Here is a 113,659-nt window from a genome sequence, read left to right on the forward strand (position 1 = left end):
CTGCGCGCGATCAAATCGGAACGCTGCGCGGCATCAGATCGGAATACATGCGCGCGATCGTCGGAATCCGCAGTCCGGGCCAAGGCGACCGACGAAATCAGGCGCAGTTCGCACCCGGCGGACAGCAATCGATGCGCCAACGTGCGGTGATAGTTGCCGGTTGCTTCAAAGCCGACGATCACGGGCCTACCGATGGTCGTCAGATCGTCCGCCAGCCGGTCATAGTCCGCCTTCGTTGCCATGACGGTCATACGGCGTCGGCGGCCGCCCTCCGGTCGTTCGAGGAGAACCTCCTGGCGGTGCTTCGACATATCGATGGCTACCAGGACGGCGTCGGGTGGCGTAGAATACAGCTTGGTCATGATCGGTCAGCCTCCAAAGGGTTGTGTCGACAACTTCTCTTTAGAGACCTGCTGGCAGGTCATGACTGCCTTGATGAAGCCGGCGGGCGCTACGCGCCCTTGTCTCCATCAAGGCATCGCGGCCCTTCGAAAGGCTGCTTCCCAATGTGCTACGGCCCCAGCTACATCGCCGGCGAACTGGCCGAATATATCGAGGCCAACAAAATGAGCCATGTCCGCGGCGCTCCCATGCACCCGCAAACCCAGGGCAAGATCGAGCGCTGGCACCAGACCCTGAAAAACCGCATCCTGCTGGAGAACTACTTCCTGCCCGGCGACCTCGAAGCCCAGATCGAGGCCTTCGTCGAACATTACAATCACCAGCGCTATCACGAGAGCCTAAATAACGTGACGCCCGCCGACGCCTACTTCGGCAGGGCCCCGGCCATCATCGAACGACGAGAAAGGATCAAGCGACAGACCATCGAATATCGGCGCTTGCAGCACCGCAAGCTCGCCGCCTAACATCAACCCCCAGACGAGGCCCGCACTCCGCTAATCTACGCCGCGAGTTGTGCCGAATGTTCTTCTGTGGACGCCCCGACGAACGCAAGCGGTAATTTGGGTATGATTGCGCGTAGATCGGATGCTGCCATCTGTCCGGCCTCGTAGTGCAGCGACATTAGCTGCGGGCCCGTATGGGAGTTCGCGGATCGGATCCAGATCAGACGAGCGTGCTCAAGGCACAAGAACATTTCCTGGTTTTCCGACCCCGTCTTGCCGACTGTTGCGCCATACCCTCCTTCGACCGCTTGTCGTCCTCCGACGACCTCTGATGGCTGCCTGGCTTATGCCGCTGCCGCCACCGGAGCCCTGTAATCCTCGTTCTTCATGAGCAGCGCCCAGACGATGCGCGCCGTCTTGTTCGCCTGTGCGACTGTGACCAACATGCGCGGTTTGCGCGCCAGCATCCCGGCGAGCCATGATCCTTCGGGCGCCCCGCGCCTGCTCGCATGCAGGATCACCGAACTGCTGCCGATGATCAGCAATCGCCGCAGCGTACGTTCGCCCATCTTGGATGTTCGACCCAGCTTCGTCTTTCCACCCGTTGATTTCTGCAGAGGTGTGAGCCCAAGCCAGGCAGCAAAGTCACGACCACGTTTGAACGTTTGTGCTGCTGGTGCCAATGCCGCGATCGCAGTCGCCGCAATCGGTCCGATGCCTGGAATGGTCATCAGTCGGCGCGCAACTTCATCTTCACGGGCGCGCCGAGTAATTTCCTTGTCGAGGTCAGCGATCTGATCATCGAGTTTCTCGAGCAGGTCGAGCATAATCCGGAACATCTCCCGCGCCGCATCCGGCAGTGATGCCCCGCCCTCGTCATCAATCAGCTCGCCAAGCACTGTCACCCAGGAAGGCCCTTTCGGAGCCACCCACCCGTATTCTGTCATGTGCCCGCGGATCGCGTTGATAGTTTGCGTACGCTGACGAACCAGCAGATCCCGTGTGCGGAATACCAGCGCTGAGGCCTGCTGCTCCTCACTCTTCACCGCTACAAACCGCATGCTTGGCCGCTGCACTGCCTCGCAGATCGCCTCGGCATCGGCTGCATCGTTCTTCTGGCGCTTTACGAAAGGCTTCACATAGGCCGGTGGGATCAGCCTCACTTCGTGGCCCATGCGTATCAACTCGCGGGCCCAATGATGTGCCCCGCCGCAGGCCTCCAGCGCCACAAGGCACTTTGGCTGTCCAGCGAAAAACTCCAGCACCTTTCCGCGTGCAATCCGTCGGCTAAAAACCTGGTGGCCCCCAGCATCCGCGCCGTGAGCCTGAAAGACATTCTTTGCGATATCCAACCCGATCGTGATAACCTCTGCCATGGACGCCTCCTTCTCATAGGTGTTCTGCAACACCTACCTTGGCACATAGATGCCGTCGGGGGGCGTCCACCCCATCAGACGACGAACAAGCGACGAGTTGGCTGGCGTGCCGCTTCCAGAGCAATGCTTCAGCATATGACAGCCTCAGGCACAAAGAAGGCTGCCTCCCTGCGCTTTCTGTTCGATGGTTCGAGTCAGCCGAGACATCTCGTCAGTCTTCTTCAAAACCTTGGCTATTGAACTTCAACGTTCGGCTGTTTTCGGTGACAGTGCGAACGACGTTGTCTGGGGCGCCGTTTGGGATCTCGGCTTCAATTTCGAGGGTCACTCTCACATTCGCCCCCATCAGCCCGGAAAGGTGTGCAATCACCTCTTCTGCGACACGGCTCGCGTCGCGACCCACGCGCGCTGCGTCTAGGGTCACCGATCCGTGGAAGCGTCTGGGCTGTCGTGGTGTCTGGGCTTCTCCGCGGCCGGTGACTGAGTCTTCGCCGGTGATCGCGGACGTATCACCATTAGGCTTAGCAGGGTCACCCCCTGTTGGCGCACCCCCTGCGGTCGGACGTGGCGTCTCGTCGTCCTGCTGTTTGAGGGCTGGCTCGGGCTTTACGAGCAGGCCGACCAAGTTCTCAGGCGACAGAGAGACCATCTGTCCGCAACGCAGTCCTCTATATCGGGAGGCGGCTTCGTCATAGCTCTCCGCATAAGCGAAAGAATCCCGGCCCCATGTCAGGAGGCCGAGGCCCTCACGGATTGCGTCGAGCAGAACGCCAGTGTCGCGGAGGCGCGGTAGATAGAGGTAGCGTGCGAAGTCTTCGACGAGTTGCTTCACGGCAACGTGGTCGCCACGCCAAAGCGGAACCTGATCAAGCTCAAGCCGAAGCCGTGTGGCAGCAAGGCCCGTGATCAAGAGCTCATCGTTCCGCAGCTTCCGGCTTGCGCGAACTGCCAAAGGTTCCTGGCCGCTCAGGCGGAAGCTCTGCCACTCGATAGGCGACTGCGGCGTGGGCTGATGGGGAACAAGCAGCCATTGGTATGCCTCGGGTAGCCGCGCATTCACGGAGCTGTCTGCGCTCGCTTTCTGTGTTTCCGCCTGGCGCACCTGGTGTGGGGTAAGGTCCAACTCGTTCTTCTCATCGAGTATGGACTGCCAGGCGATGAACCGCCGAACTGCCTCATCAAGATCCTGGAGTCGGGTTTTGTCGGCCGCGAGGAACACCAGAGTGTTCCTATACAACCGCGGGGCCGTTCCACGCGTTTCAAGAATTGATTTCGCAGCAGCTTCTGCAGCGCTGCTCGCATCGCGGCTGTGGGGATAGTCCGCCCCGAGCACGACCAGCCGTGCATCAACGTCATCGGGCACGTCCTGCCCCGACTGTGGAAGGGGATGGACCTTTGTGAAATCCCCCTGCTTGCGCAAATCGGCGCGGAGCCTTGCATCGAGTTCGCGATTGATCCGGTCAGGATCGGACTTCAGCTGTTCTGTCCGATCTTCCGCCAGCTTGGTGACTGTCGGTTGGGTTGAGTACCAGTAGCGCGCCCCATCTTGGTAGAGATACGTGGCGGCACCGCTGAGGCGGCGCAAAGCGTCCCCGAAAATGGCCGGCGATTCGGACGGCATCACGCATCCGAGCTTGATCCTCCGATCCTCGATGCCACGGTTGGAAATCGTCGATCCCGGCGCCGAACCCAAGTAGATCGTGCGTGCGATGCGGCGACACGCGGAAAATTTCCCGAGATTGGGGACTTCGCCGTCGATCCGCAGGGGAAGCGAGTTAGGGCCATCAACGTCCTTTTCGATGATCGGCGTCCAGTTGTCGGACAGGTATCGCGTGAGCTCGAACTGCACGCGCGGGTCATCGATCGGAATGTTGGCCGGCTGTATCAGCGGATTGCGGTCGCCCTTTTCCCAAAGGCTGTGGATCACAGCGGCCATCAAGCGCAGGACACCACGCGTCCGCTGGAATTTCACGAGCGTCGACCACTCCGTGTAGAGCCGATCGAACACTTCGGGATGGATGGGATAAGCGGCCTTGAGGCGCCCCTCATATTCGGAGTCCCGGCACTCCTGCGGAAACTCCTGATGCTGGCTGCGGTATAGGTCGAAGTAGGCCTTGGCGACGGTGTCCCGCGACACGAATTGAGATTGCTCGATCAGCGGTTCGAACAAGCGCCTACGAACGATCTCGAAACCTTCCTCGGCACTCGCAGGCCGCCAAGAGGATTCCACTCGACCGATCGCATTGCGGAGCCTGTCCAGTGCCTCGCGCCCACGGCGCCCGCCGACCTCCACGTCATCAGCTTGGGTGTGTGGCGATCCCGCAGTGTCCGATGCCGGCAAGCTGACGACCAGCAGACAGTGCTTCGCAAGCTTTGCCGACTCCGTCAGCGCCTGAGCAAAGGTGAAGTGAGTCTCGAAGCTGCCGGCAGGGAGATCGCTCTGGTCATGCAGCTGACGCGCATAGGCGACCCACTCGTCGATCAGGACGAGCGCCGGTCCGTACTCGTTGAACAGATCGCGCAGGACATCACCGGGGCTCGTCGCCTTCTCGTCGTCCGCCCGAATGCGGTCGTAGGCCGCTCGGCCGCCAAGCTGCCAAGCGAGCTCGCCCCACAGCGTGTGAACGAGGGTGCCGTCTTCCTTCTTAACCGGGTTGCCGGGCGAGATCTTGTTCCCGACCAGAACGACCCGCTTGACCGAGGGAAGCTCAGCGATTCCGGCTTGCTTCATGACGCCTTCGACGCCAAGCAGTTCGCTTGGGGTCGCACCGGAGAACAGATGGTAAAGCGCCAACATCGAGTGCGTCTTGCCGCCACCGAAGTTGGTCTGGAGCTGGATCACCGGGTCGCCGCCGTCCGCAGAGAGGCGACGCACGGCGCCGACCAGCAATTGTTGAAGGCTGTCGGTCAGGAACGTCCTGCGGAAGAATTCCACCGGCTTGCGGTACTCGTCGGCACCCTCACCAATATGGACCTGCCAAAGGTCAGCCGCGAACTCCGCCTGCTGGTAGCGTCCGCTCGCAACGTCACGATGTGGACTGACAACCTCGCGCCAAGGCTTCAACGAGCCGGTCCCCTGGCTTTCGATGGCGGTGCCCGCCGATTTCCGCTTCTCGTTCCGCGCCTGCTCGTCGAAGCGAACGCGGAGCAGCTCCATCTTGATGCGCTCCAACTCCCGCGATTGCGGGGCGGAGACGGCCGTCAGCAACCGGCCGGCGCTGTCGAGCGCGCGGTAAGCGTCATCGCTCGTGAATGGTTCCTGATGGGCCCATTTGTTCCGATGGCCGCGCAACTCACCGACGAGCCCCCGCTCGGCGGGGCCGAGCGTCTTGCGGAAGACCTCGTTCCAGGACTCCCACATCACCTTCAGCAGCAGCGCTGCATCCCAGTCGGTTATGGGTTTGTCCTTGATCAGTGGGTCGCTTGCAAGCGCCTGGAGGGACGGAATGCTCGTCCCGTCTTTCATCGCCGCCTTGATCTCTCGTTCGACGAAAGGGCCAAGTCCCGCGCGGAGCAGGTCGAGAGCATTGCCGACGCGCTCGTGATTGGTTGCCGCCATGTTGCCTGCCCTCCGTTAGATCAAAGTGCCCTGAGCCGGCGTCACGGGCGCGGCCACGGGCATCTCGCGGGCAAGCCGCGCAATTTCCGGCCATCCGAGGACAAGGGCGTTGTAGCCCTGCGCCTCTTGCGACCACTTCTTCCGCTCACTGATGTTGTGGAGGCGGTAGGCGAGTTCACGCGCCACCTCTCCCTGGTTGCCGAGCTTCCGGAGCAGTGCCGCGGTTGCTTCATCGCCCGCCTTGTCGAAGTGGTAGAGGCGCAAGAGGTGGTGCGTCATCTCCCAGACCGTGAGCCGCTTGTCGCCGGATGGGTCCCAATCGGCGGGGAGCTCTGCGGGGGAAAGCAGGCGGACCTTTCCGCCCTTCGATTCCACGATCCCGGCCTGGACTAACCCTGAAACGGCTGTCACCTTTGCCTTGCTGAGGAGCTCGGCGTCGCCGTAGTCGCCGGCGGTGAAGCCGTTCTGCTCGAACCAGGCGATGGCCCAGCGGGTGTCAGAGTCGAAGTCATCCTCAAGCTCGCTCAGAACTTCGGTTAAGGTTTGATTGATGATGCCAAGCGCCGTCCGAACCGTCATGGGACGGCCGGACGGTTCGAGAATGCGGCTGTAGCGGGAGTAGACCGCCATGCCGGGACCAATGGCGGCCTGAGCAAAGTCTACGGGCGCGATGTTGCCTTGCTGCAGATGACGTAGCGCTGCTGGCAGTGTGCGCTTTAACTCGTTTCGGAACTGGTTGCTGGCGATTTGCGGCGCATCATCTGGGCGCGGACGACACGCAAGCACGATGTACGACGCGAGAGCATTTGTGCCCATGGAAACCATTCGCCATTTTTGTGACGCTCGAACAGGCCATGTGCCGGTAATCTGGAAGCCACTCGAAATGAGTGCTTCCAGAAGAGTCTCCCAGCCCGTTGTTAAGTCGATAGTATCCGTTCCGCTATCGGAGTCCGAACCGCTCTCCTCGTCATCTTGCTTGAATGCGTAGTACACCGTCAGCGGGAACCGGTGATCCATCTTTTGTCGCAACGCAGTGAATGCACTGCGGAAGCCCTGTTCGAAGTGTTCCTTGGCGCGAACCTTGTCTCCGTCAAATCTTTCTGGCGATGCCGTTAGCTCCGGCAGCTTTGGAACCATCATAGTGGAAAACAGTTCGTCATAGCTCCTCCCAAGAGATCGACGGAGCCATACGTAGAAGAAGTCACTCAGGGCCGCGTAGCCAATATTGTCGTAATAGGGCGGATCAGTGCTGACCATCAGGTTGCTGATGCCATTGGCTCCGGTGGCAGCATCAATCTGTCTTGCCGTTCCCCGTTTTTTCGAGCCTGCTGTAATCGTTCGAACGCAGTCAGCCACATAATCGAAGCATGTGAGCCAGGCGCCGACGGATCCGCCTAGAAGATTGGCTTCCGCAAAATCCCAAACCATCGGAATGGCCTGTCGGCCAAATAGATTCATGACCTTTTGATTTGATGGGCTCCAGCGGCAGATCGAATTGTTGAAGTCGGTGGTTCGATCAATCGCAAGAGCTAGAAACGTTCTTATTGATTTGCCATATTCTGTCGCATCCTCAGTGCTAATTCCGGCCTTAAGTGCGTCCTGGACTACCTCTTTCTCGATTGGGTGGAGCTGTTCGACGAGTCCACTAAGTCCCCACATCTGCCGATCAGTAAAGATTGACGTATATGTCAAGAAACCGAATAGAGGGGGCGAGAACCAGCGTGCATTATCTGGCATATCTCCCGAAGAGATCTCCGGGCGATCTTCAAATGTCGCAGCTTCAGATTGGCTTTGGTCGGCTGGGAGATAGACGCGACGGCGACCACCATCCGCGACGATCGCAATCATTTGAGTGCCCAGGCGACCCGCGAGGCCTTCCGCTTTTACGTATTCGTCGGATATTGGCTGCCCCGTAAGCAAGCACTCAAAGTTTGCGCCACGTCCGAGCTTGTTGCCGCCAGCCACTCTGCGCACGTCGTCAGGCCGACCCTCAACAATCTCAAACTGAACGGACGAATTTTCCTTATCGACAATCGGGTTCAGCCAAATCTCAGACCCCTTCTTGTTGGAAAGCCAATAACTGCTAAGCAGCGGGACTCGATTTCCCTTGGCTGCGGGGTTCGGGCTGATAACCGTTCGAGCCCAAATCCAGGCGACAACGTCCGCATCTTTGCCTCCTAGAGCACGGGGAAGCGTCACTCTCGGGTAATGGCGCCCGAACTTCTCCTTTACCCCCGATAGCATCTGATGGCCGTAGTAACGGATGTCGGCGGCTAGCCCATCAGTGCCTAGCCAAGCTTCGCCACCTCCAAATCGCTTACGATCCGATGGGTTAACAGGTGGCTGGTCCGTCCACCGTGGCGCGATTTCCAGATTGCACTTGTTAAGCAGGACCGCGACCGGGTTGAGATCACCAGCGTGAGCCTCAAATCCTAGCCGATTGGCCTCCAGCGGGATCGAGCCACCACCTGAAAAGGGATCGAAAATCGCTGGTAGCTTCCCGTCACAATGCTTGAGCATTTCCGCTTGTGCTTCGGCATAGACCTCGGGCGCTTCATGCAGCTTCTTGCCCATCATGCGGCGCAGAATGTCGAACAGGCGCTCGCGCTCAGCATTCTGCTCCTCTTCGGTCGGCCACTTCTCAGGATGAGCTTCAGGATCGTCGACGACTGAGGCAAAGAGGATCGCCCGCGCCGTCGGCAGCGGCAGGCGCGCCCACCAATGATGGATGCCCTTCGGATGCGGTCCGATCCCCGGCATCTTGTCGTAGGCCGAGGCGTCATTGATTTCCGGCAGCGGCAACGCCGCTTCAATGAGTTTTTTCTTATGCGTGGCGGTCATGGTCGTAAACAAGCCTGTATGATGCTGGGTAAAGGGTGACTTCGCCCCCGTCGCGCATGGCGCGCAGGCGGGCGCCGGTCACTTCGATCGGGGCACCCTCCACGTTGGAAAGGATGAGTGCGTATTTGTCGGGATGCTGCTCTATCAGCCCCCAAACATCTGCCTCGAGTTGAAGCGGCTCCTGCTGAAGGCAGTGATCCTTGGGCCAGTAATAGCGAACCAGATCACCGCCCGCGGTGCGATGCTCCCAGGGGAAGCGCGCACCATTGGCCTTGCCGATCCAGCTGCCGCTTTCATGGAAAAAGCGGTCTTCGCCGTCCTTGCGGAAACCCTGTGACTTTGCGAACCGCTCCATGATGCCCGGCTTCGGGGGCTTTGGCGTCGGCCTGGGGCGGGTGTCCCGATTGTCGATGCCATCGAGGGGCTGCTGTTCCTCTTCGCCGTCGGCATCATCATGAAGGGTCAGATCTTCGAAGCCCTGCTCCGGTGATACGGTCATATCGTCAGACGCGGTGTCAGGCTCGTCAGGGTGAAGATCAGATGGGTCCGGATTAGGTTTCGCTTCGAGCGCATTCTGGTCGGGCTCTTCACCTGACGGCACGTGCGCTACTGTGGGCAGCGAGGGTGCCGGGGTGAGAGCGAAATTCTCCGCGAGGTACTCTCGTACGTCCTGTGCGGAACGATCGAAGCTGTAGTCGAGCGCAGCCTTGATGTCGGACCGGGCGAATACCTTGCCGATCTCCTCAGGCACACGGCGCGCGAGTTTCGCCTTGGGGAGCGGCTCCACGTACAGGCGCTCATCGAGCCACACGACATCTGCGCGGCGCGGTGTCCCGGCAGGCGTTCCGTTGATGTACGGGATGATCTCCAGACCCGGCGTCTCGACCCAATCGGTCTTGGCGAGCATTGCTGCAGCAGCGCGCACCCGGTCAGTCTCTTCCTCGGCGTCGAGTTCGATCCGGCACAGCTCGATACCAAGAGTCCGCAACCACTCCTTTTTGAGAGGCTGCCCTGCGAACAGAGGATCCTCCTGGAAACGCTCCTCTATCTGCGCTGCCAGCAGAGGCAGTTCTGAAAATGGCGGATTGGAAGTCGCTTCTCCGGGGAGCCGCTGCAGGTCTGCCGTCGCCTGCTTCACCCACTGGTGAAGGTGCCGCCACGGGATGAGGGTCTGCATCGTCAGCGCATAGGCGAGATTCTCGACTGGCGACCACTCGCCAGCGAGGTTCAGCCAGTGCCCGCATTCCTCCCAGATGCGAATGGGATGACGTACTAGTAGAGATCGAACGCGCCGAGCATCCTCTTGAGCAAGCGCGGCTCCTGACTCGAGGCCCTTCAACCACTCAATCGCAAGGTCCGCCGTTGGCCGATCGGACACGCCAATCTTCCGCCACAGGGCGAGGTCGCTCACCGAGCTGCCGATCACGGCCGCATCCGGCACATCCTCGTCGTCAGACGTCAAAAAGACCGACGACGCAGTCGCCCAAGAGCTATCATGGGTCAGAATGAGCTTCTCAGCTCGCAGCGCCTGGCGGATCTTCTGGAAGTCGGCGGTCGAGCACGTCTCGACCATCTGATCCAGTCGGCGGTACCACTTTTCGACCTCGTGGACGGGTGGCTTATCCGCTTTCGCCAGGGCTCGAAGGCAGTCGATTAGGCGGTCGGGGCCAGTGGGCGTGCTTCGCACACCCAGCAGGTCGAGGAGCGGTCGCGTGGTCTCGCGGTCCAAGAGGCCGTGCACGAACGGCTCCACGTCCATCAGGGACTCTGTCTCCGGCGTGCGCCGGAGGAGGTCGTCCGGCTTCCGATGAAAGCCCCGCGTGTCAGACAAGCACGGCAGCTTTCGTAGCTTCAGCGCCCATGACGGCAACAGCGGGCTGAACGTCATGGAGCGGGTGTTGCCGGTGGTCGCCACCTGGAGAAGCTTGGCACTTTTGGCCCGGGTCCAATAGGCCTCTCGCTGCGACAGGATTCGATCGACGAGTGTGACCCAAATCCGATCGTCTTCGGCAGCCAAGGCCTGCCAGTGACGCCAGTAGGTCTCTTCGAAGTCCCAATCCTCGATAACGAATTGGGAGGTGACATAGGGATACGACAACTCAGCTTGGTGACCTCGGAGCCGCGCCTCCTGTTCGATCTGGCGCTTGCCATAGACGCTGGTCCGCTTTGAAACCAAGGGAACGAACGTCAGGAGATTCGACCGGCCGGACGCTATCCACTTTTGCCAGTCTTCCGACGAGCAGGACGTGAAGGAGCGCGAATACTCCTGATGGAGAACACTGGCATCGCGCTGGGCCTCGGGCAGAAGATCGCCAAGCTTTCCATCTTCGTCGAAAAGGATGCCTTTGTCGCTCGACCGAAGGCAGAGATCGCGTGTGGCATACTTGAAGCTGTCGCCGACATTCGCACCCAGCTTTGCCGCAATCTGTGCCAGTTGAACGCAGCCTCCCAACGATACGCTGTCCTGGGAGAAGAACTCGGCTGCTACTTGGTCGATGACCTTGTTCGCATCGCTGGTGTCATCCAGGCCAATTTCTTCCAGGACGGCGTACGCCGCCTCCACGTCATCCTTCGCCACGGTGCCCGTGTCCTCGGAGGCACCGCGCCGCTGTTCGGCGAGGAAGCGCGGCCAATTCTGATTGAGTACGATCAGGTACTGCGAAAGGAATTCCCAGTCGCCTTCGGACTGAAGAAGCTTCTTCTCTCCAAGTCGGACAACCTCGCTCGCCGCATACAAGACATCCTTGCCTTGGACAGGGACGAGCTTGACAGATTCGGCGTCTACATAATGACGATAGCCCGTGATCTCCGGCGCGACATAGGCCCACAATACAAGAAGCTGGCGCCAGCTTTCTGGTCTAGGAAGATGTTTTTCCTGCAATATGCCGAGAAGCTTCTGCTTGCTGATATCCTCGACCAGTCCCCACCGAAGTAGCTTCTTTTGGTCACGCAGATCGATGCTGTGGCAAAGCGCCGGTCTCGCTTCCGGGTCCAGCAATGCTGATGCTTGTTCAGCCGGCCACACCTCGAGAACCGTGGTGGGAACGATGACGGATTGCTTCTCTAGAACGAGTTCCCCGCCTTCAGTGAGCAGGACCTCTTTGCCGTCGATGCGTTCCGCGAAGGCCTCCTCGACAATCGTTCCGCAGACGCCTTCCAATGAGCTGTCTTCTCTGTCGACGTCCGGGAAAAGGCCATAGGCGCGAGCGCGCTCGGCGAGCGATGAATTTTCTTCACCAAGCCAGCACAGCATGGCCGACGCAGCGAGTTTGCCCACCCGCTCCAGGAGCCAGCGGTTCGTCGGTGATGTCTCTGGATCTTTGATCTTTACCCGAGCAGGATCCTGAATAAACGGCGCGTTGCAGGCAAAGGGAAGCTCCGTCTCTACGCCAGTGGGAAGCACGACGTAGAGACGCCCCTTCGCACCGAGAACAACCTCGACTTTGCAGGGAGGGAAATCGGTGCCCTCTTCGGATCCGAGCATCCTCTCCTGCCGGATCTCTGCAAGCGCTTCCTCGGGGAATGCCTCCGGCTCGGACCTGATCAATAGGTACGATTCGTCATCCTTATCGTAGAGAGCCATCCATTCGCTGTCGGGAACAGGGCCCGGACCGAGACTCCCCCAATGGACTTCGCGATCGTTGATCCGCATACGACGGATGTTCTTGAAGAAGAGAAGCGAAACCGGACTTTTGAACCATTCCGCAAGATTCTTCTCGACCTCTCGCTGCCTGTGATGATCGCAGATCGGGACGCGAATTCTTGTATGGCCGTCAGTCCCAGCCGCTGTCGGTAGCCAGACTGGCTCTGTGAAGCGCTGGCGGTGAAACGCGACGCTGAGCGACGGCGTATGCAACTCAACCTGGTCCCCGAGGCTGAACGTGCTCTTGAAGCCAATCCCGCGGAAGCCGATGGTATGCAGCGCACGCTTGTTCGAGTACCCGAAGCGGCAGAGCGATGCGAAGTGCTCCTCCGCGAAATCCTCTCCGTCATGCTCGAAGATGAACACTCCATCTTCGATCCAAACAGCAGCAGAGTTTGCGCCAGCGTCATCGGCATTCTGAAGAAGCTCAGAGAGGATATGCCGTGGACTTTGCACCTGCTTGAAGAGCTGGTGCCATGGCCCGGCAAGCTCCGGGTCCTCTTCGAGTTGGTCCCACCGCTGCGCCGCCTTTTTGCGGATTGCGTCGAAGTATGCTGGCCGCGCGCTCATTTGGGCGGCTCCGCGCGGGAAAGGAGCTCGGCGAAATCATAGTTGATGCTGGTGACGCCGAAATCGGGTTCGCGTTGAAACGGACGACGCACATAGTGAACCTGGTGGTCGCCCGAATGAAGATCGCCCTTGAACTCAACAATCGCTAGAATGAAGTCGTCGGGCTTGTTGAGTGAATAAAGGACTTCATTCTTGGTAACGGTGATCGTCGAGGCACTCTCGGCGCGGCCTTTGACCTCTAGGAAGCGGAGTCGGCCGGTCCCTGGAACCTGGCTCTCGACGTCGTATCCAAGCTTCTCTAGCTCGCGGTCAACTGGCTCGTAGCCAAGGCCCCTCTCAACCTCCATGACGATCTGGCGGGCGCGCGCAGCAGCCAGTTGGGTATCCGGCGAGACCGCAGGGGCTTTGATCTGATCGGGCGCCATCTTTGCCAGCAGGCCGATCGGTACAACCAGCATTCCTCCAATCACGACAGGCGGGAGGGGTGAAAGCTTTGCTTCAAGCCGAAGCTCGGTCATTCTTTTCTCAAGCCGCGCTTGAAGTTGATCTGCTCGGCGGCGAGCTTCGTTGGAATTCAGCCGGGCGTTCGCCTTGCCTGCCTGTTCTTGAAGCTTTAGCTCTTCGGCGCGGTGATCCCAGTATGTGATTTCCTTCGTCAGGCGCTCTTTTACCGCAGCCTCGGTCTTCGCTATCAGCTCCAGCCGCCGTCCGGAAACTTCCTTAACGTGATCGGGAACGACGTTTCCAATGGCATGCGCTTGTGCCTTGGCCTCAAGGTCCCGGCTGAGCCAAGAACACTCCGGGCGCTGCAGAATTTCGCTCGCGGCAGGTTCGTCCTCGCGAAGCGGACGATAATCGAGGTACGGCGCATAGCTTAGATGGCGAGCATTGCCATTGGCATCCATCTCCACGTACAGCATTCGTTTTGAGACGATGCGACGATCGCCTGACCGAGTTTGACTGCCGTCCTGGATCGCGTGCTCAAGGTAGAAGAGCATGCGCGGGCTCTCACCAGGGTCCCGTTCGTCGACCAAGACGGCTCCGCGACGCATCACGTCGCGATGGCGCTCAAGGGTTAGGTCGAGTGTCGCATCGAGCAGAGGATGTCCCGGACAAACGAAAGCCGCGAGTGGCTGGCCCTGCGGCGCTATAAGGGCTTTATCGAAGGCTATTCGTTCATAGCGGGACAGAACGGGCTCACCCAGCCCGATCAGCCGATCCCGGTTCCTAATTGGCGCGGGAACACGGCTGATCTCGTACCTTCGGTGTTCCCGCTGTCGAGCAGTGCCGCCCAGCTCCTTAAATGCTTCAAGGAAGAAAGATTCGATATAGTGGGGCTGCAGACGGCGGGCATCCGCACGCTCCATTTCTTCTCGGACTCGATGAACACGGCTGGCGTCCATGGATTCCGGAGCAAGAACTCGATCTTCAAGCAGCGTCCGGAGTTTCTCGTGATCAAGGGCCCCCTCCACGGCTTTGGTGAGATGCTCTTTAATTTCCGGCTTCTCACCAAAGCGGATAGCTTCAATCAACAGCTCGCGGAGTGGTTTGCCGTCGAAGACGACCTTCCCGAGTACGTCAAACACCTGGCCGCCAAGTGCTTCCCGAGCGCGCTCAAGTTTTTCGAGCAACGTTCGGTACACGTCGCCCTCACGCGTTTCATCGGCAACCAAGTTCCAAAGGAAACAAACCTCAGTCTGGCCAATTCTGTGAATCCGACCGAAGCGCTGCTCAAGGCGATTGGGGTTCCAAGGCAGGTCGTAATTCACCATCAGATGCGCCCGCTGAAGGTTGATGCCTTCACCTGCCGCATCCGTAGCGATGAGGACTTTCACCTGGGGATCGTGACGAAAGGCCTCCTGGGCCTTCATGCGATCCTCTCGGCCGACGCCGCCGTGGATCGTGACCACGGCCTCTCTTTGGCCGAGGAGTGTGCTCACGCGGTTGGTCAAGTATGTGAGCGTGTCGCGGTGCTCGGTGAAGATCACGAGCTTCTGGTGTGGTGATGCCTTTGGAACAGGAACGCCAGCATCATACGGCGCTGCATCTTCAGCTAACTGATTGGCTATGGCGGCAGGCGTGAATATCTCCCCCAAGAGCTCGGCGAGCTCCCGCCATTTCTTATCTTCTCCACCTCTTCGAACACCGAGGGCGAGTTTTTCTAGATCGATAAGGGTCGCGATCTCAGCTCGAAGCTCGTCAATAGTTCGAGCCGCTGTAGCTTGATCCAGGATTTGATCTTCGGTGTCTTCCAGTTCCTGATCCGGCGCATCCTCAAGGTCATCTAGATCCTCGGCGTCGAAAGTTGGGCCAGAGCTTGATAGGGCCTGAACGACCGCCCCGCGCTGCAGGAGTTCCAACTCACGCAAGCGACTTTCAAGTCGCTCACGACGCCGACGCAATGACTGATAGATGGCTTCCGGCGATGAGGCGAGACGGCGCTGCAGGATTGTTAGCGCAAATCCAACAGTCCCGGCTCTCTTATCGTTCTGAAGCGCCTCAGCCCGATTGAATTCTTCGCGAACGTAGGCCGTCACAGCCTTGTAGAGTTCTGCCTCCTTATCAGATAGCCGGTAGGGAACAGTCTTTGCTACTCGAGGCGGGAACAATGGCGTTGCGTCGAATTTCAGGAGGTTTTCCTTCACCATCCGCCGCATCAGATCGGATACGTCACTGGCATGCACGCCATCGCGGAACCGGCCCTCGAAGCGGTCACCGTCTATCAGCGCCATAAATAGCTGAAAGTCCGCCTCCTTACCGTTGTGAGGCGTCGCGGTCATTAGAAGGAAGTGACGAGTCAGAGCAGAGAGCCGCTGTCCTAGTTGGTAGCGCTTCGTGTACTTGACCTCGCCACCAAAGAAACTCGCAGACATTTTGTGCGCTTCGTCGCACACTACGAGATCCCACCTTGCATCTGGGACTTCGAGCTTCGCCTGCAAATCCTCGTTGCGGCTGAGTTTGTCCAGACGCGCGATGACTAGATTGTTTTCTAGGAACCAGTTTCCGGTCCTTGCGGCCTCCAGCTTGTCGTTCGTCATAATCTCGAACGGAAGCTGAAAGCGGCGATACAGCTCATCCTGCCATTGCTCGGCAAGGCTTCCAGGGCAAACTACCAAACAGCGATGAAGGTCGCCTCGGGCAACGAGCTCCTTTATGAGGAGGCCCGCCATAATCGTTTTGCCTGCGCCGGGGTCGTCAGCCAACAGAAACCGCAGCGGCTGGCGGGGAAGCATTTCCTCATAGACCGCCGTGATTTGGTGCGGCAGCGGTTCAACCAAAGAGGTGTGGACCGCCAGAACCGGATCAAAAAGGTGAGCTAGTCTGATGCGGTGGGCCTCCGAAACGAGCCGGAAGAGCCGGCCGTCACCATCGAGACTCCACGGCCTCCCTTCTTCGACGACTTCTAGCCGTGCCTCATCGTGCCGATAGAGCAGCTCATTCGCGACCTTCCCTCGTGCATCCTTGTAGGTCAGTTCTAGAGCTTCAGAGCCGTACCACTGAACATTGACAACGGTCACAAGCCCGTCTGGCAACACCCCGCGAAGTGAAGTATTCGGCAGAAGTTCTTCGAGGCGCGCCATATTACTCCCCCTTGTCCGCAGACGCGCTCGCGGTTTGGACCTGAGTGCGATTTATGAGTACAATTTGCTGATCCTGAGGGCGCCGCGCTGTGGGGTCGGTGTCCAGCCCCAGCCTCTTGAGTGCATAGTAGAGAAGGGCCTTGCGCACGGGGATCTTTGCCCGGCCGCAGCGCATCCCGTAATCGAGGGCAATGACCTTCTGCTGCGTCTCGGACAGCTGTGGGTGCGGTCCGATCTCCAAAGTCACTTGCTCGTTCCAGTCGGCGTCACCATCGGCACCGACCTCGCTCGGTTTGGTGCCGCGGGTCTCGATGATCCGCGAGAGCAGAAAATCCTTGAAGCTCTGATCGGTGAGACAGAAGGCCCGTGTGTGCCAGCGGAAACCGTCGAACCCGATCGCGTGTGGTGCGATCCACCGCCAGCGCGGCTCCGGCTGGGACAGGGACTGGTATTTGACCTCGATGGCTTCCGATCGGCGGACTGCGGCGACCACCGAACGTAGCGTTTTGGCGTTGACGCCCCGCACTGGCGTCGGCGCGGAGTCGTAGGACGGAAACTGGCCGATCCAGGCGTCAGCACGGTCGAGGATGCCGTCGGCAACGGAACGAAGCTGAGAGAGGTAACGGCTGGCGTCCGGCTTCAGAAACAGGGGGTCGAACTTGCTGCCTCTGATGTAGGTCCGGGCGCTCTTGTCGTAGACCATGTTGTCCGGAGCCATGCCGATGTAGCGGTTCAGGTCGGTGGACGCCTGGTTCACCGACACACCGAACGCATCCATCAGATCGCCCCGATTCACATGCCCCTCCCAAAATAGGCGGAATTCGATGAATTCGAGCCGTCGCTCGACGCCCCACCGAAGATCAGCCTTCTCTGTTCCCACCATGCACTCCCAGTGACATGATCCACCCTGAAACTAGGCTCGCCCAGTTTCTGGATTTTCGATCAAGCTATCTGAGAAGCGGTGTGGGTTCAATCGAAATTGGTAGGGTCTGCAAGCAGGGGAGAGGGCCAGGATGGCGGCCGCGCCTCGGGCAACCGCCATCTTGAAGCTAGGTCAGGCGCCCGCTTGCTGAACCTGGCCAGGGTCGGAGGTGCTGGAGCGGACAATCGACTGCTCGTATTCCTCGACATCGGACAGACGATAGACCACCCGGCCGCCGACCTTGAGAAACTTTGGCCCCTCACCGGTCCAACGCCACCGCTCAAGTGTGCGATGGCTGATCCCCCAGCGCACCGCCAGTTCAAGTTGGTTCATGCATGTTGCCTTCATTTTCGTGTCCTTTCGTCCTGCCAAGTTGGAATGCGACACGACGAAGGCGTGGCCGGAAAACACTATCAAGGTAATACTGGCCGGAGCGCCAAACACCGGGCGCTGCGCCGCCTTGTTTTGAACAGAGAATTTCTGCGGTGGCGAAGATTTCTCAAGAATACGAAGGCGTTCTGGCGCGCTGCGGAGCATACTTCGAGCTAGTTTGTCGAAGAGTCCTTTCCCTCCGCCAACATCTCATCGCGAACCAATGAGATGGGCCTCATGGGGCCAGAAAATCCCCAGCTTCCGCGCGGTTTTGCCGATCGCGACCGAACCTCAGAGACTGCCGAAAACGTCGAAATCGGTCTCCGATTGGCTTTTGTCTCTTTTCACCCGAACCCCTGCTGAAAAGGTTCGGTCTCCAGAAACGACGTAAATCCAAGGTTTTCTGGCTTTCGTTCAACCGAACCTTTTGCGCCCAATCTCGGCCAGGCGAACGGGAATGCAACTGGTGGTATTTACCCGCAGCATGAGCCAAAAGCCGCGCGGTCTGCTATGGTTCCCATCATGACGACCCGCAGCGCCATCGACAGCTTCACCGAAATCGCCACCCTGCGCATCGAACTCAGGGGGTCCGATCCGCTGATCTGGCGGGTAGTCGAGGTGCCCACGTCCATCACCCTCAAGGTGCTGCACGACATTGTTCAGGTCTCGATGGGCTGGTGCGATTATCACCTCTGGGAGATGGTGATCGACGGGAAGACCTACGGCCTGCCGATGGACGAGGACTTTGGCACCGCGCCCCGGAAGGTGGCAGATCGGGTTCGCTTGCGTGATGTGCTGACAGGCGACACCACCCGGATCGACTACATCTACGATTTCGGCGACAGCTGGGAGCACAGCCTCGTTGTCAGCGATGTCCGCGCAGGCGCGCCCGGAACTGGCTATCCCCGCTTCATTGCCGGCGAGCGCGACTGCCCGCCAGAGGACTGTGGCGGCATCCCCGGTTTCTACGAGATGCTTGAAGCACGGGTCGACCCCAAGCACCCAGACCATGCGGACGTCGTTGAATGGCTCGATGGCTATGACCCCGAAGAACTGGACGTGTTCCCGATCGAGGTTGCGCTTGGCCGTATTGCTGCCCGTCGCAACGCGGCTGCCAAGCGCATCATCAAGCCTGCGAATGATTGATCACGCGGAGCGCAGTATGACGTCCTCGGCCGCTTGAAGCCACTCATCGAGTTTTGACCACCGCCGCCGCCCGGACTCATTCTTGACCGCGATGGCGATAGCCTTGGATTGGCCGACCAGCACCACGAGCTTCTTTCCGCGAGTCACTCCGGTGTAGAGGAGATTCCGCTGCAGCATGGCGTAATGCTGGGTCATGACCGGGATCACGACGGCGGGGTATTCCGAGCCCTGGCTCTTGTGGATCGTCGCTGCATAGGCGGGGACCAGCGTGTCGAGTTCGCCGAACTGATAGCTGACCTCGCGGCCATCGAAGTCGACCAGCAGTTCGCCGTCGTCGGTGTCGACGGACTGGATGTAGCCAATGTCGCCGTTGAAGACGTCTTTGTCGTAGTCGTTCTCGATCTGCATGACCTTGTCACCGGGGGCGAAGGTCCAACCAAAGCGTTCCACCTTGGCCGTCGGATTGGGGTTCAGCGCGGCCTGCAGCTCGATGTTCAGCGACCGCGCGCCAACCCCGCCGCGGTTCATGGGGCATAGCACCTGGACTTCGCGCACAGGATCAAACCCGAACTTGCGTGGGATGTGCTTGCCGACGAGATCGATGATCCGCGGTACGGCCTGCTCCGGATCAGCGGCCGGCATGAAGTAGAAGTCGGTATCACCTTCAACTTTGCCCAAATCAGGGATGCGGCCGCGGTTGATCTGGTGCGCGGTGGTGATGATCCGGCTTTGGGCAGCCTGGCGGAAAACCTCGGTCAGTCGGACCACCGGGACAGCATGCGACTGGATGATATCGGCCAAGACCTGCCCAGGCCCGACCGATGGCAACTGGTCGATGTCGCCGACGATCAACAGTGCGGCGGTATCCGGCACAGCCTTCAGCAGCGACTGCATCAGCATGACATCGACCATCGAGCTTTCGTCGACGACCAGCAGGTCGCATTCGAGAGGGTTGTCTTCGCCGCGCTTGAACCCGAACGCCTTGGGGTCGAATTCCAGAAGGCGATGTATCGTCTTGGCCTCCATGCCCGTCGCCTCGGTCATACGCTTGGCGGCGCGCCCTGTGGGTGCGCACAGAAGAAGATTGACGGACTTGGCCGCCAAGATGCGCAGGATGGAATTGACGATGGTGGTCTTGCCGACACCGGGCCCGCCGGTGATCACTGTTACCTTGGATCGCAAGGCAAGTGACACGGCTTCCCTTTGACTGGGCGCAAGGGTCAGGCCCGTGCGCCCCTCAATCCACGGCAGGGCCTTATCCGTGTCGATGGCAGCCCACGGCAGCTGTCCATTGAGCAGCGATCTTAACCGGTCTGCTATGGCCTTTTCGGCGTGATACAGCCCGCCAAGGAAGATGCAGTCGATGTCGCCGACCGTGTCGGCCACTACCGTCCGATCATCCAGTTCCAGCGCCAGCGCCGTCTCGATCAGCGCGCCATCAACCTCGAGCAGCTTGGCAGCCAGCTGTTTTAATTCGGTCACGGGCAGTCCGCAGTGCCCTTCGCCCATGGCCTCGGTGAGGGCGAAGGAGATGCCAGCGCGAATCCGTACCATGGCCGTCTTCTCGATGCCCAGCTTCTCCGCGATCGTGTCGGCTGTGCGAAAGCCGATCCCGCGGATATCTTTGGCCAGGCGATAAGGGTTATCGCTCATCACCTGAACGGCATCGGCGCCGTAGGTCTTGAAGATGCGCACGGCGCGCGCTGTTCCGACCCCATGGCTGTGCAGGAACACCATGATCTCGCGAATGACTTTCTGATCCGCCCAGGCCGCAGTGATCTTGGCAGCGCGCATGGGGCCAATGCCCTGGACCTCACGCAGCCGTTCGGGGGTGGCTTCGATGACATCGAATACGTCTTTGCCGAACATCTTCACGAGCCGCTTGGCGTAAACAGGGCCGATTCCGCGGATCATGCCGGAGCCGAGATACTTCTCGATGCCCTCGATCGAGGAGGGTTCCGAGGTTTTCAGAAACCGGGCCCGGAACTGCAGGCCATGGTTCCGATCATTGGTCCATTCGCCCGAAGCGGTGATCCATTCCCCGGCGGAAATCATCGCTGCATGCCCTACGGTCGTGACCAAGTCGCGGTGCCCGCGTGCCTTGACCCGCAGGACGCAAAAGCCACTTTCATCGCTATGGAACGTCACCCGTTCCACATGGCCCACGAGCACTTCAGACGTTGGGGCAGCCGGGTGGTTCATCGCAAGCGCCGAGGCTCCGCGACCTCATCCGCGTCTTGGGTTGCCTCGTGCACCTCCTCACGGATGATCTTCTCGGTGATTTCCAGAAGATGCGAGGTCAGCGCATCGCTCAGCTCCTCAAACTCGGGCCACAGGACCTGCTGCACAAAACTCGCGGGAGCGCGGATCAGAACGGTTTGGCGGTGCATACGCGGATAGCGGAACGGTCGGACGCCGTAGCGGCGGCACAGGGCGATGAAGAGCTGGCGCGACCAAGGATCTGGGATCGAAAACTTGAACTCCTCGGAGCTTTCGTTCCGGCTGGCCGATTCAAATTGTTTGCGGATGCGTTCAGCCGCAGCGCCGGCAGCGGCCTTTTCGCCGGCCGTGGAGGCACCAGCGTAAAGCGCCTCGATCTTGCGGAGTTTTTGTCGCAGGCGGTCTTCGGATTGCATGGCGACGATCAGTGCAAGGAAGACCGGGGCAGTTCGATGCCCGCCAGCATCTGCCGCCGCGCTCGCGCGCAAGACATCACGGCCTCATGGATCTCGGCCTCCATGATCTTTGTCAGTTCGCTTACGTGCCTGAATGTCGTCTCCAGCTGAGTTCGGTTTTCTGCTTGGATATCGCGAGCCACGAGATCTTCGATCCCAGCCATCATGGCGCGAAGTTCCCCAAGGTGCCCGAGCGCCCTGTGAGCGCGTTCCGGCAGGTCTACCCGGTCTTGGCCATTAAACAGGCCTTCGACAAAGCCCTCGAGTTCCTGCCGGCGGACCTGGGAGAGTCTGGCAAGATTCTGGGCTGATGGCTCCAGCGCAAGGCGTTGCAAGCGGAACGGGACAGAGCGGCTATTGTGCCTGGTCAGGCTGTTCCACAAGCCATTGACCAGCACATCGATCAGTTCGTTCAGGTCCTCAATTGAGTCGAAGGGCGGAAATTCGCCGCCCCAAAGCCCTTCTACAATCGGCAGCGGGGACGACTCTATGATCGGAGAGGCAATCCCACCCAGAAACCGCGTACGAACTTCGTGATAGGGAACTGGGCATGCATATCTGTCGAGCAGGTCGCATACGGTTTTCTCAGTCGGGGATTTGAACTTGGGCGGCATGGCATTGCCCTATACCACCGGACCACAATCTCGCCAGATTGCGCCGAGAGCTATTCCGCCGAGAATACGATTCCCTTTTGCACCACCCAAGGCTGTTCCGCGATCGCCGACATATCCTTCAGAGACACCGACGGTGACCTTCGCGCAATCAGGATCTGCTCCAGCACAGCCGGGGCCAGATAGGCCAGCTTCATCGTGCGCCTGATGAACGCGGGCGTGACGCCTTCGGCCTCGGTGATATCCGACAATGTGGAAACTGCCCCGCTTTCCAGCTTCCGCCGCCAGCTCCACGCTCTCGCGACCGCCTTCAGCACATGCGGGTCCACCCCGCCAGTGTCCGGCACCATGTCGGCAGGCGGCACGATCTTCGGCCGCCCATTGCGCTTGCGGATGGTGAGCGGGATGAACACCCGCATGGTGGTGGATGCGCTCATGCTGCTTGTCTCCGTTCGGGGGTGACCATTTCCCGGATGACCGATCCGAGGCCTTCGGTGCGCAGGTCGACCGTGAGCCCATCGGCGCTGACCGTAACCCGCTCGATCAGCAGCCTGGCGATGCGGGCCTGCTCGGCCGGGAACAGCGACTCCCAAAGCCCATCAAAGCCCGCCAGCGCGGTGACCACGTCCTGCTCGTCGATGTCCGGTGCATTCCGGCGTGCTGCCTCCATTGCCCGTGCCGCGATTTCCGGCGTGCGCAGCAGCGATCGGATGTGCTGGACCACGGCGCCCTCGACCATCCCGGCATTGAGCCGCACAAAGCTGTCGCGCCCTTCGCACGCCCGGTTCCTGATCGCATCCATCGAGGTGTAGTAGCGGTAATGCCGGCTGCCCTTTTTCGTCACCGTCGGCGTCATGGCGATGCCCCGATCGGTGAAGATGAGCCCCTTCAGGAGTGCCGGGGTCTGGGTGCGGGTGTTCGCCGCGCGCTGCCGGGGGCTTTCCTGCAGGATGGCATGCACCTGATCCCACAGCTCAGGCGTGATGATGGCCTGATGCTCGCCGGGATAGCTGGTGCCCTTGTGCACGGCCTCGCCAAGATAGAGCCGGTTGCGCAGCAGCTTGTACAGGAACCCCTTGTCGATCAGCTTTCCCCGCTTGTTCAGGGTGCCGCCCGCCACCAGTTCCCGGGTCAGCAGGGTCGCCGATCCCAGCTCGACAAACCGCTGGAACATATGCCGGACCGTAGCGGCCTCGGCCTCGTTGATCACCAGCTTCCGGTCGACGACATCGTAGCCCATCGGCACGAACCCGCCCATCCACATGCCCTTGGCGCGGCTCGCAGCGAACTTGTCGCGGATGCGCTCGCCGGTGACCTCGCGTTCGAACTGGGCGAACGACAGCAGGATGTTGAGCGTCAGCCGGCCCATGCTGGTCGTGGTATTGAGCGCCTGCGTCACCGACACGAACGTCACGTTGTTCCGGTCGAATGCCTCGACCAGCTTGGCGAAGTCCATCAGCGAGCGTGACAGGCGGTCGATCTTGTAGACGACGATGACGTCGACCAGGCCGGCCTCGACGTCTTCCAGCAGGGCCTTCAGCCCGGGGCGATCGAGGGTCCCGCCAGAAAACCCGCCGTCGTCGTAGCGTTCGCGCATGCAGACCCAGCCTTCGGCGCGCTGGCTGGCAACATAGGCCTCGCAGGACTCGCGCTGGGCATCGAGCGAGTTGAACTCCATGTCCAACCCTTCCTCGCTGGATTTGCGGGTGTAGACGGCGCAGCGCAGGCGCCGCATCGGTGCCGTGGTGCTGCTCATGCTGCGTCCTTCCGTTCCCGAAGGCCAAAGAAGCGATAGCCGTTCCACTGCGTGCCGGTGATGTCCCGGGCGATGGCCGACAGCGACTTGTAGCGGCGGCCCTGCCAGTCGAACCCGTCCTTCAGCACGGTGATGACGTGCTCTGCACCGTTCCATTCGCGCACCAGCCGGGTACCGATCACCGGATTGCGCGGGTCGCTGATCACTGACTTCCTTACCTTCTTGCCCTCGACTTCGTCGGCGAGAGCATCGAGCAACTGGCGCACCGGCTTCGACAGACCGCCGAAGGTCAGCTCCTGGATCCGGTAGGCCAGGCGCTGTTCGAGGAACGAGCGGCTGTTGTTGGGCGCCTCTGTCTCGAACAGCTTCTCCCACTCGGCCTTGAGCTGTTTGACCGACATCTCCTTCAGCGCCGCCAGCCTGGCCAGCACCTGCGCATCGTCATCCTGTTTGTGCATCATCGTCCTCCGATCCGGGCTTTTGCCCGCGGACGACTGACGCTCTTGGCCGGCGACATTGCGAGTGAACTATCTCCACCGTGGGCAGATATAGAACTGGACTGTTCGCGCAGGCGCAGCACGCCCGCGGCAACGATTCTGCCCAACTCGGCGATGCGAGCCTCGGCGGTCATCATGGAAGGACAGATGTCGCTTCCTCTGCTCATGCCGCGACCCTTGCCTGTGCTCCGGATAGACAAGGCGGCCGTGCTGCCGAAACCGAGCCCTTCAACCGCAACCCGCAACCCCAGAAACCAGCGATGAAACAGGCGCCACGGCAGCGCTTGGACTGAATCAGCTCAGCGGCAGCTCAACGCAATGAATGACCAAACGCCCCACAACTCAAGGGGCGTGATGAATACGACGGGTGAGGCTCAAGAAGACCTACGATGGCTTGAAGGTCGATTCAGCCAAGATTCCCTGTACCCACGGAAGGAGCATTTCTGATGCCCGGTATCATCCCTGACCAGGCTCCCAAAAGTGCGGCAGTGGCATCATGCTACTGCGCAAAACCACCGCAAACCGGGTGCGGCGGTAGTAGCGGAACCCCTAAAGAAAAAACTACTACCGCAGCAGTCGCCGCAGTGGCGACGGCTACTGCTGCAGCAGTGCAGCAGTTTTCCCTTCAGGGGGTTCCGCATCGCGGTGCCGCGAAGCTGTCCGCCACGCTGTCGGCCAGATCAATTTTCCTTATTCCCCATCAACGAAAGGGGCCTCCGAGGAAGGGCGCGCTAGGCTGCGCATCTGCGGGCTACCCTCTGCGTCTCAATACCGCCTGTAAAAGCTGGGCAGATGCGAACGGCGAATTGCCCGGCTCGAACAAGCGGTTCTCCGAAACCCTCGCCAATCGCGGATTTGCGCACGCCAACATCAGCAAAGCCCGCGGATTCCGGGGGCTCGCACTGCGTCAGGCCCAACCCCAGACCAGCCCGATGGAGTTTTGAAAAATGCCAGCAAAATCAACATCGGTGACGGATGTGACGGATCGTCCCCTTATAGGCGTTACACGCGCACACGCGCGCGCCTCTGGAGGTGATAATGGGGAACCCGTCACATCCGTCACTATCCGTCACGCCGGAGGTGCAAAGCTCGCGATCGACCTAGGCATCACCACCGGTTCGGCGCTGCGCAAAGGCGACGACTTCATCACCAGCGGTGCCATCTCAAGGTCGAGAACCCCCGGGTCTGGGTGTACCGGAGGACGAGCAATGATCTTCGGGCCGGCCATTCCGGGCTACGCATGGGCACGCACAATCCAGTTGGGGAAGTTGCGGACCATTTCCGCAACTGGGTCCGTACCTGCACCCATTCCCCCGCACGGATACGCACAAACCAGTTGCGGACGATTTTCCCAACTACCCCCGCATGCCCTCGCACATCCACGCTGTACCACCTGGAAAACAGTTGCGGACGGATTGACCATTCCCAACTGCCACAACTTTAAATTTTAACAGTTTTCCAAGGTGTTGGGTTCCACCTCAAGTTGTGGGTGTGAAACCCCCTTACTACGTAAGGGGGGCCGCCCGGTGGGTGTGGCCCCCGTGTCTTACGTCGAGGGGTGTCCCGCGCGCGCCAGGTCACCCCCTTAGCCAGAACCCTGACCAGACGACGGCAGCCAGCACCGCCAAGCACAAAACCGCCGCCGTCCGCACCACGATCCATTCCTATTGGAGATTCATCATGGATGTTATGACTCCGCCTGCGCCGGTGCGCAGTGCAACCCCGCCGGCGACAAGACCGGTGACGATCACGCGAAGCGCCATGCTCGCCCTCGACCTCGGCACCACCACGGGCTGGGCGCTGCAGACGGCGACGACTTCATCTCGAGCGGCACCATGTCGTTCAAGCACACCCGTTTCGATGGTGGCGGGATGCGGTTCCTGCGCTTCCGCCGCTGGCTCGAACAGCTCGACATCGACGCCGGGCCTATCGAGGCGGTCTACTTCGAGGAGGTTCGTCGCCACGTCGGCACCGACGCGGCCCATATAATCGGTCGCAGCACCGCAGAGCCCGATCAGGACTACGTTGCCAAGATCCGCAGACGCGCGGCCGCTGCCATCCTGATGCTGCGGACCGCCGACAGTGACGCACCCGGCAACGTCGGACCAAGCCCAGCGTCCTGGTCCATGCGGAGTTGCGCCATGATGTAGATGCCTCACAGTGGTCGCCAGCAGACCTTCGGAACTTGTGTCATGGGCTCGATGCGCTGTGCCGGCTGTTCCAGGTCCGGAGGGACAGTTCGTGACCAGATTACCCTGCCTGCCAATTGAAGTAACAAACTGAATCTATTGGAGTATTGTTCGATTTGGTATTGACGAGACTATGCGCGCTCTATATTGCTTCCGAAATAGATCGTAGCGAACTGCGCCCGGAGCCCCCCAGCTTCCGGGCGCGTTTCGTTCAAGCTGCCGCCGAAAGCTTCAGCCCTGCCGAGCGGACGATAGCCATCAGCGTGGAAAGGGTTGGATTACCGTCAGGACCAGTGGCGCGGTAAATCGCTTCGCGGCTGATGCCAGCGTCACGAGCCATCTGGCTCATGCCTTTTGCACGGGCAATCATGCCAAGGGCAGCGGTCACGACCTTCGCATCGCCACTGGCAAGAGCCTCGGCAAGCAGTTCGGCCTGCGCCTCAGGGGTGTCGAGGGCGTCAGCGGCATCGAAGGGAAGAGTTTTAAGAGCCATCGTCAGTCCTCCAGTTGTTCAGCCATCGCCTTGGCGCGGGCAATGTCGCGGGCTTGGCTACCTTTGTCACCGCCGCACAGCAGGATCACCAGAATGTCACCCCGCCGCGCAAAATAGACGCGGTAGCCTGGTCCATGATCGATCCGCAGTTCACTGAGGCCTTCGCCAACCGGTTTGACATCGCCAAATAGTCCGATCTGGACACGGGCGATGCGCTGCTTGATCCGTTTGGCAGCTACACCATCCCGCAGCGATGCCAGCCATTGGGCGAATTCTTCCGTCTGGCGGACTTCAATCATGCCAACTTCAATACACAGTCAGCTCCGATCTGTCAATTATAATGCACAGCGGATACAGCCCAGGCTGCGGGGGCGCCGCGCGGTTGCGCAGCGTCTGCGCCGTCTGCGTTCCGAACCGCTCTGCCGGGACTGCGCGGGCCGAGGCATCGTCCGCGAGGCTACGGTCCCCGACCATATCGTTCCGCTCACCAAGGGCGGCAGCGATGACGACAGCAACATCCGCTGCCTCTGTGCAGACTGTCACCGGTCCCGCCGCCGAGCAGTTCAGGCTGCGCAGGACGGTCGGTGTGGGGCCCGATGGCTGGCCAGTTGAGTGACCGAACCCCGGGGGGCGGTTCGTAACTTCACCCGGTAGGGGAGGGAAACCGCGCCTGGCCCAAACTTTTCACGACCGCGAGTTAGCGACCGGGGGTCACATGATGGATTGGCCGGCAGACAAGGTCGAGCGCAAGAGCGTCTCGGCACTGGTGCCCTATGCCCGCAATGCTCGGACTCACAGCGAGGAACAGGTGGCCCAGATCGCCGCCAGCATCCGCGAATGGGGCTGGACGATGCCGGTGCTCGTCGATGAAGATGGCGGCCTGATCGCAGGCCACGGACGAGTGTTGGCGGCGCGCAAGCTGGGCCTGACCGAGATCCCCGTCATGGTCGCGGCCGGTTGGACCGAAGCCCAGAAGCGGGCCTATGTGCTGGCCGACAACAAACTGGCGCTGAACGCTGGCTGGGACGCGGAATTGCTGCGTGTCGAACTGACTGACTTGCAGGCCTTCGACTTCGACCTGGGGCTCACCGGCTTTGCCGATGACGAACTGGCTGCGCTGACCGCGGTGAAAACCGACGGGCTGACCGATCCCGACGAGGCTCCCAACCCTCCGGAAATTCCGGTGAGTGGCCTGGGCGACGTCTGGCTGCTGGGCAAGCACCGGCTGATGTGCGGCGACAGCACCAGTGTCGACGACATGGAAAAGCTGACCGCCGGGCAGATGGTGGACATGTGGCTCACCGATCCGCCGTACAATGTCGCCTATGAGGGCGGCACCAAGGACAAGCTGACCATCCAGAATGACAACATGGCGGACGACGATTTCCGCCAGTTCCTGCGCGATGCCTATGTCGCCGCCAGCACGGTGATGAAGCCGGGCGCGGTGTTCTACATCTGGCACGCCGACAGCGAAGGCTACAATTTCCGGGGCGCGGCGCGTGATGCCGGTTGGACAGTACGTCAGTGTCTGATCTGGAAGAAGTCGTCTCAGGTGATGGGGCGCCAGGACTATCACTGGCGGCACGAGCCCTGCCTCTATGGCTGGAAGGACGGCGCCGGGCACCTGTGGGCGAGCGATCGCAAGCAGACGACCATTCTTGAATTCGACAAGCCGTCACGCAATGGCGAACACCCGACCATGAAGCCGGTCGCACTGTTCGAGTACCAGATGCTCAACAACACCAAGGGTGGCGACATCGTGCTCGACAGCTTCGGCGGATCAGGCACGACCCTGATTGCCGCCGAGAAGAATGGCCGCATCGCGCGGCTTACTCGCGGCGCTCGTGGCTTTGCCATGACCCGCTATTTTCTGACGTCAGCCACCATTGAGGGGTTTCGGGGCATTAACAACGACGGCGACCCGCTCGTGCTGCGGTTCCGTCCCGAGGCCGTCAATTCGGTTCATGCTCCCAATGGCGTGGGTAAGAGTTCGATTTACGAGGCCCTTCATTTCGCCATTCACGGTACGGTGCCACGGCTGGAAACCTTGCAGGATGCGGAACAAGGGCAGAGCTACGTCGTCAACAAGTTCCATCCGCAACAAACAGCCACCGTCGTGCTGACGTTTTCGAGCGATGACGGCACACCGGATGTAGCCGTCACCGTGACAAGGCAAGCGACCGGAGGCCGCGTCGTTTCATCGCCTTCAGGCCATGCCGACCCGGACAGCTTCTTGGCCAGCCTTCGGGAAGATTTTGTGCTGGTCGATTACCCGCGCTTTGCGTCGTTTGTCGATTGCTCTGCCCTTGAGCGAGGCCGCTCGTTTGCGTCACTCGTGGGTTTAAGCCGCTATTCCCGCCTCCGTCAGGCGTTGGATGGTGTCCGCAATACGCGGAACATCGTAACCGACCGATTGAGGCCGCCTGCCGAGGATTGATGTGAGTGGGTAAGTGACGTCCATAAGGACGTCGTTATGGACGTCCTGTTCGAGAGCGAGGGACGGACGGTGGAGATTCTGGGCCGGGAACGGCGGCGGCGATGGAGTGAAGCGGAGAAGCTGGAGATTCTGGCGGCGGTGGAGGCGCGCGGCGAGACGCTCGCGCGCGTTGCCCGGCGCTACGATGTGTCGCGGAGCCAGATTTATACCTGGCGCCATCAGTTCAGGAAGAGCGGGCGGCTACCGGCGCCGGTTGGAAGCGCATTCTTGCAGGTCGACATCGATGCGCCGATGCTGAACGCGGGGCCCGCCTCTCCGCCCGCACGCGAAGCCTCGGCGGCGTCGCCCTCGATTGTCGAGCTGGGGCTGACACAGGGGCGGTGTCTTCGTTTCGACAGTGGCATTGAGAGCACGGTCCTGATCCGGCTCATCCGATCGGTGGAAGCTGCATGATCGGGCCAGGAACTGGTGTGAGGGTGTACCTCGCCTGCGGCGTCACTGATATGCGCAAAGGGATTTCGGGCCTCGCCCTGCTGGCCCAGACGGTGCTGCGCCAGCAAGCCGCGAGCGGCGCCGTATTCGCCTTTCGGGGCCGGCGCGGCGACAGGCTGAAGCTGCTTTACTGGGACGGCCAGGGGTTTTGCCTTTATTACAAGATTCTCGAGCGCGGCCGTTTTCCCTGGCCGTCGGCAGCCGACGGAACGGCCCGGCTGACCTCGGCCCAGCTTGCGATGCTGTGGGAAGGGATCGATTGGAGGCGGCCCGACTGGGGCACGCCGCCAGCACGCGCAGGGTGACTATTCTTTTTGGAAAGTGGCGGTTTTTCTGGACTTTCAGGCCATTTTCCCGTAGCAAAGGCCATGCTGAACGCGGCCCCCGATCTTCCCGAGGATCCCGCCCTCCTCAAGGCGATGATCGCCGCGTTGCAGGCCGAGAACGCGAAGCTGACGACCACGCTGCGCGCCCATGACCTGGTCGTCCAGGCCCTCCGCTTGCAGATCGCCAGGCTGAAGAAGCAAGCCTTCGGCAAGTCCTCCGAGAAGATCGAGCGCGAGATCGCACAACTCGAGCTCGCGCTCGAAGACGTGCTCGTCTCCGTCGCACAGCAGGCCCCCGTAGCAAGCGATCAGGACGATCCCGACCCTGATCGCGCGACCGCTCCCTCCGACACGGACCCCACGCCGCGCCCATCGCGGCGACCCCGCGTCTCGGCAGACACGCCGCGCGAGCGCCGCGAGCTCGATTTCGGCAACACCTGCCCCGATTGCGGCGGTGAGCTGCGCCTGGTCGGCGAGGACGTGAGCGAGATCCTCGAGATGATCACGGCAAAGCTCAAGGTCATCGAGGTCGCCCGCCCGAAGAAGTCCTGCCGCTGCTGTGAGAAGATGGTTCAGGCACCGGCCCCGAGCCGGCCGATCCCCGGCAGCATGGCCGGGGCCAGTCTGCTTGCCTATGTGCTCGTCTCCAAGTTCGACGATCATTTGCCGCTATATCGGCAAAACGAGATCCTCGCCCGTATGGGCGCCGATATCCCGCGCAGCACACTTGCCGACTGGTGCGGCCGATCGATGCGGGTCTTGCAGCCCGTGATTGACGCGATCGAGGCCACGGTCCTTGGCAGCGACATTCTGCACGCCGACGACACACCGATCCGCGTACTGGCGCCCGAACGCCGCGCCAAGGGCATCGGCAAAGGGGTGATGCAAGGCCGGATGTGGGCATATGTGAGGGATCAGCGCCCCTGGGCGGGCACCGCGCCGCCCGGGGTCGTCTATCGCTATGCCCCCAACTGGAAAGCCGAGCATGTCCAGAACCATCTTCGCCATGCGCGCGGCATTCTCCAGGCTGACGCCTACAAGGGCTATTCGAAGCTTTACGAACTCGGCACGGATGGAGAGCCCCGCTTTCGCGAGGCCGCCTGCTTTGCCCATTGGCGACGGGATTTCCACGACATCTGGAAGTCACAAAAATCTCCGATCGCTCACGAAGCGCTCGAGCGGATCGGACAGCTCTACGACGTTGAGCGCGACATCGCGGGCAAGCCCGCCGATGTTCGGCGTGCCGTGCGACAGGAGTTGAGCAGGCCCAGGCTCGAGGCTTTGCATGCCTGGGCCCAGATGCAGCTCACCCGGATTCCGGCCAAGGGGGATCTGGCCAAGGCATTTCGCTATGCTCTCGGCCGCTGGCACGCGTTCAGCCTTTTTCTCGATGATGGCCGCGTCGCCATCGACAACAATGCGGCCGAACGCGCCGTCAGGCCGATCTGTTTGGGCAAGAAAAATTGGCTTTTCGCCGGCTCCGGGGCCGGCGCCGAGACGCTGGCGCGCGCCATGACACTCATCGAAAGCGCCAAGATGAATGGCCTCGATCCCCAAGCCTACATCACCGACCTGCTCGATCGCATCCACGACCACAAGATCAACAGGATCGACGAACTGCTCCCCTGGAACTGGTCGCCGCTCGTCACTCGCCAGGCGATCGCCGCCTGATGGGCACAATCACCTACGTCCGCACCCTCGGCTACGTCGCCGCCATGATCGACGAAGACGCAGAGCTGCTGGAAGTTATCGTCTCGGACGATGACAATCTGAGCTACGGTAACATCATCAGCGTCTACACCGGCCCGGACGAGGCGATCACCGCACTAACCGATCACGGTGTCGAGGAACTGGCCCACATGATCCGCAACGCACGCCGCACCACCAAATCATGGCACGAGTTCCTCGATAACTTTGTCGACGATCCCAAACTCGCCGCACGCCTCAAACGCCAGCCGCGGTAGATATCGGACGGTTACGGAACATCAATTCTGATTTGGGACTGTCCGCTTTGGACACCGAAGTCTCTTCAGCGGCCCGTGCGCTGGCTGGCATCGAAGGGCGCATATCCCGGCAGGCTTCCTCGATTTCCTCGATGAGCGCCGGGGAGACGACCAGCACCCCGATATGGGCGGCCTTGGCGATCTGGTTGAGGTTATTGGCCAGCCGGGATTGGCCCAGCATTCCCAGCACCTTGGCCAGCCCGGCCTGATCGGCAGCGGGCTTGCGCCGGAGCTTCCGGGGGGCGGTGCCATCGCCCAAGAGCCGTTCGCGGCTATAGACGCCCAGCGGCTTGCCCTTGGCTTCGCCTTCCAGCCGCTCCCGTTCCTCTTGGGTCAGCCGAATAGAGAACGGATGGAGCGGCTTGCCCTTCTGGCCCGCCAGAGGGGCCGACTCGCCCTTGGCGGCGGTCAAGAAGTCATTGAGGCGGCTAACATTCGGGTCCGGGGAGCCTGTCATGGGGACGGCTCCTCGAACGAGACATTTGCATGTTTAAGCTGGGCTTCCCAATCGGCTAGAGTGTCATAAAGGGAGTTCGAACAATCTCCCGTACTCTCCGCCACTAGCCCGTGTGTCCGTTCGGGCAGCAACATCGCTTTCAATAAATGTTGCTCTGGAAAGGACGCGTTGGTCGCCTTCAGTCGTCCGGCGGAACTTTCAGCGGATTTCTGGCATGGGTTTCGAGCTGCGCCGGCAATTCCAGCCAATCGTGCTTATCTTCGCACCACACGGCTTGCTCTGGCCTTGGAAAGCCCGGGTCCGCAAAGGCACCAGCGGCGATACCTAATAAGTGTGGCATGCGTGCGGCTTCCCACCATAGTGACGAACCGCAATCGGGGCAGAAACAGAATGTGACGTCAAACCCGCTGGCCGAGGGGCGAGTAAACGACATGAACGTACCCTGGGTTCGCTCAACATCATCTCGCGGGAAAAAGGCGGCGACGCTGAACAGCGATCCGGTGCGCCGCTGGCAATCCCGGCAATGGCACATCGAGACCTTTGACGGCTCGCCGACGCAGCGGAGGTTCAGTTGACCGCAATGACAGGTGGCATGGCGTTCCATCGACGCGACCCTAGCACCTCTCGGTAAGTGGACCTAGCGCTCTCAGGAAATATGGAAGCTGAGCAGCGTGAAGCGCGCAGGTCCCGTCGCGTAGACACCGTGCCCGCGCCCGCCATTCGACCCGAATACCAGCCCGACACGGGACACCTGCTCGAGCGCTTGGCGGAACTTGGCAGGATTGGTGCTGCTGGTACCGCCCATGACGGCGATCCAGCGCGGATCATCAAGTGCGAGCGTGAACTCGTGCACCCCGGGCTCGATCGTCTGAACGGCCGCATTCGGCGCATACCACCGGTAGAAACGATAGCGCCCTTTCGCGGTCCATGTATCGCCGCGGCGCTGGAAATAGAGGCTCATGACAGCGGTTCGATCGGGAAATTCCTGCGGAACGAAACGCACGCCCTGAGCGGCATCAATTCGGTAGCGCACGCGGATCTTCGTCTTGCCCGCGAGGCTTCCCGGCGCGAAGGTCACATAATGGACATGTCCGCCGCGACCACGCGCGTCGGGCGCGCGTGGGAAGTCGAAGGACCAGCTTTGTCCCCTGCCCTGCACCGGATGGAGGGGCATTCCCACCGAGTAATTCTTGCCGCGGATGACAGGGCCAATCTCCCAGTCCTGCGCGGTCTGGCTCCAGGCAGGTATGGCGAGCGCGCCGACGAGCAGCGCGAGAGCAAGGGGACGGGCGCAGCGGCGCAAATTGTTCGTCATGACGTCATTCTAGCGCCGCTGCCTGACGAGGCGCTGAACAGAGCTTTCGCCCCTCGCCAAAATAGTTTCAAGGGCGACCGACGCGGTCTCCGTCTTGCGATTGTCCCCGGGAGGACGTCCCGAACCGATCACAAGAGGAATTTCATGCGCAAGACTTTGCTGGCGTCGACCTGCCTGGCCGCAATGGCCGCCGTGCCCGCCCACGCCGAGACGACCATCTCCACCGCGACGACAACACCAGTCAAGACTTCGACGGTGAAATCGGGTGCGCCTGACGACATCAAGATTACCAAGGACGGCTCCATTAAACCGGCCGCCGGTACGGCAGTCACCATCGACAGCAATCACAAGGTCGTCAACGAAGGCACGATCGAGATTGTAAATAAAGACGGCGCGACGGGCATCTCGGCCAACGCCGGGGTCACGGGATCGATCACCAATGGCGCGACCGGCAAGATCATCATCAACGAGACCTATGCCCCCACCGACATCGACAATGATGGTGACATCGATGGTCCCTTTGCAGTCGGCAGCAATCGCACGGGCATTCTGACCGCCGGTGCGTTCACGGGGAACATCGTCAATTCGGGCGAAATCACGATCGAGGGCAATAATTCGGCGGGCATTCGTCTTGGAGGCCCGCTCACCGGGAAATTCACGAACGATGGATCGATATCGGTTCTCGGCGACAATGCGCTGGGTGTCGGACTGCAGGACGTTACCGGAAACGTCCGCCTCGCGGGCAAGATCGCCGCGATCGGCGAGAATGCGACAGCGGCGCGACTGACCGGCGACATCACGGGCGCGCTCGAGGTGCAGGGCGAGCTCACCGCGAGCGGCTATCGTTACACGAGCGCGCCTTCAGATCCCTCGAAGCTCGACGCTGACGATCTCTTGCAAGGAGGCCCCGCGCTGTCGATCGAAGGTGACGTCACGGGCGGAATCATCCTCGCGGTTCCCCCCAAGGACACGAGCGAAACCGACAAGGACGAAGACAAGGACGGTATCGAGGACGCCAAGGAAGGCTCTGCTGCGGTGCGGTCCTTCGGGTCGGCGCCCGCGATGCAGGTCGGTTCGGCAAGCCGTGATATCGCGATTGGCGCCGTCGCCGGCACCGGCACCAATTTCGGTCTGATCATCAATGGCGGGGTCGTGGGCAGCGGCGTCTACACGGGGGTGGATTCGACCGGCCTCCAGATTGGCGGTCTCGGCGGCGCCGTGAATATCTCGGGCGGGGTCAGCGTTGCAGGTTCGGTCAATGCGATTTCGAAGGACGCCTCGGCCACAGCGATGCGGATCGGCGCGGGCGCCACGGTTCCTGAAATCCGCGTGTCGGGAAAAGTTGATGCGACCACGGGCGGCAAGGCGCAGGACGCAGTCGCAACCGCAATCCTCGTCGAAGCGGGCAGCAATGTTGGCCTCATCCGCAACAGCGGCACCGTCAACGCCAAGGTCGGCGGCGACGATGCCACCGCGCGCGCAATCGTCGACCTCTCGGGCAATGTCGACATGGTGGAGAATAGCGGCGCGATCAGCGCGACTGGCGCCAAGAATGCGGCCGACAACATCGCCATCGACCTTACCGCCAATGCTGGCGGCGCGACCGTCAAGCAGATTGCCGTGGGTGAAGGCAAGACCGCGCCCAGCATCACCGGCGATGTCCGTTTCGGCAGCGGCGACGACGTCTTCGACATCGCCGACGGCACGGTGAAGGGAAACACGAGCTTTGGGGCTGGCAACAACCGGCTGAAGCTTTCGGGCGATGCGGTTTATACGGGTAACGCGACCTTCGGGGCAGGAAGCGACAGTTTCGCGATGGAGGGCTCGTCCCGTTTCACCGGACTTGCTGACTTTGGCGGCGGGAGCGATACGTTGAGCATCGGCGGATCGTCGGTTTTCTCCGGCACGCTCGCCAATTCTTCCGGCCTTGGGGTCAGCGTCAACGGCGGCGCCTTCGATGTGCAGGGCGCCGCGACGATCGCGTCGCTCTCTGTCACCGGCAAGGGCGTACTGGGCGTGACGCTCGACGGAGACGACGGCGGTACCGCGCTCACCGTGATCGGGAACGCCAGCTTCGACGAGGATTCGAAACTCGCGCTCCAGCTGACCAGCATCGATGGCGCCGAAGGCGAGCATGTCGTGCTGACGGCGGGCTCGCTGACGGGCGCGAGCAACCTCACCGCCGAAACGACGCTCCTCCCCTACCTCTACAAGGGCGAGCTCACGGCGAGCGGAAACACGCTGGTGGTCGACGTGACCCGCAAGACCATAAGCGAGCTTGGCCTTAACCGGTCCGAGGCGAGCGCCTTCGATGCAGCCTTCGAGGCGCTCGGCGCCGACGAGGATATCGAGGGCGTGTTCCTGCGCATCGCCGATGGCGATGCGTTCCGCGGCCAGCTCCAGCAAATGCTTCCCGAGCATGAGGGCGGCGTGTTCGAGACCGTGACCACCGGATCGCGTGCGCTGGCGCGCTATCTTCAGGATCCCAATGCCCCGTTCCAGGACGAAGGCAAATGGGGCTATTGGGTCAATCAGGCCGTCTGGGGCACTTCGAAGGGCATCGGGAATACCGCAAGCTATGATGTCACCGGGTGGGGCATCTCGCTTGGCGCCGAGATCAAGACCGATATCGGCAATTTCGGCGGCTCGGTCGCCTTCCTGAGCGGCAAGGACGGCAATGGCAGCAATGACAATGAAGTGAGCACCAGCCAGTTCGAAGGCGCCCTCCACTGGCGCCTGCGGTCCAACGGCTTCATGGCGAACGCCCGCGTTTCGGGAGCGCCCATCAAGATGAAGGGCACGCGCAACTTCCGCGCCGAGGCGGGCGCTGAAGACATCGAGAAGACGATGCGCGGCAAATGGGACGGCACGCTCTATTCGGCGTCGGGCTCACTCGCCTATGATGCGAGGACGCGCGGCAATCTTTCGTTCCGACCAATGGTCGCGGTCGATTATTACAAGCTGAAGGAAGACGGTTACACCGAAACCGGCGGCGGCGACGCCCTCGATCTCACCGTGCTTGGCCGAAGCAGCGACGAGCTGGCAGTGACCGGCACCGTTGCGGTGGGCCTCGATTTTGGCGGTGCGGACGAATATGACGGCTGGACGCGCTTCGAGATCGAGGCCGGGCGGCGCCAGCTCGTCGGCGGATCGCTGGGCGCGACGATCGCCTCGTTCAAGGATGGCGATGCCTTCACCCTCATACCTGAGGAACGGACGAGCGGCTGGATCGGCCGGCTGCGCGCGATCGCCGGCAACTCGGCCTTCCAGGTAGGCGGGGAGCTGTCGGCAGAAGAACAGCAGAGCCACTTCGGCTGGTCGTTCCGCGCCAGCCTCAAGGTTGGCCTGTAAGGCTGCGACGAGATGCGGGCCGACCCAATGCCCCCCGGGTCGGTCCCGCCCGCAAGGGGGAAGCTCTCCTCACCCTGCTTCCCCCTTGCCTAGGGCTTTAGGAAGAGAATGATCGATGCTCGCTCTGGCAGTCCCCTCCCTTCCCCCTCGGCAAGCGCCGCGGTTGCGCCGGCTCGCCAAGCCGCTATATGAAAGCGCCATCAGGGGGACGTCCCGGACCATGGGTGCGCGGACCGGCTCACAACGAACGGCGTTCCTAACCAAGCGAAGCATGACCCAGGCGAGAGATCGAACCGACGCCGCCCAAGGCATCGAAGGCGTATTGCTCGCCAACCGCGAACGCATCCTGCGTTTCCTCGCGCTGCGCGGCGCGGGCGACGCCGCGGAGGATCTGTTCCAGGATCTGTGGATGCGGCTTACCCTGCGCGGCACGGGACCCGTTGCCGACCCCCTCGCCTATGTGATGCGCGCTGCAAACAATCTGATGCTCGACCGCTATCGCTCGACGCGCCAGAGCGAGCTTCGGGACAGGGCATGGGGGGAAAGCGCCGCGGTCCAGAAACCTTCGGCCGAGAGCGCGCTCATCTCGCGCGAGCAGCTTGCCCTTGTCGAACAGGCAATTGCAGCGACCGGCGAGCGTCCCGCACGGATCTTCCGCCGGTTTCGCGTCGACGGGGTGCAGCAGCGCGACATTGCCGCCGAAATGGGCGTCAGCCTGAGCACGGTCGAGGCTGACCTGCGAAAGGTCTACGCTGTGCTCACTGCGCTAAGGAGGCAATTCGATGCGCCCTAATTCCTCCAGCGATATCGAAGCGCGGGCGATCGACTGGGTGATCCGCCAGCGGGACCCCGCCTTTTCCGACTGGGATGGCTTTGCCGACTGGCTCGCCGAAAATCCGGTACATGCCGAGGTCTATGACGCTATCGCGAGCCTCGATGCTGATCTTGACGCCATGCCTCCGGCATCAAGCCCCCAGGTCGTTTGGCACGAGGTGCCCGCGCGGCGCCGCGTGCCTCGCCGCGCCTGGTTCGGCGGCGCGGTGGCCGCTGCGCTGGTCGCGGTCGTGAGCCTTTCAAGTTTCAACCTGCTTGGCGATGCGAACCGGATCGAGACCGCTGCGGGCGAGCATCGCACCGTCACGCTCCCCGATGGGTCAAAGATCGAGATTAATGGCGCCTCGGTGGTGACGCTTGACGACGATCGCCCCCGCTTTGCGCGGCTAGAACAGGGCGAGGCGATGTTCCAGGTCGTGCACCGCGATGAAGATCCCTTCGTGGTCGAGGCGGGCAGCGCCGAGATTGTCGACCTCGGCACCGCGTTCAACGTCGTGCGCCGAAACGCGCAAACGTCGGTCGCCGTTTCGGAAGGGGTCGTTGCCTACAACCCGCGGCGCGAGAATGTGCGTGTGGCAGCCGGCCAAGGGCTCGATGCTGCCGATGGCGCGGCGCCGAAGGTCAAGAATATCGAGGCGACCAACGTCGGGGGCTGGCGCACCGGGCTCCTGGTCTACAATGGAACCCCGCTCGCGGACGTTGCCGATGATCTGCGCCGTACCGCCGGAATGGAGGTGCGCGTTGCGGCAGAGGCGCGCGACGTGCCGTTTCGCGGAGCGCTCGTTATCGCGCAGGATCGGGCACGCACCATCGCCGACCTCGCCGCGCTGTCGGGAACCCGCGCCACGCGGCAGGGCAGTGGCTGGGTATTGACGCGCTGAGATGACCGGCCGCCTCCCCCTCCTGATCGCGGCCGCCGCGCTCTGCGCGCCCTCGACGGCGCAGGCGGCAGAGGAGCAGCAGTTCGATGTCCCCGCGGGTAGTCTCGCGGGCGCCGTGCCGGTACTGAGCCGTCAGGCAGGCATCAGTGTGAGCGTCGCCGATGCCGAACTTTGGAGCGGCCGCGTCAAGCCGGTTCGGGGACGAATGAGCGTCGAGGATGCCATTCGCCGAATGCTCGCAGGCTCCGAAGCGCGCGCGGTGCGTGTGAGCAAAACGAGCTGGCGCATCGAACGCCGACCTCCCTCACCTCGCGTCGCGCGCCGCGCGACCTCCCCGCCCCGCCGGACGGCGCGGCCGGGCCCCGCCCCTGCCGGGATCGCGCAGCCGCAGGACGAGATCATCGTCACTGCGTCAAAAACCGATCTTCCCCATTCGCATTTTGCCGGCGTCGCCACCCTTCTCGATGGCGGCGATTTGGCATTTGGCGGCGAGCGCGGGATGGAATCGATCCTCGCGCGGATGGCGACTGTTTCCTCGACCCATCTTGGATCGGGGCGCAACAAGCTGTTTATTCGCGGCATCGCCGATTCGAGCTTCACCGGACCCACCCAGTCGACGGTCGGCCAATATCTGGGCGACATCCGCCTTAGCTACAATGCGCCCGACCCGGACCTCCGGCTCTATGACGTTGACAGCGTTGAGATTCTCGAAGGGCCGCAAGGCACGCTCTACGGCGCGGGGTCGCTCGGCGGAATCATTCGCGTCGTGCCCAAGGCGCCGAGCCTCGAGCGGATGGAATTGCAGGCAATTGCCGGTGCGTCTGTGACCCAGCACGGCGATCCCGGCGGCGATCTCGGCGTGATCGCCAATGTGCCCGCGGGCGAGCGCCATGCGCTTCGCCTCGTTGGCTACATGCTGAGCGACGGCGGCTATATCGACAACCCGGTTCGCGGACAGGATGACGTGAACCGCGTCGCGATCCGCGGTGGCCGCGCGACGCTCCGCCTCGACGCCGGCGACGACTGGACCGTGGATCTGGGCGGGGTATATCAGGCGACAACGTCGAGGGACGCGCAATATGCCGACAAGGACGCGCCGCCGCTGACCCGCTATTCACTCGTCGAGCAGAAAGCCCGTGCGCGCTACGGAATGGCGACGTTGGTCGTCGCGAAGGATTGGGGTGACCTCCATTTCCAGTCATCCAACGCATTCATTCGACACCGCCTGTTCGAGCGCTTCGATGCGAGCGGCGCCGACGGCGACCCACGTGTCCTCGACCAGGCGAACCGGACGCGCATGTTCGTCAGCGAGACGCGGCTGTCCCGTCCTTTCCATGAGGGGCTGGGGTGGGTCGTGGGCGCGAGTTTCGTCGACAATCGGACGCGGCAGAAGCGCGAGTATGGCGAGCTGAGCTTCCAGGCTCCGATTACAGGTGTGACCAACCGTATCACCGAGTTTACCGGCTATGGCGAGGCAACGTTTGAAGTGTTGCCGAAACTGCTTGTCGAAGGCGGTCTCAGGCTGTCGCACGCGCGGCTCGGGGGTAGCGGCGAGGATGTGCCTTTCGCGCTTGCCCTTGCCCAGCGCGCGGTCACCGCGCACCGTACCGAAACCGACCTTCTCCCCTCATTCTCCGTGCTCGCGAAGCCCCTTCGCAACGTCACGCTTTACGCGCGCTATCAGGAGGGGTTCCGTCCAGGCGGCCTCGCGATCGACAGCAACTTCGTACGCCGCTTCCGCAACGACCAGGTCCGCACCTGGGAAGGCGGTGTGCGCCTCGGCGAAAAGGGGCGGACCCCATTTGATGCCCATCTTTCAGTCTCGTACAGCCGCTGGCGCGATATCCAGGCGGATTTCATCGATTCCAACGGCTTTCCGAGCACTGCAAATATCGGTGACGGGCGCATCACGAGCATTTCAGGCGCCGTCGCGGTGCAGCCGGTGCCATCATTGTCGCTTGAGGCAGGCGCAGTCTACAATCACAGCCGTGTCGATGAATTATTCGCCGGCGAACTCAGGACGATCGCGACGCGCTTCAGCGCCAATGGCGAGGCACCGGAATTTTCCGCGCTGCTGACGCGCCTTGGGCAGATCCCCAATATCGCGCGCTACGCGCTGCGCGGTGCTTTCAATTACGCACTCCCCATCGGCGACGAGGATCTGCGTATCAACGGCTGGGCGCATTATGTCGGGCCGTCACGCCTCGGGATCGGTCCGATCCTTGGAGAAGGCCAAGGCGATTATGTCGACACGGGGCTCGCCGCGCGCCTCGGCAATGAGCGGCGCGGCCTGTCGGTGACGCTAACCAATCTTCTCGATGCGCGCGGCAATCGTTTCGCGCTCGGCACCCCCTTTGTCGAGGGGAGCGCGGGCTATCTGACCCCGCTGCGTCCCCGCACGCTGCGAATAGCGATTGACGTAGCCTATTAAGGCCCCCCTCGAGGTCGTGAGACCTTCCTAGTCGGCGAGTGCCAGCCGTTCGTATCGGTCCATATGGTAATCAGCGCTGCCGAACTGGCCTTCGATCAGCGTCGCACGCTTGAAATAATGGCCGATTGCCAGTTCCTGCGTGATGCCGATGCCGCCGTGGGTCTGGATGGCGTTCTGCCCGACGAATTTGGCGCCGCGCGCGACCTTGTTCTTCGCCGCCGATACCGCCGTCATGCGCTCCTTTTCTGGCAGACCCAGCTTCAGCGTTGCCATGATCGTCATCGAACGCGCCTGTTCGACTTCCATGAACATGTCGACCATGCGATGCTGGAGAACCTGGAACTTCGCAATCGGCACACCGAACTGCTTGCGCTGCTGAGTATATTCGAGCGTCCCTTCGTGAAGCTTCTGCATTACGCCGGTCGCCTCGGCGCAGAGCGCCACGGTTGCTTCATCGACGATCTGTTCAATGAGCGGCAGCCCCCCTCCCTCGCCGCCCAGCAGCGCGTCGGCGGGTATCGCGACATTTTCGAAGTAGATCTCCGACGCTCGATTGCCGTCCACCGTCGGATAGTCGCGGCGGACGATGCCGGGCAGATTTGCGTCGATCAAGAAGAGGGACACGCCGTCGCGATCGCGCTGGTTGCCGCCCGTGCGGGCGGTGACGAGAAGCTGTGTCGCCCAGGGGGCAGCATAGACAACGCCCTTGTGACCATTCAGGACCCAGCCCGCGCCGTCCTTTTTCGCGCTTGTCCTGAGATTGGCAAGATCGTAGCGACCCTGCGGCTCTGCATAGGCAAAGGCGACAACGGCGTTGCCCGCAATGATCTCGGGGATCATCGCGTCGGCCTGAGCTCCGCCCACGGCCTTGAGCGCACCGCCTGCGATCACGACGGTGGAAAGATAGGGCTCGATCGCGATAACCTTGCCCAGTTCCTCCATGATGATCGCATTTTCGAGCGCGCCGCCACCAAGTCCGCCGTGCTCTTCGGCGAAGGAGGCCCCGAGCATGCCGAGATCCTGCGCGATCGCTCTCCAGATTCCGGGATCACGCCCGGCCTCGCTGGCAATGAATTTCTGACGCGTTTCAAACACGTAGGTGTCGCCCAGAAAGCGCGCCAGCGTGTCGCGGATCATGTCCTGCGTTTCAGTATAGGTGAAGTCCATTTTTCTATCCCCGTCGCCCCCTGAAAGATTAGGGGCTCCTATGACTCTATGCTGCGGTGAGGGGCGAGGCGGCGTGCTGTGTCCGCCTCGGCCAGCCCAACTCGATGATCAAAGCCCCAGAACCATCTTCGCGATGATGTTGCGCTGAATCTCGTTCGATCCGCCGTAAATTGTCGTCTTGCGCATGTTGAAATAGGTCGGCGCGGCGCGGTGCGCATAGTCCGGCCCGATCGGATGCGCATTATCGCCCTCGCCGAAGCCGCGGAAATAGGGCGCGCCATAATGGCCGACCGCCTCGAGGGTCAGTTCGGTGAGCCGCTGCTGGATTTCGCTGCCCTTGATCTTGAGCAGGCTCGATTCAGGTCCCGGCCCCTTGCCTGCGTTCGGACCGGCAAGGCCGCGCAGTTCGGTGAACTCCAGCGCGGTGAGGTCGATCTCCAGCTCCGCGATCTTGCGCTTGAAGAAGGGGTTGGCGAGAAGCGGTCCGTCACCGTCGAGCTCGGTTCGGGCAATCTGCTTGACGCGCTCGACCCCGCGCTTCGATGACGCGACGCCGGCGATTCCCGTACGTTCGTGCGCGAGCAGGAATTTGGCGCAGGTCCAGCCCTTATTTTCCTCATAGACGCGCTGCGATACCGGAACGCGCACGTCCTCGAGAAAAACCTCGTTGACCTCATGTTCTCCGCCCAGCGTGATGATCGGGCGCACGGTGATCCCTGGCGATTTCATGTCGATGAGGAGGAAGCTGATTCCCTCCTGCTGCTTTGCGTCCTTGTCGGTTCGGACCAGGAAAAAGCCCCAGTCGGCGTGCTGCGCCATCGTGGTCCAGGTCTTTTGTCCGTTGACGATATAATCATCGCCGTCGCGAACCGCGGTGGTGCGCAGCGAAGCGAGGTCGGAGCCCGCGCCCGGCTCCGAATATCCCTGGCACCACCAATCTTCGCCCGAGAGGATTCGCGGGAGGAAGCGGGCCTTCTGTTCGGGAGTGCCGAAGGTGTAGATGACGGGTCCGACCATCGAGAGGCCGAAGGGCATCAGACGGATGCAGTCGGCGCGCGCGGTCTCTTCCGAAAAGATGAAACGCTGGGTCGGGGTCCAGCCCGTTCCGCCATATTCGACGGGCCACGCGGGCGCGACCCACCCCTTTTTATAAAGGATGCGGTGCCATGAGAGGAAATCCTCCTTGGTGAGCTCATCGCCTTCGTCCTGCTTGCCGCGCAGTTCGGCGGGGTAGTTTTCGGCGATGAAGTCCCGCACTTCCTGCTGGAACGCGAGATCTTCGGGGCTGAACTCCATGTCCATTGACGATTCTCCCTTGGGCAATGGGCTCTTATAATAACCACTCACGTTTACGTAAACGGTAAGTTGCAGCCCGCAACCTGCATCCATGTCAGGCGTGAAAGCTTGCGCCGAACGTCGAAGCTTGTCCAGCACCCTCCCCTGACGCATGATAGCCGAAAACGGGGTGGGGGGATGAGCAATGACAAAGGCCAGGCGCGCTGCGCTCTTCGTTCTGCTGACCTTGGCGCTTGCCGCAGCAGCGCTGTGGCTCCTCCAGCGACCGGCCGGCCTTTGGCTCTTCGAGCGGGGCGCCGCCGAGGCGGCAGGACGCGATCCGCTGGCGGACCTGCCCGACGGGCTACATGTTGCGCTCTGCGGAACCGGATCACCGCTGCCCAGCCGTGATCGCGCCGGCGCGTGCACCCTCCTCATCGCGGGCGACAAGATGTTTGTGGTCGATGCAGGAGAAGGCGGGGCACGCAACATCGCGATGATGGGGCTGCCCAATGGCAAGATCCGCGCTCTGTTCCTGACCCATTATCATTCGGATCACATCGACGGCCTCGGTCCCATGATGCTGCTGCGCTGGACCGGGAGCGGCAACGCCGCGCCGCTTCCCGTTTACGGTCCCGAGGGTCTCGAAGCCGTGATCGGAGGCTTCAACGCTGCCTATGCCGCCGACAATCGCTACCGCACAGCGCACCATGGCGCCGTGATTACTCCGCCGCAGGCGGCAGGCGCGGTCGCCCTGCCCTTCGCAATGCCGGAAACGCAAAGGCTCGTCTATGAGGCCGATGGACTCAAGGTCACGGCCTTTCCCGTCGACCATCGTCCGGTACAGCCCGCGGTCGGCTATCGCTTCGACTACAAGGGACGGTCGGTCGTCATAAGCGGGGATACCGCACCCTCCGCCTCAGTCGAAACCGCCGCGAGGAGCGCCGATCTCCTCATCCACGAGGCGCTGCAACCCGAAATGGTCGAGATGCTGTCCCGCCGGCTGAGAGCCGCGGGACGGTCCATGACGGGGCAGATCATGCACGACATTCTAGACTATCACGCAAGCCCCACGCAGGCGGCCGATAGCGCCCGCCGCGCGGGCGTAAAAATGCTGGTCCTCAGCCACATCGTCCCGCCCGTTCCATCGCGCGCCTTCTATCGCGCGTTTCTGGGGCGTGCTGCCGAACATTTCGATGGGCCTTTGATTATCGGTGAGGACGGGCAATTTTTCACCCTGCGAGCAGGAGGCGGGACAATTGAGCGCGGCCGTTGGTTGTAGCGCCGCAAAAGCCGCGGACTATTCCGCGACTTCAGGGGCGATCTTGTCTTGTGTGCGCAGATCAAAATCCGATGCATCGTGGCGCTCGTGGAGCTGGCTGGCAGGGTCGCCAGTCACGCGGTTGACCATTCGTCCGCGCTTCACCGCCGGCCGCGCTGCCACCTGATCGGTCCAGCGCTGGACATTCTTGTAATCCTGCACCTGCAGGAACTCGCCGGCGTCATACACCAGCCCCTTGGCGAGCGCACCGTACCATGGCCACACCGCCATGTCGGCAATGCTGTAGTCGGCTCCGCCCAGATACTCGCTTTCGGCCAGTCGGCGATCGAGAACGTCCATCTGACGCTTCACCTCCATCGCATAGCGGTTGATCGGATACTCCTGCTTCGTCGGCGCATAGGCATAGAAGTGACCAAAGCCGCCGCCGAGGAACGGCGTGCTGCCCATCTGCCACATGAGCCACGACAGGACCTCCGCGCGCTTTGCGGACTCGGTCGGCAGGAACGCGCCGAACTTCTCGGCGAGATAGATGAGGATCGCTCCCGACTCGAATATGCGGATGGGTTCCGGTCCGCTGCGGTCAAGAAGCGCGGGAATCTTGCTGTTCGGATTGACCGCGACGAAGCCGCTCGAAAACTGATCGCCTTCGTTGATATTGATGAGCCAGGCGTCATATTCGGCGCCGCCATGGCCCGCAGCAAGAAGCTCCTCGAGCATCACGGTGACCTTCACACCATTGGGGGTGCCGAGGGAATAGAGCTGGAGGGGATGGTTGCCGACCGGCAGCTCCTTGGCGTGCGTCGGCCCCGCGACCGGACGGTTGATATTGGCGAAGCGTCCGCCGCTTTCCTTGTCCCAGGTCCAGATTTTGGGGGGCACATATTCGCTCTGGTCGTTCATCGCGGCTGCTCCTGCAATTTCATACTGACCGGTATTTAAACACGGGGTGCCGCTTCGTCCACCCACCAGAGTGTCAAATAATCCTTGCCTCACGCAAAGCCGAAATGGTCACAGCATCATATCCGAGTTCGCTCAGGATCGCGTGGCTGTGCGCCCCGAGCTGAGGCGCCGGGGCGGCTGGCGCCTTCGCGCTCGCAGAAAGTTCGATCGGCGCGCGGATGACCGGGGCCGGGGCCGGTGTGCCCGGATAGGAAGTTGGCTCGACGATCTTCATCGCGGCGACCTGCGGGTGCGCGAGCGCGTCGGCGGGCTTGACAACGGGGGCCGCGGGGACGCGCGCCGACGCGAGTTCGGAAATGGCCACCTCGCTCGTTCGCGCCGAGCACCAGTCCTGCATGATCGCGCTCAGCTCCTCGCCGTTGTCACCGCGCAGCATATCGCTCGCAAAGCGCGGATCATCGATGAGCTCTGGCCGACCGACCAGTTCCGCCCAGCGGCGGAAAATCGGCGTGCCAACGATCTGCGTCACGATCCAGCCGTCGCGCGTGCGAAAAAGGTCGGTGGGCCCTGAGCTGTAGGCACGGTTGCCAAGCGGCTGCCGCTCGATGCCGTTCAGCGCGTGATCGATGGTCAGGGCGTTCGTCATGGCGAGCGCGGTTGCGAAGAGCGACCCCGATACGCACTGCCCCTTGCCCGACACGTCTCGCTCGCGCAGGGCCAGCATGATCCCGAAGGCGCAATGGAGCGCCGTGCCGAAATCGACATAATTGACCTGCGCACGAAAGGGCTGATCGGGAGTGCCCGTCAGGTGGACGCTGCCGGACATCGCCTGGCCTACGGCATCGAAGCCGACCCGCTCTGCCAGCGGGCCCTCCCCGCCGAACGCCGAGGCCGTTGCCAGGATGATCCGGGGGTTGATCGCGGACAGGCTCTCATAGTCGAGGCCAAGCTTGAGCAGCGCGTCATGCGGCAGGTTGGCGATGACGACGTCAGCCCTCGCGACCAGTCGCTCGACGATCTCGCGGCCTTCGGGCGTTCCCGGTCTCAGCGTCAAGCAGCGCTTGTTGCGGTTCATCTGCAGGAACATTGCGCCGGATCCGTCGGCGGCTACTGGGACGGTGTAGCGGTCGTCATTGCCGCCGGGCGCCTCGACCCGAATCACGTCGGCGCCATAGTCGGCTAGCAGTGCTGCGCAATAAGGCCCTGCAATATAACGCCCGAAATCGAGCACCTTAAGTCCGGTTAGCGGCACAGCACCCCCCTTGTGCATTGGTGCGCCCGCGAATCAGGCCGCATTTTTGCCAAGAGAGGCTTGCATGATCCGCAGAGCATCGCTAGGGGCGTCTGCCTCAGCGAGGAGAGTTGGCTGAGTGGTCGAAAGCGTCGCACTCGAAATGCGAAGTGCCGGCAACGGTACCGAGGGTTCGAATCCCTCACTCTCCTCCATTTTCTAACCCCGCTTGGCCCTCCACGCCCGCACGGCTGCCATCGTCTTTTCGATGTGCGCGCGCGGATTCTTGTCGCTGTAGCTCATGAGAATCGTGCCGTTCGGCGCGATCACGAACGACGTCCGATCGGAAAGCCTTGTCTTTCCAGGCCCCTCCATCGTTGCGTCAAATTCCGCCGCGATTTTGGCGCCTGGATCCGCGGCCACCGCGAATTTGCTGCGACATTCCGATTTTGAAAATTCGGCGACCCGATCGATATTGCCTGCAGTGACCCCGATCACGCGCGCGCCGAGCTGGTTGAAGCGGCTGTTCGCGTCGGCAAAAAGATGCGCCTCCAGCGTGCAGCCGGGCGTGAAGGCTGCAGGGAAGAAATAGAGGACCACCGGCCCGCTCCGCAGCGTCTGTTTCAGCGAGAGGTCGAAGGACCTCCCGCCCTGCGCCGCGCGCAGCGTAAAGTCGGGAGCTTTCGCCCCCGGCTCAAGCGCCGCGATGCCCGGCGCTGGCCTGCTCGCCATCAACAGCCCCACGCCAAGCGCCAAGGCAAAGTTGCGGCTCTTCATGTCGGCCTCCTATGCAAAGGGGAAGGACCGGCGCGCGAGACCTCCCCACCCCCTTTCTTTGTCGCCAGCCGCTCACATGTTGCAGGCGGACGACGGAATGGTCACCTGTCAGCGAAGGCTCACGCCTCCGGCAAGCGCGGGTCCTTGCGTCATTGCAAGGGCACCGACGATTGCCGCGATGACAAGGTATAGAACAATAGTTACGACCACGACGACCAGCGTGTAGACAATCGCCTTGTCCTCGGGCGCCTTCATCAGGCGAGGCAAGCCAAGATAGAGAAGGTAGAGACTGTAGAGCCCGAGCAATCCCAAGATTGCGAGCGGCGGCACCAGTGCAAAAATCCCGGCAAGCCAGGCCGCGGTAAACGAATAGACCGCAACCTTCAGCGCCTGAATCTGGTTCTTCACGCCGCCGAATGTCGGCGCCAGCCCATCGATCACCAGCGCGACGACATAGACGCCGATTAGCGTCAGCACGTAGGAAAGCAGCGCGCCAACAATGGCGCTGCCGAGCGGGGGATGAACTGTGAGGGTAAGAAAACGGTATCCGAAAACTTGCCCGCCGATCAGCTGCGCGAGCGGACCAATCGCAGCAAGCACAAGGACATAGGGCACATAGAGGGACTGGACGGTCTCCGTCTCTCCTTCGATAGCGGCCCAGGCCTCCTTGGGCTTGAGGATCATGTCTTTTGCCCTTTGCAATATGTCGGTCATGGTGCGTGTCTCCCCTCGTTGCGAAATCGACCCCGCAAAATCTGTCCTCTGCGGGACGTCACACAGCAAGCTAACCCGGAATTGAGCGGGTTTCTATGGTCAAGATCATTATCAAGGCGGCTCAAGGCTGCTCACAGGCGGGCGATAGCGCCTTGAATCGTCCGCGAACCGGCATAGATTGATGGCATGAGAGCAAAGACTTCTTCGGATTTCCAAGGCAAAAGCGATCGCGGCATCGTGATGCCGCTTGTTGAACGCGCCCGCTTTGCGCCGGGCGATATCGTGCGGCACCGCATGTTCGATTTCCGCGGCGTCGTCTTCGACGTCGATCCGGTCTTCTCGAACAGCGAGGAGTGGTATCAGGCCATTCCCGAGGCGATCCGTCCCTCAAAGCAACAGCCTTATTATCATCTGCTCGCGGAAAATGAGGATTCCTCCTACATCGCCTATGTCAGCCAGCAGAATCTCGTTGCGGACTCCGAGCATGGCCCCGTCGACCACCCTCAGATCGAGGCCATGTTCGAGGGACTCGACAAGGGGCGCTATCGCCTCCGCGCCATCCACCGCCACTAGGGCCTGATGCGGATCAGGCCTTCAGCTTCCATCCCGATGCAAGAAGGCGGTAGGTCACGAGGCCAAGTACGATGTTGACTGCCACGAGCGCGAGGAGCGCCGTCAGGACAGGATGGTCGATCGTCGAGTCCACCGTGCCGATGAAGCCGTATCGGAACCCCATGATCGCATAATAAACCGGGTTGGCATGCGCGATACTCTGGAACCAGGGCGCCAGGCGGTCGATCGAATAGAATGTGCCCGAAAGCAGGGCGAGCGGGGTGACAACAAAATTGGTGACCGCGGCGGCATGATCGAATTTCTCGGCCCAGACGGAGGTGATCAGGCCGACGAAGCCGATCATCGCCGCGCCGAGGAGACCGAACGCGATGACCGCCCAGAAATGTTGGGGCGCGACATGAACTCCGGGCCAGGCGAGCATGGCGGCCCAAAGCGCCAGCCCCACGAGGACAGCGCGGCTGATCGCGGCGCCAATGAGCGCGAGCATCAATTCACCGATTCCGAGCGGCGGCATAAGATAGTCGACGATCGTCCCCTGGATCTTGCCGACAAGGAGCGAGAAACTCGCATTGGCAAAGCTATTCTGGAGCATGGCCATCATGATCAGGCCAGGCGCGACGAAATCGGCGAAGGGAACGCCGATGACGGTGCGTCCCGAGCCGCCGAGTGCGACCGTGAAAATGACCAGGAAAAGAAGCGTGGTAACGGCAGGGGCCCAGATTGTTTGGAGCTGGACCTTGAAAAAGCGCCGTACCTCCTTGACATAGAGCGCCTGCATACCGGGCACGTTGAGCGTGCGGATGTGTGGCACCCCCGGCTCGGCAAATGCTCGTGCCGCGGTGGCGGGAGCCGAGTCGGCGCGCGTAATTTGGGGCTGGTCGTTCATGGCGTTCTCGCCTATCGCGTCCCCGACCTTACCGCAAGCTGGGCAGCCGCCGCGCCGATCCATCCGGAACGGCCCGAAAGGATCGCTGCGTCGCCCGCGGCGTGAGACAATGAGGAATGTGAAGCATGTCATGGACTGACCAGCGCATCGAACAGCTGCGCAGCATGTGGGAAAAAGGGCTGACCGCGAGCCAGATTGCCGATGAGCTTGGCGGCGTCAGCCGCAACGCGGTGATCGGCAAGGCGCACCGCCTGGGCCTGAAATCGCGCCCTTCACCCGTGAAGGCGACCGAGAAGGTCGCAAAGCCGGCCAAGGCTCCGGCAGCACCCAAGGCGGCCGCACCGGCGCCGCGTCCCGCTGCTCCTGCTGCGCCGCGCCCCATCGCGCCCCCGCGCGCCGAGCCCAAGCCTGTCCCTGAAGCCGCGCCTGCGGACGCCGGGGTCGATGCACCGCCAGCAAAGCCCGATGCACCGCGCATCGTCTCGATAGGTCCCGGGGGTTTCATCCGCCAGGGCCCCGGCGACCAGCAGGCGCCGATTCCCCCGGCGCCTCCCCGCCGTCTGGTGCCTGCTAAGCCGAGCCCGGAAATCGCTGACAAGACAAGCCTGCTCGACCTCAACGACCGTATCTGCCGCTGGCCGATGGGACATCCCGGTGAGCCCGATTTTCATTTCTGCGGTGAAGCGGTGAACCCCGGCTTTCCCTATTGCGTCGAGCATTGCGGCCGCGCCTATCAGGCGCAGCTGCCGCGCGGCACGCGCCGTCCGCCCCCGCCGCCGCCCTTTGGGGGGCCGCGCGTGCGGTGAGGCCGTTCGGGCAGGATTTCGAATTTGCGCGCATGCTCGGCTTTCAGATGGTCGAGCGCGGCGACGGCCGATGCCGGATGGCGATCGATGTCGAGGCAGCGCGCCATTTCAATCCGCAGGGCGTCGCGCATGGCGGCGTTGCCTATTCGCTCGCCGACACGGCGATGGGCGGCGCGCTCACAAGTGAGCTTGACGACGATCTTTGGTGTGCGACCCTGGAGATCAAGTTCAACTATCATGTCGGGGTTCGCGAGGGCCGGCTGATCTGTGATGCGACCGTGCTCCACAGGGGCAAGCGTATCGCCAATATCGACGCGCGTCTGTTCCAGCATGACCGTCTGGTCGCAAGCGCGAACGGAAATTTCGCCATCTTCTCAGCGCCCCTGGGTACCAAAAGATAGGCATCGCAGCGTCGATGCGAAGCGATGGGAGGACGTGTGCCTGCCATTCAGTCGGCCGCGCCCGCCCAACGGAAAGGGCGCCGGGCCTCAAGGCCCGGCGCCCAATCCTTGAAATTGCTATCGATCAGAAGCGGAAGTTGACCGATGCCCGCACGCTGTGGGTCCGGAAATGCGGATCGCTGCGCTTGATGTCGGTGCCTTCGCCGAACGGATTGGTATCGGGCGCTGTCCCCTGCCCGACCGCGACAGTATAATCGTCGTCCTTGAGATCGGTGTAGAGATATTCAAGTCCGAGCGAGACATTCTTGGTCAGCATTGCTTCCGCACCGCCGCCCGCCGAATAACCCCAGGCGTTCGTCTTGCCGTTGTCGGAAAAGCTGTTCGCGCTGTTGGTCGTGGCAAAGCGATTGTCCATCTTGGCAAAAGCACCGCCGCCGGTGGCATAAAAAAGCACGCCGCCGCCGGGGGTGTAGCCGGCGCGAAGGCGCGCGCCGGCCTGCCAATCGGCCTCGCGGCTGATCGTGTAGCTCGCAGGCGTTGTCGAGAAGCCCGATACGCTATCGCGCGCTTCGCTCCGCCCGCCCTCAAGGACGGCACCGACAACGAAGTTGCCCATGCGCTTGTCGTAGCCAAGGCGCGCCATATATTCGGCGCCATCCTTGTCGCTCGTGCAGTCGCGGTTCGCAGTGCCCGTGGCGCCGCCGCCGCAGAAGCCAGGCGAGAAGGCGTTCGTGCCGCCCGCGGTATTGACGGGATCGCCAAAGGTGCCGTCGAGATCCGTGTCGAACGTCAGTGTTTCATGACCGTCGTTCGGCTGCACAGTGTATCCGCCGACCACGCCGATGTAGGGGCCGTTGAAATCCTCCGCGGTGTCACGATCCTGAGCCATGGCAGGCGCCGCGAGCGAACCCGCGGCCGCGGCGACGAGGAGAGATGTGAATTTCATGTGTTTTCCTCCGATATTTGATGGCCTTGCAGGCTCCCCGGAAACCCGGCCCATTGCGCCGAAGTTCCTCGCCGTGCCGAAAACGGGATGAGCCGTTGTGCCGTAAAAGGGCCGCAAACCGGCTCAAAACCCGCCTTGCCAGCGGCCTTGCCGACCCCCTATAGCCTCGGCATGAGTCACGATTTGTTCGATAGCCCCGCAGCGTCGTCCGACAGCTACAATGCCTCGCAGATCGAGGTGCTGGAGGGGCTGGAGCCCGTCCGTCGCCGCCCGGGGATGTATATTGGCGGTACCGACGAGCGGGCGCTCCATCACCTCGCCGCCGAAGTGATCGACAATAGCATGGACGAGGCTGTCGCCGGCCATGCGAGCCGGATCGAGATCGAACTCGATGTCGGCAATCGCCTCACAGTGGTGGATAACGGGCGCGGCATGCCGGTCGACCCTCACCCCAAATTTCCTGGAAAATCGGCGCTCGAAGTCATCATGACGATGCTCCATTCGGGCGGCAAGTTCGAGGGCAAGGCCTATGCAACCTCGGGCGGGCTTCACGGCGTCGGCGTCAGCGTCGTCAACGCGCTATCGACCGAGACCGAGATTGAGGTGGCGCGCGGCAAGCAGCTTTATCGCCAGCGTTTCTCGCGCGGCATTCCGCTCGGCGCACTCGAGGAGCTCGGCCCGACGCCCAATCGTCGCGGAACGAGCGTGTCCTTTGTACCTGATCCGGAAATCTTCGGCGAGCATGGCCGCTTCAAACCACAACGCCTCTATCGCATGGCCCGGTCGAAGGCCTATCTGTTTGCAGGCGTAGAAATTCGGTGGAAATGCGCACCCGAACTGATCGGCGACGACACGCCCACCGAGGCCGTGTTTCAGTTTCCTGGCGGGCTTGCCGATCATTTGAAGGAACAGATCGGCAGCCGGGAATGTGCGACCGCTGACCCTTTTACGGGGCGGCAGGACTTTCCCGACGGTCAAGGCCGTGCCGAATGGGCCATCGCCTGGCCCTTGTGGTCGGATGGAAGTTACAGCTGGTATTGCAATACGATTCCAACGCCCGCTGGAGGGACGCACGAGGCGGGCCTGCGCGCTGCGCTGACCAAGGGACTGCGTGCATTTGGTGAGCTGGTCGGGCAGAAGAAGGCGGCACAGATCACGGCTGACGATGTCTTCAACGGCGGCGAGATGATGCTGTCGGTCTTCATCCGCGATCCGCAGTTCCAGAGCCAGACAAAGGATCGGCTGTCGAGCCCCGAGGCTGCGCGGTTCACCGAGAACGCCGTTCGTGATCATTTCGACCACTTCCTTTCTGACAATATGGATCGCGGCCGGGCGTTGCTCGGCCTGATCCTCGAACGGATGGAAGAGCGGCTGAAGCGCAAGGCCGAACGGGAAGTGAAACGCAAGACTGCGACCAGCTCGCGCAAGCTTCGCCTTCCCGGCAAGCTCACCGACTGTGCGAACGATGGCCCTGAAGGCACCGAACTGTTTATCGTTGAGGGCGACAGCGCGGGCGGAAGCGCCAAACAGGCCCGCGACCGCAAGACACAGGCGATCCTGCCGATCCGCGGCAAGATATTGAACGTTGCGAGCGCGAGTGCCGATAAGATCCGCGCCAATCAGGAAATCGCCGACCTGGCGCTCGCGCTCGGTTGCGGGATGCGCAAGGATTGTGACCCCGACCGCCTGCGCTACGAGAAGATCGTGATCATGACCGACGCCGATGTCGACGGCGCGCATATCGCAACGCTCTTGATGACCTTCTTCTTTCAGGAGATGCCCGAGATCGTGCGCGAGGGACATGTCTATCTCGCCCAGCCGCCCCTCTATCGGCTGACCGCGGGAGCGGTATCGGCCTATGCGCGCGACGACGAGCATCGCGCCGAGCTGGAAGCCACGCTTTTCAAGGGCAAGAAAGTCGAGGTCGGCCGCTTCAAGGGTCTCGGGGAAATGAACCCCAACCAGCTCAAGGAGACGACCATGGACCCCGCCACGCGCAGCCTGCTGCGCGTGACCTTGCCGCAGGAATATGAGGAGCGGCACCAGGTCAAGGATCTCGTGGACCGGCTGATGGGCAAGCACCCGGAACATCGTTTTCAGTTTATTCAGGCCAATGCGGCGACGCTCGATGAGGCCGCGATCGACGCCTGAGAGAAAATTTCTCGCGCTGCGTCAGAAATTCCTGTCGTCATCGACTAACCGGTCATGGGACATCAAATTCCGGACCATGGCGTGAACGAAGCGGAACAGGATCGGATCTTCGCCGAGGCCATCGCCCGCTTTGACCCCGCCTTATCGCGCATGGCACGCGGTTATGAGGCCGATCCTGACCTTCGGCGTGATCTGGAGCAGGATGTGCAGGTCGCGCTTTGGCAAAGCCTTTCGGGTTTCGACGGCCGCTGCGCGCTGAGCACCTGGGTGTGGCGCGTCGCGCACAATCGGGCAATATCGCATGTGCTGGCATGCCGGCGCCGCAGTGCGCCTGGCTGGTCGAGGCTCGACGCAGCCGAAATTGTCGACGGGGCGCCCACGCCCTTTGAGGCGGCCGAAAGCGAACAGGCGATGGCGCTGATCGTATCGATCATCCAGCAGCTGGACCCGCCCGACCGGCAGATATTGCTGTTATATCTTGAAGCCGTGCCAGGTGCCGAGATTGCCGAGATCACGGGCGTCACCCCCGAGATTGTGACGACAAGGATCCACCGCTTCAAATCGATGCTGACGCGCCGTTTCGCGCGCGAGGGAGAGCCGACATGAACGCGTTCGACGACGAGAGCCTGCGGGCCGAGTGGCAGAGTTGCAGCGGCGAATTCGCGTCTTTGCCGCTGGCCGAGATCAAGCGCCGCGCCGGTCAATTGGGCAAGAGCGTCGCGCGCCGGAACCGCCGGGAATATATGGCGGTTGCGATCGTGACGGCCTTGTTCGGCCTCTATGCTATCGCCCTGCCCGGAGTTTGGCTCAAGACCGGCAGTCTGCTGACGATTGCGGCCGCTCTCTTCGTTGGCCACCAGCTTGCGCGTCGGAGCTCGCGGCCCGATCCTGAGGCCGAAGCTGCCGATATGCGGACCTATTACCGTACTCGCCTCGTCGTCGAGGAGCATATGCTGCGACGGGTCGGGCGCTGGTATCTTGCGCCATTCGTCCCGGGCCTTTCGGTCTTTCTCGCAGGGGTTGCGCGCGAGGCCCATCTTTCCACGCTTCGCTTCGCAGTGCTGGCGGCAGTGCCGGCTGTGATTTTTGTGGGCATCTGGTTGCTCAACCAGCGGGCGGCGGCCAAGCTGCGCACCCAGATCGCGCGGATCGACAGGGTCCTCGCGTCCGAAGGAGATAGCTGATGCCACGCTTGCTGATCATGACGCTTCTCGCCGCTGCGGCGGTGCAGATTCCGAAGGACGCGCGGGCTGAGCCGGCGCCGCAGACCGCGACAGCGACCAAGGCCGCCTTCGATCTGCGCGCAGGCGAACTCGTCGAATTACTGAACGGAAAGGTCGCTTATGCCGATTATTTCGCGCCGCAGTTCCAGCGGGCCGTTTCCGAAAGCCAGTTCCGGAGCATCGCTCATAACCTTCTCGCTCAATATGGCGCGGCGGTCGCGGTGGATGCTGTCGACACCGCCGATGGCCGCACCGGCACGGTCAGGCTGCGCTTTGAAAAGGGGACAGGAACGATTGCGCTCAGCGTGCTTCCCGATGGCGATCGCCGCGTCGACGGCCTTTTTCTTCGGGGTTTCACCGTCGCGAACGACAGTTTTGACAGTGTCGCTGCCGAACTCTCTGCCTTGCCAGGGCGCACGGGTTTCCTCGTCGCCGAAGTGGATGGCACAACGATTCGGCCGATCGCATCGGCGAACGCTGATGCCCGCTTTGCCATCGGTTCGACCTTCAAACTCTATATTCTCGACGAACTCGCATCGCAGGTCCGGGCGGGAAAACGCAAATGGTCGGATGTCGTTCCGCTCGCGCACTTGAGCTTCTCCTCCGCGGCGACGGCGAACTGGCCGAAGGACACGCCAGTGACGCTGCAGACCCTCGCCAACTGGATGGTTTCAGTGAGCGACAACGGGGCCACCGACACGTTGATCCATCTTCTGGGGCGTGGTCCGATCGAGGCGCGGATGCGCGCTACAGGGCATAGCGATCCCTCGCGCAACATTCCTTTGCTGACGACGGTCGAAGCCTTCGCGCTCAAGGGCAATAATTTTGCCGACCTGCGTGAAGAGTTTCTTGGTGGGAGTGACGAGGCGCAGCGCCGGTTGCTCGACACAAACGCGAACCGGCTCGTGCTCGCCAATGTCGATGGCGTCAGCTTCGGCGGCACGCCGCGCTTCATCGAAAGCCTCGAATGGTTCGCGACACCGACCGATCTTGCCAGGGTGCTTGCCGACATCAAGGCGCAGAATTCGCCGGAGGTGATGGCGGCGATGACGATCAACAAAGGCGTCGCGCCCGCTGCCGCGGCAGAATGGGACTATCTCGGCTACAAGGGCGGCTCGGAGCTCGGCGTCTTGTCGATGAGCCTCCTGGGGCAGCGCAAGGCCGACGGTAAATGGTTTGTCGTCACCGCTAGCTGGAACAACCCCGATGCCGATGTGGCAGCGGAGACGCTGAGCGGGATGACGACGCGTCTGCTGGCGCTGGCCGCGAAATAAGCTCAGGCAGAGGTCAGCGCGGCGACGAGCGCCTTGACCTTCGCCTGTCGCCACTGCGGCGTCGGGGCAACCAGCCAATATCCATGCTTGACTGCAAATGGCTCGCGCACGACGCGCACCCGGCCCGCGGCGATATCCGCCTCAGCCAGCATCGCAGGAACATTGGCCTGCCCGAGCCCATTTGCGGCGGCGTCGATCGCCAGCCCGGCATCGCCGAGACGCAGGGCGGGTTCGTCATCCTCAACGGGGCATCCCGGCCATGCAATGCGCGTATTGCTATCGCTGCCGGGACCCGCGACGGTGACCATCAGCGCATCCGCGAGCGCGACGCCTTCATGCTCGCCCGCGCTGTCTGTCCAGAAGATTGCAAGATCAAGATTGGCCTCGGTGAAGTCGATTCCTCCATCCGCCGAGACGAGCGTGAAGCGCACATCGGGCGCCTCCTGGCTGTATCGCGCGAGCCGCGGTGCCAGCCATTTGGCAGTGAGGTCGCGCGGAGCAGCGATCGTCAGCGATTGGGACGACTGTCCCGCCTGCATCGCGCGCACCGATTCCTCGAACTGGAGGAAGCCCTGGCGTAGCGCCTCAAGCCCCGCATTGGCCTCGCCGGTCAGCTCCAGCCCCTTTGGCGTACGGCGGAATAGAACGACGCCGAGCATGTCCTCGAGCGCGCGAATTTGCTGCCCCACCGCGGCGGGGGTGACGGCAAGCTCATCGGCGGCGCGCGTGAAGCTCAGGTGCCGGGCAGCAGCATCGAATACGCGCAGCGCATTGAGAGGGAGATGGGTGCGCTTCATGAGGCGGTCGCCGGCGCAACGAGGGGAAAATGCGGAATGGCAACGAGCATCTGCGATCCGTCGCCTCTCTCCATCATATAGCTTCCGACCATCGATCCTTCAGGAGTCGGCAGCGGGCAGCCCGAGACGTAATCGAAGGCGCCGCCTGGCGCGATCACCGGCTGCTCGCCCACGACGCCCTCGCCTTCCACTTCGCTGATCTTGCCGAGGCCGTCGCTGATTCGCCAGTGGCGGCTGATCAGTTGCACCGCTGTCTCCCCCTGATTTTCAATCCGGACGTGATAGGCCCAGAACCAGCGCCCGAGCGTCGGGTGCGATTGCTCGGGAAGATAGCTGACCGCCACCCGCACCGTGATAGAGCCGGTGGTCGCGGAAAAGGGGAAGAAGGAGTCGATCATCGTCCCCACAAAGTCGCCTATAGCCCGACCTTGGTCAATGCCTGGTCCAGATCTGCAATGACGTCGCGCGGATCTTCAAGACCGATGTTGATACGAAGAAGCCCTTCGCTCACTCCCATATCCAGCCGAACCTCGGGGCTCACGCCGTAGTGCGTTGTCGTCCATGGATGGCAGCAGAGGCTGCGCGCGTCGCCAATATTGTTGCTGATGTCGACGAGCTCGAGGGTGTTGAGGAAGCGCATCGCCTGCGTCGCGCCACCCGGAAGTTCGAAAGCGAAAATCGGTCCGCAGGCCTCCATCTGACGCATCGCGAGATTGTGCTGTGGATGGCTGGCAAGCCCTGGATGAAGGATGCGGGCGACGCGTCCCTCGATCGCCTTTCCGACCGCAAGCGCATTTTCCGACTGCCGCCGCGCCCTGAGGTCGAGCGTTTCGAGGCCCTTCATGACCACCCAGGCATTGAACGGCGACAAATTGGGACCCGTATTGCGCTGGAAAGGAAGCAGCACATCGTTGATGAACGCCTCGGTTCCACACACCGCACCCGCGAGGACGCGCCCCTGCCCCTCCATCAGCTTGGTAGCCGAGTAGGCGACGACGTCGGCGCCGAAGTCGAGCGGGCGCTGAAGAACCGCGGTTGCAAAGGCATTGTCGACGACACTGGTGATCCCGCGCGCGCGAGCCAGGCTGCAGACGTGCGCCATGTCGACGATGTCGAGTGTCGGGTTCGCCGGCGTCTCGAAAAAGAAGACCTTGGTATTTGGGCGGATGGCCTTTTCCCACGCATCATTGTCGCGCCCGTCGACGACGGTCGATTCGATCCCGAAGCGCGGGCAGAGCGTGTCGACGAGCCAGCGGCACGAGCCGAAGGCCGCCTTCGCTGCAACGATGTGATCCCCTGCCGAAAGCTGGCAGAGCAGCGCTGTCGTCATCGCCGCCATGCCGCTTGCCTGGACCCGGCACGCCTCGGCGCCTTCCATCAGCGCGATCCGTTCCTCGAGCATCGCAACGGTCGGGTTCTGCAGGCGGGAGTAGGTCATCCCCTGTTCCTCGCCCGCAAAGCGGGCCGCGACTTCCTCGGCGCTGTCATAGCTATAGCCTGAGGTCAGGAAGAGTGCCTCCGACGTCTCGCCATGCTCGCTGCGCCAGGTTCCGCCGCGCACCGCGCGCGTCGCGGGGTGCCATTTTTGCGTGGTGCTGCGATCGAAACCCGTTTTCTTTTTCATCCTCGCCGTCCGCCTATCCGTTCAGGGCCGCGACGACCGCATCGCCGAGCGCGGTCGTGGTCATGTCACCGCCAAGGTCGGCACCCCGGCATCCCTTTGCCAACACGGCGGCAACGGCAGCCTCGATCCGAGCCGCGCTCGCCTCGTCGCCGCCCGAATGACGAAGCAGCATGGCGAGCGAGAGAATCATCGCCAGCGGGTTGGCAATTCCCTTGCCGGCAATGTCGGGCGCGCTGCCATGAATCGGCTCGTACAGCCCCATCCGGCCCCCGCCAAGCGACGCCGATGCGAGCAGCCCGATCGAGCCGACGCACATCGACGCCTGGTCGGACAGGATGTCGCCGAACAGATTGCCCGTGACGATGACGTCGAATTGCCCCGGATTGCGAACCAGTTGCATCGCGGCATTATCGACATACATGTGGCTGAGCGCGACGTCGGGATAGTCCGCCGCGACCTCGATCACGACATCGCGCCAGAGCTGAGAGGTTTCAAGCACATTCGCCTTGTCGACCGAGCAGAGCCGTTTCTGCCGCCCCTGCGCTGCCTTGAAGGCGACGTGCGCGATGCGCCGTACTTCGCTCTCGCTGTAGGACATCACATCATAGCCCTCGCGATCGCCGCTTGCCGTCGTGCGGGTACCCTTCTCCCCGAAATAGACGTCGCCGTTGAGTTCGCGAACGATCAGGAGGTCGATCGCCGAAGCGACTTCGGGCCGCAGTGCAGAGCTGTGTTCAAGACCCGCGAACAGCTTTGCCGGGCGCAGGTTCGCGAACAGGCCGAGTTCCGCGCGAAGGCCAAGGATTGCCTGCTCGGGACGCAGATGCCTCTCGGCAGCGTCGAAGCGCGGATCACCGACTGCGCCGAACAGAAGGGCATCCGCCGCCTTTGCTTTCGCGAGCGTTTCCGCCGGCAGCGGATGACCCGCCACTTCATAGGCCGCGCCCCCGACGAGCGCGCGATCGAGCGTTACCGGGAGCGCCAGCGCGGCAAGGACCTTCTCGGCCTCCGCCATGATCTCAGGACCAATACCATCACCAGCCAGCAACAGGATTTTCAACGCTTCGCCCTTTCGTGTCTCGCCAGCCGCTTAAGGAGCGGCGGCGAGTCACGCAACCGCCCTCTTGAGGCGGCCGATCAATCTTTCCCTTGCGGCCAGCAAATCGCGATTGCGCCCTTCGAGCAGGTCGCGATCGAGAAAATGGCCGGTGATCGTCATCGCGTCGAGAACGTCGCCGAGCGCAGGGTCGCTGTCGAGGCCGCGCAGGAAGCGGGGCAGCGGGAACAGCCGGGCCTCGTAACCCGCCGCCGCGCCCGCGCACACCGCTCCGCCTGTTCTGGGGCTGACGAAGGCAAGATCATTCCTCACGCCGGTCGCAACGCATTCCTCGAGGTTCAAGCCGAAGCCAAGTTCAGCGAGCAGCAGCACTTCATAGCGCGCAAGCGCCGCCGCCCACTGGCGCGCCGACGTTGCCGCTGCGGTCGCGTCCAAAACCCCAGACAAGGCGGCATAAAGCGCCGGATAGGGCTGGCTTTCGGGCAAAGTCGCTGCCGTGAGGCTCGTCGCCCAATCGATCGCCGCTGCCGGGAGCGGCTCGGCGAGAAGCGGCGCCCGGCTTGTGATGAGTTCGGCCGTCGCGCTGCCGAGGTGCTCGTCGGTGCGTGCACGAAGTTCGAGCGCGACAAGATTGCCCGGAACGAGGATTGGACGCAGCCGGCGCGACCGCCCACCGCGGACATAGCCGGCGACCAGTCCGGCGTCACGCGTGAGCGCGCGCAGAATAGCGCCATGTTCGCCATGCGCGCGCACCGCGCAGACGATAGCCTCGGCATTCAGGACGGCCAAAGCACCATCTGCGTCTGGGTGACCAGCGCGACTTCTGCGCCCGCCTCGGTGCGAATCCGCGTCTGCCACACCGACAGGCGTTTACCGACTTTCACCGGCGTCGCTTCGCCGACGAGCCAGGATCCCACCGGCCCTGCGCCGAGAAAGTTCGTCTTGCTCTCGATCGTCGTCGTTCCGCTAGCACCCTCAGGAAGGCTGAGGAAGGCGCCGACCGCGCCGAGACAATCAGCAAAGGCCATGATCGCGCCGCCGTGGACGATGTTCCCCGCAGTACAGATGTCGGCGCGAACGAGGAGCCGGCCTGAAACCCGATCCTTTGTGCCTTCGTCGATGGCAATGCCCAGCGTTTTCGCCAGCGGCATGGTGGCTGCAAAATCCATCCTCTCCCCTTTCTCCCAATGGGCTCTTCTTTGCTGACGTGCTTCTCGGCGGAACGCTTTCATCTTTCGCTGCCGGAACACAAATGGCGGCTTTCTCCTATCCTCGCGGATTGTAGAAATCATAGACGGCCTGCGCGACGCCCGCGCTGACGCCAGGGGCGCGCTTCAGGTCTTCAAGGCTTGCGCTGCGGATCGCGCGCGCGGTACCGAAATGCATCAGCAGGGCCTTCTTGCGCGCGGGGCCGATGCCTGGCACTTCGTCGAGCGGCGAGCTTCCCATGGCTTTCGCACGCTTTTGCCGATGCGCCCCGATCGCGAACCGGTGTGCCTCGTCGCGCAGGCGCTGGATATAGAAGAGCACCGCATTGTTCGGCGGCAAGGTGAACTCGCGCCCGTCGGGCAGGTAGAATGTTTCGCGCCCGGCGTTGCGGTCGGGCCCCTTGGCAACGCCGACGTAAGGCAGGTCCTCGACCCCCAGTTCGGCAAACACTTCCGACACTGCCGACACCTGCCCCCTGCCGCCATCGATCAGCACGAGGTCGGGCCACTCACCCTTCGTGCGCTCCGGGTCCTCCTCGATCGCGCGCGCGAAACGCCGATGGAACACCTCGCGCATCATCGCAAAATCGTCACCGGGCTGCGTTTCGGCGCGCTTTATATTGAATTTGCGATAGGCGCCCTTGATCCAGCCTTCAGGGCCCGCGACGACCATCGCCCCCAGGGCATTGGTGCCCTGGATGTGGCTGTTGTCATAAATCTCGATGCGCTGCGGCGGTCCCTCGAGATCGAACAGGTCGGCAAGTTCACGCCCCAGCCGGGCCTGGCTGCTGCTCTCGGCGAGCCGCCGGTCGAGTTCCTCGCCGGCGTTGCGCACTGCCTGCTCGAGCAAGCGACGGCGGTTTCCGCGCTGAGGCACGCCGATCTCGACCTTGCGCCCCGCGGTCTCGCCCAGCGCCTCGGCGAGCAAAATGCATTCGGCCGGCTCGCGGTCAACGAGGATCAGTTTCGGCGGCGGCACGCCCTCGTAAAATTGCATGAGAAAGCTCGCGAGCACCTCTTCCTCGGGCACCCCGGCGATATGTGCAGGAAAGAAGCTGCGATGGCCCCAATTCTGCCCGCCCCGGATAAAGAAACCCGCGATGCAGAGCTGCCCGCCCTTTGCCGCGAGCGCGAAGACGTCGGCGTCACCAAGCCCGTCAGCGTGGACCGACTGACTGCCCTGGATGAAGGTCAATGACTTCAGCCGGTCGCGCAGGACCGCCGCCAGTTCGAAATCCATCGCCTCGGCCGCCTGCGTCATCGCGTCGCCGAGACGCTTCTGCACGGCTGTCGAACGACCCTCGAGGAAATCCTGCGCGTCGCCAACCAGGCGGCCATAATCCTCTTTCGAGATGCGGCCGACACATGGCGCCGAGCAGCGGCGGATCTGATAGAGGAGACACGGCCTGGAACGGTTCGCGAAGAAACTGTCGGTACAGCTTCGCAGAAGAAAGGTCTTCTGCAGCGCGTTGAGCGTGCGGTTCACCGATCCCGCGCTCGCAAATGGCCCGTAATAGCGTCCTTTTGCCCGCCGGGCGCCGCGGTGCTTCTGCACGCGGGGAAAGTTGTGGTCCATGCGCAGGAGAATGAAGGGAAAACTTTTGTCGTCGCGCAAAAGGACGTTGTACGGGGGTCGATAGCGCTTGATCAGCTGCGCCTCGAGGAGCAGCGCCTCCGCCTCGCTGTTCGTGGTGACGATCTCCATTGCGCGCGTCTGGGCGACCATCCGCTGAAGCCGCTGTGGCAGCCGCGCGACCTGGGTATAGTTGCTCACGCGATTCTTGAGCGCGCGCGCCTTTCCGACATAAAGCACATCTCCGCGCGCATCGAGCATGCGGTAGACACCCGGACGCACCGGCAGCTTTCGCACCACTTCGCGAATGACCCCTGAACCGCGCTCGAGGTCAGGCTTGTCTCCCTCCTCCCCGCTGCCGCGGATCACGTAGGTGGCCTTTTCTTCGTTGAATCGGTCGGGTGCGTTGGGGCGAGCCATGATTTTGCATGTAGGCGATGGCGATCGCACCCGCCATAGTGCGCAAGGGAAAACATGGGAGGGACCTATGGATGTTCGGGGAATGCTCGCCCTTGTCACTGGAGGCAGTGACGGCATCGGCCGCGAAATCGCGCTGCAACTCCAGGGCCTTGGCGCAGATGTGATCGGAACGGGGCGGTCGGCCGAGAAACTGGCCGCGATGCGGGCGCTGGGGTTTGGAACTATTGCAGGAGATTTGTCGGAAGCAGCGGGTATCGATGCGATCGTCGAGAGTGTTGCAGGAAAGCCGCTCGCGCTTCTCGTGAACAATGCCGGATTGGGGAGCGACTATGATCCGGGTAATGCGGCGACCCTGGCAAGCGCGGCACGGTGCATCGATACGAACCTCTACGCCCCGATTGCTCTCGTCACGCGGCTGCTTCCACAGCTGAGGGCACAGGGCAAGGCCATGATCGTGAATGTGACCTCGGGCCTCGCCATCGCGCCGCGCGCGAACGGTGCCATCTATTGCGCGACCAAGGCAGCGCTGCGCAGCTACACCCAGGCGATCCGTCACCTTCTGAAGGGCAGCGGCGTCCATGTGATGGAAGCCCTCCCCCCGCTCGTCGCGACCAACATGACGTCGGGGCGCGGCGGAAGGATGATGACCGCGCGAGATTGTGCAGCCGAAATCGTTCGCGGGATCCGGGCGGACAGCGACGAGGTCGCGGTGGGTCAGACGAAGATACTGCGCCTCGTCCACAGCATCTCGCCTGGGCTCGCGCGGCGTATCATGATCAAATATTGAACGCCGCGCGAGCTCAAGAGCAGGATCACGCTGCGCCCACGTCCGCTCGGGCTGGCGTTGGGCGCCGGGACTGGCGAAAAGGAACCAGTGCGTAGCAAAAGCGCCCGCGGGTTGTCCGCGGGCGCTCTGGCTCGGAGATGGTTTCCCGGATCAGCTCTTGGCGACGGCTGCGATCGCCTGATCGACCAGCGCCTTGTCAGCCGCGGCGTCATGCTTGGCCGCGATGAGGGCAGCGGCCGCTTCGGTCGCTGCCTTGGCGGCCGCGGTGCGCACCTCGACGAGCGCGCCGGCTTCGGCTGCCGCGATGCGCTCTTCGGCCATCTGCTTGCGGCGCGCGATCAGGGCGGTTGCGTCAGCCTTCGCCTTGGCAACCAGCGCTTCGGCTTCGGCATCGGCACGCGTGCGCATCTCGTCGGCCTCTTTGGCAGCGTCGGCGAGCTTCGCTTCATATTCCGCCTTCAGCGATTCAGCGTCGAGACGCAGCTGCTCGGCTTCGTTCAGTTGCTTCGAGATTTCGGCGATGCGCTTGTCGAGCATTGCGCCGATCATCTTGGGCACGCCTTTCCAGATCAGGATGCCGAGAAAAACGAGCATCGCGATCGAAACCCAGACGGTGGCGTCCATGCCGAACGCCTTCGGCGCGGCATGCGCTTCACCGGCGGCTTCTGAAAGGATGATGATAAAATTAGCCATGGAGCACCGCCTTCACCGCCGCCTGGGCGTCCGCCGCGGCAACCTTTGCGCCCGACAGCTTGGCGACAAGGTCGCTGGCTGCGTCGGCCGCAACCGATTCAATCTCGGCCATCGCCGACTTGCGCGCCGCGGCTATTTCCGCCTCGGCGAGCGAAAGCTTTTCGCCAAGTTCCGCGTCGACCTTTGCGAGACGCTTTTCGGCATCGCGCGCGGCCTTGCCCTTGGCATCTGCAACGGCCTTCTGCGCTGCAGCGCGGCTCGCCTCGCCCTGCTGGCGATAGCTTTCTTCCAGCGCATCCGCAGCCGCGTGGGCCGCCTTGGCCGCTGCCAGATCATCCGCCACCTTGCGGTCGCGTGCGTCCACCGTCGCTTCGATCTTGGGCAGCATGCCGCGGCCGATCACGACATAAATGCCGGCGAAGACGACCAGCAGCCAGAAAAGCTGCGAGGCAAGGTACCAATTGTCAGCGGTGAGCTGGGCTATCTGGGGCATGAAAGGCGAACCCTAAATTGGTCTGAAAATCCGCAACGAAGCCGATCCCGCAGGATCGGCTTCGCTAATATCGTCGAAATCAGACGACGAAGAGCAGGATCATCGCGACGACGAACGCCAGAAGGCCGAGAAGCTCGGCGGCGGCGAAGCCGATGAACAGACGGCCCTGCTGGCCGTCGGCAGCAGCCGGATTGCGCAGCGCGCTTTCGAGGAAGCTGCCGAAGACGTTACCCACGCCGATGGCGGCCATGCCGGCACCGATCGCCGCGAGACCTGCACCGATCAGCTTTGCTGCTTCTGCGTCCATTATACTACTCCTTGGGTGTAAGCGTTTATTCTAAAACGTGAATTAGTGGAGATTGACCGCGTCGTTGATATAGAGCGAGGTCAACAGGGCGAAAACATAGGCCTGGATGCCGGCAACGAGCAGTTCGAGCGCGCTGATACCAACCATCAGGGTAAAGCTGAGCACCGAGACGATCGAGCCGAGCCACAATGTTTCGGCGTTGAAGCCATTGATCACGAAGCCCGACAGCACCTTGAGCAGGACGTGACCCGCGGTCATCGCGACAAAAAGACGCAGACCAAGGCTGAACGGGCGCACCATGAAAGAGACAAACTCGATCGGCGCGATGATCGGGATCATCGGGAGCGGCGTTCCGTGCGGTACGAACAACGAAAAGAAGTGGAGGCCGTGACGCCAGAAGCCGACCACAAGCACGATCGCGAAGCTGATCAGCGCAAGGACGCCCGTGATCGCGATATGGCTGGTGACGGTGAAGGGGTGGAGGCCGAGCACGCCCAGCGGCAACATGCCGAGGAGATTGCAGAACAGGATGAACATGAAGAGCGAGAAAACATAGGGCGTATATTTGCGGCCCTCGGTCCCGATATTCGCCATCATCATGCTCGAGATGAAGCCGGTGAAGCCTTCGACCGCGGCCTGCCAGCGGCCCGGAACGAGCTGACGGCGCATGCCGCCCCACATGAAAATGCCCAGCGCGATTGCGGCAACAACCATCCACAACGCGCTGTTGGTAAACAAGATTTCGTGCCCACCAAGGTTGAAGCCGCCGCCAAGCGGCGTCACCTCGAACTGGTGCATCGGGTCGATCTTGCCGGATTCCGCCGCCACTATTCACTCCACGCGTATGGCGAGGCGGCCGTGGGCCGTCCCGCGAGAGAATTTCGTTTGCGCCCGCCTATTTGCGAGGCGCCGAAGACAGGCGGATGATGTTCCGGAAGGCCACGACGATCCCCATGAACAACATCCCCAACAAACCCCAGGGCGACGTACCTGCGATGCGGTCGATCAGCCAGCCGAACAAGGCACCGCCGATCAGTCCGCCCAGCAGCTCGGCCAAGACGCGGTTGCCGAGCCGATAATTGGCATCGGATTCCGGTCCGGCGCTCGCCGCGGTCCGTCTCGCTTCTGCGGCTTCGGCCCGGTCCAATCGCTCTTCGAGCGAGACCAGGCGCGAATCCTCCGAGTCAAGTTCCGGATCGCTGCCATTCCCCGTCATCTTGCGCCATCCTCCTGAAACAGAGCCGGAAACCTCCGATTCTGCCTGCGAAAAAAGGCCCGAAAAATCGGGGGACCCCTAAGGCGCGGCCCGTTTAGGAACGCCGCCCCATGAAGTCAATGCTTGTGCGCAGGTGCACAAAAAATGCCGCCGCGTTTAGGGGCGCGGCGGCATTGACGCCCGCAGGCGCCCTTGAAAACAGGGTTTCAGGGACAGCGCGAATCGCGCACTGGCGGACCACTGTCGCGCGTCAGCCAGCGACCATCGGGTGCCTTGTATTTTTCGCCCGGCTTTGTCTTCGCAATCAGATTGCATCCGGTCGCAAAAGCAAATTGCTCGACCGTGCTGCCCTGCGGCGCATTGGCGGTGTAGGCCGCCTTGCGCTTGATGTTGATATCGTTGACGATATCGCGGATCGCGGGGGTCGGGTTCGACACGAAGCCGAGATAACCGTCGGGCTGTTCGCCGATCTGCCCTGCCGCGCGAGCCGCCTCATAAGCGGGGTCTCGCTGCGCCATTGCCGAGGGGACCGCGATGGCGATCGCAGCGGTCACCGCCACCGCTCCCATCGCCATTCCACCCAATTTCCAGTTTTTCCAACGCATGATCATCACCCTGTTTTCTGACGTTCGATCAGAAGATGTCCTCATTCTGCTCGATCAACTTTTTCGCATCGCCATCGAGCCTGTAGATGATTTCCTGCTTGATGTTGATGTTGAGGTTGATTTCGATCGGCTTGTCGGGCGTTTCAATCTGCACACAGGCGGAAAGGCCCGCCATGGCGCAGAGGATTGCCAGATATCGGCCGTCAAGGGTCAGCCTCCTATTTTCCTTATTGGATATCGTCATGGCACGGGCTCGCTTTCTGGGGGCTGAACGGGCGGTTCAGCGCCCGCTTTGGCGGCATCGACTTCCTGCTGCACGCGTAGCAGGGTCGGAAGATTCTGTTCGATAACCAGCGTCGGGTCGTAAAAGCCTTTCGCGGAGGAGATAAGCTGGCGGAAGGGCGCCTGGATCTTCACATTGAAGACGAAGGGCAGTTTCGCAATTTGGCGTGTCAGGAAATTCTGTGTCGCGCCTTCCCCCTGCCCCACGCCGCCAAAGCGGATATCGGTCACCATTTCGCCGTCGAGGTCCCCGTTCAGGATGATCGTGAGGTCGTCATATTTGAGGCTGCGCAGTGCACCAAAGGCAAAATTGGCGATCGCACCAAGATTGTGGTTCGAAAGCTCGCCGACATAGGCGAGCGTCCCGCCGCCGCCACGCGAATCGATGCGCCCGCCTACGATGCGGCCCCCGAGCCCGTCGAACTCGACCGGCAGCGTTCCGTCGAACGTCCCGGTCGCATGAATATTCTCGAATCCGAATTGCTGCAGGAAGGCCGCGGCATCGACTCCTACGATGTCGAAAGACAGGCGCCGAGGTTCGCTGGCATTGAAATCGAGGGTCGCGGGATGGAGCACCAGTTCACCGCCCGCCAAGGGCCAGCGCCCGCCTTCGATGCGAACGCGATTGTCGCCGAGAAGCCGGTATTCGATCGTCCCGTCGATCACCGGGATGCCGGGGTTGATCTCTGCGACCGTCGCAATCTGCCCCGGAGCCGTACGCAAATTGATGAGATCCACAAAGGTCAGTGTCGTTGTCAGCCCCTTCACCGGCCCAAAGGCGGCCGCGAGGTCGGTGTTTGCGGTCGCAAAGGTCCCGTGGCTCGTGACCGCCAGGGGCGACCATTCGATGCGGCCACCACCGACGAGGGACCCCTGCACATTGGCGACCACGCCGAGCGCGAGACGGGTAAGCTGGTCGGGCTGGAAGCCCTCGTCAAAGCGGATCTCCGGCACATCAAGATCGGCAAAACCCGTGCCGGGCTCCAGGTCATGGTGAATCACGGCATCGAGGATCTTGCGCCCCGATTTGCGCTCGCGGAAACTGGCCGCGGCGTCGATGCCCCCCTTGGCGTAGCGCAGGGTCGCTATATCGCTCACCAGAGGAAAGAAGCGCGGATCGGGCTCGGCGTCGCTGAGCCCCAGGCTCCCGTCGAGCGTCAGCGTGCCATCCTGCCCGCGCCAGTTGCCGGCAATGTCTGACAGGACGAGCGGCACGGCGCCGATCTTGCCGCTCGCGCCCGAGAGCTTCCCCTGCATGCCGCCGCTCGTGCCATGCCCACTGATGCGGTCGGCGGCAAAGCGCGTGACACTCTCGCTCTCACCCAACCGGACCTCGGTGCCGGTGAGCATCCATCGCATTGCGGAGAGGTCGATCTCGCCCCGCCTTGCATCGAAGGCGAAAGGCGAGGAGCCGCTTGTACCGCGCAGGGCAATGCCGCGAGTGAGGACGGTGCCACGCAGACCGGCGGGCCCAGCGCTAAGCAGCGGCGCGCCCGGGCGACTGCAAAGATCGATACCGGCGCGAGCAATGCGAAAACCCGAGGCGGCGAGCCGATCAATGCCGACCCTTGTGCAACCGCCCGCGAAGGTCACCTCGCCATTTGACGCGATTGTTCCCGCAAGCGGCACCGTCAGCCCCTCGACGCGCCCGTCCGCGAGCGGTCCCGACAAGGTCGCGCGCGTCGCGAAACGCAGCTTCTCCTTCTGCGCGCCCGAAAATCGGACCGGGTCGAGCGCAAGACGCGCGCTGCCCGCAGCATAAGGGGCAAAGCGCGCCTCGCCGCGCGTCGTCCCGTCGGCGCGCCGATCAAGCGCCAGCGATCCCGAAGGGAGGCCGCCGCCCCCGAACGTCCAGTCGCCTGCGATCGTCATGCGGGGGCCAGGCACCGCGGGCAACCATGCGATGCGGCTCTCGGCACTCCCGGCGACGCTGGCACCACTCGCGCTTCGAAACTGCGGCGCGAAAAGTTCAAATTGCACCGCGCGGCCCTCGCCGGTGAGCGCAAAGGCGCTGCCGCCGCTCACCTCGGCGAGCATGCGCGAGAGCGCCGCCGCCGCTTTGGCGGCGAGCGGGCCTAGAGGGCTTGCGTCGAGACGCGCTGCGCTCGCCGTCATTGAACGGCGCAGCTCCGGGCTGGCGCTGGCCTCGACGAAGCGAATCTCGCCTTCGGCCTGCGGTGAGCCATGTCCGACCTCTGCCTTGGCCGACAGCTCGACGCGGCGCGCGGAAAAATCGGCTGCGCTCAGCTCGGCGATCTCGGCAGACCCGTCGAGGGTCGTGCGGGCGGCGCTTCCCGAAAAGCGGGCCCGCAACCCCAGTTTCGTAGCGCTCACGGGGCCCGCCTTGAGCTTGGCGAGGCTCGCATCGGCCGTGCCGCGCCAGCTTTGCAAGGTCTCGGCGAGCGACACGTCGAGTGCGATCTGGGGACTGTCCACCGCAACGCTGCCATTGCCACAGACCAGACGGCTGCCCCGGAGCGGGCCGGTGAGCGTCGGGCGGACGTTTCGAACGCGCACGTCGCCGTAGAAGCTCAGTTCCTCCCCGGAGCATCCCGCCGCATCCATAACAGGGGCAACGAGGGCGAGCTTGCCGGTAAAGTTATTCCTGAGATTGCCGCCGCCATTGAGCACCGCGCCCACATCACCCCACGGGGTTTCGACGCGGGCGCGCGCATCGGCGAGGACCACCGAGATATCGGGCAATGCGAATGGTGTCTTGTCGGCCGGGTCCCGGAACTTATCGAGCGCCCCCAGCGACAGCTGGCCTTCCACGAAGCGGCCGTAAAGCCGTACGCCGTCGGCCCGAATTTCAGAGATATAGGGTCCGGATAAACCATAGCCGAGCGAGACTTCCACGATCTTCGCGGTGAGGTCGGGCCGCGCCGGATCGCCGATGACCACGTCGCTGAGGCGCTCTGTGCGAAAGCCGATCTCTTCAATCGTATATCGTGCGGGAATGCCGCGGCCGTCGAGTTCGTCACGGATAAAGCGGTCCGCGATCGGCTCGCGCGCCAGCCACAGACCGAGCGCCAGGGCCGCGACGGCGCCCGCCGTGAGCCAGCGCTTCTTGAACAGTCGCTTGGGGATCCTTGGCGCTTCGGGATCGGTAGTGGCCTGCACCTAATTGTCCGTCCTTCGACCACCAACCCCGTATTCCCGCAAGGGAACGCGCTGAAATCCTTTTCGATGCAGGAAATTGGTCCGCAACGCTGTCGGTCTTTTTTATGACCGTTAAGTGGTCCCCACAAGGTGATTGTTCCCACGAGAGGCCGATGCGGCCTGCCTGCCTTGATGGTCTTGCGCTGCCGTCCCGGTTCCGCCCAGCCATACGGCGACGTGGAGCAGGTTCGCCGACGCCGCGTCACGGCGGCGGAGGGCGTTTCGCGATCATCGCATGACTGCAGAGGCGGAGGACCAAAATTTTCTCGCGCTCGCCTTGACCCGGCGCGTCCCGGATTTGACTTGGGAGCGCGGCGCGGACATCATGACGCGATGCAGAATCTGCGTGCCCTTTCCCGACTCCACTCGCATGCGGGTCAACGCCTCGCGGGCCTTTAGCCCCGGGTCCGGCGCGTCATGCCCCGAGCCCGGGGCCAAATTTCTCCTTCCCTGATTGCGACATGCGGCAGGCCTGTGCGTGCCCAATTGAAAGCTCCTACCATGAAAACCCGCAGCGCCGCCAAGCGGCCGCCTATCCATATGATCGACACCGAGGCTGACACGCTGACCGACCTCGCACTAGCGCGACAGGAACGCGCGCCCGAGGTCAGCGCCCTATTGCTGGAAGAAATCAACCGCGCGAAAATTTATCCCGCGACCAAGATCCCCGCCGATGTGGTGACAATGCACTCGCGCGTCGAATTCGTCGACGAGGCGAACGGCGCCTCACGCACCGTCGAACTTGTCTATCCTGGCGATGCCGACATCGCGGCGGGTCGGATCTCGATCATGACCCCCGTCGGGGCCGGTCTGATCGGCCTGCGTGAGGGCCAATCGATCCTGTGGCCCGACCGCGACGGCCAACAACGCCGGCTGTCGATCGTAAGGGTCGAGCGCGCAGATTAGCTTAAGATGCTTCGGATTCGCAGATGCGGCCGCCGGATCGCTCCGACGGCCGCACCACCCGGTCAAGGGCGTCGATCCTTTTGGATCAGGCGCCGCGCGACAGGAAACCAGTCAGCTCTTCCTTGCTGACGCCGCCCGATTTGTCGGCGTCGGCAGCTGCGAAGGCCTGACCAATCCAGGATTTGACCTGCTCCGATTCGGGATCGACCGTGGGGTCCGTCGCCGTGCGAAGCTTCTTCATCCAGGTTCCGAACTCGGTCTCGTCGAGATCGCCGTTACCGTCGCTGTCGAAAGTCGGGAACTCCTGGTTCACGATCTGTGCGACCTGGTCGGGCGTGGCAGCCGCGCCGCTTTGCGCGCCGGGCTCGTTCGCCGGCGGGGTTGCCGGATCAGCGGGCGTTGCAGGATCGGCCGGCGTCGCGGGGTCAGCAGGCGTTCCAGGGTCACCCGGAGTAGCCGGTTCCGCGGGCGTCGCGGGGTCGGCAGGGGTGGCCGGGTCCGCTGATGGCGGGGTGCCAGGGTCGGTCGGCGGGGTCTGCGTCGTGGGATCCGCCGGGGTGGTTTCACCCGCCGGCGGCGTTGCCGGATCGTCACCTGCAGGCGGGGTTTCCTGCGCAAGCGCGGGGAAACTGACGGCTGCAGCGCCGATTAAAAGCATATGTTTCAGCATCATAAATCTCCTGTACCGGTGACAGCGCCATGAAGAGCGGTCCCGTCACATTTTTGAAGGGGCAAGGGATCAACTGGCTGCATTGGCCGAGGTTGCCGATCTGCAGCGATTGGCGAAGCGTTCGACCCCTGCTAGGGGGCGGCTGGTCGCGATTTCGCACCTATTCCGCGATAAATCGTAATAAAAGGAAGGAAATCCAATGGTTCCGCGTTACGCCCGGCCCGCGATGACAGCCATCTGGTCGGCCGAGAATCGCTACCGAATCTGGTTCGAGATCGAGGCGCATGCGACCGACGCGCTTGCCGAACTCGGCACGGTACCCAAGTCTGCAGCTAAAGCGCTCTGGGACTGGTGGGCCACCGGGCCTGCGATCGACGTCGACGCAATCGACGCGATCGAAGCGGTGACGAAGCATGACGTCATCGCCTTCCTGACATGGGTGGCTGAAAATGTCGGAGAGGAAGCGCGCTTCATGCACCAGGGAATGACGTCGAGCGACGTTCTCGACACCTGCCTTGCTGTGCAACTGACGCAGGCGGCCGACATATTGCTTGCCGATCTCGACGCGCTGCTTGAGGCGATCAAGCGCAGAGCCTTTGAGCACAAGCTGACCCCGACGATTGGCCGCAGCCACGGCATCCACGCCGAGCCCGTGACCTTTGGCCTGAAGCTCGCCGAAGCCTATGCCGAATTTTCGCGCGGCAAGGATCGGCTGCTCGCCGCCCGCGCCGAGATTGCGACCTGTGCCATTTCAGGCGCGGTCGGCACCTTTGCGAATATCGATCCCCGGGTCGAGGCGCACGTCGCTCAAAAGCTCGGGCTTTCGATCGAACCCGTTTCAACGCAGGTCATTCCGCGCGATCGTCACGCGATGTTCTTTGCAACTCTTGGTGTCATTGCATCGTCGATCGAGCGGCTTGCAGTCGAGGTTCGTCACCTTCAGCGCACCGAAGTCCTCGAAGCGGAGGAATATTTCTCGCCGGGGCAGAAGGGGTCCTCGGCGATGCCGCACAAGCGCAACCCCGTGCTCACCGAGAATTTGACGGGCCTTGCGCGCATGGTCCGTAGCGCCGCGCTCCCCGCGATGGAGAATGTGGCGCTCTGGCACGAGCGTGACATCAGCCACTCGTCGGTCGAGCGCTTCATCGGCCCCGATGCGACGATCACCCTCGATTTCGCGCTCGCGCGGCTCACCGGGGTTGTTGACAAGCTCCTCGTCTATCCTGAGCGGATGCAGAAGAATCTCGACCGCATGGGCGGCCTCGTTCACTCCCAGCGCGTCCTTCTGGCTCTGACGCAGGCAGGTGCGAGCCGCGAGGACAGCTATCGCATGGTCCAGCGTAACGCGATGAAAGTATGGGAGTCGGACGGTAAGCTCTCGCTCCTTGAATTGCTCAAGGCTGACGGCGATGTCACTGCGCGGCTGTCAGCAGATCAGCTAACCGAGCTCTTTGATCTTGGCTATCATCTAAAGCAGGTCGACACGATCTTCGCGCGCGTGTTCGGCGCCTCCTAGACTGGTTGGGCTGGAAACCCGGGCAAAACTCGCATAGGAAATGCGAGGGGCCGAACGAGGAGCAAACGCCAAGTGGGAATCCTGCGTACGATCATCTGGGTCTTGCTGACCGTCGTGCTCGTCCTGTTCGCCATGGCGAACTGGAATCCGGTGACCGTCACGATCTGGCCAGGTCAGGTGCTCGACACCAAATTGCCGGTGCTGATCGTCGTTGCCTTTCTCCTCGGGAGCCTCCCGATGTGGATCGCGCTGCGTGCCGCCCGCTGGTCCTTGAGACGTCGTCTCGACACAAGCGAGCGCCAGCTCGCCGACCTGCGCGCAATGGCCAATCGCGCCGCAGAACCCGCGCCCGCTTCGCCCCCGGCATCGGCACCGGTCAATGACATTCCTCCATTGCCGCTGGATCCCCAATGACATCGCCGCTCTATCTCGCCATTGACACCCCGCATCTCGACGCTGCGCTCACGCTGGCGCAGCGCGTTCGCCATCATGTGGGGGGCTTCAAGCTCGGGCTTGAATTCTTCTGCGCCAACGGTCACCACGGGGTGCATGAAGTGGCTAAGCTGGGTCTGCCCATCTTCCTCGACCTCAAGCTGCACGACATTCCGAACACGGTAGCGAAGGCGATCCAGGCGCTGCGTCCGCTCGAGCCGGCTGTCCTTACCGTTCACGCCGCCGGGGGACGTGCGATGCTCGAAGAGGCCAAAGCGGCAGCGGGCTTGAACACGAAAGTGGTGGCGGTAACCGTGCTGACCAGCCTCGACACCTCCGATCTTGGCGACATAGGAGTTGAAGGATCCCCGCATGACCAAGTGGTCCGGCTCGCGGCGCTGGCGCGGGAAAGCGGGCTCGACGGGATCGTCTGCTCCGGGCACGAGGTGAAAGCCGCGCGGAATGCCTGGCCAAGCGGATTTTTCGTGGTTCCCGGTGTTCGTCCCTCCAACGGCAAGACCGGCGATCAGAAACGGGTGGTGACCCCGGCGCAGGCGATGACCGACGGCGCATCCATCCTCGTTGTAGGGCGCCCGATCAGCCAATCGGAAGACCCCGACCTCGCAGCGCGCGAGATCGAAGCGACGCTTTAAGGCAAATTCACCGCCGTTCGTGCCGAGCCCAGTCGAGCACCCATCGGACCAGCGCGAGGCCGAGGGCTCTCGTTATCGCTCGATGCGAACAGCCTAGCAGAGACAAGTCATGCCCCCACTCGTTAAGATCTGCGGCCTCTCCACCCCGGAAGCGCTCGATGCGGCGATTCAGCTTGGCGCTACCCACATCGGGTTTGTTCACTATGAGCCGAGCCCGCGTCACGTCGATCTCAAGACCGCGGCCGAGCTTCGCCGGCGGGCAGGCTCGATGGTGAAGGTTGCCCTCCTCCTCGTCAACGCCTCGCCCCAGCTTACGGGGGCTGCCTACAGCGCTGTGCGTCCCGATATCATCCAGTTTCACGGCAGCGAAACCCCCGAGTGGATTGCCGCTGTCAAGCAGCATGTGTCCGCCGAGGTATGGAAGGCCGTCGGGCTCCGGGATGCAGGAACGCTTGGGCGCTCGCGGCAATATGAGGGGATCGTCGACCGCCTGCTCTTTGACGCCCCCGCACAGGCGCTGCCGGGTGGCACCGGCACGCGTTTCGACTGGACCCTCCTTGCCAACCACCGCCATACGATGGATTGGGGGATTGCCGGGGGCCTGACCCCTTCCAATGTCGCCGAGGCTCTGGCCGCGACCAGTGCGCCGCTCCTCGATGTCTCCTCGGGCGTGGAGCGCGCGCCGGGCGTCAAGGATGTGGACAAGATCGCCGCGTTCCTTAAAGCGGCGGGACGATGACCGACCGACCCAACAGCCTTCGCACCGGCCCCGACGACCGCGGCCATTTCGGCGCCTTCGGCGGCCGCTACGTCGCCGAGACCCTGATGCCGCTGATCCTCGACCTGGAGCGTCACTATCGCGCGGCGCAGCAGGACGGGGCTTTCAAGGCGGAGTTCGAACGTCTGCTTGAGCATTATGTCGGACGCCCGAGCCCGCTATGGTTCGCCGAACGACTGACCGCAAATCTTGGCGGCGCGAAAATCTACCTCAAGCGCGAGGATCTCAATCATACCGGTGCGCACAAGATCAACAATTGTATCGGCCAGATCCTGCTTGCGAAACGCATGGGCAAGACGAAGATCATTGCCGAGACAGGCGCCGGCCAGCACGGCGTCGCGACCGCGACCGTCGCCGCGCTGTTCGGCCTTCCCTGCACCATTTTCATGGGCGCGGTCGACGTCGCACGCCAGCAGCCCAATGTCTTCCGCATGAAATTGCTCGGCGCCGAGGTGGTCGCGGTCGAAAGCGGAGCGAAGACGCTCAAGGATGCGATGAACGAGGCACTGCGGCACTGGGTCGCCAACGTCCACGATACTTTCTACATCATCGGGACCGTCGCGGGTCCGCACCCCTATCCCGAACTTGTCCGGGACTTCCAGTCGGTGATCGGCAAGGAAGCGCGCGAGCAGATCCTCCAGGCCGAAGGCCGTCTCCCCGATATGCTGATCGCCCCTGTCGGCGGCGGCTCAAACGCCATCGGACTTTTTCATCCGTTTCTCGACGAGGAAAATGTCGAGATCGTCGGAGTCGAGGCCGCAGGCGAAGGACTGGACAAGAAACATGCCGCGAGCCTTGCTGGCGGGCGCCCCGGCATCCTCCACGGCAACAAGACCTATCTCCTGCAGGACGAGGATGGCCAGATTACAGAGGCGCACAGCATCTCGGCAGGGCTCGACTATCCCGGCATCGGACCCGAGCATGCCTGGCTCCACGAGATCGGCCGCGTGCGTTACGAGCCCGTCACCGATGCCGAGGCGCTGGCGAGTTTCCAGAAACTCACGAAGCTCGAAGGCATCATCCCCGCACTTGAGAGCGCCCACGCGATCGCTGCCGCAGAGCGCATTGCGCCTACGCTGGGCAAGGACAAGATCATCATCGTCAACTGCTCGGGCCGCGGCGACAAGGATATTTTCACGGTGGCCGATGCGCTCGGAGTGAAACTATGATCCGCGCCTCTGTTTGGTTCCTTTTCATAGCCGGCGTCGCGCTTGGGCTGACCGCTATCGTCTCATTCCTCGCAAGCTTCTTGTTTTCGCAGCCCTGGAGCAAATATCTTGGCATGACGGTCGGCATTGGGTTCAGCGTCATCCAAGCGGAGAAAATTTTCGTTCGCCTCTGGTCCGAGCCGACGAAGGGATGGGCGGAATGACCCGCTTCACAGCCGCCTTTTCGAAGCCGCATCCCGCGCTCGTCGCCTTCATCACCGGCGGCGACGGCGACACCGCCGCAAACCTCGATGCGCTCGTCGCGGGGGGCGCCGATGTGATCGAACTCGGCATGCCCTTCACCGACCCGATGGCCGACGGACCAGCGATCCAGGCCGCGAATCTGCGCGCGCTCGGAAAAGGCACGACGACCGCAGAGCTTTTCGCGATCGCAGGGGCCTTTCGCGAGCGTCACCCGCACATCCCGCTCGTCCTCATGGGATATGCCAATCCGATGACAATCCGCGGTGCCGACTGGTTTGCCGCCGAATGTGCCAAGGCTGGCATCGATGGCGTCATCTGCGTCGACATCCCTTCCGAGGAAGACGCCGAACTGGGCCCCGCTCTGCGAAGCGCCGGGGTTGACCTCATCCGTCTTGCCACCCCGACGACAGACGCTGCGCGCTTGCCCGACGTGCTGAACGGCGCCGGAGGCTTCCTCTATTACGTCTCGGTTGCCGGCATCACCGGGCTTCAGCAGGCCGCGCAGGCGAGCATCGAAGATGCCGTTGCGCGTCTCAAGTCTGCGACCGATCTCCCAGTGGCAGTCGGCTTCGGCGTCCGCACGCCTCAGCAGGCCGCGGCGATCGCGAAGGTCGCCGACGGCGTCGTCGTCGGCTCGGCTCTTGTCGATATCATCGCCGAGCATGGCGAGGCCGCCGCAGCGCCGCTCGAAGCCTTCACCCGCACCCTCGCCGATGCTATCCACGGCGCAAAGGAGATCGCCGCATGAGCTGGCTCGACCGTGTCCGCAACGCCCTGCCCTTCACCGCAAAGCGCGATACGGCGGACAATCTGTGGCACAAGTGCCGCCAGTGCCAGCAGATGGTATTCGTCAAGGAGTGGGAAGATAATCTCAACGTCTGCCCGCGCTGCGACCACCATGACCGCATCGGTGCCAAAGAGCGTTTCGCACAGCTTTTCGACGGGGGCCTGCACGAGATCATTCCCGCCCCCGCGGCGCCGGAGGACCCGCTGAAGTTCCGCGACACGAAAAAATATGTCGACCGCATCAAGGCGGCCCGCGCGCAGACCGGTGACCGCGATGCCTATCAGAACGGTTTCGGCCGCATCGACGGCCGCCCGGTCGTTGTCGGCGTGCAGGATTTCGCCTTCATGGGCGGATCAATGGGGGTCGCGGTCGGTGAAGCTTTCGTCACCGGCGTCGAAGAGGCGATCAAGCGCGGCTGCCCCTATGTCGCGGTCACGGCTGCCGGCGGAGCGCGGATGCAGGAGGGCACGCTCTCGCTCATGCAGATGCCGCGGGCGACCGTCGCGCTCGCACGGCTGCGCCGCGCGGGCCTTCCCTATATCGTGCTGCTGACCGATCCCACGACAGGGGGTGTCACCGCAAGCTATGCCATGCTCGGCGACGTTCAGATCAGCGAGCCCAGGGCCCTGATCGGTTTTGCAGGCCAGCGCGTGATCGAGAACACGATCCGCGAAAAGCTGCCCGAAGGCTTCCAGCGCGCCGAATATCTGCTCGATCACGGAATGATCGACATGGTGGTGCACCGCAAGGACCTGCCGGCCGCGCTAGGACGGCTGATCGCCTATCTCGCGCCTGAAAGGGCGGCCTGACGTCCAACCATGTCGTTGCGGGGCGCCGCGGCCATGAAGCAGCGGCCGACGGTCGCCCGACGGGCCCCAGGCCGAACTCTGCTTCGCTTCGCCCACAAAGACGCAGTAAAGGCGTGAACCGAAATGCCCGACCACGCCCAAAGCTCGGACCCGGCCGTCCAGACCCAACTCGATCGCCTCGCGGCATTGTCGCCTGGGCGCGACATTCTGGGGCTCGAAAGGATTGCCGAGCTTTGCGAGCGTCTGGGCAATCCCCAGGAGCGGCTGCCCCGCACCTTTCATGTCGCAGGGACCAACGGCAAGGGTTCGACCTGCGCCTATTTGCGGGCAATCCTGGAGGCTCAGGGACGCCGCGTTCACTCTTATACGAGTCCGCACCTCGTCCGCTTCAATGAGCGTATTCGCCTCGCCGGCAGCCTGATCGACGACGCGCTCCTCGCGATGATCCTCGCCGAGGTGCTCGACAAGGCCGAGGATTTGCAGGCGAGCTTTTTCGAGGTGACGACAGCAGCCGCCTTTCTGGCTTTTGCGCGCACGCCCGCTGACGATTGCATTATCGAGGTCGGACTCGGCGGCCGCCTCGATGCGACCAACATCATCCCTGCGCCGGCGGTGTGCGCAATCGCCTCGCTGGGCATCGATCACGAAGCTTTTCTGCTCGCCCCTGAAGAGGAGGCGCCGTCCGAGCCTGCGACGCGAATCGCGTGGGAGAAGGCCGGTATCGTCAAACCGGGCGCCGCGCTTGCTACCCTTGCCTATCCGCGGCCCCTTGCCCGCATCATCGCCGCTCGCGCAAAAGCCGCTGGCGTTACGCCCTTTGTCGAGAACGATGCTTGGTCGATCGAGGCTGTTGGCGATGGGTTTCGCTGGAAGTCCATTGACCACATATTGCCGGGCCTGCTGCGACCCGGCATGGCCGGCGCGCACCAGATGCGCAACGCGGGCCTGGCCATTGCGATGCTGCACCTCGCGCCGGGCGATAGACCAGACGCTGAGGCGATCGCGCGAGGCGTTGCGAACGCCTTCTGGCCCGCCCGGCTGCAGCGGCTTGGAACTGGGCCGCTTACCGCACAGCTTCCGTCAGCAACCGAACTATGGCTCGATGGCGCCCACAATGCCGATGCCGGCATACAGCTTGCGCGTCATTTCGAGACCGAGCCTCGCCGTATCCATCTTGTCACCGGCATGCTCGCAAACAAGCATCCCGAGGCGATCCTTGCGCCGCTCACCCCCAGCCTTGCTTCGGTGACCGTCGTCCCTGTCCCCGGCCACGACCACCATGATCGCGCCGCCTTCGGCCCCGGCGCGCGACAAGCGCCAAATGTCGCGGCAGCGCTTGCCAGCCTGACCGTCGATCCTGCGCGTGAAATCGTCCTGATCGCCGGCTCGCTTTATCTCGCGGGCGCGGTGCTTGAACTCAACGGGGAGTTTCCAGAATAGGTTCGTCGCCGTCCGCAGCCACCTCGTGCCCGTCATCTTCGGTGCTCGGCTGCCGCACCGTCTGCACGACGAATCCGCGCTTCCATAGCAACCAGAGCAAGATCATTCCCGGAGCGGCGATCACGACGGTGAACAGCCAGAAGCCGACCCAGCCCAGCGTCTCTGCGACATAGCCTCCGGGCGCCGCGAGCCATGTGCGCCCGACCGCCGCGAAGGAGGAGAGCAAGGCGAATTGCGTCGCCGTATAGGCCAGACTCGAGAGGCCGGAGAGATAGGTCACGAAGACAGTGAGGCCGATCCCGCTGGTAAAATTCTCCGTCCCCACCGCGATCGCCAGCATGAGCGGCGAATGACCCGCGGATGCAAGCACGGCAAACAGCAGATTGCTGAACATCATCAGCAGCCCTGAAATCAGCAGGGCCCGTCCCATGCCGAGCCAGGCGATGAAGGGCGCGCCGCACGCCGACCCGATGATCAAGGCAACGAAACCGACGCCCTTGTTGATGGCGACGAATTCCGTGTCGGTAAAACCAAGCTCGACGATCATCGGGTTGAGCATCCCCTGCCCCATTGCGTCACCGACCTTGTAGATCAGGACAAACAGCAGGATCAGCACCGCGCCGTGTCGTCCCAGGAATTCCCGAAAGGGGCTGACCACGGTTTCGTTGAGCCACGCGGCAAACCCCTGGTCTGCGCCGCGCGCCTGCGATGGATGGAAACGCCCTGGGCCTGCCAGAAGCGCTGCGACGGCAGCAGGCAGCACGGCTAGCCCCGTGAAGGCATAGGCCGCCGCCCAACCCAGCCCGAACCCTTCGGGCGATGCGAGGGCGATCGTGCCAACCCCGGCGATCAGGTTGCCGGTGCGATAGCCGAACTGGTTCATCGCGGTGCCGTGCGGCAGTTCAGCATCACTCAATATCTCGATGCGGTAGGCATCGATAACAATATCCTGCGTTGCGGACAGGAAGGCGACGACGATCGCCCATATCGCGAAGGGTGCGAGATGATCGTTGGAAGGGTTGCTCGCGCCCAATTGCCAGATCGCGATCACGAGCAGCGCCTGGATCACGAATAGCCAGCTTCGCCGCTGACCCAGCAGACGGGTCAGCACTGGTATCGGCAGGCGGTCGACCAGTGGTGCCCACAGGAATTTCAGCGTGTAAGGGGTGGTGAGGCCAATCGCAAAACCGATCGTGGACTTCTCGATACCAACCTTCGACAGCCAGAAGGTCATCGTCGCCAGCAAAAGAGTCAGAGGAAAGCCGCTCGATATGCCCAGTAGAAAGGCGACGATGGGCATCGGCCGTCTATAGGGAGCAAACGCCGGAATGATGTAGGCAAGGCCGATGATCACGGCAATCACCGCGACCAGGATCGCGCTATCGAAACCAAGCTGCATCGTCCCTCCCTCGGCCGCTCGGTCGAGCCAACCTCCTTTGCACGGAAAAACGGCCTAATGTCTCGTGAACAAATTGGAAGCCGCAAATCGGCGGACTGAAACTCAGGCGGCCTCGGGCCGCCAGTATGTTTGCAGTCCGCTGACCTTGCGCGGCAGCTTTTTCTGGCAGATCATCGTCTCGATCGCCCGCAGCGCGCCAATCAGAGCCGCCGGAGAATGGGGCTTGTTGAGACAGGCGAGCGCAATGTCAGCGGCGTCTTTCGGGCATTGCCCGGTCACGAGAAGCACCGCGACACCGCGATCACGCGCGAGCCGCGCGACCTCGCGTCCGGTCATATGCCCTGCCAGGCCGAGGTCGAGCACAATCGCGTCGACCGCCTCGGTGGCCATCACCGCGACGGCCGCTTCGCCCGTATCGACCGTGGCGACGATCGTGTAGCCATTGTGCTTGAGACTATGCTCATAGTCGAAGGCGACCAGCGGATCATCCTCGATGACCAGCAGCCGCTTGATGCACGACAGGCGAGTCGCAAAGAGCATAAGATCTCCGTTCCATCGCGCCATGACTCGCTCCTTTCCCTCGTGCAATATCGCTTCTGCTTCCCATCGACGAAGCGGCACTTTTCCGGTTATGAGCGTGATCACAACGCAACACTTTTTCTTCCCGAAAAACGACAAGAAAGCCCATCCGTTCCGATGACGAACCGTCGCCCACCTCGATCCGCGCCCCGATCGTCGCCCGACCGCGATGCACCAAAGGGGCGCCGCGCGGCCCGCGCCGCGTCGCCGCGCAAGCCCCACGCGGCCGATCCCGAGCGCGAAGACGAGCCGCAGCGGATTTCGAAGTTGCTCGCGCGTGCCGGTGTCGGATCGCGCCGCGATGTCGAGCGAATGATCGAGGAAGGACGGGTTGCGCTGAACGGCGAAACGGTGTCGCAGCCCGCACCGCTCCTCCCCTCGCTCGAGGGGCTCACGGTCGACGGCAATCCGGTTGCGAAGCCCGTCTCGACCCGCCTTTACCGCTTCCACAAGCCCTCAGGTTGCCTCACGGCCGCGCGCGACCCTAAGGGTCGCAAGACGATTTATGACATTCTGCCCAAAGGGCTGCCGCGTCTGATGCCCGTTGGACGCCTCGACTATAACACCGAGGGACTGTTGCTCCTCACCAATGACGGCGCGTTCAAGCGCCAGCTCGAACTGCCCGCCAGCGGCGTCGAGCGTACCTATCGCGCGCGCGCCTTTGGCGACATCAGCCAGACGCAGCTGGAAGATCTCGTCGAAGGCATCACGATCGACGGCATCCGCTACGGCAAGATCGACGCCAATCTGGAACGCCGCACCGGACGCAACCAGTGGATCGAGCTCACGCTGACCGAAGGCAAGAACCGGGAAGTGCGCCGCGTTCTTGAACATCTCGGGCTCCAGGTCAGCCGCCTGATCCGCACGCGCTACGGGCAGTTCACCGTGGGGGACCTTGCGGTCGGAGCGGTTGAGATCGTCCCCCGCGATGAACTGTTCCAATTCCGGCGGCGTCTCGACAAATGAGAGTGATTGCGGGCGAATGGCGCGGGCGAAAGCTGCTCGCGCCCAAGAATGGCGCGACGCGGCCCACCGCGGATCGCACACGCGAGACGCTGTTCTCGATGCTCGCAAGCCGCCTCGGCAGCTTCGAGGGGTTATATGTGGCCGACCTTTTCTCAGGGTCGGGAGCGCTCGGGATCGAGGCGCTATCGCGCGGCGCGGATCGCTGTCTGTTCAGCGAGCAAGACCGGGATGCGCTCGATGCCTTGCGCAAGAATCTCGCGAACCTCGGCGCCGCGGAACGCGCCGAGGTTCGCGCCGGTTCTGTCCTCGGCCTCGGACCTGCGCCGCGCGCCTTGGACTTGCTGCTCTTCGACGCGCCCTATGGGACGGGCGCAGGAAGCGTCGCGCTCGACAAGCTCACCCGCCTTGGCTGGGTCGGTCCTGAAAGCTGGGTCTCGGTTGAAACCGCCGACAAGGAGGTCGTCGAGGTCGCCGGATTTGAAGTCGATACCGAACGCAAGGTCGGCAAGGCGCGTCTCACGCTGTTGCGGCGCGCGACCTGACCAGCAACAGCCCGAGCAGGCTCAGCAACCCGGCGACGCCCAGATAGAGACCGACAAAGCTCGTCCCGCCACGCTCGCTCAGCCATTGCGCTGCGATCGGCGCGCCGGCGCCGCCCAATATGCCGCCGACGTTGAACGCGACCGACGCGCCGGTATAGCGCACCCGCACCGGGAAGAGCGCAGGGAGCCACACGCCAAGCGGGCCGTAAACAAGCCCCATCACGAACAGTGACGCCGAGAGGCCCAGCCCGACGACAATCCACGACCCCGAGGCGAGCCATGGCCCGAACAGGAAACCTATTCCCACCGTGGCTGCGCAGCCCCAACTTAGCACGCGCTGCGCACTCGCCGCGTCGCTCCAATAGCCGGCAAAAATGATCCCTGCCGCCATGAACAGTATTGCGCCGAGCTGGATCAGCAGGAACAGCTCTTTCGGGTAGCCGAGCGCGGTCGTTCCGTGCGCCAGCGCGAAGCTCGTCGCGAGATAGAAAATCGCAAAGCAGGCGACAACCGCGAAGGTTCCTGCAAGCAGCGCAACACCATGCTCGCGCAGCACTGCGCCAAGCGGGACTCCAACCGGCGGTTCGCGTTTTAAAGCCTCGGCAAATGCGGGTGTTTCGTGGATCTTCAGCCGCACCCACAATCCCAACCCGACCAGCACGGCCGAAACGAGGAAGGGGATGCGCCAACCCCATGCCGCAAACTCGGCATCACTCAGCCATAGGCCGAGCAGCAGGAACAGACCATTAGCGGCGAGAAAGCCAACCGGTGCGCCCAGCTGGGGCGCCATGCCGAACCGTGCGCGCCAGCCAGGCGGTGCGTTCTCGACCGCGAGAAGCGCTGCGCCGCCCCATTCGCCTCCGAGCCCGAACCCCTGGCCGAAGCGCAAAGTGCACAATAGCAGCGGCGCAATCCATCCCGCCATCGCATAGGTCGGCAAAAAGGCGATCAGCAGCGTCGAGGTGCCCATCAGCATCAGCGAGGCAACGAGCGTCGACTTGCGACCGATTCGGTCGCCGAAATGCCCGAAGACGACCGCGCCCACGGGCCGCGCGAAGAAGGCGAGTCCGAAGCTCATGAAGCTCAGCATCAATTGTGCCGACTCCGATTCGGACGGGAAGAAGAGCGGCCCGAAAACCAGCGCCGCGGCGGTGCCATAAATGTAAAAATCATAAAACTCGACCGCGGTGCCCACGAGGCTCGCCGTCAGGATGCGCCTGTGCGCGCGATAGGGTGCCAGATCCATGGGCGACCGCCCTCTCCTGCTGCTGTCGGTGCCGCTTTGGACGGATTGCCCCGCCTGGCGCAAGGCGAAAGACACGCAGCCGATCCGGAGGCGCTCATAGCCATCTCGACCATCTTCACGTTCGGGGTAACCACTTGTGCATGCGTGCTACAGACCAGGGTCCCCGCGCCGTCGCGCCGCGCTGGACAGGGACGCCGCTGTTCCCTAATCGTTCGCGCGTGAGCAATCTCCCCGCCCCCACCTCGGACATACCGCCCCCCGACCCTTCGGACCCGCCCTATCTGCAGGGATTGAACGGCCCGCAGCGCCAGGCCGTGCTGACGACCGAGGGACCCGTGCTCATGCTGGCGGGGGCCGGGACCGGCAAGACCGCCGCACTGACCGCGCGCCTTGCTCACATCATTGCGACCCGGCGCGCATGGCCGTCAGAGATTCTTGCGGTGACGTTCACCAACAAGGCGGCGCGCGAGATGCGCGAGCGTATCGGGCGGATGATCGGCGATGCGGTGGAGGGCATGCCGTGGCTCGGTACCTTCCACAGCATCGCGGCGAAAATGTTACGCCGCCACGCCGAGCTTGTGGGACTGCAGAGCAATTTTACGATCCTTGACACCGACGACCAGCTTCGGGTTCTCAAGCAGCTGATCCAGGCCGAGGGCCTCGACGAAAAACGGTGGCCGGCGCGCCAGCTTGCGGGGCTGATCGACAAGTGGAAGAATCGCGGCCTGACCCCGCCCGACCTCGATGTGGCGGACAAGGAAGCCTACGCCGACGGAAAAGGGCAGCATTTCTATGCGCTCTATCAGGCGCGACTCAAGACCTTGAACGCCTGTGACTTTGGCGACTTGCTGCTCCATATGCTCGTGATCCTGAAGACCCACCGCGATGTGCTCGAGCAGTATCAGCAGCGCTTCAAATATATTCTCGTCGACGAATATCAGGACACAAACGCCAGCCAGTATCTGTGGCTCAGGCTGCTCGCGCAGGCGCGCAAGAACATCTGCTGTGTCGGCGACGATGACCAGTCGATCTATTCGTGGCGCGGCGCTGAGGTTGCGAACATTTTGCGCTTCGAACAGGATTTCCCCGGCGCGACAGTGATCCGCCTGGAGCAAAATTACCGTTCGACTCCGCAGATACTTGCCGCTGCCTCCGCGCTGATCGCAATGAACAGCGGCCGATTAGGCAAGACGCTGTGGACCGAGCTCGACGAAGGCGACAAGGTCAAGATCGTGGGTGTGTGGGACGGCCCGGAGGAAGCACGGCGAATTGGTGAGGAGCTTGAAAGTCTTCAGCGCCGCGGGATCAGCCTAGAGCGAACCGCGATCCTTGTCCGCGCCCAGTTTCAGACGCGCGAGTTCGAGGATCGCTTTATCGCGATCGGCATGCCTTACCGCATTGTCGGCGGGTTTCGCTTTTACGAACGCGCCGAGATCCGCGATGCGCTCGCTTACCTGCGCCTTGTCCAGTCGCCGGCCGATGATCTCGCATTCGAACGCATCATCAACGTCCCCAAGCGCGGGCTTGGGGACAAGGCCGTGTCACGGATTCACCAGTTTGCTCGGCATGAGCGCACGCCCTTGTTCCATGCCGCGGCGCGGATCACCGAGACCGACGAGCTGACGGCGCAGGCACGCCGCCAGCTTGCCAATTTCATCGCCCTGATGCGCAGCTGGCAGACCAAGGCGAATGACCTGTCGCACCCCGAGCTCACCCAGCTGATCCTTGACGAATCGGGCTATACTGCGATGCTTCAGGCCGATCGGAGCGCCGAGGCGGCAGGGCGCCTTGAAAACCTCTCAGAACTCGTCCGTGCGATGGAGGAATATGACTCGCTTGAAGCCTTCCTCGAGCATGTCAGCCTCGTCATGGACCGCGACAATGACGAACAGAGCGAGACCGTCACGATCATGACGATCCACGCGGCGAAAGGCCTCGAATTCGACCATGTCTTCCTCGCTGGCTGGGAGGATGGCGTTTTTCCCTCGCAGCGGGCGATGGACGAAGGGGGCACCGCAAGCCTCGAAGAGGAGCGGCGCCTCGCCTATGTCGCGATTACCCGCGCGCGGCAGCGCGCCAGCATCTATCACGCCGCGAACCGTCGTATCTACGGCCAGTGGATGAGCAGCATTCCGAGCCGATTCATCGCGGAAATCCCGCCCGAGTTCGTCGAGAGCGAGAACAGTTTCGGCGGCGGTCAGAGCCTGTGGCGCGCCAACTGGGCGGCGCAGGGCGATCCCTTTGCACATGTCGCCGAGCGAAATCCTGCGCGAACGATGACGCGCGGCCCGGCCTGGCAACGCGCGGTGGCCGGCGCGTCGACGATCACCCGCGCTCCCGCCCCGAGCGAAAGGGCGCCCGCTGCCTCTGTGGGCGCCAGGCCGCGAGCCGATCTCGCGATCGGCATGCGCGTGTTCCATGAAAAATTTGGTTACGGCGCGATCACCGACATTGATGGCAACAAGCTCGAGGTCGAATTCGAGCAGGCGGGCACCAAACGTGTCCTTGATGGTTTCGTAAAGCCCGCCTGAACAACCTGACTACCAAATGCTTTTCGCGCTTGTCCAGTTGCTGTGACGAACGGAGCCGATGAAGCGGGCTCGCGGCTGGTTCGCGGCCCGGAGCAAGGCGCTGCCCCAGCGGCCCGCGGCATGACGCATGGCCGGGGATGGCCCCTTTCTGTCCCCGGTCGGCACGCTTCAGCAACAAAGGAGAAGGGTCGTGGTGGAGCCGAGGGGAATCGAACCCCTGACCTCTGCAGTGCGATTGCAGCGCTCTCCCATCTGAGCTACGGCCCCGCGACCGGCGGCCTCTTAACGAGCAAGCTTGACAGTGGCAACGGCTTTTCTGACCAATGAGCCGTCCGCCGGACAAAAAGTGGGGGTGAGACATATGGCGAAGGCCTGGCATCTGCTCAAGCGTCCGCAAGGGCTGCCGACGATGGATGATTTCGCGTTGCGCGAGCTTCCCGAAGCACCGCTCGAGAGGGACCAGCTTCGCGTTCGCAATCATTGGCTGTCGGTCGATCCCTACATGCGTGGGCGGATGAACGATGCGAAAAGCTACACCGCGAGCTTTCAACTTGACCGGCCGATGACCGGCGGCGCGATCGGCGAGGTGATCGAGAGCCACATGGATGGGTTCGCTCCTGGCGACCTCATCTTGCACATGGGGGGCTGGCGCGACGGCGGTGTGATCGGGCTCGACATGGCACCTTTCAAGCTTCCTGCCGATGCGCTTGCTGCAGGAATGCCTCCCCAGACCTTTCTTCACAATATGGGCCTCACAGGCGGTACCGCCTGGATTGGTCTGCTGCGCATCGCGGCCGCCAAAGCTGGCGACACCGTCTTCGTTTCCGCCGCCGCGGGCGCAGTGGGATCGGCGGTGGTCCAGATCGCAAAGGCGCGCGAGATGGTCGTGATCGGATCTGCTGGTGGTGCAGAAAAATGCGCTTGGATCAGTGAATTGGGCGCTGACGCTGTCATCGACTACAAGGCCGGGCCTGTCCTCGATGGGCTTGCAGCGGCGTTGGACACGCTCGGTAAACCTGGCATTGACGTCTATTTCGACAATGTCGGCGGCGAGCATCTTGACGCAGCTTTCGCGAGCGCCAACGATTTCGCACGCTTCGCCATCTGCGGCATGATTGACGTCTATAATGACGGCCATCCGCAAAAGATGCACCATCTCATTCGTACCATCCCGGCGCGTATTCGCATGGAAGGCTTTATCTACACGGACCAGTTCTTCGACTGCATGGAAGAATTCTACGCCGACATGGGCGGATTAATCGCAAGCGGGGCGGTAACGATGCGCGAGACCGTGCACCACGGTCTCGAGGCGGCGCCCAAAGCCTTCCTCGGCCTCTTCGCAGGTGCCAATATCGGAAAAATGCTGGTCCGGCTCTGACCGGACCTGCCGCCTCAGTTGCCGAAGCCCACCGACAAGAAATCGGGCAGCGGACCGTTCCAGCCATCATCGGGACCGTCATCGTCCTGCGAACGACGCGTCGCCGGAGCGGATTTGCGCTCGTCAGCCTTCTTGGGATTGGGAGCCGGCTTCTCCGCCGCCTCGGCGCGCTTCGCCTTGCTGCGACCGCTGCGTTCCGGTTTCTCCCGGCGAGTTTCGCGAGCTTCGCGAGGTTCTCGCTCTTCGTCCTTCGCTGGGGCGGTTTCACCCTTGCCCGCGTCGTGCACCGGGATCGTATAGCCGGTCAGCTTCTGGATATTGTCGATCGCTTCATCATCGGATGACGTAATGAGAGTGAAGGCACGCCCCTTTGCGCCCGCGCGGCCGGTGCGGCCTATCCGGTGAACATAGTCATCCGGGTGCCAGGGCGCGTCGAAATTGAAGACATGAGTAACGCCCTTTACGTCGAGCCCGCGCGCCGCGACATCGGAGGCAACCAGGATGTTGATATCCCCGCGTTTGAAGCGGTCGAGTTCAGCGATGCGGCTCGACTGGTCCATGTCGCCGTGGATCTCGCCTGCGGCATAGCGGGAGCGCTGGAGCGATTTGGCAAGTTCGCGCACCGTCGTCTTGCGATTGCAGAAGATGATCGCGGTACTCACGTCCTCGGCATCGAGAAGATTGCGTAGCGTCTCGCGCTTGCCGCGCTCGCTGGTCTTGACGAGAAATTGCTCGATATTCTCGTTTCGGCTCGCCGGGCGCGCGACCTCAATTGTCTTCGGGTTCGACAGGAACTTGTCCGCCAGCTTCTTGATCGGCGGTGGCATGGTTGCGGAGAAGAGCAACGTTTGCCGATTCGCCGGCAGCTTGGTGCAGATATTCTCGATGTCGGGGATGAATCCCATGTCGAGCATCCGGTCGGCTTCATCGATGACGAGCAGGTCGCAGCCGGTCAGCAAAATCTTGCCGCGCTCGAACAGGTCCATGAGGCGGCCGGGCGTCGCGATGAGGACGTCGACGCCCTTTTCGAGCGCCTTCACCTGGTCGCCCATCTGCACGCCGCCTATAAGGAGCGCCATCGAGAGCTTGTGGTATTTACCGTATTTCTCGAAATTCTCTGCAACTTGCGCTGCAAGTTCCCGCGTCGGCTCGAGGATCAGCGATCGCGGCATGCGCGCCCGGGCGCGGCCATGGGCAAGGATGTCGATCATCGGCAGCACGAACGAGGCGGTCTTGCCCGTTCCCGTCTGGGCGATGCCGATCATGTCGCGCATCATCAGCACCGACGGGATCGCGCCCGCCTGGATCGGTGTTGGTTCGTCATAGCCCGCTTCGGTAACGGCGCGCAGAAGTTCATCGGAAAGGCCGAGGTCGGCAAATTTCATAGGGTCATCATGTCCGGAAAAAACGGGTCAGCACAGCGCCCACGTCCGCCATTGCTGCCGCGGCCCTTGGGCAAATCGCAACGAAAAGTCAAGGAAGGCGTTGAATTACCGCCTCAGTCGTCGCCCCGAGGCACTGCCACCAGCAAGCGAAACTTGTCGACTTCGCACCGCGCGCCACTGCGAGCATGAATCTCGTCCCGGTCCTCGCAGAGTCGTCCGTCCTTGTTTCCCTTCATATAGAAACCGGCATAGAAGTCGAGCGCTTGACAGCCGCGGTTGAGTTGAGCCCGCAGACGCTGGTTCTGACGGGTAATCAGGTCGATGCTGTCGCGCTGCACCGCCTGCATGCCTCTAATGTCCCGCATGGCGACGCATTTCGGGGCCTTTTTCTCTTTCCACACGACGGGCGGGTCGTCCCGCAGCCGTGCTCGCGGCGCTGGGGGAGCCGAGAAATTTGTCAGCGGCGTGCGCTTTGCCGGAACGCGAATGATGATCTGCTCCTCGATGATCACCTGCCAATAAGACGCCGCGGGCGGTTCAAGCTGTGGTGCGACAGCGACGAGCGGCGCGGGCTGCGGCACGAGAATTTCCGCATCCGCGCGATGCGCCGCGAGCAACAGGGCAGCTGCCGTCAACACGCGCGCAATACCGCGCTTTTTGCGCCGATCCCGATAAAGCTACTCACCCTAGGCTCCCAATGCCGGCTGGACGAAAAGGTCCTATTCGTCCATCGCCCCCTTTAACGCCTGCGATTGAACCACAAATGAATTGCTTTCAGGCCCCGCTGTCAAGCCGGGCGCGACCAACCGGATCGAATGACCATGACGCAGCCCCCTTCCCCTCGCCTCCTTGGCCAGCTGAAAACCCTGCTCGGGACCAAGGGGTATAGCGACGATCCGGATGCCATGACGCCGTGGCTGACCGACTGGCGCGGGAAATATCACGGGCGAGCAGCAGCGATGCTCTCCCCGGCGACGGCCGAAGAGGTGGCAGCGGTGGTGCAGCTGTGCGCTGCGGAACGCGCCGCGCTCGTGCCGCAGGGAGGCAACAGCGGCATGGTCGGAGGCGCCACGCCCGATGCCAGCGGCAATCAGCTCCTGCTCAGCCTTCGCCGCCTGAACCAAATCCGCTTGATCGACGTGGCGGCGCGGCTTGCGGTGGTGGAGGCCGGCGTCATCCTCGAGGTCTTCCACCATGCTGCGCTCGAACACGGGCTGCGCTTCCCTTTGACGCTGGGCGGCAAGGGGTCTGCGACGATTGGCGGTCTCGTGTCGACCAACGCCGGCGGCACGCAGGTTCTGCGGCACGGCACGATGCGTGCGCTCGTTGCAGGGATCGAAGCTGTAATGCCCGACGGCAGCATTTTCGACGGCCTTGCACCGCTCAAGAAGGACAATCGCGGCTACGATCTTAAACATCTTCTCTGCGGCGCGGAGGGGACGCTGGGCGTCATTACCGCCGCTTGCCTGCGGCTGGTCCCTGCGGCCACAGCGCGGGCAACCGCGTGGATCGGCCTTGAATCCCCCGAAGCCGCGCTCAGGCTCCTGCGCCGCCTTGACGTCGCGCTCGGCCGCCAGCTTGAAGGGTTCGAGATCATTCCGCACGCTTGCCTCACCGCAGTTCTGCGCCACGTTCCGCAAACGCGCGCGCCTCTCGATGCCCCCCACGCGTGGTACGCGCTGGTCGAGCTGGCAGGCGATGATGATCACGGTCTCGATGCGGCGCTTCAGGCGCAGCTCGGCGCGGCCCTTGAGGCCGGACTGATCACCGATGTCGTGATCGCCAAGAACGAGGCCGAAAGTGAGGCATTCTGGCGACTGCGCGACTCGATTTCCGAGGCCGAACGCGCCGAAGGCCCAGCGCTCCAGCACGACGTCAGCGTTCCGGTCGATGCAATGCCGCGCTTTATTGCCGAAAACCCCGCGCGGCTCGCCGCCGCCTACCCCGGCGCGCGCGCACTGTCATTCGGGCATCTGGGCGATGGCAATGTGCATCACCATGTCCAGCCGCCACCTGATGTGGACGGCATGCACTGGCTTGCCCTGCACGGCGAGGGGCTCAGCCGCCTCGTCTACCGCCATGTCCTTGAACTTGGCGGTTCGATCTCCGCGGAGCATGGCATCGGTCAGATGAAACGCGACCTGCTCGCCGAACTCGACAGCCCCGCACGGCTCGCAGCGCTGCGCGGCGTCAAGGCGGGACTCGATCCCAACCGGCTGTTCAATCCGGGCAAGCTGATCGCCTGAAGAGGCGCGCACCCGGCATCGGCCCTTGCGTCGCGGCGCGTGGACCAATAAGGCGCGCCATTGTCTTTTTTTGGCCCCCTCGGGCCCCCGTTTCGGAGCTTCATCATGGCCACTGCGCCCGCCAACGCCAATCTGCCGCTTTTCTACAAGGATCTCGCTCCGCTTTCGAGCGTCGATCATGCCGATTTTCGTGCTCGCTCGATGGACAGCGCCGATTTTCTGGTCGACCAGCATGCCGTGCCGCTGACCACCGACGAATTTTCCTCGGCGTGCCGTTTTTTCCCGATCGTCTTCTCCGCGGGTGACAATCCCGTCCCGCTCGCCCTGATGGGGATGAACGAGGGCATGAACACCTTCGTTGATGCAGAAGGAAAACTGATCAACCCGGTTTATGTCCCGGCCTATATCCGCCGCTATCCGTTCCTTCTCGCGCGTCTTCGCCCGGATTCGGACGAACTGTCGCTCTGCTTCGACCCGACCGCAGGCGCGATCGGCAAGTTCGACGAAGGGGACAAGCTGTTCGAAGATGGCAAGCCGACCGAGGCGACCAACGCGATCCTGGAATTCTGCAAGAATTTCGAAGAAGCAGGCCAGCGCACGGGGATGTTTGTCGAGGAACTGAAGAAGGCCGACCTGTTGATGGACGGCGAGGTCAGCATTACCCCTGAGGGAAGCAGCCAGCCCTATATCTATCGCGGTTTCCAGATGGTGGACGAAGCCAAGCTGCGCGAACTGCGCGGCGACGTGCTGCGCAAGATGATGCAGAACGGAATGCTCGGCCTCATTTTCGCGCACCTTTTCTCGCTGCAGCTGATGCGCGAAGTGTTTGCCGAACAGGTGAAAAGCGGCAAGATGCAATTGGTGACGGAAGCCCCCACCGCATGAGGAATTGAGCCATGGCCACCACCGCAAGCGCCTTCGTCGGATCGACCACGGAATCGCGCTATACGAAGGTGGCCATCTGGCTTCACTGGCTGATCGGCTTCGCGGTTATCGCGAACATCGGCCTCGCGATGCTGACCGAGGGAATGCCGCGCGACATGCACCGCGCCGCGATGAGCGTTCACAGGCCGCTCGGCATCGCAATCCTCGCACTCACGCTGATACGGATCGTCTGGCGGCTCCTGCACAAGCCGCCGCCACTTCCCGCAGGCATTGCGGCATGGCAAATCTTGCTCAGCAGGATCGTGCACTTTCTGTTCTATGCGCTGCTGCTTCTGCTGCCGCTTTCGGGTTGGGTGTGGATGTCGGCCGCGGATCGCCCGATCGACTTCTTCGGGCTGTTCACACTTCCCTCGATCGCGGCGCCAGACAAGGCGCTCGCCGATGTGATGCACGAGCGACACGAGCTGCTGGGGCTGACAATGCTGGCGCTGGTCCTGATCCACATAGCAGCGGCGCTCAAACATCAGTTTGTCGACCGCTCGGGGGTCCCGGCGCGGATGAATCCCTTTTGACCGCGCTGCGCGGCGCGTCAAAAGTCGATCGCGAGCCCCTTGAGTTCCCAATCGCCATAGCGCACCGGATTGCGTCCGCCCGGCTGGGCCTCGTCGGGTTCAGGGGTGATCGCCTTCGGCGCCGGAATCGGTTCGTTTGTCCAGCCAGCGGGCGCCTTGACATGGGCAGGGCGCTTCATGGCGCGCGGCGTGCCGCCGATGCTCGACTTGCTTTCTTGGGTCATCCGACCGTCCTGGATAGAGTGAAAGTTGAGGTCCAGATAATGATTTTGCAGGCTTCCGCCAACCTCCCTCATCGTGGCCTCAATGGCTGAGCGTCGACCCGCTCGCCGCCGCCCTCTCGCCGGCGAGCCGGCAGGGACCGCGCCGCGCCGTGCGGCGCTGCGCCTGATCGACGCCGTGTTGCGCCGCGGCGACCCGCTCGACCTCGCCGCCCATGCTGCGACGCAAGGGCTCGCGCCCGCGGACCGGGCATTTGCAATCGCAATCGTGTCCGAGGCGCTGCGCTGGATGGTCGATATCGACGCATTGATCGACCGCGCAACGCCCCAACCACTTCCCGACGACGTCAAGTCGCGTGCGGTCCTTCGCATCGCCCTTGCGCAATTGCTCGTGCTCAAATCCCCGCCGCACGCGGTCGTCGCCACCGCGCTGCCGCTCGTTGACGGCGGGCCGCGCCGCCTCGTCCACGCGCTCCTGTCGCGCGCGCAGCAGGAGGCGTGGAACCTGCCTGCGATCGCCAGCCTGCCGCCTGCGGTCGCGGCCCGCTGGAGCGCTCAGTGGGGCGACGCGACGGCGACAGCCGCCTCGGCAGCATGGAGCAGCCCGCCCCCGATGGATCTCAGCTTTGCAGCCGAACCGGACGGGACCGAATGGAGCGAATTTCCCGCGCTTGCACCGCGACATCGCCGCTTGCCCCGCGGCCGTGCGATCGAAGATGTGCCGGGTTTTCTGGAGGGCGGCTGGTGGGTGCAGGACCTTGCTGCATCCATACCCGCACGGCTGCTTGGAGCCGGGCACGGCCGGCGCGCTTTCGACCTCTGTGCCGCACCGGGGGGCAAGACGATGCAGCTTTCCGCCGCGGGCTGGAACGTCGCCGCCGTCGATTCAAGCGCCAAGCGCCTCGAACGGCTGAAAGCCAACCTCAACCGCACCGGGCTTTGCGCTGACGTCACTCAAGGGGACATTCGCGCCTGGGAGCCCGATGCTCCCGCTGACGCGATACTGCTCGACGCGCCCTGCTCGGCGACGGGCATCTTTCGCCGTCACCCTGATGTGCTGCACCGGATTGAACCGGCGCAGATTGCGGGGATGGCGAAGCTGCAGGGGGAGCTGATGGAGCGCGCTGCGCGCTGGTTGAAGCCCGGCGGCCTGCTGGTCTACGCAACCTGCTCGCTCGAGCAGGCCGAGGGTGAGAATCAGATCGCTGCCTTCCTCGCCGATCATCCGGCCTGGGCGATCGTAGCAGCGCAGCACGACGAATTGCCGCAAGGCGTCGTCCCCGACAGGCACGGATTTGTTCGCACCCTTCCCTCCATGCTCGCAGATGCCGGCGGCCTCGACGGCTTCTTCGTCGCGCGGCTGCGCGCGCCGGTGTAATGGCGCGGCAGGAGCGCCGCGGGTCAGAATATCGCCCTCGGCGCATTTTCCTTCATCATCGCTGCGCGCACCATCGGGATCGGCGGACCACCATAGGACAAGAATTCGTCGTGGAAGGCCTTCCACCTCGATCGGTCCCCCTTCGTCCAATCGTCACGCAGTTTGCGGATCATGAGCTTGCCGAGCGTATAGTTGAGATAAAGCGGATCGTAGGTGCCGCGGGCGGCCTGCTGACGCGCGTTGCCTTCGTCCTGGAAACATTGCTCCTTGAACATCTTCTCGCTGTCCGCGACCGTCATGCCCTGAGTGTGGAGCCCGATCGCCGACAGGAAACGGCAATCGCGCAGCAGCGCATTTGACAGCTGGCCGATGTGCGTCTCGGGATCGCCATTCCCAAGGCCCGCCTCCCACATCATTTCCTCGGTGTAGTGCGCCCAGCCCTCGGCGAAGGCATAGCCCACGAAAAGCTTGCCAAAGATGCTCTTGGCGCGGTTCGAGTGAAGAAAGTTCAAAAAATGACCCGGCCACACCTCGTGAACCGAGGTAAAGAGCAGATCCTTTCTGCCGGGTACGAAAGCATCCTGCGTTGCCTTGTCCCACGCGGGGTCCGGGGGCGAGATATAGTAGACCGATGGCAGACCCTTCTCATAAGGGCCAGGGATATCAATGTAAGCGCTATTTTGGCGGTTGTAGGGCGGCGATTCCTCGACTTGGGCCTGTTCGGTACCGGGGATCGAAACCAAGTCCTTTTCAAGGAGGAACGCGCGGAGCTGCGGCAGTTGTCGGCGCGCCTCGGCGACGGGGCCGTCAGCGGGCTTGTCCGCGTTCATCCGCTTCATGCAGTCTGCAATCGTCGCCCCAGCGGCATAGGCCGCACACGCGGCCTTGAGGGCATCCTGATTGCGCTTGAGATCGGCCTTGCCGATCTGTTCAAGCTCATCAAGCGGCGTGTCTACCGCCTCGTTTGTGAGGATGAGCTTCGCAAATTTGTCGGCACCGAGCGCATAGCCGTCCGCAGTTCCCGGCTGCGATCCGACATAGGCGGCGAGATCCTTCATCGCCGCTGAGGCCTTGGCAGCCGCCTCGTCGAACTGCTTCTGGAGCGCGGTGTCCTTCACGGCGGCGAAAGCAGCCTTGGCATCGCCGGTATAATATTCGGCAAAGCCGCCGAACCCCGCCGTACCGAATTTCACAAAGGTCGCCGGAAGCGGCAACTTGAGGTTCGCCTTGATCTGTGCCGCAGCCGCCGGGATATTCTCGGCATACGCAATGAACGCCTTCATCCGCGTTGCAGGGTCTGCATAGGCGCGCGCAATATAGACATTGGGATCGAGAGCGCCGACGTAGAATGCCGGGTTCTTTTGTGCAAAATCGGTATCGCGCAGAAAGAAAAGCTGCCCCTCGGCGACACGGACGAGATAGTCACGCTCGAATTTTTCCGCATCGGACATGTCGCCGCTGAAAGCCCTGGCGTCCTTGATCGCCTTTTCGAGGAATGCCGCCTGCCTTTCGATCCCCTCAGGCGACCAATCGGGTAGTTGGCCGTCATATTCATGCTTGCCCTGATAGACCGCAAATGTCGGGTTGAGCGGGAAATAGCCGGCGAGGAAGGCATCGCGAAACGTGCTCCATGTCGTGGCCGTCGATGTCGCGGGAGCGGTGGCGGATTTGTTGTCACTCGCGTTGCAGCCGCCGAGAATGAGGAGTGCACCCGCGAGCGCAGCCCCGCCGAAGCGGGTCAATTTGCGTGTCATACCAAGATCTCCCTCTGTCCGTTCTTGTGGTTTTGCCACCCAAAGTCCCCGCGCGCATCCGATAATCGACGAACAACGGCTGTGCCATCTGGTGCGGTGCAAAAAAGCGCGTTAGGGCGAGCGGCACATGGCGACGATACCCCCTCCCCCGTCGGTCGATAACACCTTGCCGGCCCCCGTCCCCGGCAAGCCCTCCTCCCCGCTTCAATTCGCCGACTTTAGATATTTCTGGTTCGCGCGCTTCACTGCCGTGATGGCGACGATCGCGATGGTCGTTGTCATCGGCTACCAGCTCTACGACACCGCACGCACCGACTATGGCATGTCGATCAAGGAGGCCTCGTTTCAGCTTGGCCTTCTCGGCCTCTTCCAGTTCATTCCGCTTGCGGTGCTGACGCCGGTTGCGGGCTGGGCGGCAGATCGCTTCGAGCGGCGGAGCGTTGCGATTTTCTCGAACCTTATCGACCTTTGCATCGCCGCAACGCTCTGGTGGTTCACCGCGCAAGATGCGCTGACGCTACCGCTCTTGTTCAGCCTCGCGGCCTTGCATGGCGTGGCGCGCGTCTTTTCCGGCCCCGCGATGAGCGCCATCGCGCCCAATATCGTTCCGCCCGCGGTCCTGCCGCGCGCGATTGCTATGAGCAGCATCGCATGGCAGTCCGCATCGGTAATCGGTCCTGCCGCGGGAGGCCTCATCTATGCCGCCCATGCCGCGTCGGTCTATATCTTTGCCGCTATCCTCCTCGCACTCTCCGCGTTCACAATCAGCCGCGTTCGCCCCGTTCAACCGCCTCCCGCCGAAGTGCGGCGTCATCCGCTGCGCGAGATGGTCGACGGGTTGCAGTTCGTATGGAGTGAACGTTTTCTTCTCGGCACGATCACGCTCGACCTCTTTGCCGTGCTGCTCGCGGGCGCAACGGCAATGCTGCCCGTCTATGCGCGCGATATCCTTCATGCAGGGTCAGAAGGGCTCGGCTTCTTGCGCGCGGCGCCCGCCGTCGGCGCTGCGGTGGTCGCGCTTGGTCTTGCGATCCGGCCGATCGAGCACAATGTCGGCGTCAAAATGCTGTGGGCGGTCGCTGTATTCGGGGCCGTGACGCTCGGCTTTGGACTTTCGACACACTTTTTCCTCTCGCTGGGCCTGCTTGTGGTCATGGGCGCGGCCGACATGTTCTCGGTCTTTGTGCGCGGCACGCTGATTCAGCTCAACACACCCGATCATATGCGTGGGCGGGTCAGTGCCGCTTTCGGGCTCGCGATTTCGGCCTCGAACGAGCTTGGCGAAATGCGCGCGGGTGCGATGGCGGGGCTGCTGGGCCCGGTCGGCGCGGTCGCCGTGGGCGGCGCTGCGGCGATGGGTGTCACGGCGCTCTGGTCGTGGCTTTTCCCCGAGCTGCGACGCGCCAAAACCTTCGAGCCGCAGTTCAGATAATCGGAAGCCTCACCGCTCGCCGCACCCCGGCCCCGGTTCGTCAAAGCGGCTATTGTCTATTTGTTTGGTTGAATTATATCGGACTCACCCGTCACCGCGGCTTTCCCTTCATCCTGATATGGAGCGACCGCCATGCAAGCGTCCAGTATTCGCTATAAGATCCTGACTATTCCAGGGCTTCACAACAGTGGCCCTGCCCACTGGCAAAGCCTCTGGGAGCAAAAGTTCGCTTCCACCGAGCGAGTCGAACTTGGCCATTGGGACGATCCTCACCAGGATGAGTGGGTGGCCGCGATAGCCGACGCGATAGACGCTCAGGAATCGCCGGTTCTCATCGCAGCGCACAGCCTCGGATGCCATGCCTTCGCCCATTGGTTTGCCGCCGCGAACGGCTTTGCACGCGCAAGGGTGGCAGGCGCGCTGCTCGTTGCCCCGCCCGACCTTGCACGCCTGCCCCGCCAGGGGCGGCTCGCAAGCTTTACCCAGTCGCCAATGCTGATACCCCGCCAGACATTCATCGCGATCGCAAGCGAGAACGATCCTTATGCCTCGACCGCGCATGTCTGGCGCCTCGCGCGCAACTGGGGCGCGCGCTTCGTCAACGCCGGTCCGTTCGGGCACATCAACGCGGACTCGGCTCTCGGCGACTGGCCTTATGGACAGTATCTGCTCGCATCGTTACAACCCGCGCCAACACCCGCCCTCGCGGACGTGGCGCTCTGGACCCGCTCGGGGGACTGGCCGCATCGCTTCGCGCGGCGCGATCCACGGTTCGCATATCAAGAAGGTGCACAGCGACGATGAAAGTCCATTCGATCCTCGAAACCATCGGCAATACGCCGCACATCCGCGTGGCCAAGCTGTTTCCGGACGCAGAAGTCTGGATCAAGTCCGAACGGAGCAATCCCGGAGGCTCGATCAAGGATCGTATCGGCCTTGCCATGATCGAGGCGGCCGAAAAAGACGGCAGCCTGAAGCCCGGCGGCACCATCGTCGAACCGACGTCGGGGAACACCGGCATTGGCCTTGCGATGGCCGCCGCGGTCAAGGGTTACAAGCTGATCCTGGTCATGCCGGAGAGCATGTCGCTCGAACGCCGCCGGTTGATGCTCGCCTATGGCGCAACGTTCGACCTGACGCCGCGCGAAAAGGGCATGAAGGGCGCGATCGAACGCGCGATCGAGCTCGTCGAGACCACGCCAGGCGCGTGGATGCCGCAACAGTTCGAGAATGACGCCAATGTGGACATCCACTACCGCACGACCGGACCTGAAATCCTCGCCGATTTCAAGGACACGCCCATCGACGTGTTGATTACCGGCGTCGGCACGGGCGGGCACATCACAGGCTGCGCCAAATTCCTGAAGGAGCATTGGCCCCATCTGAAGGTCTATGCTGTCGAACCCGTTGCCTCCCCCGTCATTTCGGGCGGCCAGCCTGGTCCGCACCCGATCCAGGGCATTGGCGCCGGATTCATTCCGCGTAACCTCCATACCGATCTGCTCGACGGGGTGATCACGATAGACGCCGCCGACGCCAAGGCGATGGCGCTCCGGTCGGCGGCGGAAGAGGGCCTGCTTGTCGGCATCTCGTCGGGCGCGACGCTTGCCGCTATCGCGCAGAAGGTGCCCGACCTGCCACAAGGTAGCCGCATTCTGGGATTCAACTACGACACTGGCGAACGCTATTTGTCGGTGCCCGATTTCCTGCCCGAGATCTGATTTTGCACCATGCGCCTCAGCGCGCGCCAGGAGACGTTGCCGACGCGGCGCGAATGGTCGGGGTGGCTGTTCGTCCTGCTTTCGGTGGCCGCCATCGTCACCGTACTTTATGCCAGCGCGCCCAGTCGCCGAATGGACGCTGCTGCACTCCCGCGCCCGGTAGCGCCGCCTGCCGAAGCGGTGCCCGAAGTTCTGCCGACCGAACTCGCACCGATCGCCCCCGTCGATGCGCGCGCGGCCAACGCGCGTATCCCTCTTGTTCTCAAGGGTTTCGCAGCTGCGCGCCCCTTTACCTATCCCGGCGATGCCGAGAACCGTGGCCGCGCGCGGGACTGCCTCGCCGCTGCGATGCTCTATGAAGCGGGCGATGATGCGAAAGGCCAGCAAGCCGTCGGGCAGGTCGTCATCAACCGAGTGCGGCACCCCGCCTTTCCCAAGTCGATTTGTGCCGTGGTGTTCCAAGGCTCCGAGCGTGCCACCGGGTGCCAATTCACCTTCACCTGCGATGGCGCGCTGAACCGCCGCTATTCCGACGCAGCGTGGAGCCGCGCGCAGGTGCTGGCAGAGATGATGCTCTCGGGGATCACGGACCCGCGCGTCGGGCTCGCAACCCATTACCACACCGACTGGGTACGGCCCTATTGGAGCGACAGCCTCCAGAAGATCGCGATCGTCGACACGCACCTCTTTTTCCGCTGGCCAGGCTATTGGGGAACCCCGGGCGCGTTCCGGGGTGCCGTGTCGGGGCAGGACGCACCGGTTGCCAAGCTCGCCGCGATTTCCCCTCTCCACGCATTCGCCCTCTCCCCTGCAAGCGCGCTCGCAGATGCCGAGGCCGATACGCTTCCCAAGGAGGTGCGCCTCGTGCCGGGTGCGGGCGAGGCGACGGGTCGCGATACGCTCTACGTCCAGCTAGACCGCCGCGCACCACCCGAAAGCTTCGTCACACTCGCCCTGCGGCTATGCGGCGAAAAGCCCTATTGCAAGTTCATGGGTTGGACGAACCCGATGCTGAAGCCCGCCAATGACGCGATGAGCGAGACCCAGCGCGCGGCAATGAGCTTTTCCTATCTTCGCGACGACAAGGCAGGGTTCGAAAAGGCGCTCTGGAACTGCGGCGAGTTTAAGCGCGATGACGCACGCCAATGCATGAAGCGGTAGCGGTGCCGCCCCGCTCGCCATCGCAAGGCACAGCGAGGGAACAAGGCGCGTCGCGCCGTTTGTTGCACAGGGCGATCCCTTCATCCCTTGCTCCTGGTCGCGGGATGATTTGCATCGCGTGGCCGGCTGCTGAGAGAAAGAGATGATTATCCGACCTGCCGTGCCGGCCGATGTTCGGGCCATAGCCGCGATCATCATGCCGACGATCCGCGAAGGCTCTACCTATTCGTGCGACCCCGGGATGAGCGAGGAAGAAGCCCTCGAGATGTGGTTTGCCCCCGACAAGCACGTCTTCGTTGCCCAGGAAAAGGAAAAGGGTGAAATCCTGGGCACTTACTATTTGCGGGCGAACCAGGGCGGCGGCGGCGGTCATGTGTGCAACTGCGGCTATATGACGCGCGCCGATGCCGCAGGGCGCGGCATTGCTCGCCGGATGTGCGAGCACTCCATCCACCATGCCAGGGCCAGCGGCTATCGAGCCATGCAGTTCAATTTCGTGGTCAGCACGAACGAGCGCGCCGTGCGCCTCTGGAGATCGCTCGGGTTCGAGGTCGTGGGGCGACTGCCAGAGGCCTTTCGCCTTCCCAGCGGAGAATATGTCGACGCGTTCGTGATGTATCGCAAGCTCGACTGAGCGCAGCGCCCCGATCGAACCCGCGGCACCCCTTACCCGTGGGGGCGGATCAGATATTTCTCGCCCGTCCGCTTTGCATTATACTCAGCGATGATATCGAGCGCCAGCGCATCGGTCAGCGAGATTTCGTGGCTGTAATGGCTCTTGAACGTGGTCGTGAGTTCGTCGACCACGCGCTGGCGAAGGCGCATGTTCACTTCCATACCCGCCTTTTGGAGGAAGGGGGTCAAAAGGAAGCCCGAGAGCGACCAGGTCAGGCCGAAGCTGCGGTTGAGGATGGTCGGACCAAGATCGAGGGCGCCATAAATATAGACCTGCTTGAATGTATCCGAGCCATAGCGGCTGTAGGTCGTCATCCGTTTGACCGCCGCTGCCTCCATGCAAGCCAGGATCTGCCCTGCAAGCTTGCCGCCCCCGATCGCGTCAAAACCACAGGTGGCGCCGGTCTCGGTCAAGGCGGCGGTGAGCTGGTCCATGAAATCCGCATCACTGCTGTTGATCACATGCGTCGCGCCGATGCTCTTGAGGAGAGTGACCTGCGCCTCGCTGCGCACGATATTGACCAGCGGGATGCCGTCCTTTGCGCAAATCTTGACCAGCATCTGGCCGAGGTTCGACGCGGCGGCGGTGTGGACGAGCGCGCTATGCCCCTCCATGCGCATGGTTTCGGTGAAAGCCAGGCTGGTGAGCGGATTGACGAAACAGGAAGCACCGTCGCGCGGGTCGGTACCATCGGGGAGCAACATGCACATCTGCGCCGGAAGGCAGCGATATTCGGCATAGATTTCGCCGCCCAAAAGCGCGACCGTCTTGCCGAGCAATGCCTGCGCCTCGGGCGAGGAACCGGCCTTGACGACGAGCCCGCAGCCTTCGTTGCCAATGGGAAGTGCATCGCCGACGCGCCCCGCCATCGCGCGCATGGCGGGCGGGGGGATATCGGCGGTGACGAGAGGCAGCCCGTCGCGGGTCGACGCGCGCGCTGTCGACATGTCTGCCGCGCCCAGGAGCAGTCCGAGGTCGGACGGGTTGATCGGGGTCGCCAGCACTTTGACCAGTACCTCGTGCGGCGCCGGGTCGGGCATCGGCCGTCGCTCGAGGAAAACTTCGAGCTCGCCCTCCGGCTTTACCAGCGTGAGCATGACGAGATTGGTGTCAGGCAGGTCGGTCATCGCGCGTCTCCCAGCTATTCGGTTTCTTGATAAAACGGGTTACGGCGCGGCGGGGGCGCTGGCAATGGGAGACCGGTCAGGCCCGTGAAAATTCTGCCGCGAGCCGCAGCACATCGTCCGCCAGTTCCTTGCGGCAGATAAGCAGGTCGGGAAGATAGGTGTCGGCATTATTGTAACGAAGCGGCGAGCCGTTGGCGCGGCTGACGTGGAGCCCGGCCGCTGCAGCAACCGCGACGGGTGCGCAATTGTCCCATTCAAATTGGCCTCCGCTGTGGAGGTAGATATCAGCCTCGCCGCGCACGACCGCCATCGCCTTGGCGCCTGCTGAGCCCATCGCCACGAGTTCGGCGCCGAGCGCTTCGGCGACAAAGACCGCCTCGGCCGCTGGCCGCGTGCGGCTGACGAGCATCTTCGGCGGCCTGTTCGCTTTGGCGAGCGGAAGAGGTGCGCCAGAGGTCAGCGTGAGGCCGAGGCCCGGAAGCGCGACCGCGCCGACCGCCGCGACACCGTCGATCGCAAGCGCGACATGCACCGCCCAGTCGCTGCGACCCTCGCCATATTCGCGCGTGCCGTCGAGCGGATCGACGATCCAGACGCGTGATTGCGAGAGACGGGCCCGATTATCCTTTTCTTCCTCCGACAACAGCCCGTCGCCGGGGCGTGCGGCGCGCAGTTCGCGGCACAGCATCGCATTCGCCGCCGCGTCGCCGGCCTGCCCGAGTGCCTTGCCCTCCAGATCGCCCGCACGGCGCAAGTCGAGCAATATCTCGCCTGCCGCCGACGCGAGCCGTGCGGCCAGTTGATCGTCATTTTCCGCCATGTCAGGCTATCAATCCCCCTTTTGTCCAGCGTTCCCTCGCCGCCCTTAGCCGAGCAGCCGTTCGACAATCAGGTCGGCAGCCTCTTCGGGCGTGATCCGGGTGGTGTCGATGTGAATTTCAGGATGGGCCGGTGCCTCATAGGGGCTGTCGATTCCGGTGAAATTCTTGAGCTGCCCCGCGCGCGCCTTCTTGTAGAGTCCCTTCACGTCGCGCCGCTCGGCTTCTTCGAGCGGCGTGTCGATGAAGATTTCGAAGAATTCGCCCTCGGGCAGCATGCTGCGCACCATGTCGCGTTCGGCGCGGAAGGGCGAGATGAAGGCGGTGATGACGATGAGCCCAGCATCGGTCATCAGCTTTGCAACCTCGCCGACGCGGCGGATATTCTCGATCCGGTCGGCCTCGGTGAAGCCGAGATCGCGATTGAGCCCGTGGCGGACATTGTCACCGTCGAGCAGGAAACTGTGCCGGTTCATCCGGTACAGCTTCTTCTCGACGAGATTGGCGATCGTCGACTTGCCCGACCCCGAAAGGCCGGTAAACCACAGCAAGGCGGGCTTCTGGTTCTTGAGGTCGGCGCGCGCCTCGCGGCTGACGTCCGTCGCCTGCCAATGGACATTCTGCGCCCGGCGCAAACTGAAGTGCAGCATCCCTGCAGCGACGGTTGCATTGGTAAGCTTGTCGATGAGGATGAACCCGCCGAGCGTCCTGTTGTCGGCATAGGCTTCGAAGGTGATCGGCTTGTCTGTTGTCAGTTCGACCACCCCAATGCCGTTCAGATCGAGCGTCTTGGCGGCGAGATGGTCGAGCGTGTTGACGTTGATCTCATATTTCGGCGCCTGCACCGTCGCCGAAACACTCTGTGTCGCGAGCTTGAGCCAATAGGCGCGGCCCGGAATCATGGCCTCGTCGGCCATCCAGACGAGCGTCGCCTCGAACTGGTCAGCGGATTCGGGCGGATTGTCCGCCGCGGCGATGACGTCGCCGCGCGAGCAGTCGATCTCGTCGGCGAGCGTCAGCGTGACCGACTGGCCCGCGACGGCTTCGTCGAGGTCGCCGTCGAGAGTCACGATGCGCCCGACCGTCGTCGTCTTGCCGCTCGGGAGGATGCGCACGGCGTCGCCGGGCTTTACCGTGCCGCTCGCGAGCTGGCCCGAAAAGCCGCGGAAGTCGAGATTGGGCCGGTTGACCCATTGCACCGGAAGCCGGAACGGCTTCGCCTCGTCGCTCGCGCTGGAGAGTTCGACGCTCTCGAGATGCTCGATCAGCGCCGGTCCCTTGAACCAGGGCGTGTTCTCCGACAGCGCGGTGATATTGTCGCCCTTGAAGCCCGAAATCGGGATCGCGGTGAAATGGGTGATACCGATCTCGCTCGCGAAAGCGCGATAGGCGAGCGCGATGCGGTCGAACACCGCCTTGTCGTAGCCGACGAGGTCCATCTTGTTCACCGCGAGCACGATGTGCCGGATGCCGAGCAGGTGCGCGAGGAAGCTGTGCCGACGCGTCTGCGTAAGGACGCCCTTTCGCGCGTCGATCAGGATCACCGCAAGATCGGCAGTCGACGCGCCGGTGACCATGTTGCGCGTATATTGCTCGTGGCCCGGCGTGTCGGCGACGATGAATTTGCGCTTCTCGGTCGTGAAGAAACGATAGGCAACGTCAATGGTGATCCCCTGCTCGCGCTCGGCAGCAAGGCCGTCGACGAGCAGCGCGAAGTCGATCTCCTGCCCCTGCGTCCCGACGCGCTTGCTGTCGGCTTCGAGCGCCGCAAGCTGGTCCTCGAAGATCATCTTCGAGTCATAGAGGAGGCGTCCGATCAGCGTCGACTTGCCGTCATCGACCGAGCCGCAGGTGATGAAGCGGAGCAGCGACTTTTGCTCATGACGCGCGAGGTAGGCGTCGATATCCTCGGCGATCAGCGCGTCGGTGACGTAGACAGGGTCGGTCATCAGAAATACCCTTCCTGCTTCTTCTTCTCCATCGACGCGTCGCCGCCGTCCTTGTCGATGATGCGCCCTTGTCGTTCGCTGGTGGTCGTGAGGAGCATTTCCTGAATGACCTCGGGCAGAGTCGTCGCCGCGCTCTCGACGGCGCCGGTGAGCGGATAGCAGCCGAGCGTGCGGAAGCGCACCGAGCGCTCGACGGGCGTTTCACCCGGAAGTAGCGGGAAGCGCTCGTCATCGACCATCAAAAGCAGGCCGTCGCGCTCCACGGTCGGGCGCGGCGCGGCGAAATAGAGCGGGACGATGGGAATATTCTCGCGCGCGATATATTGCCAGATGTCGAGTTCGGTCCAGTTCGAGATCGGAAAGACGCGGATGCTCTCCCCCTTTGCCTTGCGCGCGTTGTAGAGGTTCCAGAGCTCGGGCCGCTGCTTCTTCGGGTCCCAGCCATGCGTCGATGTGCGAAACGAGAAGATGCGCTCCTTGGCGCGGCTCTTCTCCTCGTCGCGGCGCGCGCCGCCGAACGCCACGTCGAAGCCGTGGAGGTCGAGCGCCTGCTTCAGCCCTTCGGTCTTCCACATGTCGGTGTGCAAGGGTCCATGATCGAAAGGGTTGATCCCGCGATCCAGCGCCTCGGGATTCTGATAGACGATGAGTTCCATACCGCTTTCAGCGGCCATCCGGTCGCGAAGCTCGTACATCGCCCGGAATTTCCATGTCGTGTCGACGTGCAGCAGCGGAAACGGTGGCGGCGAAGGATAGAAGGCCTTGCGCGCAAGATGCAGCATCACCGCGCTGTCCTTGCCCACGCTGTAAAGCATCACGGGCTTGACCGCTTCGGCCATCACTTCGCGCATGATATGGATGCTCTCGGCCTCGAGCCGGTCGAGATGAGTCAGCGTATCGATCATGCCCCCGCCCTTGCCGTCAGCAGCGACGCTGCGCAAACTGTATGGCCTTTTGCCCATGCAAGCCAGACTTGCCCCCTGAGCTTCATGCTGCGGCGTCGACCCGCGCGGTACGCCATTCGGCGCCGGCGGCGCGGATCGCTTCCATCGCATCGCTGAGCCGTGCGGCGACGCCCGCTAGCCCGCTCCATGCAGGATCGACGAGCAGCCCGAGTTCGCGGCGGAAATCATATCCCGCAACCGCCAGCGGCACGATGCCTTCAATTGCGAGGGACACAGGCGCAGTAGTGATCCCGATTCCGGCGGCAACCATACGCAGGCACCGCTGGTCGCTCTCGCTGCGCAGCGCAAAGCGCGGGCGGACGCCATGGCGGGTGAAAAAGCGGCTCGTCGCGTCGAGAAATTCGCACGACCGGCGCGCAATCATCGTCTCGGCGGCCAGTTCCTCTGGTGCCACCTCGACACGCCCCGCAAGCGGGTGGTCCGAGGCGACGAACATGCTGAGCGGCTCTTCATAGAGCGGCGTCACATGCGGGCCGCGTTCGCCGGCGCGAAGGGGCAGCAACGCCATCTGGAGACGTCCGCTGCCAAGCGCGGCCCGCAGTTCAGAATCGCGGCTCTCGACGAGTTCGATGGAAAAGCCGGGACGCAGAATTCTCACAATCGTCTGGAGCAGCTCGCCGGGTACAGAGCGAATGATGCCAAGCTTCAGTTCACTCGCGGGGGCGGGGGCGTTCTCGGCAAATGCGTCTGCGGCCTGGAAGCCGCGTTCAAGGTCGCGCGCGATCGGCAGGAAGCGGCCGCCGGCCTGCGTCAGCCGGACCTGACGCCGGTTACGGATGAACAGCGAAGTCCCTACGAGCTTTTCAAGTTCGGCGATGCCCGTCGAGAGCGCCGGCTGGGTGACGCGGATGCGCAGCGCCGCCTGCGTGAAGCTGCCGGCATCGACGACAGCGAGGAATTGCCGAATGTGCGCGCGCTTTATCATAAATTTCACTTATGCCAAATCTTGAGTCCTTTCAATTTCCATATACTGAGATTTTGAGGCACTATCGCGGCCCTCTATGAGCGAAGGGACCTTCATGCGCGCCACCCCCGACTTCGACTTTGCCCTTGGCGAAACTGCCGACATGATCCGCGATACCACCGCCCGCTTCGCCGATGAGAAGATCGCGCCGCTCGCCGACCGGGCGGACCGCGACGACTGGTTTCCGCGCGATGAACTTTGGACCGCGATGGGCGAACTCGGGCTGCATGGCATCACGGTGGAGGAAGAGTGGGGCGGGCTCGGACTTGGCTATCTGGAGCATGTGATCGCGGTCGAGGAAGTATCGCGTGCGTCGGCGGCGATCGGCCTGAGCTATGGCGCGCACTCGAACCTGTGCGTCAATCAGATCCGCCGCTGGGGCAATGACGCGCAGAAGGCGAAATATCTGCCCAAGCTGATTTCGGGCGAGCACGTCGGCAGCCTCGCCATGTCGGAAGCCGGCGCGGGTAGCGACGTCGTGTCGATGAAGCTGAAGGCCGAGAAGGTCCAGGGCGGCTATGTCCTCAACGGCACGAAGTTCTGGATCACCAACGCGACCTATGCCGATACGCTGGTGGTCTATGCCAAGACCTCGCCCGAAGCGGGATCACGCGGTATCACCGCTTTCCTGATCGAAAAGGGCATGCCGGGCTTTGAGATCGGGCAGAAAATCGACAAGGTCGGCATGCGCGGTTCGCCGACCGCCGAGCTCGTCTTCACCGACTGCGAGGTCGGCGAGGAACAGGTCATGGGGCCCGAAAATGGCGGCGTGGGCGTTCTGATGTCGGGGCTCGACTATGAACGCGTCGTACTCGCCGGGCTCCAGCTCGGCATCATGCAGGCCTGCCTCGACACGGTCATACCCTATGTCCGCGAGCGCAAGCAGTTCGGCAAGGCGATCGGTTCGTTTCAGCTGATGCAGGCAAAAATTGCCGACATGTACGTCGCGCTCCAGTCGGCACGATCCTATGTCTACAATGTTGCGAAAGCGTGCGATGCCGGACAGACGACACGCTTCGACGCAGCAGGCGCGATTCTGCTCGCGAGCGAAAATGCGGTGAAGGTCGCAGGCGAGGCGATCCAGGCACTGGGCGGCGCGGGCTATACGAAAGACTGGCCGGTTGAGCGTTACTGGCGCGACGCGAAGCTTCTCGACATCGGTGCAGGGACGAACGAGATTCGCCGCATGCTGATCGGCCGCGAACTGATCGGCGCCGGCGCGTGATCTCGTTGTGGCTGTCGGCCGCCTTCATGGTGACGACGGCCGGAGTTCATTCGCTGCTGGGATACCGGAGGCTGATCGTGCCGCTGTTGCACAGCGAAGCCGGACCGCTGGCCGACCCTCTGTCACGGCGCATCATCCATTTTGCCTGGCATGCGACATCGGTGCTGATGCTGATTTCGGCGATGGCGGTGGCCTGGTCCGGCACGCCGACCAAATTGATTGCAGCCATTGGCGCAGCCTGGCTTGCCACTGGGCTGTTCGACGCCGTTTATACACGGGGCCGCCATATTGCCTGGCCTGCGCTCAGCGGCGCTGGCATCCTTGCTCTGAACGGCGCGTTGGCATGAGCATGCGCGGGCTCGTCCATCACATCGACCTGACGGTCGCCGACAAGGAACGCTCGCGCGTCTTTTACGACGCGGTTCTCGGCTTTCTCGGCTATCGCCGTACGGCCGATTACGGCCATGGCAGCGACTGGGATCGCGCCGGCGCGCCCTTCCACTCGATCGGGATCATCGAAGCGCGCGGCGAGGGTGCCGCGCGGACGCATGATCGCTATTCGCCGGGCCTCCATCATCTCGCCTGGGCGGCGGAGAGCCGCGAGGACGTCGACGCCCTCCACGACCTGCTGCGCGGCATCGGCGCGACGATACTCGACCCGCCCGCCGATTACCCGCACTACGGCCCGACCTATTATGCAGTCTTCTTTGCCGATCCCGACGGATTGAAGCTCGAGTTCGTGTACGGGAAGACCGGAAAATGAGCGATACGCTGCTCGACGCCCTGCAATATTATGGCGCCGGCGCGGCAACGCTTGCAGCGCTGCTCGTCTCGCTCAACCTCGGACGGCGCTGGACCGGCTGGGCCTTCGTGATCTTCGTCACCAGCAGTCTCTCGCTGATCGCCTGGGGTTTCCTGCAATCCGACAGCGAAGGCATCGGGTGGCAGAATATAGCGTTGCTGGGCATCAACTGCGTCGGCGTTTATCGCTATCTGATCCTGAAGGAAAAGCCCGGCGATCCGGGCGGCAAGGGCGGGACCGACTGAGTGCCCCGCCCTCCCCTGACATCATCCCCACACGCGCACGCGCTTGTCGGGCGCGAGGTAGAGCTTGTCGCCTTCCCTGACGTCGAACGCCTTGTACCACGCATCCAGATTGCGCACCGTCAACGCGCGGTACATGCCCGGCGCGTGGCCGTCCGTGGCGATGCGCGCGCGAAGCGCCTCGTCCCGCATCTTGGTCGCCCAAGTCTGCGCATAAGCGATGAAGAAGCGCTGGTCACCGGTGAAGCCGTCGATCACGGGCGCTTCCTTGCCCTTCAGCGACGCGCGATAGGCATCATAGGCGGCCTGAAGTCCCGCCACGTCAGCGATATTCTCACCCAGCGTCAGCTTGCCGTTGACCGCAAGGTCGGGAAACGGCTTGTAGCTGTCATACTGCGCCGCAAGCGCAGCGCCCGCTGCCTCGAACTTCTTGAGGTCGGCTGCCGTCCACCAGTTGCGCAGGGCCCCCGTCGAGTCGAAGGCCGCGCCATTATTATCGAAGCTGTGGCTGATCTCGTGGCCGATTACCGCACCGATCGCGCCGTAATTATAGGCGGGGTCGGCCTGCGCGTTGAAGAAGGGCGGCTGGAGGATCGCGGCGGGGAAGTTCAGCGCGTTCTGCACCGGCAGGTTGACTGCATTGACCGTCTGCGGGACCATCCACCACTCGCCCTTGTCCATCGGCTTGCCGATCTTCGCAAGCTGGTGTGCATATTCGGCCTTCTCCCCCGCGACCGCGTTCGCATAGGCGTTATCGGCGCTAACCGAATAGCTGCGATAGTCGCGCCACGTCTCGGGATAGCCGACGCCGACCGCGATCGTTTCGACCTTCTTCAGGGCTTCCTTCTTGGTTTCGGGCGCCATCCAGTCGATCGCCTCGACGCGCTTTGCGAAGGCGGCCTTGATCCCGTCGACCATATCGCTGACCTCGGCCTTGGCCGATGCGGGGAAATATTTCTCCGCATAAGCGCGGCCGACCGCATCGCCGAGATAGGTGTCGAGCGCCGCGAGGGCGCGCTTGTCGCGGCTCCGCTGCTGGGGCGTTCCCGACAATGCGGTGCCGTAGAATGCGAAATGCGCCTGATCGATCGAGCTCGGCAGCACGTCGGCGTGGCTGTTGATCTGATGGAACATCAGCCAGTCCTTCCACGCGTCGAGCGGCTCGGATGCGACGAGCGCCGAGAGGCCGGTGATTGCGCGCGGGTGATAGGCAGCAACCTTCGTCGCGCCGTCGAGCTTGGCTGCGGCGAAGAAGGCCGGCCAGTCGATACCCGGCGCCTTCTTTGCGAACTCTCCCTTGTTCCAGACGGTCGCCGACTTGGTGAAATCCTCGCTCTCCTCACGCGTCGCGTGCGCCTTCGCGATCTTGAGCTCGAGGTCAAAGATGCGCGTCGCTTTGGCGTCAGCGTGGGCCATCCCGGCGGCGGTCAGAAGCCTGGCGATATAGGCCTGATAAGCGGTGCGCAGGCCGGCCATCTTGGGGTCGGACGACAGATAATATTCGCGCTCGGGCATGCCGAGGCCACCCTGAAGCATGTAGGGCAGCACCTCGCCCGGGGTCGCGAGGCCTTGGGTGACGAAAATGCCGAAAAGATTTTCGGTGTTGAAGTCGGTCGCGTTGAGCGGGTCGACGTCGGCGCGGATCTGTTCGCCCAGCACCTTGGACAGCCCCGCCTTGTCAGTAATCGCAGCGAAGCGCGCCAGGTCGGCCTGGACCGGTTTCATGCCCGCGGCGTCGATCCCCTGTGTGTTGATATAGGCCTTGTAGAAGTTGGCGATGCGCGCTTCGTCGCTGCCTTCCTTGGGCGTGCCCTTGACGATCGCGTCGACCAGTTCGCGGTTGCGCTTCTCCGTCTCGACGAAAGCCGCGTAGAAAGCGCCGGTCGAGGAACGGTCGGCGGGAATTTCGGTTGTTTTCTGCCAGTTTCCATTTGCATAGGCATAGAAATCGTCGCCCGGCTTCACGCTGGTATCCATCGCGGCCTTGCTGATCCCGAGGTCGGTGCCGATGGTGTAGGCGGCCGAGCCTTCATCCTTGCCGCTGGTGCAGGCGACAGGCCCTCCCACGATCACGGCAGTGGACAGCAGAAGGGCGAAAACAGTCTTCTTCATGGGCTGATAACCTCAAGCTTGGGGGAATATCCGAGGGGGATACGCCTGTGATGATTTGGTTTCAATGCCAACCAATTTCGGCCTGCGGCGCTTTTCAATCGACGAGCGTCGGATTACCCCCGCGGCCAGCGACAGGAGAGACAAGACAGTGAGCGCACCGGTCCTGCAAAGCATGGTCCAGACAGACAGCGAGGCGTTTCGCGCCAATGCCGCGCACAATCGCGCGCTGCGGGACGAACTGTGGTCGCGTGTCGCCGAAGCAGCGCTGGGCGGCAACGAAAAGTCGCGCGAGCGGCACACGAGCCGCGGCAAGCTGCTCCCGCGCGAGCGCGTCGAGCGGCTGCTCGATCCGGGCTCACCTTTCCTCGAGATCGGCCAGCTCGCGGCGTGCGACATGTACGAAGGCGAAGTGCCGGGGGCCGGCATGATTGCCGGAATCGGTCGCGTCTCCGGCATACAGGCCATGATCGTCTGCAACGATGCGACGGTGAAGGGTGGAACCTACTACCCGATGACCGTGAAGAAGCACCTGCGTGCGCAGGAGATTGCC

At 62.8% G+C, this 113,659-nt stretch carries 105 protein-coding genes, 2 tRNA genes and 2 pseudogenes (1 of these 109 cut by a window edge); 52 read left to right on the forward strand and 57 right to left on the reverse strand.

Annotation, left to right across the window (positions count from 1 at the left end; translation table 11 throughout):
* Positions 1–62: 62 nt before the first annotated feature.
* A pseudogene (locus LH20_RS11760) lies at positions 63–362 on the reverse strand (IS110 family transposase); the annotation flags it as partial.
* Between the two features lie 153 nt (positions 363–515).
* On the opposite strand from LH20_RS11760, the pseudogene LH20_RS11765 reads away from it, so the two are divergent.
* Positions 516–866, forward strand: a pseudogene (locus tag LH20_RS11765) (integrase core domain-containing protein); the annotation flags it as partial.
* A gap of 323 nt (positions 867–1,189) precedes the next feature.
* On the opposite strand, the gene LH20_RS11775 reads toward LH20_RS11765, so the two are convergent.
* The 7 genes from LH20_RS11775 to LH20_RS23995 form a co-directional block, all read right to left on the reverse strand.
* The gene (locus LH20_RS11775) at positions 1,190–2,221 is read right to left on the reverse strand and encodes an IS110 family transposase (RefSeq protein WP_053553130.1); all 1,032 of its coding nucleotides are present in this window, start codon (positions 2,219–2,221) and stop codon (positions 1,190–1,192) included.
* 211 nt (positions 2,222–2,432) lie between these two features.
* Complete coding sequence (locus LH20_RS11780; protein ID WP_053554356.1) at positions 2,433–5,780, reverse strand: Swt1 family HEPN domain-containing protein; 3,348 nt, start codon at positions 5,778–5,780, stop codon at positions 2,433–2,435.
* A gap of 15 nt (positions 5,781–5,795) precedes the next feature.
* On the reverse strand, positions 5,796–8,621 hold the full coding sequence (locus tag LH20_RS11785) for a DUF1156 domain-containing protein (RefSeq protein ID WP_053554357.1): 2,826 nt from the start codon (positions 8,619–8,621) through the stop codon (positions 5,796–5,798).
* Complete coding sequence (locus LH20_RS11790; RefSeq protein WP_053554358.1) at positions 8,605–12,834, reverse strand: sacsin N-terminal ATP-binding-like domain-containing protein; 4,230 nt, start codon at positions 12,832–12,834, stop codon at positions 8,605–8,607. The genes LH20_RS11785 and LH20_RS11790 overlap by 17 nt, the downstream gene beginning before the upstream one ends.
* Positions 12,831–16,415 carry a helicase-related protein gene (locus tag LH20_RS11795; protein ID WP_053554359.1) on the reverse strand — a complete coding sequence of 1,195 codons (3,585 nt, stop codon included), beginning with the start codon at positions 16,413–16,415 and terminating at the stop codon, positions 12,831–12,833. Before LH20_RS11795 ends, LH20_RS11790 begins: the two co-directional genes overlap by 4 nt.
* Before the next feature lies 1 nt (position 16,416).
* Positions 16,417–17,295 (reverse strand): WYL domain-containing protein, encoded by an 879-nt coding sequence (locus LH20_RS11800; RefSeq protein WP_442800434.1) that lies wholly within the window; start codon positions 17,293–17,295, stop codon positions 16,417–16,419.
* 174 nt (positions 17,296–17,469) lie between these two features.
* The gene (locus LH20_RS23995) at positions 17,470–17,874 is read right to left on the reverse strand and encodes a helix-turn-helix transcriptional regulator (protein ID WP_235526960.1); all 405 of its coding nucleotides are present in this window, start codon (positions 17,872–17,874) and stop codon (positions 17,470–17,472) included.
* Between the two features lie 357 nt (positions 17,875–18,231).
* Here LH20_RS23995 and LH20_RS11810 point away from each other — a divergent pair, with 357 nt between their 5' ends.
* Positions 18,232–18,855, forward strand: coding sequence for a plasmid pRiA4b ORF-3 family protein (locus LH20_RS11810; RefSeq protein ID WP_053556262.1), 624 nt, complete (start codon positions 18,232–18,234; stop codon positions 18,853–18,855).
* On the opposite strand, the gene recD2 is transcribed toward LH20_RS11810, so the two are convergent.
* Genes recD2 through LH20_RS11840 form a run of 6 tightly spaced genes read right to left on the reverse strand, consistent with a single transcriptional unit; the run spans position 18,856 to position 24,355 of the window.
* A complete protein-coding gene (gene recD2, locus LH20_RS11815) occupies positions 18,856–21,057 on the reverse strand; it encodes an SF1B family DNA helicase RecD2 (RefSeq protein WP_053554361.1) in 2,202 nt (733 codons plus the stop codon). It abuts the gene before it with no gap.
* Complete coding sequence (locus tag LH20_RS11820; RefSeq protein ID WP_053554362.1) at positions 21,054–21,491, reverse strand: hypothetical protein; 438 nt, start codon at positions 21,489–21,491, stop codon at positions 21,054–21,056. Before LH20_RS11820 ends, recD2 begins: the two co-directional genes overlap by 4 nt.
* Positions 21,492–21,499: 8 nt before the next feature.
* Positions 21,500–22,144 carry a hypothetical protein gene (locus tag LH20_RS11825; RefSeq protein ID WP_053554363.1) on the reverse strand — a complete coding sequence of 215 codons (645 nt, stop codon included), beginning with the start codon at positions 22,142–22,144 and terminating at the stop codon, positions 21,500–21,502.
* 50 nt (positions 22,145–22,194) lie between these two features.
* Complete coding sequence (locus LH20_RS11830; protein WP_053554364.1) at positions 22,195–22,578, reverse strand: hypothetical protein; 384 nt, start codon at positions 22,576–22,578, stop codon at positions 22,195–22,197.
* Positions 22,575–23,897, reverse strand: a complete 1,323-nt coding sequence (locus LH20_RS11835; protein ID WP_053554365.1) for a recombinase family protein — start codon at positions 23,895–23,897, stop codon at positions 22,575–22,577. Before LH20_RS11835 ends, LH20_RS11830 begins: the two co-directional genes overlap by 4 nt.
* Positions 23,894–24,355 carry a DUF2924 domain-containing protein gene (locus tag LH20_RS11840; protein WP_053556263.1) on the reverse strand — a complete coding sequence of 154 codons (462 nt, stop codon included), beginning with the start codon at positions 24,353–24,355 and terminating at the stop codon, positions 23,894–23,896. Before LH20_RS11840 ends, LH20_RS11835 begins: the two co-directional genes overlap by 4 nt.
* Positions 24,356–24,840: 485 nt before the next feature.
* On the opposite strand from LH20_RS11840, the gene LH20_RS23530 reads away from it, so the two are divergent.
* Together LH20_RS23530 and LH20_RS11845 are read left to right on the forward strand one after the other, a co-directional pair.
* Positions 24,841–25,338, forward strand: coding sequence for a hypothetical protein (locus LH20_RS23530; protein ID WP_158501132.1), 498 nt, complete (start codon positions 24,841–24,843; stop codon positions 25,336–25,338).
* A gap of 891 nt (positions 25,339–26,229) precedes the next feature.
* Positions 26,230–26,544: a hypothetical protein gene (locus LH20_RS11845; RefSeq protein WP_235526961.1), complete on the forward strand. Its 315-nt coding sequence runs from the start codon at positions 26,230–26,232 to the stop codon at positions 26,542–26,544.
* Positions 26,545–26,794: 250 nt separating this feature from the next.
* Here LH20_RS11845 and LH20_RS11850 read toward each other — a convergent pair whose 3' ends face one another.
* A complete protein-coding gene (locus LH20_RS11850) occupies positions 26,795–27,076 on the reverse strand; it encodes an addiction module antidote protein (RefSeq protein ID WP_053554367.1) in 282 nt (93 codons plus the stop codon).
* A 2-nt stretch (positions 27,077–27,078) separates the two neighbouring features.
* A complete protein-coding gene (locus LH20_RS11855; RefSeq protein ID WP_053554368.1) occupies positions 27,079–27,375 on the reverse strand; it encodes a type II toxin-antitoxin system RelE/ParE family toxin in 297 nt (98 codons plus the stop codon).
* On the opposite strand from LH20_RS11855, the gene LH20_RS22945 reads away from it, so the two are divergent.
* From LH20_RS22945 to LH20_RS11880, 6 genes are all read left to right on the forward strand, one after another.
* Positions 27,374–27,688, forward strand: coding sequence for an HNH endonuclease (locus LH20_RS22945; protein WP_158501133.1), 315 nt, complete (start codon positions 27,374–27,376; stop codon positions 27,686–27,688). The genes LH20_RS11855 and LH20_RS22945 overlap by 2 nt on opposite strands.
* 106 nt (positions 27,689–27,794) lie before the next feature.
* The gene (locus LH20_RS23535) at positions 27,795–29,513 is read left to right on the forward strand and encodes a DNA methyltransferase (RefSeq protein ID WP_158501134.1); all 1,719 of its coding nucleotides are present in this window, start codon (positions 27,795–27,797) and stop codon (positions 29,511–29,513) included.
* A 36-nt stretch (positions 29,514–29,549) separates the two neighbouring features.
* Positions 29,550–29,966: an IS66-like element accessory protein TnpA gene (gene tnpA, locus LH20_RS11865; RefSeq protein ID WP_053553102.1), complete on the forward strand. Its 417-nt coding sequence runs from the start codon at positions 29,550–29,552 to the stop codon at positions 29,964–29,966.
* Positions 29,963–30,310: an IS66 family insertion sequence element accessory protein TnpB gene (tnpB, locus tag LH20_RS11870; RefSeq protein ID WP_053554370.1), complete on the forward strand. Its 348-nt coding sequence runs from the start codon at positions 29,963–29,965 to the stop codon at positions 30,308–30,310. The genes tnpA and tnpB overlap by 4 nt, the downstream gene beginning before the upstream one ends.
* A 63-nt stretch (positions 30,311–30,373) precedes the next feature.
* Entirely contained in the window at positions 30,374–32,002 is a 1,629-nt protein-coding gene (gene tnpC, locus LH20_RS11875; RefSeq protein ID WP_053554371.1) for an IS66 family transposase, read from the forward strand.
* Positions 32,002–32,295 carry a hypothetical protein gene (locus tag LH20_RS11880; RefSeq protein ID WP_053554372.1) on the forward strand — a complete coding sequence of 98 codons (294 nt, stop codon included), beginning with the start codon at positions 32,002–32,004 and terminating at the stop codon, positions 32,293–32,295. The genes tnpC and LH20_RS11880 overlap by 1 nt, the downstream gene beginning before the upstream one ends.
* On the opposite strand, the gene mobC is transcribed toward LH20_RS11880, so the two are convergent.
* The 3 genes from mobC to LH20_RS11890 all read right to left on the reverse strand — a co-directional run bounded on the left by mobC (position 32,276) and on the right by LH20_RS11890 (position 34,106).
* Positions 32,276–32,791: a plasmid mobilization relaxosome protein MobC gene (gene mobC / locus LH20_RS11885; RefSeq protein ID WP_144423571.1), complete on the reverse strand. Its 516-nt coding sequence runs from the start codon at positions 32,789–32,791 to the stop codon at positions 32,276–32,278. The genes LH20_RS11880 and mobC overlap by 20 nt on opposite strands.
* Positions 32,792–32,969: 178 nt before the next feature.
* On the reverse strand, positions 32,970–33,395 hold the full coding sequence (locus LH20_RS22955) for a GFA family protein (protein ID WP_083455390.1): 426 nt from the start codon (positions 33,393–33,395) through the stop codon (positions 32,970–32,972).
* 42 nt (positions 33,396–33,437) lie between these two features.
* Positions 33,438–34,106 (reverse strand): hypothetical protein, encoded by a 669-nt coding sequence (locus tag LH20_RS11890; protein ID WP_053554373.1) that lies wholly within the window; start codon positions 34,104–34,106, stop codon positions 33,438–33,440.
* A gap of 144 nt (positions 34,107–34,250) precedes the next feature.
* Between LH20_RS11890 and LH20_RS11895 the strand changes: the two genes are divergently transcribed.
* The 4 genes from LH20_RS11895 (at position 34,251) to LH20_RS11910 (ending at position 41,603) form a co-directional block, all read left to right on the forward strand.
* The gene (locus LH20_RS11895) at positions 34,251–37,457 is read left to right on the forward strand and encodes an autotransporter outer membrane beta-barrel domain-containing protein (protein WP_053554374.1); all 3,207 of its coding nucleotides are present in this window, start codon (positions 34,251–34,253) and stop codon (positions 37,455–37,457) included.
* A gap of 271 nt (positions 37,458–37,728) precedes the next feature.
* Entirely contained in the window at positions 37,729–38,250 is a 522-nt protein-coding gene (locus LH20_RS11900) for a sigma-70 family RNA polymerase sigma factor (protein ID WP_053554375.1), read from the forward strand.
* The gene (locus LH20_RS11905; RefSeq protein ID WP_053554376.1) at positions 38,240–39,172 is read left to right on the forward strand and encodes a FecR family protein; all 933 of its coding nucleotides are present in this window, start codon (positions 38,240–38,242) and stop codon (positions 39,170–39,172) included. Before LH20_RS11900 ends, LH20_RS11905 begins: the two co-directional genes overlap by 11 nt.
* 1 nt (position 39,173) lies before the next feature.
* Positions 39,174–41,603, forward strand: a complete 2,430-nt coding sequence (locus tag LH20_RS11910; RefSeq protein WP_053554377.1) for a TonB-dependent receptor domain-containing protein — start codon at positions 39,174–39,176, stop codon at positions 41,601–41,603.
* A gap of 27 nt (positions 41,604–41,630) precedes the next feature.
* On the opposite strand, the gene LH20_RS11915 is transcribed toward LH20_RS11910, so the two are convergent.
* Together LH20_RS11915 and LH20_RS11920 are read right to left on the reverse strand one after the other, a co-directional pair.
* On the reverse strand, positions 41,631–42,770 hold the full coding sequence (locus tag LH20_RS11915) for an acyl-CoA dehydrogenase family protein (protein ID WP_053554378.1): 1,140 nt from the start codon (positions 42,768–42,770) through the stop codon (positions 41,631–41,633).
* A gap of 108 nt (positions 42,771–42,878) precedes the next feature.
* Positions 42,879–44,072 (reverse strand): acyl-CoA dehydrogenase family protein, encoded by a 1,194-nt coding sequence (locus LH20_RS11920; RefSeq protein ID WP_053554379.1) that lies wholly within the window; start codon positions 44,070–44,072, stop codon positions 42,879–42,881.
* A gap of 178 nt (positions 44,073–44,250) precedes the next feature.
* Here LH20_RS11920 and LH20_RS11925 point away from each other — a divergent pair, with 178 nt between their 5' ends.
* Positions 44,251–45,327 carry an MBL fold metallo-hydrolase gene (locus tag LH20_RS11925; protein WP_053554380.1) on the forward strand — a complete coding sequence of 359 codons (1,077 nt, stop codon included), beginning with the start codon at positions 44,251–44,253 and terminating at the stop codon, positions 45,325–45,327.
* Between the two features lie 18 nt (positions 45,328–45,345).
* Here LH20_RS11925 and yghU read toward each other — a convergent pair whose 3' ends face one another.
* Positions 45,346–46,227, reverse strand: coding sequence for a glutathione-dependent disulfide-bond oxidoreductase (gene yghU, locus LH20_RS11930; RefSeq protein ID WP_053554381.1), 882 nt, complete (start codon positions 46,225–46,227; stop codon positions 45,346–45,348).
* Between the two features lie 73 nt (positions 46,228–46,300).
* Positions 46,301–47,497, reverse strand: a complete 1,197-nt coding sequence (locus LH20_RS11935) for a CaiB/BaiF CoA transferase family protein (RefSeq protein ID WP_053554382.1) — start codon at positions 47,495–47,497, stop codon at positions 46,301–46,303.
* Positions 47,498–47,583: 86 nt separating this feature from the next.
* On the opposite strand from LH20_RS11935, the gene LH20_RS11940 reads away from it, so the two are divergent.
* A tRNA-Ser gene (locus tag LH20_RS11940) sits at positions 47,584–47,673 on the forward strand.
* 4 nt (positions 47,674–47,677) lie between these two features.
* Here the strand turns inward: LH20_RS11940 and LH20_RS11945 are convergent.
* Both LH20_RS11945 and LH20_RS11950 read right to left on the reverse strand, forming a co-directional pair.
* Positions 47,678–48,235 carry a peroxiredoxin gene (locus LH20_RS11945; RefSeq protein ID WP_053554383.1) on the reverse strand — a complete coding sequence of 186 codons (558 nt, stop codon included), beginning with the start codon at positions 48,233–48,235 and terminating at the stop codon, positions 47,678–47,680.
* A gap of 108 nt (positions 48,236–48,343) precedes the next feature.
* Complete coding sequence (locus LH20_RS11950; RefSeq protein ID WP_053554384.1) at positions 48,344–48,949, reverse strand: Yip1 family protein; 606 nt, start codon at positions 48,947–48,949, stop codon at positions 48,344–48,346.
* 186 nt (positions 48,950–49,135) lie between these two features.
* Between LH20_RS11950 and hspQ the strand changes: the two genes are divergently transcribed.
* The gene (gene hspQ, locus LH20_RS11955) at positions 49,136–49,522 is read left to right on the forward strand and encodes a heat shock protein HspQ (protein ID WP_053554385.1); all 387 of its coding nucleotides are present in this window, start codon (positions 49,136–49,138) and stop codon (positions 49,520–49,522) included.
* Positions 49,523–49,535: 13 nt separating this feature from the next.
* Here the strand turns inward: hspQ and LH20_RS11960 are convergent, their stop codons facing one another.
* On the reverse strand, positions 49,536–50,408 hold the full coding sequence (locus LH20_RS11960) for an ABC transporter permease (RefSeq protein ID WP_053554386.1): 873 nt from the start codon (positions 50,406–50,408) through the stop codon (positions 49,536–49,538).
* Between the two features lie 125 nt (positions 50,409–50,533).
* Here LH20_RS11960 and LH20_RS11965 point away from each other — a divergent pair, with 125 nt between their 5' ends.
* Together LH20_RS11965 and LH20_RS11970 are read left to right on the forward strand one after the other, a co-directional pair.
* Positions 50,534–51,214 (forward strand): GcrA family cell cycle regulator, encoded by a 681-nt coding sequence (locus LH20_RS11965; protein WP_053554387.1) that lies wholly within the window; start codon positions 50,534–50,536, stop codon positions 51,212–51,214.
* A gap of 32 nt (positions 51,215–51,246) precedes the next feature.
* The gene (locus LH20_RS11970; protein WP_235526962.1) at positions 51,247–51,615 is read left to right on the forward strand and encodes a PaaI family thioesterase; all 369 of its coding nucleotides are present in this window, start codon (positions 51,247–51,249) and stop codon (positions 51,613–51,615) included.
* A 124-nt stretch (positions 51,616–51,739) separates the two neighbouring features.
* Here LH20_RS11970 and LH20_RS11975 read toward each other — a convergent pair whose 3' ends face one another.
* Positions 51,740–52,561 (reverse strand): outer membrane protein, encoded by an 822-nt coding sequence (locus LH20_RS11975; protein WP_053554389.1) that lies wholly within the window; start codon positions 52,559–52,561, stop codon positions 51,740–51,742.
* A gap of 171 nt (positions 52,562–52,732) precedes the next feature.
* On the opposite strand from LH20_RS11975, the gene parE reads away from it, so the two are divergent.
* The 4 genes from parE to LH20_RS11995 are packed head-to-tail and all read left to right on the forward strand — an operon-like array spanning position 52,733 to position 57,209.
* The gene (parE, locus tag LH20_RS11980; protein WP_053556264.1) at positions 52,733–54,712 is read left to right on the forward strand and encodes a DNA topoisomerase IV subunit B; all 1,980 of its coding nucleotides are present in this window, start codon (positions 52,733–52,735) and stop codon (positions 54,710–54,712) included.
* 54 nt (positions 54,713–54,766) lie between these two features.
* Positions 54,767–55,318, forward strand: a complete 552-nt coding sequence (locus LH20_RS11985) for an RNA polymerase sigma factor (RefSeq protein ID WP_053554390.1) — start codon at positions 54,767–54,769, stop codon at positions 55,316–55,318.
* Complete coding sequence (locus LH20_RS11990; RefSeq protein WP_053554391.1) at positions 55,315–55,896, forward strand: hypothetical protein; 582 nt, start codon at positions 55,315–55,317, stop codon at positions 55,894–55,896. The genes LH20_RS11985 and LH20_RS11990 overlap by 4 nt, the downstream gene beginning before the upstream one ends.
* Entirely contained in the window at positions 55,896–57,209 is a 1,314-nt protein-coding gene (locus LH20_RS11995) for a serine hydrolase (protein WP_053554392.1), read from the forward strand. The genes LH20_RS11990 and LH20_RS11995 overlap by 1 nt, the downstream gene beginning before the upstream one ends.
* Before the next feature lie 2 nt (positions 57,210–57,211).
* On the opposite strand, the gene LH20_RS12000 is transcribed toward LH20_RS11995, so the two are convergent.
* The 7 genes from LH20_RS12000 to uvrC form a co-directional block, all read right to left on the reverse strand.
* Positions 57,212–58,006, reverse strand: a complete 795-nt coding sequence (locus LH20_RS12000; RefSeq protein WP_053554393.1) for a LysR family transcriptional regulator — start codon at positions 58,004–58,006, stop codon at positions 57,212–57,214.
* The gene (gene apaG / locus LH20_RS12005; RefSeq protein ID WP_053554394.1) at positions 58,003–58,404 is read right to left on the reverse strand and encodes a Co2+/Mg2+ efflux protein ApaG; all 402 of its coding nucleotides are present in this window, start codon (positions 58,402–58,404) and stop codon (positions 58,003–58,005) included. The genes LH20_RS12000 and apaG overlap by 4 nt, the downstream gene beginning before the upstream one ends.
* A gap of 17 nt (positions 58,405–58,421) precedes the next feature.
* Positions 58,422–59,630 carry a trans-sulfuration enzyme family protein gene (locus LH20_RS12010; protein ID WP_053554395.1) on the reverse strand — a complete coding sequence of 403 codons (1,209 nt, stop codon included), beginning with the start codon at positions 59,628–59,630 and terminating at the stop codon, positions 58,422–58,424.
* A gap of 13 nt (positions 59,631–59,643) precedes the next feature.
* Positions 59,644–60,690, reverse strand: a complete 1,047-nt coding sequence (gene leuB, locus LH20_RS12015) for a 3-isopropylmalate dehydrogenase (RefSeq protein WP_053554396.1) — start codon at positions 60,688–60,690, stop codon at positions 59,644–59,646.
* A 48-nt stretch (positions 60,691–60,738) separates the two neighbouring features.
* Positions 60,739–61,476 carry a DNA repair protein RecO gene (recO, locus tag LH20_RS12020; RefSeq protein ID WP_053554397.1) on the reverse strand — a complete coding sequence of 246 codons (738 nt, stop codon included), beginning with the start codon at positions 61,474–61,476 and terminating at the stop codon, positions 60,739–60,741.
* Entirely contained in the window at positions 61,464–61,856 is a 393-nt protein-coding gene (locus LH20_RS12025; protein WP_053554398.1) for a PaaI family thioesterase, read from the reverse strand. The genes recO and LH20_RS12025 overlap by 13 nt, the downstream gene beginning before the upstream one ends.
* Before the next feature lie 97 nt (positions 61,857–61,953).
* Positions 61,954–63,888, reverse strand: a complete 1,935-nt coding sequence (gene uvrC / locus LH20_RS12030; RefSeq protein ID WP_053554399.1) for an excinuclease ABC subunit UvrC — start codon at positions 63,886–63,888, stop codon at positions 61,954–61,956.
* 82 nt (positions 63,889–63,970) lie between these two features.
* On the opposite strand from uvrC, the gene LH20_RS12035 reads away from it, so the two are divergent.
* The gene (locus LH20_RS12035) at positions 63,971–64,675 is read left to right on the forward strand and encodes an SDR family oxidoreductase (protein ID WP_235526963.1); all 705 of its coding nucleotides are present in this window, start codon (positions 63,971–63,973) and stop codon (positions 64,673–64,675) included.
* 150 nt (positions 64,676–64,825) lie between these two features.
* Here LH20_RS12035 and LH20_RS12040 read toward each other — a convergent pair whose 3' ends face one another.
* The 8 genes from LH20_RS12040 to LH20_RS12075 form a co-directional block, all read right to left on the reverse strand.
* On the reverse strand, positions 64,826–65,368 hold the full coding sequence (locus LH20_RS12040; protein ID WP_053554401.1) for a F0F1 ATP synthase subunit B family protein: 543 nt from the start codon (positions 65,366–65,368) through the stop codon (positions 64,826–64,828).
* Positions 65,361–65,861, reverse strand: coding sequence for a F0F1 ATP synthase subunit B family protein (locus LH20_RS12045; RefSeq protein ID WP_053554402.1), 501 nt, complete (start codon positions 65,859–65,861; stop codon positions 65,361–65,363). Before LH20_RS12045 ends, LH20_RS12040 begins: the two co-directional genes overlap by 8 nt.
* Positions 65,862–65,940: 79 nt before the next feature.
* Positions 65,941–66,168, reverse strand: a complete 228-nt coding sequence (locus LH20_RS12050) for a F0F1 ATP synthase subunit C (protein ID WP_003044110.1) — start codon at positions 66,166–66,168, stop codon at positions 65,941–65,943.
* 42 nt (positions 66,169–66,210) lie between these two features.
* Entirely contained in the window at positions 66,211–66,996 is a 786-nt protein-coding gene (locus LH20_RS12055; protein ID WP_053554403.1) for a F0F1 ATP synthase subunit A, read from the reverse strand.
* A gap of 67 nt (positions 66,997–67,063) precedes the next feature.
* Complete coding sequence (locus LH20_RS12060) at positions 67,064–67,384, reverse strand: AtpZ/AtpI family protein (RefSeq protein WP_053554404.1); 321 nt, start codon at positions 67,382–67,384, stop codon at positions 67,064–67,066.
* A 206-nt stretch (positions 67,385–67,590) separates the two neighbouring features.
* Entirely contained in the window at positions 67,591–67,989 is a 399-nt protein-coding gene (locus LH20_RS12065; protein ID WP_083455585.1) for a YdbL family protein, read from the reverse strand.
* 28 nt (positions 67,990–68,017) lie between these two features.
* Positions 68,018–68,233: a YnbE family lipoprotein gene (locus tag LH20_RS12070; RefSeq protein WP_053554405.1), complete on the reverse strand. Its 216-nt coding sequence runs from the start codon at positions 68,231–68,233 to the stop codon at positions 68,018–68,020.
* Positions 68,230–71,391, reverse strand: coding sequence for an intermembrane phospholipid transport protein YdbH family protein (locus LH20_RS12075; RefSeq protein ID WP_053554406.1), 3,162 nt, complete (start codon positions 71,389–71,391; stop codon positions 68,230–68,232). Before LH20_RS12075 ends, LH20_RS12070 begins: the two co-directional genes overlap by 4 nt.
* A 540-nt stretch (positions 71,392–71,931) precedes the next feature.
* Here LH20_RS12075 and rnk point away from each other — a divergent pair.
* Positions 71,932–72,336 (forward strand): nucleoside diphosphate kinase regulator, encoded by a 405-nt coding sequence (gene rnk / locus LH20_RS12085; RefSeq protein ID WP_053554408.1) that lies wholly within the window; start codon positions 71,932–71,934, stop codon positions 72,334–72,336.
* A gap of 85 nt (positions 72,337–72,421) precedes the next feature.
* On the opposite strand, the gene LH20_RS12090 is transcribed toward rnk, so the two are convergent.
* Positions 72,422–73,006 (reverse strand): EF-hand domain-containing protein, encoded by a 585-nt coding sequence (locus LH20_RS12090; protein WP_053556266.1) that lies wholly within the window; start codon positions 73,004–73,006, stop codon positions 72,422–72,424.
* 199 nt (positions 73,007–73,205) lie between these two features.
* Between LH20_RS12090 and purB the strand changes: the two genes are divergently transcribed.
* From purB to LH20_RS12135, 9 genes are all read left to right on the forward strand, one after another.
* A complete protein-coding gene (purB, locus tag LH20_RS12095) occupies positions 73,206–74,522 on the forward strand; it encodes an adenylosuccinate lyase (RefSeq protein ID WP_053554409.1) in 1,317 nt (438 codons plus the stop codon).
* Positions 74,523–74,594: 72 nt separating this feature from the next.
* On the forward strand, positions 74,595–74,936 hold the full coding sequence (locus LH20_RS12100; RefSeq protein WP_053554410.1) for a LapA family protein: 342 nt from the start codon (positions 74,595–74,597) through the stop codon (positions 74,934–74,936).
* A complete protein-coding gene (gene pyrF / locus LH20_RS12105; protein ID WP_053554411.1) occupies positions 74,933–75,607 on the forward strand; it encodes an orotidine-5'-phosphate decarboxylase in 675 nt (224 codons plus the stop codon). Before LH20_RS12100 ends, pyrF begins: the two co-directional genes overlap by 4 nt.
* Positions 75,608–75,716: 109 nt before the next feature.
* Positions 75,717–76,346 (forward strand): phosphoribosylanthranilate isomerase, encoded by a 630-nt coding sequence (locus LH20_RS12110; protein ID WP_053554412.1) that lies wholly within the window; start codon positions 75,717–75,719, stop codon positions 76,344–76,346.
* Positions 76,343–77,554: a tryptophan synthase subunit beta gene (trpB, locus tag LH20_RS12115; protein ID WP_053554413.1), complete on the forward strand. Its 1,212-nt coding sequence runs from the start codon at positions 76,343–76,345 to the stop codon at positions 77,552–77,554. Before LH20_RS12110 ends, trpB begins: the two co-directional genes overlap by 4 nt.
* Entirely contained in the window at positions 77,551–77,757 is a 207-nt protein-coding gene (locus LH20_RS12120) for a hypothetical protein (RefSeq protein WP_053554414.1), read from the forward strand. Before trpB ends, LH20_RS12120 begins: the two co-directional genes overlap by 4 nt.
* Positions 77,754–78,545 carry a tryptophan synthase subunit alpha gene (gene trpA / locus LH20_RS12125; protein ID WP_053554415.1) on the forward strand — a complete coding sequence of 264 codons (792 nt, stop codon included), beginning with the start codon at positions 77,754–77,756 and terminating at the stop codon, positions 78,543–78,545. The genes LH20_RS12120 and trpA overlap by 4 nt, the downstream gene beginning before the upstream one ends.
* A complete protein-coding gene (accD, locus tag LH20_RS12130; RefSeq protein ID WP_053554416.1) occupies positions 78,542–79,393 on the forward strand; it encodes an acetyl-CoA carboxylase, carboxyltransferase subunit beta in 852 nt (283 codons plus the stop codon). The genes trpA and accD overlap by 4 nt, the downstream gene beginning before the upstream one ends.
* A 123-nt stretch (positions 79,394–79,516) precedes the next feature.
* On the forward strand, positions 79,517–80,833 hold the full coding sequence (locus LH20_RS12135; RefSeq protein WP_053554417.1) for a bifunctional folylpolyglutamate synthase/dihydrofolate synthase: 1,317 nt from the start codon (positions 79,517–79,519) through the stop codon (positions 80,831–80,833).
* On the opposite strand, the gene LH20_RS12140 is transcribed toward LH20_RS12135, so the two are convergent.
* Positions 80,811–82,232, reverse strand: coding sequence for an AmpG family muropeptide MFS transporter (locus LH20_RS12140; RefSeq protein ID WP_053554418.1), 1,422 nt, complete (start codon positions 82,230–82,232; stop codon positions 80,811–80,813). The two genes, LH20_RS12135 and LH20_RS12140, sit on opposite strands and share 23 nt — an antisense overlap.
* A 102-nt stretch (positions 82,233–82,334) precedes the next feature.
* A complete protein-coding gene (locus LH20_RS12145) occupies positions 82,335–82,796 on the reverse strand; it encodes a response regulator transcription factor (RefSeq protein WP_235526964.1) in 462 nt (153 codons plus the stop codon).
* A 132-nt stretch (positions 82,797–82,928) separates the two neighbouring features.
* Here LH20_RS12145 and LH20_RS12150 point away from each other — a divergent pair, with 132 nt between their 5' ends.
* Both LH20_RS12150 and rsmD read left to right on the forward strand, forming a co-directional pair.
* The gene (locus LH20_RS12150; protein WP_053554419.1) at positions 82,929–83,777 is read left to right on the forward strand and encodes a pseudouridine synthase; all 849 of its coding nucleotides are present in this window, start codon (positions 82,929–82,931) and stop codon (positions 83,775–83,777) included.
* Positions 83,774–84,319, forward strand: coding sequence for a 16S rRNA (guanine(966)-N(2))-methyltransferase RsmD (gene rsmD / locus LH20_RS12155; RefSeq protein WP_053554420.1), 546 nt, complete (start codon positions 83,774–83,776; stop codon positions 84,317–84,319). Before LH20_RS12150 ends, rsmD begins: the two co-directional genes overlap by 4 nt.
* Here rsmD and LH20_RS12160 read toward each other — a convergent pair.
* Entirely contained in the window at positions 84,294–85,565 is a 1,272-nt protein-coding gene (locus LH20_RS12160) for an MFS transporter (protein ID WP_053554421.1), read from the reverse strand. The two genes, rsmD and LH20_RS12160, sit on opposite strands and share 26 nt — an antisense overlap.
* Before the next feature lie 218 nt (positions 85,566–85,783).
* Between LH20_RS12160 and LH20_RS12165 the strand changes: the two genes are divergently transcribed.
* On the forward strand, positions 85,784–88,096 hold the full coding sequence (locus tag LH20_RS12165; protein WP_053554422.1) for an ATP-dependent helicase: 2,313 nt from the start codon (positions 85,784–85,786) through the stop codon (positions 88,094–88,096).
* Positions 88,097–88,287: 191 nt separating this feature from the next.
* Here the strand turns inward: LH20_RS12165 and LH20_RS12170 are convergent.
* A tRNA-Ala gene (locus LH20_RS12170) sits at positions 88,288–88,363 on the reverse strand.
* Positions 88,364–88,457: 94 nt separating this feature from the next.
* Here LH20_RS12170 and LH20_RS12175 point away from each other — a divergent pair.
* Positions 88,458–89,474: an NADP-dependent oxidoreductase gene (locus tag LH20_RS12175; protein WP_083455391.1), complete on the forward strand. Its 1,017-nt coding sequence runs from the start codon at positions 88,458–88,460 to the stop codon at positions 89,472–89,474.
* Positions 89,475–89,488: 14 nt separating this feature from the next.
* Here the strand turns inward: LH20_RS12175 and LH20_RS12180 are convergent, their stop codons facing one another.
* Together LH20_RS12180 and LH20_RS12185 are read right to left on the reverse strand one after the other, a co-directional pair.
* Entirely contained in the window at positions 89,489–90,859 is a 1,371-nt protein-coding gene (locus LH20_RS12180) for a DEAD/DEAH box helicase (RefSeq protein WP_053554423.1), read from the reverse strand.
* Between the two features lie 113 nt (positions 90,860–90,972).
* The gene (locus tag LH20_RS12185; RefSeq protein ID WP_235526965.1) at positions 90,973–91,476 is read right to left on the reverse strand and encodes a hypothetical protein; all 504 of its coding nucleotides are present in this window, start codon (positions 91,474–91,476) and stop codon (positions 90,973–90,975) included.
* Between the two features lie 204 nt (positions 91,477–91,680).
* Here LH20_RS12185 and LH20_RS12190 point away from each other — a divergent pair, with 204 nt between their 5' ends.
* The 3 genes from LH20_RS12190 (at position 91,681) to LH20_RS12200 (ending at position 94,562) form a co-directional block, all read left to right on the forward strand.
* On the forward strand, positions 91,681–93,105 hold the full coding sequence (locus LH20_RS12190) for an FAD-binding oxidoreductase (protein WP_200905369.1): 1,425 nt from the start codon (positions 91,681–91,683) through the stop codon (positions 93,103–93,105).
* Between the two features lie 105 nt (positions 93,106–93,210).
* Positions 93,211–93,990: a SapC family protein gene (locus tag LH20_RS12195; RefSeq protein ID WP_053554426.1), complete on the forward strand. Its 780-nt coding sequence runs from the start codon at positions 93,211–93,213 to the stop codon at positions 93,988–93,990.
* A gap of 11 nt (positions 93,991–94,001) precedes the next feature.
* On the forward strand, positions 94,002–94,562 hold the full coding sequence (locus LH20_RS12200; protein ID WP_053554427.1) for a cytochrome b: 561 nt from the start codon (positions 94,002–94,004) through the stop codon (positions 94,560–94,562).
* 17 nt (positions 94,563–94,579) lie between these two features.
* Here LH20_RS12200 and LH20_RS22960 read toward each other — a convergent pair whose 3' ends face one another.
* Positions 94,580–94,786, reverse strand: coding sequence for a DUF1674 domain-containing protein (locus LH20_RS22960; protein ID WP_200905495.1), 207 nt, complete (start codon positions 94,784–94,786; stop codon positions 94,580–94,582).
* 82 nt (positions 94,787–94,868) lie between these two features.
* On the opposite strand from LH20_RS22960, the gene LH20_RS12210 reads away from it, so the two are divergent.
* Complete coding sequence (locus tag LH20_RS12210; protein WP_053554429.1) at positions 94,869–96,161, forward strand: RsmB/NOP family class I SAM-dependent RNA methyltransferase; 1,293 nt, start codon at positions 94,869–94,871, stop codon at positions 96,159–96,161.
* Between the two features lie 23 nt (positions 96,162–96,184).
* On the opposite strand, the gene LH20_RS12215 is transcribed toward LH20_RS12210, so the two are convergent.
* Positions 96,185–97,915 (reverse strand): DUF885 domain-containing protein, encoded by a 1,731-nt coding sequence (locus LH20_RS12215; protein WP_053554430.1) that lies wholly within the window; start codon positions 97,913–97,915, stop codon positions 96,185–96,187.
* A 127-nt stretch (positions 97,916–98,042) separates the two neighbouring features.
* Between LH20_RS12215 and LH20_RS12220 the strand changes: the two genes are divergently transcribed.
* The 5 genes from LH20_RS12220 to LH20_RS12240 all read left to right on the forward strand — a co-directional run bounded on the left by LH20_RS12220 (position 98,043) and on the right by LH20_RS12240 (position 102,863).
* On the forward strand, positions 98,043–99,347 hold the full coding sequence (locus tag LH20_RS12220; protein ID WP_053554431.1) for an MFS transporter: 1,305 nt from the start codon (positions 98,043–98,045) through the stop codon (positions 99,345–99,347).
* A 132-nt stretch (positions 99,348–99,479) separates the two neighbouring features.
* Positions 99,480–100,151, forward strand: a complete 672-nt coding sequence (locus tag LH20_RS12225; RefSeq protein WP_083455392.1) for an RBBP9/YdeN family alpha/beta hydrolase — start codon at positions 99,480–99,482, stop codon at positions 100,149–100,151.
* Positions 100,148–101,068: a cysteine synthase A gene (cysK, locus tag LH20_RS12230; protein WP_053554432.1), complete on the forward strand. Its 921-nt coding sequence runs from the start codon at positions 100,148–100,150 to the stop codon at positions 101,066–101,068. Before LH20_RS12225 ends, cysK begins: the two co-directional genes overlap by 4 nt.
* Positions 101,069–101,077: 9 nt before the next feature.
* Positions 101,078–102,229 (forward strand): cell wall hydrolase, encoded by a 1,152-nt coding sequence (locus tag LH20_RS12235; RefSeq protein WP_053554433.1) that lies wholly within the window; start codon positions 101,078–101,080, stop codon positions 102,227–102,229.
* A gap of 142 nt (positions 102,230–102,371) precedes the next feature.
* A complete protein-coding gene (locus LH20_RS12240) occupies positions 102,372–102,863 on the forward strand; it encodes a GNAT family N-acetyltransferase (RefSeq protein ID WP_053554434.1) in 492 nt (163 codons plus the stop codon).
* A gap of 32 nt (positions 102,864–102,895) precedes the next feature.
* Here the strand turns inward: LH20_RS12240 and LH20_RS12245 are convergent, their stop codons facing one another.
* The 5 genes from LH20_RS12245 to LH20_RS12265 form a co-directional block, all read right to left on the reverse strand.
* Entirely contained in the window at positions 102,896–104,032 is a 1,137-nt protein-coding gene (locus LH20_RS12245; protein ID WP_053554435.1) for a zinc-binding dehydrogenase, read from the reverse strand.
* 76 nt (positions 104,033–104,108) lie between these two features.
* On the reverse strand, positions 104,109–104,852 hold the full coding sequence (locus LH20_RS12250; protein ID WP_053554436.1) for a 3'(2'),5'-bisphosphate nucleotidase CysQ: 744 nt from the start codon (positions 104,850–104,852) through the stop codon (positions 104,109–104,111).
* 45 nt (positions 104,853–104,897) lie between these two features.
* A complete protein-coding gene (cysN, locus tag LH20_RS12255) occupies positions 104,898–106,799 on the reverse strand; it encodes a sulfate adenylyltransferase subunit CysN (RefSeq protein WP_053554437.1) in 1,902 nt (633 codons plus the stop codon).
* The gene (cysD, locus tag LH20_RS12260; RefSeq protein WP_053556269.1) at positions 106,799–107,704 is read right to left on the reverse strand and encodes a sulfate adenylyltransferase subunit CysD; all 906 of its coding nucleotides are present in this window, start codon (positions 107,702–107,704) and stop codon (positions 106,799–106,801) included. The genes cysN and cysD overlap by 1 nt, the downstream gene beginning before the upstream one ends.
* An 82-nt stretch (positions 107,705–107,786) precedes the next feature.
* Positions 107,787–108,689 (reverse strand): LysR family transcriptional regulator, encoded by a 903-nt coding sequence (locus tag LH20_RS12265; protein WP_235526966.1) that lies wholly within the window; start codon positions 108,687–108,689, stop codon positions 107,787–107,789.
* A gap of 94 nt (positions 108,690–108,783) precedes the next feature.
* On the opposite strand from LH20_RS12265, the gene LH20_RS12270 reads away from it, so the two are divergent.
* From LH20_RS12270 to LH20_RS12285, 4 genes are read left to right on the forward strand one after another with little or no spacing between them, the layout of a single operon-like run.
* Positions 108,784–109,953: an isovaleryl-CoA dehydrogenase gene (locus LH20_RS12270; RefSeq protein ID WP_053556270.1), complete on the forward strand. Its 1,170-nt coding sequence runs from the start codon at positions 108,784–108,786 to the stop codon at positions 109,951–109,953.
* A complete protein-coding gene (locus tag LH20_RS12275; RefSeq protein ID WP_053554439.1) occupies positions 109,950–110,300 on the forward strand; it encodes a hypothetical protein in 351 nt (116 codons plus the stop codon). Before LH20_RS12270 ends, LH20_RS12275 begins: the two co-directional genes overlap by 4 nt.
* On the forward strand, positions 110,297–110,716 hold the full coding sequence (locus LH20_RS12280; RefSeq protein WP_053554440.1) for a VOC family protein: 420 nt from the start codon (positions 110,297–110,299) through the stop codon (positions 110,714–110,716). Before LH20_RS12275 ends, LH20_RS12280 begins: the two co-directional genes overlap by 4 nt.
* Positions 110,713–111,000, forward strand: coding sequence for a hypothetical protein (locus tag LH20_RS12285; protein WP_053554441.1), 288 nt, complete (start codon positions 110,713–110,715; stop codon positions 110,998–111,000). The genes LH20_RS12280 and LH20_RS12285 overlap by 4 nt, the downstream gene beginning before the upstream one ends.
* Before the next feature lie 21 nt (positions 111,001–111,021).
* Here the strand turns inward: LH20_RS12285 and LH20_RS12290 are convergent, their stop codons facing one another.
* Complete coding sequence (locus LH20_RS12290) at positions 111,022–113,109, reverse strand: M13 family metallopeptidase (protein ID WP_053554442.1); 2,088 nt, start codon at positions 113,107–113,109, stop codon at positions 111,022–111,024.
* A 226-nt stretch (positions 113,110–113,335) separates the two neighbouring features.
* On the opposite strand from LH20_RS12290, the gene LH20_RS12295 reads away from it, so the two are divergent.
* Positions 113,336–113,659, forward strand: the beginning of a protein-coding gene (locus LH20_RS12295) for a carboxyl transferase domain-containing protein (RefSeq protein ID WP_442800464.1). Its footprint extends 1,257 nt past the window's final position; 324 of the gene's 1,581 nt are visible here — the first part of the coding sequence; it begins with the start codon at positions 113,336–113,338; its stop codon lies off the right edge, out of view.

Source organism: Sphingopyxis sp. 113P3, from assembly GCF_001278035.1.
GTDB lineage: Bacteria > Pseudomonadota > Alphaproteobacteria > Sphingomonadales > Sphingomonadaceae > Sphingopyxis.

Coding starts and splice junctions, on each gene's coding strand:
- LH20_RS11775 (WP_053553130.1), bottom strand. CDS start 2,221: ATGGCAGAGGTTATCACGATCGGGTTGGATATCGCAAAGAATGTCTTT.
- LH20_RS11780 (WP_053554356.1), bottom strand. CDS start 5,780: ATGGCGGCAACCAATCACGAGCGCGTCGGCAATGCTCTCGACCTGCTC.
- LH20_RS11785 (WP_053554357.1), bottom strand. CDS start 8,621: ATGACCGCCACGCATAAGAAAAAACTCATTGAAGCGGCGTTGCCGCTG.
- LH20_RS11790 (WP_053554358.1), bottom strand. CDS start 12,834: ATGAGCGCGCGGCCAGCATACTTCGACGCAATCCGCAAAAAGGCGGCG.
- LH20_RS11795 (WP_053554359.1), bottom strand. CDS start 16,415: ATGGCGCGCCTCGAAGAACTTCTGCCGAATACTTCACTTCGCGGGGTG.
- LH20_RS23995 (WP_235526960.1), bottom strand. CDS start 17,874: ATGCTCCGCAGCGCGCCAGAACGCCTTCGTATTCTTGAGAAATCTTCG.
- LH20_RS11810 (WP_053556262.1), top strand. CDS start 18,232: ATGACGACCCGCAGCGCCATCGACAGCTTCACCGAAATCGCCACCCTG.
- recD2 (WP_053554361.1), bottom strand. CDS start 21,057: ATGAACCACCCGGCTGCCCCAACGTCTGAAGTGCTCGTGGGCCATGTG.
- LH20_RS11820 (WP_053554362.1), bottom strand. CDS start 21,491: ATGCAATCCGAAGACCGCCTGCGACAAAAACTCCGCAAGATCGAGGCG.
- LH20_RS11825 (WP_053554363.1), bottom strand. CDS start 22,144: ATGCCGCCCAAGTTCAAATCCCCGACTGAGAAAACCGTATGCGACCTG.
- LH20_RS11830 (WP_053554364.1), bottom strand. CDS start 22,578: ATGAGCGCATCCACCACCATGCGGGTGTTCATCCCGCTCACCATCCGC.
- LH20_RS11835 (WP_053554365.1), bottom strand. CDS start 23,897: ATGAGCAGCACCACGGCACCGATGCGGCGCCTGCGCTGCGCCGTCTAC.
- LH20_RS11840 (WP_053556263.1), bottom strand. CDS start 24,355: ATGCACAAACAGGATGACGATGCGCAGGTGCTGGCCAGGCTGGCGGCG.
- LH20_RS23530 (WP_158501132.1), top strand. CDS start 24,841: ATGCCCGGTATCATCCCTGACCAGGCTCCCAAAAGTGCGGCAGTGGCA.
- LH20_RS11845 (WP_235526961.1), top strand. CDS start 26,230: ATGTCGTTCAAGCACACCCGTTTCGATGGTGGCGGGATGCGGTTCCTG.
- LH20_RS11850 (WP_053554367.1), bottom strand. CDS start 27,076: ATGGCTCTTAAAACTCTTCCCTTCGATGCCGCTGACGCCCTCGACACC.
- LH20_RS22945 (WP_158501133.1), top strand. CDS start 27,374: ATGCCAACTTCAATACACAGTCAGCTCCGATCTGTCAATTATAATGCA.
- LH20_RS11855 (WP_053554368.1), bottom strand. CDS start 27,375: ATGATTGAAGTCCGCCAGACGGAAGAATTCGCCCAATGGCTGGCATCG.
- LH20_RS23535 (WP_158501134.1), top strand. CDS start 27,795: ATGGATTGGCCGGCAGACAAGGTCGAGCGCAAGAGCGTCTCGGCACTG.
- tnpA (WP_053553102.1), top strand. CDS start 29,550: ATGGACGTCCTGTTCGAGAGCGAGGGACGGACGGTGGAGATTCTGGGC.
- tnpB (WP_053554370.1), top strand. CDS start 29,963: ATGATCGGGCCAGGAACTGGTGTGAGGGTGTACCTCGCCTGCGGCGTC.
- tnpC (WP_053554371.1), top strand. CDS start 30,374: ATGCTGAACGCGGCCCCCGATCTTCCCGAGGATCCCGCCCTCCTCAAG.
- LH20_RS11880 (WP_053554372.1), top strand. CDS start 32,002: ATGGGCACAATCACCTACGTCCGCACCCTCGGCTACGTCGCCGCCATG.
- mobC (WP_144423571.1), bottom strand. CDS start 32,791: ATGACAGGCTCCCCGGACCCGAATGTTAGCCGCCTCAATGACTTCTTG.
- LH20_RS22955 (WP_083455390.1), bottom strand. CDS start 33,395: ATGGAACGCCATGCCACCTGTCATTGCGGTCAACTGAACCTCCGCTGC.
- LH20_RS11890 (WP_053554373.1), bottom strand. CDS start 34,106: ATGACGAACAATTTGCGCCGCTGCGCCCGTCCCCTTGCTCTCGCGCTG.
- LH20_RS11895 (WP_053554374.1), top strand. CDS start 34,251: ATGCGCAAGACTTTGCTGGCGTCGACCTGCCTGGCCGCAATGGCCGCC.
- LH20_RS11900 (WP_053554375.1), top strand. CDS start 37,729: ATGACCCAGGCGAGAGATCGAACCGACGCCGCCCAAGGCATCGAAGGC.
- LH20_RS11905 (WP_053554376.1), top strand. CDS start 38,240: ATGCGCCCTAATTCCTCCAGCGATATCGAAGCGCGGGCGATCGACTGG.
- LH20_RS11910 (WP_053554377.1), top strand. CDS start 39,174: ATGACCGGCCGCCTCCCCCTCCTGATCGCGGCCGCCGCGCTCTGCGCG.
- LH20_RS11915 (WP_053554378.1), bottom strand. CDS start 42,770: ATGGACTTCACCTATACTGAAACGCAGGACATGATCCGCGACACGCTG.
- LH20_RS11920 (WP_053554379.1), bottom strand. CDS start 44,072: ATGGACATGGAGTTCAGCCCCGAAGATCTCGCGTTCCAGCAGGAAGTG.
- LH20_RS11925 (WP_053554380.1), top strand. CDS start 44,251: ATGACAAAGGCCAGGCGCGCTGCGCTCTTCGTTCTGCTGACCTTGGCG.
- yghU (WP_053554381.1), bottom strand. CDS start 46,227: ATGAACGACCAGAGCGAATATGTGCCCCCCAAAATCTGGACCTGGGAC.
- LH20_RS11935 (WP_053554382.1), bottom strand. CDS start 47,497: ATGCACAAGGGGGGTGCTGTGCCGCTAACCGGACTTAAGGTGCTCGAT.
- LH20_RS11945 (WP_053554383.1), bottom strand. CDS start 48,235: ATGAAGAGCCGCAACTTTGCCTTGGCGCTTGGCGTGGGGCTGTTGATG.
- LH20_RS11950 (WP_053554384.1), bottom strand. CDS start 48,949: ATGACCGACATATTGCAAAGGGCAAAAGACATGATCCTCAAGCCCAAG.
- hspQ (WP_053554385.1), top strand. CDS start 49,136: ATGAGAGCAAAGACTTCTTCGGATTTCCAAGGCAAAAGCGATCGCGGC.
- LH20_RS11960 (WP_053554386.1), bottom strand. CDS start 50,408: ATGAACGACCAGCCCCAAATTACGCGCGCCGACTCGGCTCCCGCCACC.
- LH20_RS11965 (WP_053554387.1), top strand. CDS start 50,534: ATGTCATGGACTGACCAGCGCATCGAACAGCTGCGCAGCATGTGGGAA.
- LH20_RS11970 (WP_235526962.1), top strand. CDS start 51,247: ATGCTCGGCTTTCAGATGGTCGAGCGCGGCGACGGCCGATGCCGGATG.
- LH20_RS11975 (WP_053554389.1), bottom strand. CDS start 52,561: ATGAAATTCACATCTCTCCTCGTCGCCGCGGCCGCGGGTTCGCTCGCG.
- parE (WP_053556264.1), top strand. CDS start 52,733: ATGAGTCACGATTTGTTCGATAGCCCCGCAGCGTCGTCCGACAGCTAC.
- LH20_RS11985 (WP_053554390.1), top strand. CDS start 54,767: ATGGGACATCAAATTCCGGACCATGGCGTGAACGAAGCGGAACAGGAT.
- LH20_RS11990 (WP_053554391.1), top strand. CDS start 55,315: ATGAACGCGTTCGACGACGAGAGCCTGCGGGCCGAGTGGCAGAGTTGC.
- LH20_RS11995 (WP_053554392.1), top strand. CDS start 55,896: ATGCCACGCTTGCTGATCATGACGCTTCTCGCCGCTGCGGCGGTGCAG.
- LH20_RS12000 (WP_053554393.1), bottom strand. CDS start 58,006: ATGAAGCGCACCCATCTCCCTCTCAATGCGCTGCGCGTATTCGATGCT.
- apaG (WP_053554394.1), bottom strand. CDS start 58,404: ATGATCGACTCCTTCTTCCCCTTTTCCGCGACCACCGGCTCTATCACG.
- LH20_RS12010 (WP_053554395.1), bottom strand. CDS start 59,630: ATGAAAAAGAAAACGGGTTTCGATCGCAGCACCACGCAAAAATGGCAC.
- LH20_RS12025 (WP_053554398.1), bottom strand. CDS start 61,856: ATGGATTTTGCAGCCACCATGCCGCTGGCGAAAACGCTGGGCATTGCC.
- uvrC (WP_053554399.1), bottom strand. CDS start 63,888: ATGGCTCGCCCCAACGCACCCGACCGATTCAACGAAGAAAAGGCCACC.
- LH20_RS12035 (WP_235526963.1), top strand. CDS start 63,971: ATGCTCGCCCTTGTCACTGGAGGCAGTGACGGCATCGGCCGCGAAATC.
- LH20_RS12040 (WP_053554401.1), bottom strand. CDS start 65,368: ATGGCTAATTTTATCATCATCCTTTCAGAAGCCGCCGGTGAAGCGCAT.
- LH20_RS12045 (WP_053554402.1), bottom strand. CDS start 65,861: ATGCCCCAGATAGCCCAGCTCACCGCTGACAATTGGTACCTTGCCTCG.
- LH20_RS12050 (WP_003044110.1), bottom strand. CDS start 66,168: ATGGACGCAGAAGCAGCAAAGCTGATCGGTGCAGGTCTCGCGGCGATC.
- LH20_RS12060 (WP_053554404.1), bottom strand. CDS start 67,384: ATGACGGGGAATGGCAGCGATCCGGAACTTGACTCGGAGGATTCGCGC.
- LH20_RS12065 (WP_083455585.1), bottom strand. CDS start 67,989: ATGCGTTGGAAAAACTGGAAATTGGGTGGAATGGCGATGGGAGCGGTG.
- LH20_RS12070 (WP_053554405.1), bottom strand. CDS start 68,233: ATGACGATATCCAATAAGGAAAATAGGAGGCTGACCCTTGACGGCCGA.
- rnk (WP_053554408.1), top strand. CDS start 71,932: ATGAAAACCCGCAGCGCCGCCAAGCGGCCGCCTATCCATATGATCGAC.
- LH20_RS12090 (WP_053556266.1), bottom strand. CDS start 73,006: ATGCTGAAACATATGCTTTTAATCGGCGCTGCAGCCGTCAGTTTCCCC.
- purB (WP_053554409.1), top strand. CDS start 73,206: ATGGTTCCGCGTTACGCCCGGCCCGCGATGACAGCCATCTGGTCGGCC.
- pyrF (WP_053554411.1), top strand. CDS start 74,933: ATGACATCGCCGCTCTATCTCGCCATTGACACCCCGCATCTCGACGCT.
- LH20_RS12110 (WP_053554412.1), top strand. CDS start 75,717: ATGCCCCCACTCGTTAAGATCTGCGGCCTCTCCACCCCGGAAGCGCTC.
- trpB (WP_053554413.1), top strand. CDS start 76,343: ATGACCGACCGACCCAACAGCCTTCGCACCGGCCCCGACGACCGCGGC.
- LH20_RS12120 (WP_053554414.1), top strand. CDS start 77,551: ATGATCCGCGCCTCTGTTTGGTTCCTTTTCATAGCCGGCGTCGCGCTT.
- trpA (WP_053554415.1), top strand. CDS start 77,754: ATGACCCGCTTCACAGCCGCCTTTTCGAAGCCGCATCCCGCGCTCGTC.
- accD (WP_053554416.1), top strand. CDS start 78,542: ATGAGCTGGCTCGACCGTGTCCGCAACGCCCTGCCCTTCACCGCAAAG.
- LH20_RS12135 (WP_053554417.1), top strand. CDS start 79,517: ATGCCCGACCACGCCCAAAGCTCGGACCCGGCCGTCCAGACCCAACTC.
- LH20_RS12140 (WP_053554418.1), bottom strand. CDS start 82,232: ATGCAGCTTGGTTTCGATAGCGCGATCCTGGTCGCGGTGATTGCCGTG.
- LH20_RS12145 (WP_235526964.1), bottom strand. CDS start 82,796: ATGGCGCGATGGAACGGAGATCTTATGCTCTTTGCGACTCGCCTGTCG.
- LH20_RS12150 (WP_053554419.1), top strand. CDS start 82,929: ATGACGAACCGTCGCCCACCTCGATCCGCGCCCCGATCGTCGCCCGAC.
- rsmD (WP_053554420.1), top strand. CDS start 83,774: ATGAGAGTGATTGCGGGCGAATGGCGCGGGCGAAAGCTGCTCGCGCCC.
- LH20_RS12160 (WP_053554421.1), bottom strand. CDS start 85,565: ATGGATCTGGCACCCTATCGCGCGCACAGGCGCATCCTGACGGCGAGC.
- LH20_RS12175 (WP_083455391.1), top strand. CDS start 88,458: ATGGCGAAGGCCTGGCATCTGCTCAAGCGTCCGCAAGGGCTGCCGACG.
- LH20_RS12180 (WP_053554423.1), bottom strand. CDS start 90,859: ATGAAATTTGCCGACCTCGGCCTTTCCGATGAACTTCTGCGCGCCGTT.
- LH20_RS12190 (WP_200905369.1), top strand. CDS start 91,681: ATGACGCAGCCCCCTTCCCCTCGCCTCCTTGGCCAGCTGAAAACCCTG.
- LH20_RS12195 (WP_053554426.1), top strand. CDS start 93,211: ATGGCCACTGCGCCCGCCAACGCCAATCTGCCGCTTTTCTACAAGGAT.
- LH20_RS12200 (WP_053554427.1), top strand. CDS start 94,002: ATGGCCACCACCGCAAGCGCCTTCGTCGGATCGACCACGGAATCGCGC.
- LH20_RS22960 (WP_200905495.1), bottom strand. CDS start 94,786: ATGACCCAAGAAAGCAAGTCGAGCATCGGCGGCACGCCGCGCGCCATG.
- LH20_RS12210 (WP_053554429.1), top strand. CDS start 94,869: ATGGCTGAGCGTCGACCCGCTCGCCGCCGCCCTCTCGCCGGCGAGCCG.
- LH20_RS12215 (WP_053554430.1), bottom strand. CDS start 97,915: ATGACACGCAAATTGACCCGCTTCGGCGGGGCTGCGCTCGCGGGTGCA.
- LH20_RS12220 (WP_053554431.1), top strand. CDS start 98,043: ATGGCGACGATACCCCCTCCCCCGTCGGTCGATAACACCTTGCCGGCC.
- LH20_RS12225 (WP_083455392.1), top strand. CDS start 99,480: ATGCAAGCGTCCAGTATTCGCTATAAGATCCTGACTATTCCAGGGCTT.
- cysK (WP_053554432.1), top strand. CDS start 100,148: ATGAAAGTCCATTCGATCCTCGAAACCATCGGCAATACGCCGCACATC.
- LH20_RS12235 (WP_053554433.1), top strand. CDS start 101,078: ATGCGCCTCAGCGCGCGCCAGGAGACGTTGCCGACGCGGCGCGAATGG.
- LH20_RS12240 (WP_053554434.1), top strand. CDS start 102,372: ATGATTATCCGACCTGCCGTGCCGGCCGATGTTCGGGCCATAGCCGCG.
- LH20_RS12245 (WP_053554435.1), bottom strand. CDS start 104,032: ATGACCGACCTGCCTGACACCAATCTCGTCATGCTCACGCTGGTAAAG.
- LH20_RS12250 (WP_053554436.1), bottom strand. CDS start 104,852: ATGGCGGAAAATGACGATCAACTGGCCGCACGGCTCGCGTCGGCGGCA.
- cysN (WP_053554437.1), bottom strand. CDS start 106,799: ATGACCGACCCTGTCTACGTCACCGACGCGCTGATCGCCGAGGATATC.
- cysD (WP_053556269.1), bottom strand. CDS start 107,704: ATGATCGATACGCTGACTCATCTCGACCGGCTCGAGGCCGAGAGCATC.
- LH20_RS12265 (WP_235526966.1), bottom strand. CDS start 108,689: ATGATAAAGCGCGCGCACATTCGGCAATTCCTCGCTGTCGTCGATGCC.
- LH20_RS12270 (WP_053556270.1), top strand. CDS start 108,784: ATGCGCGCCACCCCCGACTTCGACTTTGCCCTTGGCGAAACTGCCGAC.
- LH20_RS12280 (WP_053554440.1), top strand. CDS start 110,297: ATGAGCATGCGCGGGCTCGTCCATCACATCGACCTGACGGTCGCCGAC.
- LH20_RS12285 (WP_053554441.1), top strand. CDS start 110,713: ATGAGCGATACGCTGCTCGACGCCCTGCAATATTATGGCGCCGGCGCG.
- LH20_RS12290 (WP_053554442.1), bottom strand. CDS start 113,109: ATGAAGAAGACTGTTTTCGCCCTTCTGCTGTCCACTGCCGTGATCGTG.